This is a genomic window from Hymenobacter siberiensis (genome assembly GCF_018967845.1).
In the GTDB taxonomy this organism is placed as follows: domain Bacteria; phylum Bacteroidota; class Bacteroidia; order Cytophagales; family Hymenobacteraceae; genus Hymenobacter; species Hymenobacter siberiensis.
Genome location: NZ_JAHLZZ010000001.1, coordinates 1437154 through 1552496, shown reverse-complemented (window position 1 = coordinate 1552496; position 115343 = coordinate 1437154). Strand labels below are relative to the sequence as shown.

Below are 115343 nucleotides of genomic sequence, written 5' to 3'. Positions count from 1 at the left end.
ACTGGTGGGTATCCGGCGTGGGGTCACCCTTCACGTCGGTGGGGTAGTTCCAGAACGTGGTGGTGGCAGCCGAGGTAATCGTGATGCCGCGCTCCTGCTCCTGCTCCATCCAGTCCATCGTGGCGGCACCATCGTGCACTTCCCCGATTTTGTGGGTTTTACCCGTGTAATACAGAATACGCTCCGACGTCGTGGTCTTACCGGCGTCGATGTGCGCCATAATCCCGATGTTACGGAGGTATTGAAGTTCTTTGTTAACGGCCATGATTTTGGTTAAGGCTTATAAATTTGGGGTCTCAGGTCTTGGGCCGTTTAACAGAACAATCCGTCAAATAAATCCAAGTCCCTAAGACCCCAAACTCAAATTTCCAGTTTAGAAACGGAAGTGCGAGAAGGCCTTGTTGGCCTCAGCCATGCGGTGGGTGTCGTCTTTCTTCTTAACGGCAGCACCTTCACCTTTAGCAGCGGCGATAATTTCGCCAGCCAGCTTATCCTTCATGGTCTTCTCACCACGACGACGAGCGTACTGAATCATCCACTTGGCACCCACCGAGATGCGGCGGTCAGCACGCACTTCAATCGGAACCTGGAAGGTGGCACCACCTACGCGGCGGCTCTTTACTTCCACGGTGGGCATCACGTTGTTCAACGCTTTGCGCCACATTTCGAGGCCGCTCTCCTTGGTGCGCTGCTCCACGAGGTCACAGGCATCGTAGAAAATGGTGTACGCCAGGTTTTTCTTACCATCGTACATCATGTAGTTCACAAAGCGGGTTACCAGCGTCTCCTTGTACTTAGGGTCCGGCAGCAAGATGCGCTTTTTTGGTTTTGACTTTCTCATGAGTTTATTTAGTTGTCAGTTGTTAGCTGCTAATTGTCAGTCATTGAGGACATTAATTCCCTTCAAACTGTCAATTAGCAACCGACAACTAATAAATTACTTTTTCTTCTTAGCGGGTGCACCCTTCGCTGCTGCGGCGGGCTGACCGGGCTTCGGACGCTTGGCACCGTACTTAGAACGACGCTGGGTCCGGCCGCTTACACCGGCGGTGTCCAGGGCGCCACGGATAATGTGGTAGCGAACACCTGGCAAGTCTTTAACCCGGCCACCACGAATCAGCACGATGCTGTGTTCCTGGAGGTTGTGGCCTTCACCGGGGATGTATGCGTTTACTTCCTTACCGTTGGTAAGGCGCACACGGGCCACTTTGCGCATAGCCGAGTTCGGCTTCTTAGGCGTGGTGGTATACACACGAGTGCATACGCCCCGACGCTGCGGGCACGAATCAAGGGCGGGCGACTTCGACTTGGTAGTCAAAGCCTCACGGCCTTTCCGTACTAACTGATTGATGGTTGGCATTTAAGGAATGGTTTGTTGGGAGCCGTTTGCCCCTAAAATTTGGCTTGCAAAGGTAAGATTATTTCGCCGCAATAGCAAACAGCGTGAGGATGTTAATTTTCAGATAGCTGCGGAATTATCCTCGCGGGTCACCTCACCCCCGGCCCCTCTCCAAAAGAGAGGGGAGCCTGACGCCATAAGAAGCAAGACCGGTGCCCCCTCTTTTTTGGAGAGGGGGTCAGGGGGTGAGGTTGACGGCTGGGCAGCAAAAAGCACCTCCATTATTGCATGAAGGTGCTTATGCATCCTAATTATCTGTCTCACCCTACGCCTCACCTACCGCGCCGCCGAAGTTCATCGGGTAGCTCGGGGCTTCGTTCTGCATCTTAATAGGGCCAAAGGCGGCTTCAAACCGCTCGATGTTCTCGGTGAGGGCTTGCAGCAGGCGCTTGGCGTGCTCGGGCGTGACGACGATGCGCGCCTTCACCTTGGCCTTGGGCAGGCCGGGCATCATGCGGATGAAGTCAATCACGAACTCGCTGTTGCTGTGCGCAATCATGGCAAGGTTGGCGTATTCGCCCTCGGCCATGGCTTCGGAAAGCTCGATATTGATGGCGTTGGGGTCCGGATTTTGGTCGGTTGGTTGCATTTGAATGGCTTTATAAACTTAGATGTTTGGCTTTATCAATATTTGCAAACAGCTCTACCGCCTGTCCACATAATGAAAATTCTTGTGCCCATCCTGCACTTCAATCTTCGTGATATCGCGCAATGGAATGACATTCATTAAACCTAGCATAAAGGTCGAAGGACTACCAATAACTGCGCTGTCTTTTATAAAAAGGCGGTCAAAATACATGATATTCCTTTTGCCATTGTGGGTGAAGCGAACCTCAATTGAAGGGCTATTTTGCAGAGTTACTTCCTTATTATTAGAGTCAACACACTTGATTATCGGAATTCTGCCGACGTTTGCAAGGTAGCTTATCGGCATTCCATAAGGTCCACTTACTCTTACTTGTTGCAGACTGTTCATGTCTACTCCAGCAAACTGCTGCCGAAAACTTTGAACCGGAATCTGGAAGGTCGTGCATCCTGTGAAACTCAAAGCTCCCGTTAGAAGCACCAGAGCAACGCTTAATCGGTTTTTCATTTTAGTCTTGCTCATATAACTGGAATGCAATAAACAAAAAAAGCCGACCGGGATACCCCAGTCGGCTTTTCCATTACAAACCTACGGCGGATTACTCAGCCGACACTTCGCGCTTGCCAGCACGGCTGGGGCGCTTGGCGGGAACGGCAGCTTCGGCTGCTTGCGCGGCTTGGGCAGCTTCCATCTCTTCTTTCGAGCCGACAATCTGACGCGTGTATTCGCGCAGACCGGTACCGGCCGGGATGAGGTGACCGACGATTACGTTCTCCTTCAGGCCCAGCAGCTGGTCGGCCTTGCCGCGGATGGCGGCTTCGCTCAACACCTTGGTCGTCTCCTGGAAGGATGCGGCCGAGATGAACGAAGCAGTACCAAGCGACGCCTGCGTGATGCCTTGCAGCGTGGGGCGCGAAACCGAAGGCTGCGCGTCGCGCACTTGCACGAGGGTGAGGTCGCGGCGTTTCAGGCTGCTGTTCTCGTCGCGGAGGCGACGGGCTGTCACAATCTGACCGGGCTTCATGTTGCTCGAATCACCGGCTTCGGTCACCACTTTCATGTCGATAATCATATCGTTCTCGGCCATGAAGATGATTTTATCAATCACCTGATTTTCGAGGAACGACGTGTCACCGGCATCCAGAATCACAACTTTCTGCATCATCTGGCGGACTACCACCTCGATGTGCTTGTCGTTGATTTTCACACCCTGCAAGCGGTACACTTCCTGAATCTCGTTCACGAGGTACTCCTGCACGGCACCGGGGCCCTGAATGCTCAGGATGTCCGAAGGCGTGATGGCACCATCCGACAGCGGCATGCCGGCGCGGATGAAGTCGTTGTCCTGCACCAGAATGTGCTTCGACAGCGGCACCATGTATTTCTTCTTGACACCGTCTTTCGACTCAACGTAGATTTCACGGTTGCCGCGTTTCACGGTGCCGTAGGTTACCACGCCGTCGATTTCCGATACCACGGCGGGGTTCGACGGGTTCCGGGCTTCGAAAAGCTCCGTTACCCGCGGCAGACCACCGGTGATGTCGCGGGTCTTGCCCACCGAGCGAGGAATCTTGGCGAGGATGTGACCAGCCGTGATTTTCTCGTTGTTCTCGACGTTCAAGTGCGAGCCCACCGGAATGCTGTAGCCCTTCTGACCTTCGGCATCGCCCTTTTTGCCGGGGCGGATGATGATGGACGGGTTCTGGTCCTTCGCCTTCGACTCCATGATTACCTTCTCGCGGTGACCGGTCTGTTCGTCCGATTCCTCACGGTAGGTCACGCCTTCCGTGATGGCATCGAACTGCACGGTACCATCAAACTCGGCCAAAATAACGGCGTTGTAGGGGTCCCAGTTGTTCAGCTCGGTGCCTTTCTCCACTTCCTGGCCTTCCGTTACGAGCATGAAAGAGCCGTAGGGAACGTGGTTGGAAGTGAAGACGCGGCCCGTGCCTTTCTCCACGATGCGAACTTCACCCGAGCGGCCCATTACCACGGCACCTTTCACGCCTTCCGGCGTCATGGTTGCTACGGTACGAACGTCCTCGAACTCCACCACACCAGCGAATTTGGCTTTGATGTTCGACTCCACGGCGATGTTAGAAGCCGTACCACCTACGTGGAAGGTACGCAGGGTGAGCTGCGTACCAGGCTCACCAATCGACTGAGCGGCGATAACACCTACTGCCTCGCCACGCTGCACCATGCGGCCCGAAGCCAGGTTGCGGCCGTAGCACTTGGCGCAGATACCGCGCTTGCTTTCGCAAGTCAGCACCGAGCGGATTTCCACCGATTCAATGCTAGTGGCATCAATACGACGGGTCGTGTCTTCCTTGATTTCGGAACCCGAAGTCAGGAGTACTTCGCCGGTCAGCGGGTCAATGATATCGTGCACCGTTACACGGCCCAGGATACGCTCGGCCAGCGGCTCCACGATGTCTTCGTTGTCTTTCAACGCAAAGGTTTCGATACCGCGCAGCGTGCCGCAATCCGGCTCGTTCACGATTACATCCTGCGAAACGTCTACCAGACGACGGGTTAGGTAGCCGGCGTCAGCCGTCTTCAGAGCCGTGTCAGCCAGACCTTTACGGGCACCATGCGTCGAGATAAAGTACTCGATTACGTCAAGGCCTTCTTTGAAGTTCGACAGAATCGGGTTTTCGATAATCTCGCCAATCGAACCTTGCAGCGACTTCTGCGGCTTGGCCATCAGGCCACGCATACCGCCCAGCTGACGAATCTGCTCGCGCGAGCCACGGGCTCCCGAGTGCATCATCATGTAGATGGAGTTGAAGCCCTGGTCCTCCTTTTCCAGGCGGCCCATCAGCGTCTCCGTAATCTGGTTGTTGATGCGCGTCCAGATGTCAATAACCTGGTTGTAACGCTCGTTATCCGTAATCAGACCCATCTGGTAGTTCTGGGTTACGGCCTTCACGTCGTTCTGCGCCTGCTTTACCAGCACGTCCTTCTCCATCGGGATTTTGATATCACCGAGGCCCATGCTCAGGCCGCCTTTATAGGCCGACTGGAAGCCAAGAGTCTTGATTTCGTCTAGGAACTGCGCCGTACGAGCCATGCCCGTGCGCTTGAACACCGTCGAGATGATTTGCTGGAGCTTCTTCTTGGTCAGCAGCTCATCCACGAAACCTACTTCTTCCGGCACGAGCTGGTTGAACAGCACGCGGCCGGCTACGGTATCGACGATTTTGGTTACCAAGTCGTCGTTTTCGTCCCGAATCTGCGTCCGTACCTTGATGAAAGCGTGCTTCGAAAGCTGGCCTTCGTTGATGGCGATAACAACTTCTTCGTCCGAATAGAATACCCGGTCTTCACCGACAATCTTCTCGTTTTCGGTGCTGCGCTTGCCTTTGGTAACGTAGTACAGACCCAGAACCATGTCCTGCGACGGCACCGCGATGGGCGCGCCGTTGGCGGGGTTCAGGATGTTGTGCGAAGCCAGCATGAGCATGGAGGCTTCCAGGATAGCGGCCGGGCCGAGGGGCACGTGCACAGCCATCTGGTCACCGTCAAAGTCAGCGTTGAAGGCCGTACAAACGAGGGGGTGCAGCTGGATAGCCTTGCCCTCGATGAGGCGCGGCTGGAATGCCTGGATACCCAGACGGTGAAGCGTAGGAGCCCGGTTGAGCAGCACTGGGTGGCCTTTCAGCACATTCTCCAGGATGTCCCATACCACAGCGTCCTTGCGGTCCACAATTTTCTTAGCCGACTTTACCGTCTTCACAATGCCGCGCTCGATGAGCTTGCGGATGATGAACGGCTTGAACAGCTCGGCCGCCATGTTCTTGGGCAGGCCGCACTCGTGCAGCTTCAGCTCAGGACCAACCACAATTACCGAACGACCCGAATAGTCGACACGCTTACCGAGCAGGTTCTGACGGAAACGGCCCTGCTTGCCTTTCAGCATGTCGGACAGCGACTTCAGGGCGCGGTTGCCTTCGGCGCGCACGGCGTTCACCTTGCGCGAGTTGTCGAACAGGGAGTCAACGGCTTCCTGCAGCATGCGCTTCTCGTTCCGCAGAATCACTTCAGGAGCCTTGATTTCAATCAGGCGCTTGAGGCGGTTGTTACGGATGATAACGCGACGGTACAAGTCGTTCAAGTCGGAAGTGGCGAAACGGCCACCGTCGAGCGGAACGAGGGGACGCAGTTCCGGGGGAATAACGGGCACCATGCGGATAACCATCCACTCGGGGCGGTTTTCCACGCGGGTAGCGGCATCACGGAAAGCTTCCACTACGCGCAGACGCTTCAAGGCTTCCGCCTTACGCTGCTGCGAAGTCTCGTGGGCAGCAGAGTCACGCAGCGAGTAGCTCAGCTCGTCCAGGTTGATGCGCTCCAGCAGCATGTGCAGAGCATCAGCACCCATGCGGGCGATGAACTTGTTGGGGTCCTCGTTGGGCAGCATCTGGTTCTCGCGGGGGAGCTTATCGATGATGTCCAGGTACTCGTCTTCGGTGAGGAAGTCGAGAATCTGTACGCCTTCTTCCGCCAGCGAGCCGGGCTGTACGACTACGTACCGCTCGTAATAGATAATCTGGTCGAGCTTCTTGGTGGGCAGGCCCAGCAGGTAGCCAATTTTGTTAGGCAGCGACTTGAAGTACCAGATGTGGGCAACGGGCACCACCAGCTCGATGTGGCCCATGCGCTCACGACGCACTTTCTTCTCGGTCACCTCCACGCCGCAACGGTCGCAGATAATGCCCTTGTAACGAATCCGCTTGTACTTGCCGCAGTGGCACTCCCAGTCCTTCACGGGACCGAAAATGCGCTCGCAGAACAGACCACCCATCTCGGGCTTGTACGTGCGGTAGTTGATGGTTTCAGGCTTCACCACTTCGCCGGTGCTACGCTCCAGAATTGCTTCGGGCGAGGCCAGCGAAATCGTGACTTTGGAGAAGTCCTGAACTACTTTCTTGTTTTTTGCGAAAGCCATTTGATTGGGGTTAAGCTAGTAGCTGTTGGCTTTGAGCTGCCTGATTCTTCGCCGTTCGCCAGAAGGGCGCAAGAGAATCAGAACAGGTTGACACTTCAAAAAGTGCCTTTGCGGAACAGATAGGTATGTTGGGCAAAGGCACTTTTAAAAGGTCGAATTATTAAGACCGTTGGGCAGTACTGACTGATGGGAAGGCCTTCGATTAAAATTCACTGGGGGTTGAATGCTGCACTGACCATATCTCGGAACAGCCCCCGCTCCTCTTTCACCGAAGCGTTTTCTCATCTTTTGTTACCAGAGGCACTCAATCAGAGCCTTCTGCTGCCTGCCGGCAGGCAAACTACGAGTTGCGGCCAAAGCTTACGCCTCAGCCGCAACCGGCAGCAATTCACTATTCCATCGTGATTTCCAGTGCCAGACCACGCAATTCGTGGAGCAGCACGTTGAACGACTCGGGGATATTCGGCTTGGGCAGAATGTCGCCTTTTACAATGGCTTCATACGCTTTGGCGCGGCCCACCACGTCGTCCGATTTAATGGTGAGGATTTCCTGCAGCACGTTGGAAGCACCGAAGGCCTCCAGTGCCCACACTTCCATTTCGCCGAAGCGCTGGCCACCGAACTGCGCCTTACCACCCAGCGGCTGCTGCGTGATGAGCGAGTACGGCCCGATGGAACGAGCGTGCATCTTGTCGTCAACCAGGTGACCGAGTTTGAGCATGTAAATCACGCCCACGGTTACCGGCTGGTCGAAACGGTCGCCGCTCAAGCCGTCGTACAGGTACGCACGACCCCAGTCCGGCAGGCCGGCTTCGGTCAGCTCGTGTGCAACTTCATCCTCGGTTGCGCCGTCGAAAATCGGGGTAGCATAGGTGCGACCCATTTTCAGACCAGCCCAGCCCAGTACGGTCTCGTAAATCTGACCGATGTTCATCCGGCTTGGTACACCAAGCGGGTTAAGCACGATGTCCATCGGCGTACCGTCGGGCAGGAAGGGCATGTCCTCATCGCGTACGATGCGGGCTACTACACCTTTGTTACCGTGGCGGCCGGCCATCTTGTCACCCACCTTCAGCTTGCGCTTCTTGGCGATGTAAACCTTAGCCAACTGCACGATGCCAGCGGGCAGCTCATCGCCCACTTCCAGGGTAAAGCGCTGACGCTTGAACTTCGCGGTAATGGTGTTGCGGCGCTTGGCGTAGTTACGCACCAGCTCCAGCACGAGGCCGTTTACGCGGGCATCAGCCGTCCAGCCTTCCAGAATCAGGTCCTTAAACAGGTTCACTTCTTCCGGAACGGCGTAGTTGCTTTCGTCCTTGTACGGGTTCTTCTCGGGGAACATCCCCTCGTTGATGTTCTTGCGGTTGAACTTCACGCCCTTGGAAATCATCTCCTCGCCGAAGCGGTGCTTGATGCCCTGGCTCGTCTTGCCTTCCAGCAATTGCACCAGCTTATCAATCATGATGGCTTTCACGCCACGCAGTTCCTGCGCGTAAGTACCTTTCAGGTCTTCCACTTCCTTCTTCGACTTGGCCCGGAGGTTTTTGTCTTTCTTAGGACGCGAAAAGAGTTTGGTACCGATAACCACACCCTGCAGGGAGGGCGGCGCTTTGAGCGAAGCATCCTTCACATCGCCGGCCTTATCGCCGAAGATGGCGCGGAGCAGCTTCTCTTCCGGCGTGGGGTCTGTCTCGCCTTTCGGCGTGATTTTACCAATCAGGATGTCGCCTTCCTTCACCTCCGCGCCGAGGCGGATGATGCCGTTGTCGTCGAGGTTACGCACAGCTTCTTCGCTCACGTTCGGAATCTCCGAGGTCAGCTCTTCTTCGCCACGCTTGGTCTCGCGCACTTCCAGCTCAAACTCCTCAATGTGAATCGAGGTGAAGATGTCGTCGCGAACCACACGCTCCGAGATGACGATGGCATCCTCGAAGTTGTAGCCCTGCCATGGCATAAATGCCACCTGCATGTTACGGCCCAGGGCGAGTTCGCCCTTGTTGGTACCATAGCCTTCGCAGAGGGCCTGGCCCTTGGTCACCCGCTCGCCGCGCTTCACGAGTGGCGTCAGGTTGAGGCAGGTATCCTGGTTGGTGCGACGGAACTTGATGAGGTCGTAAGTAATACGCTCAGCATCGAAGCTCACCATGATGTCGTCCTCCGTGAGGTCGTACTTCACCACGATTTTGTTGGCGTCCACGTAGTCAATCACGCCCTCGCCTTCCGACATAATCAGCGTACGCGAGTCGCTTGCGATACGTGCTTCCAGACCCGTGCCCACAATCGGAGCTTCGGGACGGAGCAACGGCACCGCCTGGCGCTGCATGTTCGAGCCCATGAGCGCACGGTTGGCGTCATCGTGCTCCAGGAACGGAATCAGCGAAGCAGCTACCGATACAATCTGGTTCGGGGCCACGTCCATGTAGGAGTACTCCGAGGGATTAACTACCGGGAAGTCACCTTCAAAACGGCCTTTCACCAGCTCCTGGGTCAGGTTACCGCCCTCATCCAGCAGGGAGTTGGCCTGTGCGATGTGGTGGGTATCCTCTTCCTCAGCAGTCAGGAATTTCACATTAGGGCTCATGTCCACCTTGCCGCCTTTCACGTCGCGGTAAGGGGTTTCGATAAAGCCCATTGCGTTCACGCGGGCGTGCACGCACAGCGACGAAATCAGACCAATGTTAGGTCCTTCCGGCGTTTCGATGGTGCAAAGACGACCGTAGTGCGTGTAGTGTACGTCACGTACTTCGAAGCCAGCGCGCTCGCGCGACAGACCTCCCGGCCCGAGTGCCGATACGCGACGCTTGTGCGTCACCTCGGCCAGCGGGTTCGTCTGGTCCATGAACTGCGACAGCTGGTTCGTACCGAAGAACGAGTTGATAACGCTGGACAGCGTCCGGGCATTAATCAGGTCAACCGGCTTGAAGTCCTCGTTGTCGCGCACGTTCATGCGCTCCTTAATGGTACGTGCCATGCGGGCCAGACCCACGCCGAACTGAGCGTAGAGCTGCTCGCCCACGGTACGCACGCGACGGTTGCTCAAGTGGTCAATGTCATCGACAATGGCCTTCGAGTTACTCAAGCCAATCAGATATTTCACAATCAAGACAATGTCCTGATTGGTCAGCACCCGTGACTCCTGGTCCATGCCAATCTGGAGCTTCTTATTAATCCGGTAGCGGCCTACCTCTCCGAGGTCGTAGCGCTTGTCCGAGAAAAACAGCTTCTGGATGATATCACGGGCAGTTTCTTCGTCAGGAGCCTCCGTGTTCCGGAGCTGACGGTAAATCTGCTCAACAGCTTCCTTCTCCGAGTTGGAGTTGTCCTTCTGCAACGTGTTGTAAATGATTGCGAAATCCGCAATGTTCACGTTCTCGCGGTGCAGAATAACCGACTTCGCGCCGGCCTCCAGAATCACGTCGATATCCGCTTCCTCAATCGTGGCATCGCGCTCCAGCAACACTTCGTTGCGGTCAATCGATACAACTTCGCCGGTGTCTTCGTCCACGAAGTCTTCCGTCCAGGTGCGGAGCACCCGGGCAGCCAGCTTGCGACCAACGGCTTTCTTGAGGTTTTTCTTGTCGGACTTCACTTCCTCCGACAGCCCGAACAGGTCGAGAATGTCTTTGTCGGTGCCATAGCCGATGGCGCGCAGCAGCGTCGTCACCGGGAATTTCTTCTTGCGGTCGATGTACGCGTACATCACGTTGTTCACGTCCGTGGCAAATTCAATCCACGAGCCTTTGAACGGGATAATCCGGGCCGAATACAGCTTGGTACCGTTCGTGTGCTTGCTCTGGGCGAAGAATACGCCCGGCGAGCGGTGCAGCTGCGATACGATAACGCGCTCGGCACCGTTGATAACGAACGAACCCTTTACGGTCATATAAGGGATGTTCCCGAGGAACACCTCCTGCTCAATCGTTTCGAAGTCCTCGTTGTCCTTATCATTGCAAACCAGACGGAGCTTTGCTTTCAGCGGAACTGAATAAGTCAAACCACGGTCAATGCATTCGTCGACCGAATATTTCGGTGGGTCAACGTGATAGTCGATAAAGGTCAGTACGAAGTTTTCGCGCGAATCCGAAATTGGGAAGTTCTCAGCAAACACTTTGAACAATCCTTCGTTAGAACGACGCTCAGCAGCAGTTTCCAACTGAAAGAATTCCTGGAACGAGCGAACCTGCACGTCCAAAAAGTCCGGGTACTCGATAACCTTCTTAATCTTGGCGAAATTGATTCGCGCGTCGGCGGCCTTTTTGAGCGCGGCCGTCTTTGCTTTCGGTGTAGCCAATGCGATGGGGATTATAAGATGGACACAGAAGCGTAAAAAAGGAAGCCGCAATAGCGACTTGTCAGCGGTACAACGCACTCCCTAACTATCTATGCAACAAGATAGTTAGCTGACATAACAAAAGCGCGAACTGGGTGGCTCGCGCGGTTGACACGCTACAAACAGGAAAAGACCTGGCTAAGTTGCCAGGTCTATCCTTATTCGAAGCGGGTCCGGAGATGCTTCAGGAGCAGAAACTACTTAACTTCTACTTCAGCACCGGCTTCCTCGAGCTGCTTCTTCAGCGACTCAGCCTCGTCCTTGGTTACGCCTTCTTTCACGGCCTTAGGAGCACCGTCAACCAGCTCTTTGGCTTCCTTCAGGCCAAGGCCGGTCAGGTCTTTCACCAGCTTCACAACAGCGAGTTTAGCGCCGCCGGCAGCCTTCAGGATAACGTCGAACGACGTCTTCTCCTCGGGAGCCTCGTCAGCGGCAGCAGCGCCACCACCGGCCATCATTACGGGAGCAGCAGCAGCGGGCTCGATGCCGTACTCGTCCTTCAGGATGGTTGCCAATTCGTTTACTTCTTTCACCGTCAGGTTTACAAGCTGCTCAGCGAATGCTTTCAAATCTGCCATTTCTGTAGATTGTTAAAAAAAATGTGTTGTTGAAAATTTGATTAGGGGGGCGAAAAAGCAGCTAATTAAGCGGCCTCTTTTTCGCTGAGGGTTTTGAGGATGCCGGCCAGTTTGTTGCCACCGCTCTGAAGAGCCGAGATAACATTTTTAGCGGGCGACTGGAGCAGACCGATGAGTTCACCGAGCAGTTCCTGCTTGCCTTTGAGGGTCGTAAGACCTTCGAGCTGGTCGGAGCCGATGTAGATGCTAGCATCCACATAAGCGCCTTTCAGCACGGGCTTGGGCGTTACGTTGCGGCCGTAAGCCTGCGATTTGTAGAAGTCACGCAGCATCTTGGCAGGAGCCGAGCCGCTCTCCGTAGAGAATAGTACGCCCGACTGGCCTTTCAGTGCGGAGTTCATCTCCGACGTATCGTGGCCGAGGGTATCCAGCGCTTTCCGGATAAAGGTATTTTTGTACACCTTGTATTCCAGACCGCGGGTGAACGCCATACGACGGAAGTCGTTGATTTTCGCCACCGACATTACCGAAGCATCGACAATGTAGAACGAGTTGTGCGATTGCATTTTTCCGCTCAACTCATCCACGAGGGTTTGTTTTTCTTCCCGAGTCATGTTTGGTTGGGTTAATTAGCTAGCGGAATTTACTTGGCTGTCCACCGGAACAGCGGGCGACATCGTGCTGCTGAGCGTGATGCTCTTGATGTAGGTACCTTTCGAAGACGACGGCTTCAGGCGACCCAACGTCTGGATTACCTCCAGGGCGTTTTCGGCCAGCATGCTTGGGTCGAACGATACTTTACCCACGGAGCAGTGAATGATACCGGTTTTGTCAACTTTGAAGTCGATTTTACCAGCCTTCACTTCCTGCACCGCCTTAGCGACGTCGGTCGTAACGGTGCCCGACTTCGGGTTCGGCATCAGACCACGGGGGCCGAGCACACGGCCCAGGCGACCTACCTTAGCCATTACGGCGGGCATGGTGATGATTACGTCGATGTCGGTCCAGCCTTTCTCGATTTTAGCGATATAGTCGTCCAGACCAACGAAGTCGGCGCCGGCGGCGAGGGCTTCGGCCTCCTTGTCGGGAGTAACCAAGGCCAGAACGCGAACGGTTTTGCCGGTGCCGTGGGGCAGGGTAGCCACGCCACGAACCATCTGGTCCGCTTTGCGAGGGTCCACACCGAGGCGAACGTCAATATCTACTGAAGCATCGAACTTGGTGTAGGTAATATCCTTCACCACGATTGCGGCTTCCACGAGGCTGCGCATTTGCGTCAGGTCGTGTTTGGCAAGGGCTTCCTTGCGCTTTTTGCTTACTTGTGCCATGTGTAGGTTCTCCGTTTAATTATTCAGCAAAAGGAGAAGTGCCACTGATGGTGATACCCATGCTGCGGGCCGTACCAGCCACCGACTTCATCGCCGACTCCACCTTAAAGGCGTTCAAGTCAACCATTTTCGTTTCGGCAATGGTACGTACTTGGTCCCACGTCACGGAGCCAACCTTGTTCCGGTTCGGCTCTTTCGAACCGCTCTGAATCTTAGCTGCTTCCATGAGCAACACCGGAGCCGGTGCCGTCTTCACCACGAAGTCGAACGACTTATCGGTGTACATGGTGATAAGTACAGGACAAATCTGGCCGGCTTTATCTTGGGTGCGAGCATTGAACTGCTTGCAAAACTCCATGATATTCAAGCCTTTGCTACCAAGTGCAGGTCCTACCGGCGGCGATGGGTTCGCTGAGCCTCCCTTTATCTGCAGACGCAGATAACCTCTGATTTCTTTGGCCATTTGATTGTATTGGCTGTGGCGCCTGCGTCGTAACTCGCGCTTGCCTCAGTTTAGTAAACTCCTTGTTTGGAAGCCCCGCCGACCCGGAGCAATTAGCCGGCGTGGTGTTTTTATATGAATCAGTTAGAACGTCATGCTGAGCGAAGCCGAAGCATATCGTGTGTGTTACTAACTAAATCGTCAGACGATGCGAGCGCGATGCCTCGGCTTCGCTCGGCATGACGTTCTATATTTCTTTTTCTACCTGAGTATAGCTGAGTTCTACCGGCTGCGAGCGGCCGAAGATTTTCACAACTACGTTCAGCTTCTTACGCTCTTCAAATACTTCATCCACATTACCGGAGAAGCCATTGAAGGGGCCATCTACCACTTTCACGAGTTCGCCCACTACGTAAGGCTTGTCGAGGGCGGCATCAACCTGCTGTTCGGCTTCATCCACGATACCGAGAATACGGTTCACTTCGGTGATGTGCAGCGGGACGGGCTTGTTGTTCGAAGCGTCCTTCTTGTCCTTGTCGCCAAGGAAACCAATCACGCCGGGCGTGCTGGTGATGATGTGGTCAACTTCACCGTGGCTGAGGTCAGCGTGGATGATGATGTAGCCGGGGTAGAGGTTCCGCTCGCGGACGCGCTTCTTGCCGTTGCGCATCTCAAACACCTTCTCTACCGGAATCAGTACCTGCGGCACAAGCTCGGTCAGGCTATGCCGGCCGAGCTCTGTTTCGAGGTAGTTTTTGGCTTTCTTTTCCTGGCCGCTCACAGAGCGGACCACGTACCATTTCAATTCGCCCATCTTGACTGTTGATTAGCGAAACGAGTTATAAAACGCTTTAAGTACCGACTCAAAGCTGATATCCATGACGCCTACCACAATGGCAAAAACCAGCGAACCAATCAGCACGAGGCCGGCGCTTTTCTGCAGTTCCGTCGTCGTGGGCCACGTTACATTGTAACGCATCTCCTCGATGGTGGTGCGAAAATAATTGCTCAGTTTGTCCATTGGTTGAAGAAATAACAGCGTTGCCGCTGATGACGACATGGAGCGGGCCAACTGACCCAGATTGCACGAGTGGAGAGATTCGAACTCCCGTCAAAGGTTTTGGAGACCCGTATGCTACCGCTGCACCACACTCGTTTATTGGCATTCCCGCAAAGCGCATTTCGCTAAAGGGAGTGCAAAGGTAAGAGAAACAGAAGAGAAAACAAATATTTGCTTCTGTTTCAGCGTAAAAAAGCCGCCCCCGAAGAAGTCGAGAGCGGCTTTTATTACTGATTAAGCCGGAGCTTAGTCGAGAACTTCGGTTACCTGACCGGCACCTACCGTGCGGCCACCCTCACGGATAGCGAAACGGAGGCCTTTCTCCATCGCCACCTTGTTGATGAGCTCAACGGTGATGGTGATGTTGTCGCCGGGCATTACCATTTCAACGCCCTCGGGGAGGGTGATGATGCCGGTAACATCGGTGGTACGCAGGTAGAACTGCGGACGGTAGTTATTGAAGAACGGCGTGTGACGGCCACCTTCCTCTTTCGAGAGAACGTAAACTTCAGCCTTGAACTTCTGGTGAGGAGTTACCGAACCGGGCTTGCAGATAACCATGCCGCGACGGATGGCTTCTTTTTCAATACCACGGAGCAGCAGACCTACGTTGTCACCAGCTTCGCCACGGTCGAGGATTTTGCGGAACATTTCCACACCCGTAACAGTCGACTTCAGGCCGGCAACAGCGCCCATACCCAGAATATCAACTTGCTCACCCGAGTTGATGATACCGCGCTCGATACGACCGGTGGCAACAGTGCCACGGCCGGTAATCGAGAATACGTCCTCAACAGGCATCAGAAAGGGCAGGTCAGTCAGACGAGCAGGAATCGGAATGAACGAGTCAACCGCGTCCATCAGCTCTTCGATTTTGGGAACCCAGTTGGCATCGCCGTTCAGGCCGCCGAGGGCCGAACCCTGGATAACCGGAATGTTGTCGCCGTCGAAGTCGTAGAACGAGAGCAACTCACGGATTTCCATTTCCACCAGCTCGAGGAGCTCGGGGTCATCCACCATGTCTACTTTGTTCATGAACACCACCAGCTGGGGAACACCTACCTGACGGGCGAGCAGGATGTGCTCACGGGTCTGGGGCATTGGGCCGTCGGTGGCAGCTACCACGAGGATAGCACCGTCCATCTGGGCAGCACCGGTTACCATGTTCTTCACATAGTCAGCGTGACCGGGGCAGTCAACGTGAGCGTAGTGACGGAGAACCGTCGAGTACTCTACGTGCGAGGTGTTGATGGTGATACCACGCTCTTTCTCTTCGGGGGCGTTGTCAATCGAACCGAAATCACGCTTCTCTGCCAAGCCTTTGCCGGCCAGCACCTGCGTGATAGCAGCAGTCAGAGTGGTCTTGCCGTGGTCGACGTGACCGATGGTACCGATGTTTACGTGCGGCTTGGACCGGTCGAAATTTTCTTTAGCCATTGTAAAGAGTAAAAAAGAGGTGGTGAAGTGAATTTGAAGGTAAAATCGGAACCTACACGAAGAAAGCGAGACTCAGCCCCTACTGAAATAGAAAACTGTGCGTCGCTTGCCTGAGAGAACCGAGCCAGCAACCGGAATAATTCCGATTTGCTGGACTTGTGTAATAATCTGAGCCATTTATGGGATTTGAACCCATGACCTCTTCCTTACCAAGGAAGTGCTCTACCACTGAGCTAAAACGGCTTATTCTGAAAAATGAGCGGGAGACGAGGTTCGAACCCGCGACCTGCAGCTTGGAAGGCTGCCGCTCTACCAGCTGAGCTACTCCCGCAGAAGGGAGTTAAGAGTTAAAAGTATAAAGTTAGGAGTTAAAATCTCTTAACTTTTAACTCCTAACTTTTAACTCAAAATGGTGGGGGTAACAGGACTCGAACCTATGAACCCGAAGGAGGTGAGTTACAGTCACCCGCAATTGCCACTATGCGATACCCCCATTTTTGGTGCTGCCCGGCCGATTGCCGGGTGGCGTAACCCCTTATGTTTCGCTGCTACCGTAGTAGTAGTGTTTCGTAAGGAGTCGCAAAATTAGAGGTTTTTTGACACAAGGCAAGGGGTAGCGCAAAAAAAGGTTGTTCTTTTTTTGCGCTATTCACGGAAGTTGCTTTTACATAAGGTTATAAAATGCCTTCAGTCGGTCGTCAGTTTCCTTCTCGCGGATGTTTTGGAGGGTGGCTTTGAGGCTGGGCATGGATGGAAGCAGGAGCGCGAGGCTCTTGTAGGCACCTAAACGGATTTCGTAGCGTGGGGAATTTCGGGCATAGTCTTCGAGAATCTTGACGCCTTTATCGCGCTCTACGGGCGGAATGTGGGCCATGAAAGTGCCGAAAGACTGGAAGTAGGCGTAGAGGTCGGCTTCGGTGACATCGGGCAGGCGGCGCAGAAACCAGGGGTATTGATCGAGGCCGCCGTTGAGGGCGTAGTAGCTGGCGATAGCGACAAGGAGCGGGCTGCTCGTGGTGTTTTCGATGGAGGCGACCTGCTGTTGCGTGGTAGGCTCGGGACTTTTGGCGAGGACCACAAGCGCGGCGGCGGCTACCAGGGCAGAGCTGTCGCCGACGGCTTTCTCATAAATAGCGCCATAATTACCATCGGGGAAGGTGGCCAGGGTGGTGATGGCCTGGGCCCGGACGCGGGAAGCGGGGTCGGCGGCGAGGCGTTGGATGTCTTTGCGCATCCCGGCGGGCTCGGGGCCGCGGTAGCGGCGGAGGTGGTCGAGAGCGAGGCGGCGCACGTTCCAGAATTTATCGTTGAGGGCGTTGCGGAGCAGGCTGCTCACGGCCATCTGGTCGGTTTTATTCTGGAGCAGATCTAACACTTCCGACTTCTGCTGGTAGCTCTGGGCGTGGTAGAACTGAAAGACCAACTCATCGGTGGTACGTTCTTCGTCGAACTGGGCCAGAAGCTGGCTTTCGCTATCGAACTTAACGAAAACCGGCTTCTGACCGGCAGGTAGCTGGAAGGTCTGGTCGGCTTTGGTGACGGTGATGTGGTGTTCGGTGGGCTGGTTGCTACCGGTCCAGACGGCGACGGTGACGGGCAGGCGGTAGACGGGCTGGAACAGGGTATCCTGCGTTTGCTGCACGCGCAGGGCTACCTGGCCGTTGGCGTAGCTGTGGGTGATGCGGAGCTCGGGGTGGCCGCGTCTGAGGAACCACTGGTTGAAGAACCACATCAGGTCCTCGCCGGTAGTTTCTTCGAAAGCGGTGCGCAGCTTGGAGATTTCGACGGCTGAGAGTTTGTTCTGGGTCAGGTAGCGGTTAAGGGAAGCGAAGAATGCCTCGTCGCCCACGTATTTGCGCAGCATGTGGAGCACGCGGCCGCCTTTATCGTAAGAATGCCGGTCAAGCATGTCTTCGCGGTTGTTGTAGCGGTAGCGGATGAGGGGCTCGCGCTTGCTCTGGGCCTCTTCGAGGTAGTTATTGATTTTGATTTCCTGCACGAGGCCGGCTTCGTCAGCCCCATACTTGTGCTCGGCCCAGAGGTATTCGGAATAGTCGGCGAAGGACTCGTTGAGGGGGAGGTTGGCCCAGCTTTCGCAGGTCACATAATCGCCGAACCACTGGTGGAACAGCTCGTGGGCTATCACAAACTCGCTGGTCTGGAAATTGGAATCGAGCAATTCGCGCCTGGAGGCCTGCACGAAGCTGCCGAAGGTGGAAGCCGTGGTATTCTCCATGGCCCCGCTTACGTAGTCGCGCACGGCCACTTGGGCGTATTTTTCCCATGGGTACTCCACACCCAGCTTTTTGGAGAAAAAGTCCAGCATCTCGGGCGTGTGGCCGAAGACGGCGCGGGCGGTGCCGGCGTATTTGGGCTCCACGTAATAGTCGACGGGCTTACCGTGCCAGGAGTCGCTTACGACGGCAAAGTCGCCCACCACCATTGTGGCCAGGTAGGGCGCGTGGGGCGCGCTCAGCTTCCAGGTATCGGTGCGGGTGCCGTCGGGGTTGGCGTGGGAGGCCGTGAGCAGGCCGTTGGAAAGCGTTTTGAACTGCTTTTCCACGGTCATGCTAATTTCCTGGGTCATCCGCTGGTTGGGCTTATCGATGGTGGGAAACCAGCAGGAACTGGACTCCGTCTCGCCCTGGGTCCAGATTTGGCGGGGCTTATTCTTCTCCAGGCTCAGCGGGTTGATGAAGTACAGGCCCTTGTCGTTGGTGATGGCGGCGGAACCGCCCTGCAGCAGCTCGTTGGGCTTTGCTAGGTACACGATGCGCACCTGATAGGGCGTGTTGCGCGGGTACGGGTGGTCGAGCGCGATGACGAGCTTGCGACGGTTGTAGTTATAGGTGAGGCTTTTATTCTTCTTTTCACCAACTAACTCTACTTTCTGCACATCGAAACCCTTGGCATCGAGCACCACTTCTCCCTGCGGATAGAAATGCGAGCGCAACGTGAGAATGGCCGTGCCCAGCAAGTATTGCTTTTTGTAATCGAAACGAACATCAAGCTTCGTGTCCACGACATCGGTGAGGATGGTGGCGGCGGGCTGGATGGATGCTTCTGAAGGCAGCCAGGACGGTACGACAAGACCGGCCGACGTGGTAGCGGGCGGCGGTTCGGGCGCGATTTTTTTGTGAATGGGGGCTTTAATGGGCAACTTGCCCGAGCCAGACGTGCCCCTTTGGGCAACCGCCATAAATTGTGCGAACAACAACAGGCTGGTAAGGCCCGGAACCAGATACTTCATGCCAGCAGCAACAGGCGAAAAACGCCTCAATTTCTGAATTAATTTGAGATTTGGGCTACCTTTAACACCGCTTTCCCCCCACCCCATCCGCTTTCGATGTTCCAAATCAGCACCGCCCCCGACCAAGTCTGGGAAGTAGACTATCGCGCCACCGACGCTATCACGCTCAATAGCCAGCCGTTGGCCTGGGATGTAGCGGATTTGGGCGAAGGACGATTTCATGTGCTTTACGAAGGTCGCTCTTACAATGCAGAAGTTGTCGAAATTGACTACGCCACCAAAAACATTGTGCTGAAGCTGAACGGCCAGCGCGTGGTGATGCAAGCCAAAGACCGGTTCGACCTGCTGCTTGAGCGCCTGGGCATGAGCAATGCCGCCGTAGCCAAAGTAAACGAGCTGAAAGCCCCCATGCCCGGCCTCATCGTAGACATTCGGGTGACGCCCGGCCAGACCGTGCAGAAGGGCGACCCGCTGCTGGTGCTGGAGGCCATGAAAATGGAAAACATTCTGAAAGCGCCCGCCGACGGCACGGTGAGCAACCTGAAAGTGAACCTGCGCGACAACGTGCAGAAAGGCCAGGTGCTGGTGCAGTTTTCGTAGTTCTTAGTCTTTCATTTTATTTCATCCCTCATGAATATCGACGAAAGATTCAAGCAGCTGGAAAATGTAATGGTCGAAATGCTGCGCAAGCAAGACCGTACGGTTGAAGAACTCGCTCGTATGCGAGAAGGACAGAGCGAGCTGAATACTAAAATAGTGCGCGTCGAAAACCGCATCGAACGCGTGGAAGGAAAGTTGGAAGACGTAAGTCGCAACGTGTTGGAGCTACGCCGGGACACGGAAAAATTTCAGCAGGAAACAACAGCTGGCTTGACTCAAATTATCGATTTAATTCGCGGCCTTAAATAGAAGGCTTGCCTGAAAACCACGAAATTGAAATACAATCGCATTCTCCTCAAGCTCAGCGGCGAAGCGCTGATGGGCCAGCAGCAGTACGGCATCGACGCCGAACGGCTGATGCAGTACGCCTCCGAAATTAAAAGCGTGGCCGCAACGGGCGTGCAGGTGGCCGTCGTGATTGGCGGTGGCAATATTTACCGGGGCGTGCAGGCCGAAGCCTTCGGTCTCGACCGCGTGCAGGGCGACTACATGGGCATGCTGGCCACGGTCATCAACTCGATGGCCCTGCAAAGCGCCCTGGAGAAGCTGGAAGTGAGCACGCGCCTGCTCTCCGGCCTCACCATTCAGCGGGTGTGCGAGCCGTATATCCGGCGGCGCGCGGTGCGGCACCTGGAAAAGGGCCGCGTGGTGATTTTCGGGGCTGGTATCGGCTCGCCTTATTTCACTACGGACTCGGCAGCCTCGCTGCGGGCCATTGAGATTGAGGCCGACGTGGTACTGAAAGGCACACGGGTGGACGGCATTTATACGGCCGACCCGGAGAAGGACCCCACGGCCACGCGCTACCCCGAAATCACTTTTGACGAGGTGCTGAGCAAGAATCTGAACGTGATGGACATGACGGCCTTCACACTTTGCAAGGAAAATAACCTGCCCATCATCGTGTTCGACATGAACACCCCGGGCAACCTGGAGCGTCTGCTGAACGGCGAGGCCATGGGCACGCTGGTGAGCGCCGGCGGTACCGGCCGCGATGGCCGCAAGCCCCTCATCGACCCCGCCCAAAGCCTGTTGCAGCCGCTGGTGGGCAACCAGCCGGAGCAAGCTTAAGAAATTTTGAATGTTGAGTTTTGAGGGTTGAATGATTATTTCGGCCTCAACTCAACGTCATTCAACATTCAACCCTCAAAATTCAACCCTTCTAACGAGATGGACGAAGAAATTCAGTTTTACCTTGATGAGCTTGCCGAATCGATGAGCAAGGCTTTGGCGCATGTAAACGTTGAAATGAGCCGCATTCGGGCGGGCAGGGCCTCACCGGCGATGCTCGATGGCCTGCGCGTGGATTACTACGGTACCCCCACGCCCGTGAGCCAGATTGCGAACATTACCGCACCCGATGCGCGCTCGCTCCTCATCAAGCCCTGGGAAAAAAACATGGTGAGCGAGGTAGCTAAAGCAATCAAAAACAGTGACCTGGGCCTGAACCCAGTATCGGATGCAGATGGAGTACGCCTCAACATTCCGGCCATGACCGAGGAGCGCCGCCGCGATTTGGTGAAGCAGGCCAAGAACGAATCGGAAGCCGGTAAGGTGCGGGTGCGGGGCATCCGCAAGGATGTGAACGAGAGCCTGCGCAAGCTGCTAAAAGAAGGCGCTTCGGAAGATGCCGTGAAGAGCGCCGAAGAGAAGGTGCAGAAAACGACGGATAATTATATTGCAGAGGTTGAAAAGACGCTCAGCAGGAAGGAATCCGAGATTATGACCATCTGATTTGGCCTTTTAATGACGAAGAAGCCTGGCGAATTATCGTCAGGCTTTTTTGTGGGTCGTAATTCTCGCAGAGGCTCGCAGTGGCTATGCGGAGGTGCGCGGAGGCTGGAGCGCCTCTTCGACGGCGGCGGGTACCAGGTAGCGGATGCTGTGGCCCTGGCGCAGGCTTTCGCGGATGTAGGTAGCCGAGATGTCGAGCAGCGGCGCGGTCATGACTTGCACGCGGGGAAAGGGCGCTAAATCGGGAATGGGCGAGCCGGAACGGGGATATACGTAGATATCGACTTCCGAAAGCAGACGGGCCGCCTCCTGCCAGCGCGGCAGACCGGGGAGATTGTCGCTGCCCATGAGGAGCACGAAATCGCGCGTGGGGTGGCGCTGACGCAGGGCGTCGAGCGTGGCGATGGTATAGCTGGGGCGGGGCAGGCCAAATTCGATGTCCTCGGCGCGCAGGCGGGGGTTATCGGCGATGGCGCGCTGCACGAGGCGGAGGCGCTGGGTATCGGGCAGCAGGTCGGCAGCGGCTTTGAAGGGGTTGTGGGGCGTGACGACGAGCCAGACTTCAGCTAAATCGGTGCGTGTGGCAAAATGTTCGGCCAGGATGAGATGGCCGGTGTGCACGGGATTGAACGAGCCAAATAGCAGGCCGATGCGGGAAGAAACTCTCATCCTGAGCGGTGCGAAGGACCTTATCACATGATAATACCCGACGCAGCGAACGTGATAAGGTCCTTCGCACGCTCAGGATGACAGCCTTTATTCAGCTAGACGATGGCGGGCTCGCCGCTGATGAACTGGCGCACCAGCTTTTCGGCGTGGTCGGAGGCTTCGTCGAGGTTATCGTTGACGACGGTCACGTCGAATCGGTTTTCGAAGCCAAGCTCAAAATTAGCCTTGTACACCCGCGAAGAAATGCTGGATTGTGAGTCGGTAGCCCGAGCCTGCAGGCGCTGCTCCAAAACCTCGATGGACGGCGGACGGACGAAAATAGCCAGCGCCCGGTCCTTATAGAACTCCTTGATGCTGAGGCCACCCTTCACGTCAACATCGAGAATGGCATGCTTGCCGCCTTCCCAGATGCGTTCGATTTCGGACTTCAAGGTGCCGTAGAAAGCGCCCTCATACACTTCCTCCCACTCCACGAACTCGTCGTTGCTGATTTTATCCTGAAAATCCTGAACGGAGATAAAATGGTAGTCCTTGCCTTGCACTTCGGCCCGGCCGCGACGGTCGCGGGTGCAGGCAGAAATGGAAAAGCTAAGTTCCGGCAACCGGTCCATGAGGCGGTGCACGATGGTAGTTTTGCCAGCGCCCGAGGGGGCCGAAAACACAATGATTTTGCCTTGCATCGCACAAAGCTACCGGTATTAGGCCATTTGCGCACCTACGCGAGCCAAAATGGCATCGTGCAGGGTGGCCGGGATGGGCTGCCGGGTTACGCGCTGGTTCAGAAAACCGATAAATACGCGCTGCTTCTCGATGTCGTCGAAGCAAGGCGAGCAGTCCGTGGCGTTGTCGAAGAGGTAATCTTCGTCCTCGGCGGTCAGGGGCTGGCCTTCGATGAGTTGTTCTAGTACAGTGTTCACTCGTTCGCAGTCGGGGCCATTAGCCAAAATGGGGGCCGACGTATTGGTTTCTTTAGTAGCGGATTGGTTCATAATTGAAAATGTAGGAAAGGGGTGAGGAGCAATGCAGTACAAGGCCGGGAATAATGCGCCCTTGTTGAAGACGTTAATTATTCTCGGCCTCGGTTAGTTCCGTTTCATCGTCTATTGCATCATTGCCATATCCCATTGACTGGGCGTATTTCTCCAGCTTATCCTTAAGAAAATTGCGGGCGCGGTGCAGCCGTGAACGCACCGTACCTATCGGAATATCAAGCACTTTAGCCATTTCCTCGTAGGTAAACCCTTCGAGGTCGCAGAGGATGATGACGGTACGAAAATCGACCGGCAAAGAATTTAGCGCGCTGGCAACTTCGTCGCCGATGAGGTCGCGGGTCGACTGCTGGCGCATGTCGGACGAAGAAGCGCCAATTTCGCCTTCGGCCTCCACATCGTCGGGGTTGTAATAGCCCTCAATTTCGCTGTAATCGACCTTGGCGGGCTGCTTGCTTTTCTTACGGAAGTCGTTGATAAACGAATTCTTAAGAATGCGGAATAGCCAAGCCTTGGCATTGGTACCGGCCTCGAAATACTCGAAAAAACGGTACGCCTTGAGGTAGGTTTCCTGCACCAAATCGTTGGCATCATCCTCATCGAGGGTGAGGCGGTAGGCAAAGTTGTAGAGCGGGTCGAGCACAGGCATTAGCTCGGCCTGAAAACGCCGGTCTTTTTCCTCTTTGCTCAGTTTAAGCCGTTCGGGAGAATCGCTCATACACGTGGGCGGGGGAAATTGCAGGCCGAAACCTACGAAGGAATAGGGGATTATGACAATAGAAGCAGGTGAGGCAGCAACTCGACAGTGGGGCTGACCGGGTTAATCCATGCCAATAACCGCTCATTGTGCGACGCTACCCGCAGCCCGGAAAGACCAAAAGTAGCGCAACGCAACGTGCGGCGCATTGCCCGATGTACGGATTGCATCGGCTGCTAGGTTGCGATATGGCAAACAAGCAGCAAATTAACTAGACGAATCAGCCATTGTTCGTCGCCATATAGCATTTATTGCTCGACCAGTAGCGGCGCCCACGCGGCCACCCGCGCCGCCGCCGCCGCCGCCGCAATGGCTCGGATGCAAGTACAGGCGGCAGGCTGCTGGCGGCAGTCGTCACAATTCGGCTTGTCGAAGACCATGAATTCGGCGTACGGGCCCAATGGGGCCCAGCGGCCGGGGTGCATGGGCCGGATGGGCGGGTACAAGCCCAGCGCGTGGCGGCCCAGCGCGGCGGCCAGATGCAGCGGGCCGGTGCTGCCGGCCACAAGGCCATCGGCGGCGGCAATGAAGGCGATGAACTGCGGCAGGCTGAGCCGGCCAGTGAGGTCGGCAGTGAGGAAGGCGGCATTTTCCTGAAGCCAGGGGGCCAGCTCCTCCCCTTCCGCAGCTGTGCCGGTGATGAAGACGCGGTGGCCGGCGCGGTGCAGCAGCTTGGCGAGCTGGGCGAAGTTATCGAGGCCCCACTCGCGGGCGCTGCCCCGGCTGCGCGGGTGCAGGATGACGTTGAGCTGGCCGGGCTGGCGCTGCTGGAGCAGCTCCTGGAGCGGCGGGGCCAGCGGCTCGGTGGCGCGCAGACGCACCAGCTGGGCCACTTCCTCTGTGGTGGGCGTGGAAGTATCACCGAGGGGCTCCAGCAGCTTCACATTTAGCTGGGCTTCGTGCAGAGGAGAGTGGCGGCGGCTGAGGGCGATGAGCTGGTTGCAGGTGAGCCAGTGCTGCCAGCGGTTGCGGGTGCCGATGCGCAGCGGGATTCTGGCCTTCTGGGCGAGGCGGGCCAGAATTTTATTGGGGAAGACGTGGATGATGGCAGCGGCGGCGTAGGCGCGCAAGGTTTCGAGCTGAGCCGTTACGGATTCTTTAAGCAGCTCATCCATGTTCAGGAAATCATCGACCCACGGGCAGGCAGCGGCCATGGGCGCGGTGTAGGTGCGGCCGATGAGCACCACCCGGCAGCCGGGAAACAGCTGCTTGAGCCGGCCACAAACCGGCAGGGTGAGCACCACATCGCCAATGGCGTCGGTGCGGGAGACGAGGAAGGTGAAGGTTTTTTCCGGGCTCATGCTTCGGCTTGTTCGGTGCGGGTTTTCAGCTTGGCGAATTTCAGGAACACGCCCCAGGCCGAGATGCCGGCGATGCACAGGCCGGCAAAGCCATCGAGGAAACCAAGGCGAAAGAAGTAGCCGTGCACGAATTTCCAGAGCGGCTTGAGCAGCAGGTGAAACAGGCTGACGTGGGTACGACCACGCAGGGCCAATTCCTGGGCCGTGATGCTGGTGAACTTGTTGAGCTGGCTGACGTGCTGCGCAATGCTGTGGTAGCTGTAGTGCAGGGCATCGCCGGCGAGTGGGCCGGTAGTCTGGCCGGGGTTTACCTCAAATTTCTCGTGCAGGAGCAGGCCGGTCCAGCGGCCCAGGCGGCGGTCGTAGAGGCGCAACTTGCGGTCGGGGTACCAGCCGCCGTGGCGCACCCAGTGGCCGCAGTAGTTGGTGAGGCGGGCCAGCGAGTAGGCGGCGTGCTGCCAGTCGGCCTTAACGGCGCGGATGGACTGGCGCAGCTCGTCGGTGAGGACTTCGTCGGCATCGAGCTGGAGTACATGGTCGAATTTCGCCTGGCTGGTGGCGTAGTTTTTCTGTTCGACGTAGCCGGCGAAGGCGTGCTGGATAACGCGACCCCCGTGCTGGCGGCAGATTTCCACAGTAGCATCGGTAGAGAAGGAATCGACCACGAGCACGTCGTCGGCCACGTCGCCCAGGGCCTGGAGGCAGCGGGCAATATTGGCCGCTTCGTTGAAGGTGATGATAACGACAGAGAGAGGGATGGGCATGGGCGGGCAAATATCCGGCGTTTTTGTTGACTGAAGCATGGACCGTTTTTGCAATATTTTCGTACCGCAACCCACCGGGCGTGCGTAACTTGCACCCGAATTCGTTTCTCAACACATGAAAAAAACGCTCCTCCCCGGCCTGTTGGCCGCTGCTCTGCTGTCGCTCACGCTGCCTTCGTGCGGCCCTTCTGCCGCCGAGGGCGACGATGACGTAGCCACCACCGCCCTGCCCCCGCTGCCCGCTGCCCCCGACACCACCCAGGGTGCCAAGCAGCCCGAGCAGATGCGCGAATTGAACTCTGTGAACGCCACGGAAGATATCAAGAAAATGCAGCCGCAGATGTAGACCACGGATTGGCTCGGATTTTAGCGAATTTGGCTACGCCGACCTTCGGTTCACGGATTTTGTGGACGCTGACCTTCGGTTGGGGGCGCGCTGACTCGGGCCATTCATTAGGTTTTCTGCTTTTAATTGATTGGGCCGTTACTGCTGAGGCGGTAGCGGCCCAATTTCTTTTTCTTCTGATTTAATTACCATGGAAAATAACATTGTGCTGCGCCGGGGCGTGGAAGCCGATTTGCCGCAGGTGCTGGGCCTGATTCAGGAGCTGGCCGAATATGAGAAAGCACCGGAGGCCGTGACCAACACGCTGGTGGCCATGCAGCGCGATGGGTTTGGGCCGGACCCCATCTTCGGCTTTTTCGTACTGGAAAATGAGAGGGCCGAAATCATCGGGCTGGCGCTGTTTTACACGGCCTACTCTACCTGGAAGGGCCGGATGCTATACCTCGAAGACCTAGTGGTGACGGAGGCGGGCCGGCGCGGCGGCCTGGGCCGGCTGTTATTCGATGCCGTGGTGGCCGAAGCCCGCGCCACCGGCGCCGTGCGGATGAAATGGCAGGTACTGAACTGGAATGAGCCCGCCATCGGCTTTTACAAAAAGCTGGGCGCGACCATTGAGGACGAATGGCTAAATGGCAACCTGGACGAGGCCCAGCTAGGGCGCTACGAGGTGGCGGCGGTGGCCACGGCTGCAGCCGCACCGGCTACGGGGCGCAGCTTGTAGCTGCTGTAGCGGCAAAGGCTGGCGGTTATCCTCAACAACCTACAGCCGGGTGAACTTCTGGCTGCCAGTGCGGCCTTGCGCATCCTGCCAGCGCAATACATACAGGCCGGGCTGCGTAGCGGGCAGATTTAGGGTGAGTACGTTCAGGCCAACAGGTACGCTGAGGGCGGTGGCCATGATGCGGCGGCCCAGCATGTCATACACCCAGAAAATTACCGTGCCATCGGCGGAGGCAGGGTATTGGAGGCGTAGCCGGGAGTCCGTCACCGGGTTGGGGAAGATGCTGACGCTGGCGCTTTCCGAGCTTATGACTACGGGAGCAGCGTTGTCGAGTGAGCCATCGGGACGCTGCAGGCGGAGGCGGTAGTAGTGCAGGCCGGTGAGCGGCTGGGCATCTACGTACTGGTACTGGCTGGCGGGGGGGCGCGGGGCGATGGTGGCCAGCGGCGTCCAAGCGATGGTATCGCCGCTCAGGCTGCGCTCCACCACGAAGCGGCTCAGGAAGCACTCGTCGCGGGTGGCCCAGCTGAGAGTGGCGCCGGTGCCGGCAGTGTACTGCCCGGTGAGGCCGGTGAGGGGAGCGGGCAGCAGGGCCGGGCCGCTGCAGCCCAGGTTGCGAAAGCTGCGCACCCGCAGCACCTGCCGCCCACCGGCCACTTCGCTGAGGGGGTTCAACGAACGGGTGGTTTGACCAAGCGCCAGGGCGTAGTGCATGATGGCGCGGGGCAGGTTGAGGTGGTTGAGCTGCTGGGCGTGGCCCAGCTCGTGCACGGCCACCGACTCAAAATCGACCTGGTTGATGGCGGCCGGCAACGGACCAAACTGGAAGGGCGAGGCATCGTCGAACTGCATATCGATTTCCTTCACCCAGAATATTACCTCGCCATTCGGCGCGTAGCAGCCTTTATAGTAGCTGGTGGTGCGGCCCAGAACGCGGGCGGGCAGCTCGGCACCCTGGTCGAAGGCAACGACGTTCTGGCCGTCGTCGGCGATGGTGTTGGTGGCGCTGGCGGGGCCCACTTCCCAGTTCATGCCCGTCTGGCAGCGCCAGGTGGCCAGGGCGCGCTGCCAAGCCGCAGCCGGCGTGGCCGTGAAGTTGGGCCCGAAGCGGAAGGTGATGCCCCCGGTGGCATTGAGGGCAATGTGGTTCGGGCGCTGGAGCAGCTTGCCATCGGTGCTCTCCACGTTGGTGAGGGCGTAGACGATGGTAACGGCACTACTGCTTTCGACATTGAGCTGGTCGGAAGTGGTGATGCGCACCGGGCCGGAGCCGGCAGGGTGGCCGCTGCTCACCGGGCTGCCACCGCTGGCCGTGGAAGGCACCCGCACCTGAATCTGGTTGTTGGTCCAGCTGAGGTAATCGTCGTCGCGGGCTTTCACGCGGGTCGCACCGCCATCGTCGGCATTCCTGAATTCAACAAAGCCACTGCCCCGGGTGCTGCCAAAGCCGTCGCCGGTGATGGTGAGCACCGCCCCGGTACCCGCCGTGAGGCTGGTGGGTGCAAAGCCCGCAATGGTAGGGGCCGCCGTGCCCCGCTGCGCGGGCGCCGCCGCCTGGGCCAGCGCCGGGTTGGCCTGCAACACCTGGCGCGCCTGCCCCGTGAGCTGAGCTATTTCCTGATAAAAGCCCGCATCCAGCGCCTTGTAAACACGAAAGGGCTCGGAGGCGGTGCCCTCAGTGGGGTTGAATTGGATGAAACCCTGCTCGCTGCCCACTGGGGTGAAGGCGGCGGGGCCAACGACCGGAAGGCCCGGCCAGGGCGCGGGCATCAGGAAGAAAACGCCCTGCTGGCCGGGCGTGAGCTGCAGGGTATTGGTCAGGATTTGCTGGTCGAGCCCCAGCCGGCCGCCTTCGGTGAGGACGGTGAGGCCGGTGGTATCGGCTACCGGGCCTTTCAGCAGCGAAAAGACCCGTAGCCGGTGCCGGGTGAAGAGGTGCCGGTGGCCGGCATCCCAGAAGCTGCGGGCGTCGAGTACCTGCGCTTCAACTACCAGGGCCGACTGCCGGGCGCGGCGGGCCGGCTCCAGGGGCAGCATCAGGCAGCGGGTTTCGGCGGGCACCGGGGCCTGGGCCAGTGCCGGGCCGGCTCCCGCTATCAGCAGCCCCAATGCACTCGCCCACTTGCGGCTCACGAAACGAAGAAATGGTAGTGCAGCAGGCATAAGCAAGGAAAAAAACGAGTGCTGCCGAAGATACGGCAAACCGGGATGAAGGGCCTTAGTGCCTGGCCCAACAAGTTGGCTGCCGGCTGTTCGGATGGCAGCTTAGTACCCGCGCCGGGCTTCGGCCAGCTCGCGGGCGAACCGGTGGTTCTGGCGGTACTGGCGCACATCGCGCCAGATGACGCCCACAAACACGTTGAGGCGGTAGCTGAAGTACATGCCGTCGAAATCGTCCTCATAATCAACTTCAAGCACCGATTTGCGGTAGCCCACGCTGCCGCTCACCCCCACCCAGCGAAACGGCTTGACCAGGATGGAAAGCCCGGCCTCGACGGGCACAAACAGGCCCCGGTGGTCGGTAGTGGTGGAGCCGCTTTGGTTGGTAATGGTGTAGTGGCTGCGGCCCAGGCCCACTTCCAGCGGCAGGCTGATTTCGAGCCAGGGCCGCTGGAAGAAAATATAGCTCACGTTGGGCGTGAAGTACGTGAGGCCGAGCTGAGGCGTGAGGGTATCGGTGATTTTCTTGGTACGCTTGCCGTTTCGGTATTGGTAGATATAGAGCGCGGCATAGTCACGGCTGAGGGTGTAGCCGCCCAGGCCCAACCGCCAGCGCCGGCCGGGCAGCAGCACCCCGGCATTGACCCCAATGATGTGCACGGCCGACGACTGCACGAAGGACTCGCGGTTATCGAGCGAAATCACAAAGCCCACCCGGCGGCGCGGGGCCACGGGGGCCGGGCAAGGCGGTCCCGCCTCCGTGGCTCCGGCCGAATCGGCGGCGGGCCGGGTCTGGGCGGCTCCCACCAAGGCATTCAGCAGCAGGGCAACCAGCAAGCTGGCCCCGATGTAACGAGTCATAGTAAAGTAGTAGCAGTGGCGCAATCGGGCTAAAGCTAAGCCATTAACGTGAGCTACGCATGATAGCCGACAACAAAGACAGAGGCCGGCGCTGGCAGTTTAACTAGCCGGGCTGGCTGGCGCGGACTGGGGCAGCCACTGGGGCGAGCCGCCGGCCACGGCGGGCCAGCCGTCGGCAGTGTAGTCCAGGCGGGCCAGAATGAGCACGCGGCGCGAGTAGCCCTCCGAATCGTCGATGGCGTCGAAGGTGGGCTGGCGGGGGTCGATGGCGTGGCAGGCCAGCCAGTCCTGGCCGGCGGCATCGGTCACCACGCAGTTGTGGCCGGGGGCATGCCAGTGGGCATTGGCGGCAAGCAAGGCGGCGTGGGGATTGGCGGTGGCGGCGGCGTAGGTTTCGAAGGGGCCGGTGGCGTGGCGGGCGCGGGCCACCAGCACGGCGTAGTGGGCGTGCGGGCCGCAGCAGTTGTCCCCCGAAAAAAACAGGTAGTACCAGCCGGCGCGGTAGTGCACCCAGGCCCCTTCGATGAGGCGGTGGTAGTTGGCGGGGTCGTCGGAAGCGCTGGGGTGCAGCACGGCCACGGCCTCGCTGCCGGGGGCGAAGCGCAGGCGGTCGGGGGCCAGCTCGCGCACCCAGATGGGGCCGAACCCCGAGCCCCAGTACAGCAGCCGCCGGCCGGTGGCAGGGTCATCAAACGCCATGGGGTCGATGCAGGTGAAGCCGGGGCCGGGCAACATGGGCCGGGCACAGTCTACGAACGGGCCAGCGGGCGCATCGGCCACGGCCACGGCCAGGCTGAAGTAGTCGGCGCCATCGGGCCGGGACGAGTAGTACAGATAATAGCGCCCGCCGTGCTCGCTCACGTGCGGAGCCCATATTTTCTGGCTTTCGGTGGCCCAGACGGGCTTTTCGGGCAGGCCTTCGCCGAGGTATTCCCAAGCCACCAAATCGCGGGAGCGGGCCACTTGCAGGTTGATAATGAGGCCGGCGCGCTTGGTTTGGGTACCATAGGCGTAGTACCAGCCATCGGCGGCGCGAATAATGGTGGGGTCCGGAAAGTTGTCGTCGAGGACGGGATTGGTGAACATGGCGGCTTTAATTAAGAGTTAAGAGTTTCAATCATAACGTTCCTCGTAACTCTTAACTCTTAATTCCTAACTCCCCTATTGCTCCCGCTGCTGCTGCAGCCACAGGTAGGCCGAGGCAACATCATCGAAAGTGCCTACTGATGGGGTAGTGATGGGATATATCCGCTCTTCGGTGGCGTGGCGGGCCTGTAGGCTTAGGGGCAGCACCCAGGCAAAGTAGCGCAGGCCGGCGGTCTGCATCTCTTCCAGCCACCGCGCACCCCAGTGAGTGCGTTGCATGTGTACGGCAAGGATATTGGTGCCGTCGGTCAGGATTTTCTGGCAGGGCCACTGGCGCAGGCTGGCCAACATCTGCTCGCAGGCGGCCTGGGCCAGGGAGGCATCGTAGCTGCCGCGCAGGTCCACGTAGAGCCAGCGGTTCGGCTCATCGTGACCGATGAACAGGGTGGGAGAATCGAAAACAGTTTGCATGGATAGGCGGAGCGCGGGGCCGGCAACGACCTTTTGCGCACTCAAAGAACGACACATAAGCCTTCCCGGTCCTGGATTCTGCCTTCTTACTCGCGGGCACAAATACTTTGCCGGCCGCGCATTCATCTGCTGCGGCCGGGCACTAGCTTTGTGGTTCTGCTTGCGCCGGAAGGTGCCCGAAAACCCGGCAAACCGCTTGCTCTCGCCTCACTCCCACCCTGTTCGCTGATGTTCAAAAAAAGTGTTGCCCTCCTGGCGCTGTTGTGTGCGCCGTTTAGCCTGTTGGCCTGGGGCGTGGTAGGCCACCGGGCCGTGGCCAAAATTGCCGAAAACCACCTCTCTTCCACGGCCAGGCGCGAAGTAGCCCGCATCCTGGGCCACGAAACCATGCCGTTGGTAAGCACCTGGGCCGATGAGCTGCGCTCGGACCCGCAGTTCCGCGACACGGCACCCTGGCACTACCTCAACGTGCCCGTGGGCCTCGATTTTGCCGCCTTTGTGAAGCAGCTGAACGACCCCGCCCTGGCCGCCCCCGCCGCGCCCACCAACGCCTACACGGCCCTGCTGCAAGCCCGCCGCGACCTGAAAGACCCCAAGAAAACCGCCGAGGAAAAGCTCGTGGCCCTCAAGTTTGTGGTTCACCTGGTGGGCGATGTGCACCAGCCCCTGCACGTAGGCCACGCCGAAGACAAAGGCGGCAACAACATCATGGTGAACTGGCGCGCCAAGGACGATACCAACCTGCACAGCGTGTGGGATACCGCCCTGGTAGAATACCCCGGCTTCACCTATAGCGAAATGGCCACGGCCTACGACCACGCCACGCCCGCCCAAATCAAGCAGTGGCAGAGGGACGACATGACGACCTGGCTTTTCGAGTCGTACCAGCTCTGCACGCCCATCTACGCCAGCGCGGCCGTTTCGCCCACCAAGTTCGACTGGCACTTCTACCCCACCTTCGGCCCCACCGTGGAGCAGCAGGTGCTGAAAGCCGGCATCCGCCTGGCTGGTGTGCTCAACGAGGTATTCGACAAGTAAGCCGGCACCTTCCAACGCTCATTTCTGAAGCCCCGGCCCCACCAGCGCCGGGGCTCTTTTTATGGGGCATTTTTTGCGCCCCGACGTGACTCCGCCCCTTGTACTACTGGCTTTGCTACCGGTATGCCGCCCTGCCGGATACGACCTGGCGGGGGCTACCGCTTAGGAGTCCATAACCGGTATTGGAGTTGTTTAGAAAGTCACAAAAGGTACTCAAACGGTCATACTGCGCTGCCCTCTGCATGACCGTTCGGGGACTTTCTAAATAGCTTCATTATCAAAATAGTAGGTTCAGCACCTGTTTTTCCTGAAATTATTCGTAGCGTGTCGACCTTTTTTCTACTCTACCCTACTATTTTTCTAGTGAATTGATATCGAGTAATTTGCCAGCAAAACCAGCGCAATACTGTTTCCACCATTCGGGCGAGCTTCTCAGCCGCCCCGGTACCGGGGCGGCTGAGCTGGCGCAGGATATTTAAGCCGTGTCGGCTAAGGCTCATGGCTCGGTAGCCGTGGTTTTTGCGGCCGATGGGCTGGCTTTTCCGGTCGGCTACCGTGCCCACGCCCAGGCAAAAGGCGTACGCTAGACTGACCAGGGCCACGAGCTTGCGCAACTTCAGGTGGCAGCGCAAGTGACTGGCCTCCAGGTTGAAGCCCCGGCCTTTGAGGTTCTGAAAGCACTACTCGATGGTCCAGCGCTTGGCGTAGAGCTGCCCCATGTACGGCAGGCCCACGTTGCCAAAAAGAAAGAGGAAATCCCCGTCCGTCAAGGCCTTGACCCAGACCTGTCCCCAGACCCCGTCGACCTGGCACTGGGCGAAGCGCCGGGTCTGTCCGACGGCCAGGCCCAGGTCCGTAATGGCTTGCCGGCGGCCACTCGGGTGAGTGAGCAGGTGGTGCCGGGGTAGACGCATAACAAAAGGCAATCCGTTGTCCTTGAGCTATTTGAACCAGGCATAGCCCACGAATTCGCGGTCGCCCAGCACCAGGCCAATCCGGTCTTTACCCAGCACCTGGACGCAGACCCGGAGCAGGGCGATGCGGTCAGCCGCGTTGGAATTGCCGCTGCGGTTGTCGAGCAGTTCCCAGTAGAGGGGTACGTGAAACGCGCCCTGGCCCACGGTCACGAGCAGGATATTGACCTGGCACTGGCCGAAATCCCACTCCGTGCGGTCCAGGCACAGGCGCAGCTTGCCCTGGGCCGGCAGCAGGCCCAGCACTAACTGCGCCAGCACCAGATAGTTCAGGTCCGTTTCGCGGAAAAAATCCTGAATCCGGGTTTCGTTCGAGGCTAACTTGACGGCATCGTTCAAGTGCTGGGCCACCTCGCAGAATTGGACGTTGCGGCTTTTTATCAGCGCGATAATGAACTGGCTCACAAACTTTTGGCGAGCCAGGTTGCGCACCACCGGCAGGTGTTGTAAAACGGTACTCTACCCTACTATTTTAGTTAATTGATAAAGAGTTAGTTGGCAAATAATCCATCGAAACACGGCGTTCATGTTAGCAATGAAGGCCGGGTCAGTGCTGCGGCCGGGCCGCGTGTATTGCCGCAGAGCGTTGAGGCCGTGGCGGCTGAAACTGGCGCGTTTGTAGCCGTTGTTTTTGGTTTTGATGGGTTGCACCTTTTCGTGGAGCCAGGTGCCCACGCTGACACACAGCGCGTAGGCCAGGCTCACGAGGCCAACGAGTTTTTTGAGCTTGCCGCGGCACTGCAAATGCGTCCCGCGCAAGGCAAAGCCGCGCCCTTTCAGGTTCTGAAAACAGGCTTCGATGGTCCAGCGCTTGCGGTAGAACTGGCCCAAAAAAGCGACGTTGGCCGTGCCGAAAAGGAACAGGTACTCGCCCCCGGTCAGGGCCGTGACCTGCGCCCCACCCCAGACCCCGTCGACCTGGCACGCGGCCAGTTGGCGGCACTGGCCCGGGTGCAGGCCCCAGTCGGCCACGGCGTGACGGCGGCCGTGGCGGTCGGTGAGCAAGTGGTGCTTGGGCAGGCGCATGACGAAGAAAATGCCCTTGTCTTTGAGGTACTTGAACCACGCATGGCCCACAAATTCCCGGTCGCCCACCACCAACCCCACCCGGTCGGGGCCCAGTACCCGGAGGCAAAAATCCAGCAGCGCGGCGCGGTCAGCCGCGTTGGAATTACCGCTGCGGTTGTCGAGTAATTCCCAGTACAGCGGCCAGTGGCAGTCGCCGCGGCCCACCGTGACGAGCAGAATGTTTACCTGGCACTTGCCGAAGTCCCACTCCGTGCGGTCCAGGCACAGGCGCAGCTTGCCCGTGCCCGGCAGCAGGCCCACCAGTAGCACAGCCAGGGCCAGGTAATCCAGGTCGACCTCGCGAAAAAAGTCCTGGATGCGCGTCTCGTTCGAGGCCAGTTTTGCGCCGTCGTTGAGATGCTGCGCCACTTCGCAAAATTGTACGTTTCGACTTTTGAAGAGACCCAGCACGAAGCGGGCAATGAACTTCTTGCGGGCCAGGTTCCGCACCAGCGGGGCCGAATGCAAAAGGGTCGTAATTTTGGCAACGAGGCAATGCTTCACGGGAAGGGGTGCTTTTGGCAGTTGAGGAACTACAAAGGTCGAACCTTCCCGTTTTTATGCCCGATTTTTAGTAGGGTAGAGTAGTAAAACGGTCGTAATTTTGGCGATGAGGCGTTGCTTCATGGGGCGGAACGAGTTGAGCGTGTAGGAACCTCAAAGGTCGGGCCGCCCCGTTTTTTTGCCTTGCCTGACTTTTAGTAGGGTAGAGTACCTTTTTTCAGCTGTCTATCAGCGATGTATCAGGGCAATTACTACAGTATGATGTTTTTGATGACGAATTCTTAAAACAGTTGATGAAAAAATGCAGGATATTGCATGCGCAATCGATTTGCCTGCACTATGCAAGTTGAGTAAAGATTGCAGCACTCTCAATAGTCATATTTCTCTGTTACCCTTTTTCATGATAGAATCTTACAATCGAAAAACCTGGGCGAGCCGTTTGCAGAAGGCTAGTTTAGCTATATTGGTGGCGGGTGGGGCCGCTGGAGCCGCACAAGCGCAGGCGCTGAACTATACGCCCAGCACGGCCGTGAACGTGGCCGGCACTTATACCGACCTGGGCACCACCGGTACGGCCATTGCCACGGCCAACACCGACGATGACAACTCGGCGGCGCAGGCCATTGGGTTCAGCTTCAACTTCAATGGCATCGCGTTCACGCAGTTTGTGCTGAACACGAACGGTCTGATTCGGCTGGGCAGCGCAGCGCCTTCGTCGGTGGCAGCCTTTCCACCGTTTGCTCAAACGCCGGAATCCGGCCCGATTTCCGGCACCAACGCGGCAGATATCAACCTGATTGCACCGTTCAACCTGGACCTGGGCCCCGGCACCGCCGGCGGCACCGAGTACCGCGTGGTTACCACCGGCACAGCCCCCAACCGGGTGTGCACCATTCAGTGGAAAAACGTGGCCGACAAGCCCCAGGCCGCTTCTTCGACCATTGCGACAGTTATCGCCACGCAGTTCGACAACTTTTCCTTCCAGGTAAAGCTCTACGAAACCACTAACAACGTGGAGTTTGTGTACGGTACTGCCACGGCCAGCACCGGCGTATCGAATATCAAATACGCGGCCATTGGCATCAAGGGCGCGGTACCGGCATCGTCGGTATTGGCCACCAAGCCGTCTACGGGGCTCTGGTCGGCGGCCACCTTTATTGTGGGCCCTTACCTGGCATCGAGCGCGGGCAACGCCCACAACGTCCGTCAAACGGCTTTGCCGGATGTGGGCCGCACCTACCGCTTCGCGCCTACGCCGACCAGCGATGCAGCGGTATCGGTTATTTATACGCTGGGCAAAATAGCCAGCCCGGATGCGCTGCCGCACGCCGTGCGGGCCGTGGTGACCAATGCCGGCGTCTCGGCGCAGACCAACCTCGACGTGACGCTGAACGTGACCGGGGCCAACACCTTCACCGATACCAAGCGCGTGGCCTCGCTGGCGGCGGGCGCTTCCACTACGGTTACGTTTGCCAGCTACCCGGCCACGCTCGCGGCGGGCACCAACACGATTACCGTAACCGTGCCGGCCGATGGCAACAACACCAACAACACCGCCACCTACGGCCAGCTGGTAACGGCCAACCGCGTGTCGTATACCGACCAGGCAGCTGCGGCTACGGGAGGCATTGGCCTCGGCAACGCCATTCTGGCTTCGAAGTACACGCTGCCGGCGGCCACCACCATTGGCGATGTGGTGCTAACCTTTGCCCCGGCCGCCGGCACGACGACCAACACGGCTCCGTACCAGCTGGTTATCTATGATGCTTCGGCCCCAGGGGGCCTGCCCGGCGCGCTGCTCTACACCTCGCCCACGCAGAACCGTACCACCGCCGGCGGCACCGTTACGCTAACGGTACCCAACATCGCCGTACCAACCAGCTTTTTTGTGGGTGTGAAAGAAACCAGCGCCACCAACATGTCGCTTTCTTACCAGCTTGAGGCCCCCATTCGCCCCGGCACGTTCTTCTACCTGCCGGGCGGCACGGCCACCTGGCTCGATTTCGCCCCCAACAACTCGTTCCGCTTTGCGATTGAGTTTGGCACCATCACCCCGAACTGCGCCCCGCCCACTACGCTGGCCGTGAGCAACATCACCGCCACTACCGCCGGCGTGTTCTTTACGGCCCCTGCCAGCGGTGCCACCAACTACGAAGTGCTGTACGGCCCGGCTGGTTTCGCCCTCTCTACCGGCACGCTAGTCACGAGTACCAACGCCCCCGTGACGCTGAGCGGCCTGACGCCCGCCACCACCTACCAGGTATATGTGCGGAGCAACTGTACCGCCGGCGGCAGCAGCAGCTATGCTACGCCCGTCACGTTCACCACGCCCTGCAGCCCCACCCAGACGGTGGCCGCCTTCCCCTACAGCCAAGACTTCGACACCCTGATTCCGGGCCAGTCGCTGCCCTGCGGCTTCAGCGTGCTGGATGCCAACGCCGACGGTGCTACCTGGGCCGTATCGGCCACCAACCCCAACTCGGGCGCCAACAGCATCCGCTACCGGGGCCTGGTGCTGAACAACGTGGTGGCCAACGACTGGTTCTTCACGCCGCCGCTGGCGCTGCTGGCTACTTCGCGCTATCAGGTGGCGTTCCGCTACCGTGGCGAAGGCATTGCCAACAGCCCCTCGAACTACACGGAGAGCCTGGAAGTGAAATCGGGCACGGCCGCCACGGTAGCCGCCCAAACCAACCTGCTGTACAACAACACAGCCATCACCAACACCAACTATGCCCTGGCCAACGGCACTTCGGTACCCGTGGTGGCCCTGCTGCCCGTGGGCGCAAGCACGCAGTACGTGGGCTTCCATGTGAAGAGCCTGGCCAACCAGGGCAACCTCTACATCGACGACGTGGCGGTGACGGCCGTTTCCATCACGGCTACTTCGGAGGCGCTGCTGCGCGCTGTGAGCGTGTTCCCCAACCCGTCAACCACGGGCGTATTTGACCTCGAAATTCACGGAGCCAATGCCAAAGGCAGCCTCGATGTGCAGGTGACCAACACCCTGGGCCAGCGCGTGTACACGGGTGCGGCCCGCGACAACTACACCAACCGGCTCGACCTGAGCGGCCTCGCGGCCGGCATTTACTACCTCCAGGTGCGCAACGGCGATGAGCGCCTGACCAGCCAGGTAAGCATTGTGAAATAACGCGCGCAGCCGCACTATTTCACCCCATCGACTGCCCGTTGAGAAGTTGGCACTGAAGGCATTTGCCTGGCAATTGCGCTTCGGTGCCAACCTTCAATTCCCAAACCTGGCGCACCCGGGCAACGCAACTGTTTTTCGGGAAATCCCTCATTCATTCGCAGCAATTAAAAGCTGTTGCCCAACCGTTTTTGTCTTCCCACTCTTCACTCTATATGAACGTATTACCTACTAATTCAGGCTATCGTAAGCTGGCACTGGCCATTGCGCTGGCTATGCCGGGGCTGGTGTTGGCCCAGGAGGTTACCCCGGCCGCGCAGGTGCTGGCCTCGTTTGCCGTGAAGGCGCGGGCCCAGGGCCACCTGACGGAGGCCGATGTGGCCAATCCTACGGTGACCAGCTCGTATGCTGACGCCAGCACGGGCCTCACGCACACCTACCTGCAGCAGCGGGTGAATGGCCTGACGGTGTTTAACGCCAACGGGGCCGTGCACACCGATGCCAGCGGCAAGGTGGTGTATTTCAACCAGGATTTTCTGGCGGGCGCGGCGGCAGTAGCCCCTTCGGCCACGCCGGGCCTCACGCCGGAGCAAGCCGTGGGAGCGGCCGCGAAGGGCCTGAGCCTGCCCATGCCCGTAGCCCTGCAACGCGTGACGGAAGGCCGCGTGGCCGACGGCATTGTGTTCAACAAAGGCGGTATTTCGGAAGAAAACATTCCGGTGCGGCTGATGTACCTGCGCGTTGACAACAAGCTGGTGCTCGTGTGGAACGTGACCATTGCCCAGCTCGACCAGCAGCACTACTGGAACGCCCGCGTGGATGCGCAAACCGGCCGCCTGCTGGACCGCAACGACTACACCGTGAGCGAGCAGACCACCTTCCGCCAGCATGTGATGCAGGAGCAGGCCCGGCGCAAGCTGGTGCCCACCACGGCCGCCATTGCCCTGGACGTGAAAGCCGCCAAGGCGCTGAAGAACGCCAAAGGCGCGAAAGGCACCACGGGCGTAGCCAACAGCATGACGGTTATCCCCGTGCCGTTCGAAAGCCCCGACCTTGCGCCCCGCGTGGTGGTGCCCTTCAGCTCGGCAAACCCGCTGTACTCGCCCTACGGCTGGCAGGTGAGCGACACCCGCGCCCCCAGCGCGTTCTACGCCGATGCCTACTCGCTGATTTCGAGCGGCAAGCAGCTCACGCGAGGCAACAACGTGGCGGCCTACGACGACAACGCTACGACGGTATCGGGCAACGGCAACGTGGCTTCTACTACCAACTCGCCCGATGGCGGGGCCAACCGCGACTTCGACTTTGCCTTCAACCAGCCACTGGGGCCCCGCGACCCGGGCAACCTCGCGGCCGGCATCACCAACCTGTTCTACTGGAACAACATGCTCCACGACGTGATGATGAGCAAGGGGTTTGATGAGGTATCGGGCAACTTCCAGTACAAGAACATTGGTACTCAGGGCCTGGGCAACGACTTTGTGCGGGCCGAATCGCAGGACGGCAGCGGCCGCAACAACGCCAACTTCTCGACTCCGGCAGACGGCAGCAACGGCCGGATGCAGATGTACCTGTTTGATAACACCGGGGCCAATGCCCTGACCGTAACCGGCGCGGCCAGCGCGGCCGGCAGCTACCGCTTTGCGGCGGTTTCCTTTGGCCCACGCCTCACCAAGCGGCCGCTGACGGGCCGGCTGGTGCTCGTGAACGATGGCGTATCGGCCGATGGCGGCGACCACGGCTGCGCTTCGCCCTTCGTGAACGCGGCGGCGGTGGCCGGCAATATTGCCTTTATTCAGCGCGGCGGCTGCCCCCAGCTCACCACGCTCAATCCCCGGGCTACCAACGCATTTGCCACCAAGGTGAAGCGTGCCCAGGACAACGGTGCTACTTCCGTTATCGTGTTCGACTCGCTGGGCACCACCACCAACCTGATGAATTTCGGCGGCACCGATACCGTGGGCATTCGCATTCCGGCCATTTTCATCAGTGGGGCCGATGGCTTCCGGCTGCGCACGGCCATTCTGGCCGGGGCTACGCTGAACGCGACCACCACGCTGGGTGCCGACTTCGACGGCTCGTTTGACAACGGCGTGGTATCGCACGAGTTTGGCCACGGCATCAGCAACCGCCTCACCGGCGGCCCGGCTAACTCCAGCTGCCTCAACTCCGCCACTGGCAACCAAACCATGGGCGAAGGCTGGAGCGACTTTTTTGCCCTCTGGATGACCACCCGCCCCGGCGAAGATGGTGCAAACAACCGCTACGTGGCGACCTACGACAACGGCAACCCCTACGCCGTGGGCCCGGGCTTCCGCCGCAAGCCGTACTCCACCAACTTCGCGCAGAACAACTACACCTACGCCCAGTTGGGCACCGCCACCGGCCGCTTCCAGGAAACCCACGACGTGGGCGAAGTGTGGGCTACCGTGCTGTGGGACCTGAACTGGCAGTTCATCTACCGCTACGGCTACAACGCCGACTTCTTCAGCGCTACCGGCGGCAACAACAAAGCCCTGAAGCTGGTGCTCGACGGCTGCAAGCTGCAGGTGTGTAACCCCGGCTTCCTCGACGGCCGCGATGGCCTGCTGCGGGCCGACTCGCTCACCAACCGCGCCGCCAACGCCGGCCTGATTTGGAACGTGTTTGCCCGTCGGGGCATGGGTTACAGCGCCGTGCAGGGCAACCGTGTGAACGGTGCGCCACTCGTTACGGGCATTGTGCAGGCATTTGACCTGCCCCCCGGCACTCCGGCCATCGCCTTGTCCAGCAAGAATGGCGCTACCGCCGGCAATGCGCTGGAAGCCTACCCCAACCCGGCGCAGAACGTGCTCACCGTGCGCACACAGCTCACCAGCACCGTACCCATGCAGGTAGACATGCTCGACCTGCTGGGCAAAACCGTGCTGCGCGCCATGCCAGTACCAGCCGGCCAGATGCAGCAGAGCGGCGTGGAGCTGAACACCAGCCGCCTGGCATCGGGCATTTACATTGTGCGCGTAACGACCAGCGGTGGCACGTACAGCACCAAGGTGAGCGTGCAGCACTAAGCTTCACGGTCCCTGCGTTTGCAGAAAAGCCCGGCTTCGGCCGGGCTTTTTTTGTGGCCAATTGGGCCGATTGTACCACCCCTACCCCACCAGCACCGGCCGCTTATCAAACCACGGCCGAGCCTGCTCCAGCTGCCCGGCCAGCCGGAACAGCACGTCCTCAGCCCCCAGCTTTGCGATGAACTGCACGCCGCAGGGCAGGCCGTCGGCGGTCCAGTGCAGGGGCACCGACATGGCGGGCTGGCCCGTGAGGTTGGCCACCTGGGTGTAGGGCGTTTTTTCGAGGCTCTGCTCGGCCAGCTTCTCCACGATGCCCGAGCGGCGGATGAGACCACCCAGGCCAAAGGTATTCACCAGCTTCAGCAGCTTTTGCTCCAGCGGCTTGGGCTGCAGCTCGCCGATGCGCACGGGCGGCGTGGCCAGCGTGGGCGTGAGCAGCAGGTCGTGGGTAAGATGGAAGCGGCCGAAGGCGCGGGCATGGTCGTTCCAGGTATGGCGGGCGGCAGCGAAATCGGCGGCGGAATACGTGCGGCCCAGTAGGCCCAGCAGCCAGGTGGTGGGCTCCACGTCGCTGGGCCGGGCCGGGCGGCCCAGGTGTTTGGCCAGGGCCGCGATGCTGGCCCCGGTTTCGCCAAAATACAGCATCAGGAACGCCGAGGCCACGGCCTGGCCATCAAACGGCAGCGGCACCTCCGCTACCTCATGGCCCAGGCTTTCGAGCAGTTTCGCGGCCTCCGTCACGGCCGTAGCGCACTCCGGGTGCAAGGCGCTGCCCAGCGGGTGGCCCAGGCTGAAGGCGATGCGCAGGCGGCCGGGCTCCCGGCCCACCTCTTCCAGATAAGGCCGGGCGGGCTTGGGCAGGAAGTAGGGCGCACCCGCATCGGGACCCAGAGTGGCATCGAGCAGGGCCGCGCTGTCGCGCACCGAGCGCGACACCACGTGCTCCACGGCGGCACCTTGCCACTTTTCGCCCTGCTCAGGGCCGGTGGGCACGCGGCCCCGGCTGGGTTTCAGCCCAAACAGCCCGCAGCAGGCCGCCGGAATGCGGATGGAGCCGCCGCCGTCGCCCGCCCCGGCCACCGGCACAATGCCGGCCGCCACGGCCGCCGCCGCCCCGCCGCTGCTGCCGCCGGGCGTGTGGCCCAGGTGCCAGGGGTTGCGGGCGGGGCCGTGCAGCAAGGGTTCAGTCACGCCCATCAGGGCAAACTCGGGGGTATTGGTTTTGCCCAGGATGTTGAGGCCGGCAGCCTGCCAGCGGCGCACCAGCTCGGCATCTTCGTGGGGCACAAAATGGCGCAGCGCCCGGCTGCCCGAGGTGTGCGGCGCGCCGGCATACTGCGCGCCAAAATCCTTCAGCAGAAACGGCACGCCGCCGAATGGGCCAGCCGGCAGCCCGACGGCGGCGCGAGCCCGGGCGGGCTCATACAACGGGTGCACCACGGCGTTGATTTGAGGATTTACGGCCTCGGCACGGGCAATGGCGGCGGCGCACAGCTCGGCGGGCGTGAGCTGGCCGGCGCGCACGAGGGCAGCCTGGGCCAGGCCGTCGAGGCGGTCATATTCGGCAGGTGAAATCATGGGCTAAATGTAGGCGAACCGGGCCGGGTAATCTGAAACGGGTGCGGCTGGCGTAGGTGAGACAACAGCAAGAAATATCGCCGATTTCGGACTATATTTCAACGAATATCAGCACAAAGCCAACCGCTGCTATTTAGCCAACCGCCTCAATGGTCACGCCCATTTTTCAGATTTCAGATTACCAGCAGGCCCTCGATTTCTACATCGACTGGCTGGGGTTTCGAATTGACTGGGAGGAGCAGTCGGCGCGCGGGCCGCTGTACATGCAGGTATCGCGCGGCGGCATCGTGCTGCACCTCACCAGCCACCCCGAGGAAAGCTGCGCCGGCGCCAAGGCTATGGCCGAAATCAATGGCTTGATTGCCTTTCACTACCTACTCACGCAGAAGGCCTCAGCCTATCCGAGCCCGGTGCTGCAAAAAACCTACTGGAGCGACAAAGTGATGCAGGTGGAAGTGACCGACCCGTTCGGCAATATCCTGGTGTTCGCCGAGCTCTGCGCGTAACCCACCGCCGCCGCTACAGGCTCAGCAGCTCCCGGAACCGCACCGACTGCTGCCGCGACACTTCCACCTCGGGGCCGCCGCGCCGCTTCAGCTTCAGTGTGTTGCTAAACCAAGGCTCGATGCCGGCAATCCATTTCAGGTTGATAATCTGCTGGCGATTGACGCGAAAAAACACTTTGGGGTCGAGGCGCGCCTCCAGCTGCTGCAAGGTGCGTGGAATGAGTGGCTGGTGGCTTTCGAAATGAATGCGGGGGTAGCTGCCGTTGATTTCGAAGAGCTTGATGTCGGCCAGCTTCACGAACCAGCACCGCTCACCGTCCTTCACAAACACCTGGTCCTGGACCGTGAGCGGGGCCAGCGGGGCTTCCTCGGCCGGGCCGGCGGGAGTCATTGCGGCCGGCACCGGGGCACTGCAATGGGCGCGGGCCTTGGCCAGGGCGGCGGCCAGGCGGGCTTCCTGCACGGGTTTCAGCAGGTAGTCGAGGGCGTTGACGGCGAAGGCCTGCAGGGCGTATTGCTGCGTGAAGATGGCGCGGGTGCTCTCCTTCGTCGAGCCATACTGCGCGTAGGCGGCCCAGGCCCCCAGCACCAGCACGGGCTGCTGAATCCGGCCGACGTCGTTCCGCAAATCAATGGTGTACATATCGTACATGGCCTGGGCGGTGGTGGCGGGGTCCGAGGCCGTGCCCCAGCGGGCAATCTGGGTTTGGCGGGCGGTGTCGGTGGCCATGCCGGCCACCATCTGGCGTTGGGCGGCGGCGGGCAGGTGGCCCTGCTTCATCTGCTGGCGCATCTTGTCGGCCATGGGCCGCACGGTTTCCACGGTAGCGGCCGGATTCTGGATGGCGGCCATGAAGGGCAGCGAATCCACAATCACGAGCGGGCCGATGGCCTCGGGCTGGGCCGCGCTCCAGGGCCAGCGCCATAAAGCCGCCCAGGCTGTGGCCCACGATGGTGGGCTTGCTCAGCTTCTGGGTTTTGATGTAGGCCAGCAGTTGGTCGCGCACGGCGGGCAGCAGCGGGTCGGCCAGGGGGGCGACGGGAGCCGTGCCGGCGAAGCCTGCCAGCGAGATGATATGGCACCAGTACCGCGTCTGGTAGTGGGCCACGGTTTCGTCCCACACCGCGCCGGGGCAGTTCAGACCGGGAATGAGCAGCATGGGCTGGCCCTTGCCCACCACCCGCACCGTGAAGGTGGGGTGCAACGCAGGATTATCGGCCACGACTTTTGCGGCAGGCGCGGCGACCGGATTGGTGGCGAAAGTAGCGCCGGCCGCGCTCAGCAGCAACAGCGCCAAGGACAGGCGGCGGGCGAAAGCAGCAGTTTTCATCGGGTAAGTATGGGGTTGTTGGTGATTAAATGACCCAAACTTACCGGTCCCCATCAGCGGTCGAAACGAAATTTAAGCGAACGGTATTCCGGCCCGCTGAACGGGCGAAATGGCGGCTGAATGGCGAATGCGGCACTGGCTCAAAGCATAACGGTCATGCTGAGCGCAGTAGAAGCATCTTTACCGCGATACTAATCCTGACAATTGGAATTACTGGTGCGGTAGAGATGCTTCGGCTGCGCTCAGCATGACCGTTGCTTTGTTATTCCTGACTTCCTGCTACTTCCCTCCCACCGCCACCAGGCTATTCAAATAGCTTTCCAGGTTGGTGTAGCCATCGGTAGGCAGCATTTTCAGGGTTCAGGTGATGAGCTTTTTCCCAGGCGTCGGGCATGCCGTCGTGGTCGGTATCGAGGGGTGCGGGGGTTGATTTCAGCACCAGCCAGGCTTTTTGCGAGATGCGGTAGGGCGTGACGTGCGGGTAGTGGCCCTGCACGTCGATGATGGTGCCGGTGCGGGTGCGCAATGCGCTGGTCGAGCGTGTCGCACTGCGGGTAGATGGCCCCCGCGCCGTTCAGCACGGCCTCGTAGGCGGCGGGCGCGGCTTGCAGGGCCAGCGGGCCCAGGTCGAACGGCGTGGTTACTTTCGACTGCGCGGTATCGGCGGAGGTCCCGCCGTTCATCACCACGCCGCACCAGTTACGGGCCGTCACGGCGGGCGAGCCGTCTACGTAGTTACCGGTGAGGTAGAACTTGCCGTAGGGCAGGCGGCCCTTTTCCTTGTCTATTTTGTACGGGTTCAGCACCAGGGCCTGCACCTTGGGGTTGGTACTGGGGCCAGGCTTGTAGTAGTTGTTCACCACGTTGTCGTTGCCGCCCTCGCCGGCGTACACGTTGTTTTCGCCCCAGTCGTAAATTACGTTATTGCTGAAATCGACATTCTCGAACCCTGCCGCGTGCGTGTAGCGGCTGCCGTTGAAGCGCAGCGTGCGGTTTTTGCAGTGCGCAAACAGGTTGTGGTGGAACGAGGAATGCTACCGCCCCAGATGCCGCCGAAGCCGTGGCGCTCGAAATCGGTGTCGCCGGCTTCGTAGTGGTAGGCGTAGTTCAGTGGCTCGGCCATGATGTTCCATTGCAGGGTGGTACTGTCGCCCTCGTACACCGACATGGCCTCGTCGGTGCTCCAGCTCATCGAGCAATGGTCTACGATGAGGTGGTTGTTGCGGGTGCCGCCAAAGGCATCATCGCCGCCCCCGCCGTCCACGAAGCCCTGGTTCTGGTTCTTATCACCCATCCGGAAGCGGATGAAGCGGATAATCACATTATTGGCCTTCGCCGATACCGGATAATCGGCCAGACAAATACCGCCGCCGGGGGCCGTCTGGCCCGCAATGGTGATGTTGCCCTTGCTGATGGTGAGCGGCGACAACAGGTGAATGGTGCCCGACACCCGAAAGACGATGGTGCGCACGGAGGCTTTAGCGAGGTTCAGCTGCACGGCGTAGCGCAGGCTGCCGGGCTGGCCGTCATCGAGCAGGTTGGTGACTTCGAGCACCGTGGTGGGCATTGCCGCCGTGCCCCGCCCGCCGGTGGTGAAGCGCCCCGCACCCTCGGCCCCCGGAAACGCCACCAGGCCCTGCGCCCAGCTGGTAGCCGGCAGCAGCAACAAGCTCAGGCCAACAGGTGAAGCACGCGAACCGGGCGCAGGCAAGCAAAAGAAGGTTTATGAAATTTGGGCATACTGGTTAATTGAGGCAACAACTTGCTCCCGACTGCGTGAATAGGGTGTAAAATTTTCCTTTTTGAAACTAAGTAAAAACCAGGCCAGTTGAATAGTACAGCCATTTGGCCGGCCTCGGCTCGCACGAAAAGCCGCACTAAAATTATGCTATTCCGGTAAAAAACTATACTTATTATTATTACGGGTTAATTATCAATTAATAACTTCATATTCATTCCTGCACGCTCGTTTTAATCCGCTTACCTATGCGCCCATTTTTTCTCGCCGCCGCAGTAACTTTTTTTGCCCTGGGTAGCAGCCAGACCGTGGCCGCCCAAAGCGCCAGCACGCTGGCACCGGCCGGCAATGCCCAGGACCACATCGCCATGTCGTCGCGACCAACAGCCAGCAGCGCGGCCCGGCCCATGCGCCTGGCGTGCGCGCCCCTCACCGGAACCATTTATGAGCCCAACGGCCGGCCCCTAGTGGGCGCCACGCTGCTCGTGAAAGGCACCCACGATGTATATGTAACCGATGCGGATGGCAAGTTCCACCTCACCGACCCCGTGTACCAGGGCCAGACGCTGGTGGTGGGCGCGGCCGGCTACACGCCCCAGGAAATTGCCCTCACCGAATGCACGCTGCCGCGCCTGGTGCTGGAGCAGGCCAACGGTGCCCGCATTAAGCGCAACGGTAAGCGCGTTGGCCAGGTAGTACGCCTCAACAACCGGAGCACCAATCTGAAATAAAAAGCTTCGGGCGGGCCGGTTTTTGGACTTAGGCCGGGTTCACGCATCGCCCGGATAAGGTGCGGAATACCTGGTGAAAAAGAGTGGTACCACGGCTTCAGGGTCGGGGTGCCACTCTTTTTTTGGCCATCGGGTGAGCGAATGAGGTGAGAAGGAGCCGAATCGGGTCGGTTGATATTATTGATTTATAGCAAGATTAAAGATACATTAAAAATTTATTAATACAGAAAAATAAATAATTTGTGCTATATATGCAAAATAAATAACTAGATTAGCTATTATTCTCCACTACCCGGGGTAGGAACCGACACTCGAAACCAACGCACGAAGCGTCGGCTTTGCGCCAGGAACCTGCTTCGTTACGGCCAGTCTATGAACTCATTGTTTTACTTCCGCGTGTGGGTTCTGGGGTTGGTAGTGGCAGGGCTGGGCTCGTGCGTATCGCAGCAGCAGCTGCCATACCTGCAGGGCAAGGACTACTCGACCCGGGCGGCGGTGCAGGTCGATAATGAGCGGCAGGTGTACCGGCTGCAGCCCGGCGACGTGCTCAGCATCCGGGTGCAGAGCGTGCAGCCGGCCCTGAACGACTTGTTCAGCGTGACCAGCGGGCAAAACATTCAGAGCGGCGACCCGGGCAACATTTTCTCCTCCGGGTACTCCGTGGATGACACCGGCAGCATCAACCTGCCCACGGCGGGACGGCTGAAAGTGGCCGGCCTCACGGTGGAAGAAACCCAGCAGCTTATCCAGAAGGAAGTGGCCCGCTTCATGCGCGAATCCAACGTCCTAGTGAAGCTTACTAGCTTCAAGCTCACCATATTGGGCGAGGTACGGGCACCGGGGCGCTACTTCGTATACAACTCGCAAGCCACCGTGTTGGAGGCCCTGGGCCTGGCCGGCGACATCGGCGAGTTTGGCAACCGCACCAATATCAAGCTGATACGGCAGACGCCCAAGGGCTCGGAAGTGGTGCTCCTCGACCTGACCGACCCCAACCTGCTACGGTCCAAGTACTACTATCTGCTGCCCAACGACGCCCTATACGTGGAGCCGCTGAAGGCCCGCACCAGCCGTGGCAACGCCAACAACCTAGGGTTGGTATTCGGCGGCCTCTCGACCATTATTCTGCTCCTGAGCTTCATTAAGGCTAATTGAGTTAAGAATTAATAGTTAAAAATCAAGTGGTTAGAATCTAAACCCCTAACTCTCAACTTCTAAATCTTAACTCAATCAGCCTACCATTTTTCTACTCCTAATCTATGGAAACCCAGCCCGCTCCTGACGAGATTGATTTGCACGCGCTGTTTTTTAAGCTGCGCACCCGCTGGCCGCTGTTTGTGCTGGCCATGCTGCTGGCGGGCGGCTGCGCCTACCTGTACCTGCAGGTGAAGGCCCCGGTGTACGCTTTCCGGTCTACCATGCTGCTCGGCGACCAGGGCAGCGGCTCGAAACAGGCCCAGGAGCTGCTCCAGATGCTGCAGGTGCACGAAAAAGGGCCCAAGATGGAGGACGAGCTGGGCGTGCTCACCTCGACTGAGTTTGTGCGGCAGGCCGTGGCCCGGTTGCCCTACGCCGTGAGCTACTACGCCCAGCCAGCCACCTGGCTGAACAAGCTGCGGCCGTTGCAGGTGCGCGAGCGGGCGGCGGGCGCGGTGCCGTTTCGTGTCTGGGTCGATTTGCAGGCGCCGCAGCTGGCCGGCGTGCCCATTTACGTGGAGCCGGCCGGACCGGGGCGCTTCCGGCTGCACGCCACGGCCAAAAAAGGCACGCTTTTCAGCCTGCCCACCAGCGAGCGGATTTCGGATATCACCGATGTGAGCGTGGACCAGACCGGTGCCTGGGGCGATACCCTGCGCTCGCGCCTGCTCACGGCGGTACTGCAGCCCGAGCCGGGCATGCCGTTTGGGCAGGAGCCGGCGGCCTACTATTTCGTGCTGAACGACCTGAACGGCGCGGCCGGCCAGTACCAAGGCAGCTTGGCCGTGCGGCCCATCGACCACGAGTCGCTCATTATCGAGCTGACCACCAAAAACACGGTTCCGGCCAAGGGAACGCAGTTTCTGGACACGCTTATGACGCAGTACATTGCCGAAGACCTGCGCGAGAAGGACCAGACCGGCCGCAAAACGCTGACTTTCCTGAACCAGGAGATTGATAAGCTCTCGGGCCAGCGGCGGCAGTCGGCCGAGGCGCTGGCCACCTTCCGAGCCACGCGCGGGGTGCTGGACGTGGCCGCCCAGTCGAGCACGGGCATCCAGCGCATGAGCGGGCTCGAGACCGACCGCGCCCAGATTGCCACCCGCCGCAAATACTACCAGAACATGCTGGGCTACCTGCGCGCCAACCGCAACGCCAGCCAGGTGGCCTCGCCCAGCAGCGCGGGCATCGAGGACCCCGTACTCAACAGCCTGATTATGCAGCTGAGCAACCTGAACGAGAAGCGAGCCGAGCTGAGCGCCACCGCCAGCGGCGAAAACCCGCTGCTAACGGTGCTCGACGGCCGCATCCGCAACACCAAGGAATCGCTGATTCAAACGCTGGCCAACATGAGCCAGGCCAACGATATTTCCCTCCGCGACCTGGACAGCCAGCTGAGCCAGGTGCGTGGCCAGATGAGCCAGATGCCCGAAAGTGAGCGCCAGCTAACCTCGTTAAAAAGCACCAGCGACTTCAACGAGAAGAACTACAACTTCCTGGTTGATAAGCGCAACGAGGCGGCCATTGCACTGGCCACGAATGCGACCGACAAGAAAGTTATCGACCCGGCGCAGCAAACCAGCCCCGGCCCCGAGTCGCCGAAACCGATGCTGGCCTGGCTGATGGCCGCGCTGGCGGGCGTGCTGCTGCCCGCCGGCCTGGTGCTGCTGCTGGACAAGGCCAACCGCCGCATTCAGGGCCGCGAGGACTTGGCCGAAGTCACGAGCATTCCGCTGCTGGGCGTAGTAGCGCACGGCTCAAAACACGACAAAGTGACGATGCTGCAAGACCCCAAAGGGCCGATTGCGGAGTCGTTTCGCTCCATTCGGGTGAATTTGCAGTACCTGTCGGCGGGGATGGATAAGAAGGTGCTGGGCGTGACCTCGTCGATTCCGGGCGAGGGCAAAACCTTTTGTGCCGTGAACATTGCCACCGAACTGGCCATGGCCGGCCGCCGCGTGATGCTGGTGGAAACCGACCTGCGCCGCCCCACCGTAGCCAGCTACTTCAACCTCGACCCCGTGCCCGCCCACGGTCTGGCCAGCTACCTGCGCGAGGAAAGCACCCTGGACGAAGCCTGCCGGCCCAGCGGCGTGCCCCACCTCGATGTGATAACCTGCGGCCAGATACCCGCCAACCCCACCGAGCTGCTGGAGCGCCAACGCATGGCCGACCTCGTGGCCCAGCTCCGCGCCGAATACGACTACGTGGTGCTCGACACGCCGCCCGTAGGCTTCGTGGCCGAATATTTCGTGCTGGTGCGCTTCCTCGATGCCAACATTTACGTGGTGCGCCACAACTACACCGAGCGCACCCTGATGCACCAGATAAACGAGTTGCACCAGTCGCAGCGCATCAAGCATTTATACATGATTATCAACGACATGCACTTCAACCACAACTACGAGTATCGGTATAAGCAGAAGGCTTATGAATACGGGTATTGAGACGGGAAGCAACTAACGGAAATAGAACGTCATAGCAAAGCCCGTCATGCCGAGCATTCTGCGCATCAAGCAGAATGCTCGGCATGACACTCACTCGCCTACCATCCAAAACCACCACCCCAATGGCCTCCACCAACGAACCGCAAAACCTGACCGTGGTCACCGTCAATGGTGTGAAGTGGACGATGACGGCCACCATCGTCAACTCGGTGCTGCAAGTGGGCTACACCGCCGTGATGGCCCGGCTGCTGAGCCCCGCCGCCTTCGGGCTGGTGGCGCTGGCGGGCGTAATACTGCGCTTCGGGGTATACTTCGCCAAGATGGGCATGGAGCGGGCCATCATTCAGAAGCCCGACCTGACGGAGCGTGATGTACGGGCGGCGTTCACGTCGTCGGTGGTGCTGGGGGTGTTTTTTGCGGGACTGCTGGTGGCGGGCGCGCCGCTGGCGGCCAATATAGTGCAGCAGCCCGAGGTGGTGCCCGTGGTGCGGGCGCTGGCGCTGGGCATCCTCTTCAGCGGCCTCAACGGCACGGCCATGAGCCTGCTGCACCGGGCCATGCGCTTCCGGGCGCTGGCTATTTTCGAGATGGCTTCGTTTCTGATAAGCTACCTGGGGCTGGGCATGGTGCTGGCCTGGCAGGGCTTCGGAGTATGGGCGCTAGTGGGCGCCACGCTAGGACAGGGCCTGATAATGAGCGTACTGTCCTACGGCGTGGTGCGGCACACGCTGCGGCCGCTATTCAGCTGGGACGCTTACAAGCCGCTGCTGGCGTACGGCAGCCGCATGTCGGCCATCAGCTTCGTGGAATTCGTGACGCAGTCGCTGGACACGCTGCTGATTGGGCGGCTGCTAGGGCCGGCGGCGCTGGGCATCTACACCCGCGGCGGGCTGCTGATTGGGCTGCCAGTGTACCTACTGTCGAGCAACGTGGCCAAGGTGGTGTTCCCGTCCTTCAGCCAGATGCAAGCCAACCGGGCGCGGCTGCGCGAGGTTTATTTGAGCAGCATCACGCTGGTAGCCATGATTATTACGCCGGTGTGCGCCGGTGCCATGGTAGCCGCCCCGGAAATAGTGCGCGTGATGCTGGGCGAGAAGTGGATGGCCGCCGTGCCCATTCTGCAGGTCATCAGCGTGACGTATGTGCTGAGCGCCATCACCATGTTTGCCGGGGTGGTGTGCGATGCCACGGCGGCCCTCAGCCGCAAGCTGCTGCTCTCGCTGGTATCCCTGGCGGCGCTCACGGTGCTGCTGTATGGGGGCAGCAAATTTGGGCTGGTGGGCGTGGCCTGGGCCATGGTAGGCTGCGAGCTGTTGCGCACGGCCCTGTATTCCAACATTATGCGGCGCGAGCTGGGTACGCCCCCCTTCGCGGTGCTGGGCGCCTACGGGCCGGGCGTGCTGGCGGGTGCCGTGGCCGCCGGGGCCATTGGGGTGGTGCGCCTGGGGCTGCTGGCCCTGCACGCGCCCGCCCTGGCCATACTCATTGCCGAAATGCTGACCGGGGCCGTGGTGCTGGGCAGCCTGGTGCTGGTGCGCCCGCCCGTGCAGCTGCGCACCGTGATGCGCGCCCTGCTGGCCCGCCTCACCGGCACCCACGCCACGGCCACCGACCGCCTGGTTCCGCGCCTGCTGCATGCCCTGGCCGCCCGCCTGGCCCGGCAGGCCGGTGAGGCACCAGCCACAGTGCCAGCGCCCACTACCGCCTTGGCCATCGAGCTGGATGCTGAAATGCCGGCCGAATCCCACCCCTCCCATTTTTCCACCGCTGAAACTGAGCTCGTCTAGCTCCCGCCCTGGCCATGAAAATCCTGTACGAACCCGAGGCGTTTTCCATCCAGGATGTGGGGGGCGTTTCCCGCTATTTCTACGAGCTCATCGACCACGCCGGGCCGGAGGTGAGTTGCGAGCTACCCGTGGTGCTCAGCAACAACATTTACCTGAAGGACCGCAAGCACACCCGCCACCTGGGGCTGCTGCCCGGCATACCGGTGCCCGGCCTGTGGCGCATGATGCAATATGCCAACCGCAGGGCCTCGTGCAAAGCCATTCAGCGGCAGAAGTTCGACGTGTTTCACCCCACCACGAACGACCAGACTTGGTTTCTGGATTTGCTGAACAAGAAGCCGTTTGTCATCACCATTCACGACATGATTCCGGCGCTATTCAGCGAATTTTACCAGCGTTCCGGTACCGAGCTGAGCACGCTGGCCAGCCGGGCCGCCCGTATTATCACGGTTTCGGAAAACACCCGGGCCGACGTGCTGCGCCTGCTGCCCGTGCCCCCCGACCACGTAACCGTGGTGCACCACGGCCACACCGTGCGCCACTACCCCTACCAGGACGCCGTGGCCACCCCCGACGACTACCTGCTGTTCATCGGTAGCCGCCGGACCTATAAAAATTTCGGGTGCCTGGTGAAGGCCTTCGGGATGCTGCACGCCAAATATCCCAGCCTGCACCTGATGTGCGCCGGCGGCGGCCCCTTCACCGAGCAGGAAATGACCCAGCTGCGCGAAGCCGGCGTGGCCGAGCGCACCCACCAGCTCGGCTACCTCTCCGATGGGCAGCTGCATCATCTATACCACCGGGCGCGGGCTTTCGTATTTCCGTCGCTTTATGAGGGGTTTGGGTTTCCTATTCTCGAAGCATTCGGCCAGCAGTGCCCGGTGGTGCTCAGCAACGCCTCGTGCTTCCCGGAAATCGCGCAGGACGCAGCCCTCTACTTCGACCCCAGCAATGCCGACGACCTGCGCGAGCAGCTCGACCGTGTGCTCTACGACCACGCCCTGCGCCAGATTCTGGTGCGCCGGGGCCAGGACCGGGTGCGCGATTTCACCTGGGCCCGCACCGTGGCCGATACCCACCGCGTGTACGAGGAGGCGCGGGAGGACTCGCCGATGCTGGCCTGCTAACGAGCGTGCGGCCGTTGCGCTCACCGAATTGCCGCCAGCGCCCGGCTTAGCCCTTTTTTCTCAATCGGCAGCTTCGCTGCTTTAGCCTTTGCCCGATGAAAGTACTCTACGAACCCGAAACATTCTCTATTCAGGACTACGGTGGAGTATCGCGCTACTTCTACGAGCTTATCCATCATGCCGGGCCCGGCTTGACCTGCGACTTGCCAGTGGTGCTGAGCAACAATCTGTACCTGCGCGACCGGGAGCACACCCGGCACCGCCAGTTTTTGCCGGGCCTGCCCGTGCGCGGGCGCTGGCGGGTGATGCAGTACTTTAACCGGCGGGCGGCCCGGCGGGCCATTGCACGGCAGGACTACGATGTGCTGCACCCGACGGGCAACGACCAAGCTTATTTTCTGGATATTATGGGTGACAAGCCGTTGGTTATCACCATCCATGATATGATTTCAACCTTGTTCAGCGAGTATTTCCAGTCGCGGGGGCCCGAGCTGGGCCTGCTGGCTGCCCGGGCTGCGCGCATCATCACCGTATCGGAACACACCCGGGCCGACGTGCTGCGCCTGCTGCCCGTGCGGCCCGAGCGGGTGGTGGTGGTGCACCACGGCCACGTGGTGCACCACAGCTCGTCCCAAGTGCCCGTGGCCGCCCCCGACGACTATCTGCTCTTCACGGGCACGCGCCGGGACTACAAGAATTTCGGTTGCTTGGTAAAGGCCTTCGGCCTGCTGCACCAACAATACCCCGGCCTGCACCTGATGTGCGCCGGGGGCGGTCCCTTCAGCGAAGCCGAGCTGGTGATGCTGCGCGAGGCTGGGGTGGCCAAGCGCACCCACCAGCTCGGCTACCTCACCGATGACCAACTCAACCAGCTATACCACCGGGCGCGGGCCTTTGTGTTTCCCTCGCTGTATGAAGGGTTCGGGTTTCCTATTCTCGAAGCCTTCGGCCAGCAATGCCCCGTGGTACTCAGCAATGCCTCGTGCTTTCCCGAAATCGCGCAGGATGCGGCCCAGTATTTTGATCCGTACGATGCCGACGACCTGCGCGAACAGCTCGACCGCGTGCTCTGCGACCGCGCGCTGCGCCATACGCTGGTCAACAGAGCACTGACGCGGGTGCGCGACTTCACTTGGGAGCGAGCGGCGGCCCAAACCCGGCAGGTGTACGAAGAAGCCCGACAGGATGCCTTGGTTTTAACCCCTGAAACCCAGCTGTTCTCCTGAGGAGTACGGGGCAACCCGGCCACTATTCAACTACCAACCACGCAACATCCCATGAAACTCAGTTTACGCTTTCTGTATTTGCTGCCGGTGCTGGGCATCATCGCCACGGACCGGGCCTTCACCGAGTTCGTGTTTTTCGATGAAAGTTCGCCCATGCTCCAGCTATATGGGCGGCTGATGCTGGCCTGCTCGATGGGCATTGTCGTGCTCTGCTACCGGTACATGGGCACCATTATGCAGCGCTGGCTGCTGCTGGTGGTGGCCGCCCTGGGGGCGCTATCCCTCGAATCTTACGCCGGATGGCAGACGTGGGCGGTGTATCCGCACGTATTCGCCAAGTTCTTGGTCATGGTGCATGTGTTTGCGATTTACGGGTTTCACCGCCGGTTTGGGCCGCCGCCATTTGGCCAGCTGATGGGGCTGCTGGTACTGGGCCTGGCCGCCAACCTGGCATTCTACCACCGGGACGCGCTGAGCTTATCGGCATTTTTGGATAACGAGCGCGGGTTCAGCTCCACTTCGGCCATGCTGCTCCTGCTGCCTACCCTCTATTACTTCAACCAGTACATGGCGCACGGCGGGATGGCGCGTCTGCTGATATTTTTTCTGGGCACGGCGCTCATCCTTTTCCTGCAGCACCGTTCGGTGTGGCTATCAATGGGCGTCGCCCTGGCCCTCAATGCCTTGGTGATGGCCCTGGGCCGGGTTACGGGCGCGCGCCTGAGCTCTACTCGCCTGCTGCCCATGTTTCTCATTCCGTTGCTCGTACTGGTTTCCGGGGGCCTCGTGGCCCTCAGCGACCCACACGTAGTGAAGAAGCTGGAAGGCAGTATCAACGACATCATGCGCCCCAGCCAGCAGGGCACGGGTGGCTGGCGACTCAAGCAGTTCAAAGCCTACAAGCCCTATCTGGAAGAATACCCCATTGCGGGCATGCGCCTGAAAGGGTTTGAGCTGCCGGTGCAGTTCTACACGCTGGCCGACGATGGCGGCAGCCAGGTGCCCGTGTGGGAAGACCGGACCGGGCATCACTTCCACAGTTTCTACGTCGACCGCATTTTTTACTTCGGCATTACCGGGCTGCTGCTCACGGTGCTGGTGCCCGTGCTGCTGCTGGGCCGCCGCCTGCTGAGCCCTATTCCCCTGACCCCGCCCACGGCCACCTTCGTCATCTTCTCGCTCAGCTCGCTGGTATACAGCGTTTCGTACGACTGGCCCCTGTATTTCTTCGGCATCCTCGGGCTGTCTCTGGCCGCCGCCGCCGCAGCTCCTGGCCGCGTGGCAGTGCGCCTGCCCATGGCCGCCCGTGCTGTGCGGCCGGCTTTTGTGTCCATTCCTTCCTTGAACCATGCCGACGCCGCCACTTCCACCACCCACCGCTGAGCTGGCCCCGCCCGTTCTGCTCATCGTCTTCAACCGGCCGCACCTCACGCAGCGGGTGCTGGAAGCCGTGCGCCGGGCGCATCCGGCGCGCCTCTACGTGGCGGCCGACGGCCCCCGCCCCCACCACGCCACCGATGCCCTGCGCTGCGCCCTCACCCGCGCCATGGTTACCAACAGCGAGCCCTGGCCGTGCGAAGTCCTCACCTTGTTTCGGGACGAAAACCTGGGGTGCGGCCTAGGGCCGGCATCTGCCATTTCCTGGTTTTTCAAGCACGAAACCGAAGGGATTATCCTGGAAGACGACTGCCTCCCGACGCCCGATTTTTTCCACTTTTGCGATGAGCTGCTGCGGCACTACCGCCACGATACCCGCGTGATGCATATCAGCGGCAACAACCTGGCGCAGGAGGCCCGGCGCCCGGTAGCGGCCGGGGCCGACTCGTACCATTTTTCGGGCAGGGTGCACAGCTGGGGCTGGGCCACCTGGCGTCGCGCGTGGCAGTACTTCGATTTTGACCTGACCCTGCTGCCTGAGCTGCGCCGCCGCAGAGCGCTGACCAACGTGTACCCGGCCCTGATGGAGCGGCAGTATTGGCTGCGCAAGTTTGAAACCGTGCGCACCGGGCCGCAGCCGGCTCATATCTGGGACTACCAGTGGCACTTCGCTGTGGCCGCGCACGGTGGCCTCACGGTGATACCGGCCGTGAACCTGGTTACCAACATCGGCTTCGGCGAGGATGCGACCCATACGTTCGACCCCCACGACCAGTTCGTGCACCCGGTGGTGTACCGGCTGCCGTTTCCCTTGCACCACCCCCCCGTGGTGCTGCGCGATGCCCGGCGCGACCAGCGGTACTTCCGCGAGCACCTGACGGGCCGCGCCCTGGCCATGGTCCGGCGGCTCACTGCCCGGCTGTTGCTCCCCTTTGCAACGGCCGAGCCCGTATCGCAGCCCGTAGCGGCCACGCCCTGAGCTGCTATAATCAAATCGTACCCTTCTATTCTGCACCCGATGCTCTACGTCGTCATTCCCGTTTTCAACCGCAAGCAGTACACCCGCGACTGCTTGCTTTCGCTCCGGCAGCAAACCCGCGCCGATTTCCGCGTCGTCGTCGTCGACGACGGCTCCACCGATGGCACCGCCCAGATGCTGGCCCAGGAGTTTCCGGAAGTAGAAGTAGTGACCGGGAACGGCCAGCTGTTCTGGACGGCTGGCGTGAATGCCGGCATTCGCCGCGCCCTGGCCCTAAAAGCCACCTGCGTGATGACGATGAATAACGACGTACTGGCGCTGCCCAATTTTATGGCCCAAATGCTGGCCGCCGCCGAGCGCCACCCCACCGCCCTGCTGGGGCCACTGGAGCTGGACGTGAGCACCGGCGAACCCGTGTACGGTGGCGAACGCCTGGACTGGCGCACCAATACCCGACGCGACTTACTGACCGAGCTGGCCCCCGCCGAGCGCCACGGCCTGCATCCGGTGACGTACCTGCCGGGCCGGGGCCTGCTCGTGCCGCTGGCCGTGATTGAAGCCATTGGCCTGTTCGACGAGCAGCGCCTGCCGCACTACCTCGCTGATTTTGACTACACCAGCGTGGCCCGCCGCCATGGTTTCCCGGTGTTTTGTAACTACGATGCCCGCTTGAGCACCTACCCCGAGGAAAGCGGCCAGGAACAAACCCGGCGCCAGCGTAGCCTGCGCGGCTATTACCAGCACTTGTTCGGCATCCGGGGCGGCGGCAATCTGGTCAATTTCACGCATTTCACCTTCAAAAACTGCCCCCGGCCCTACCTCCCCTATTACCTGCTGAACGGCTACGCCCGTCGGCTGGTCGGCTATTTTCTGCACTAAGCGCTACGTCCCACATCCACCACTTTTAAGCCACAATACCCATGGTCATTCTTACAAAAGATTTCAACGGCTTCGGTAACCAGCTGCTGATAAGCTCTCATTTTTTAGTGAATGCCCTTGAGCACAACTATCAGCTGGCCATCCCCTCGTTCGGGGCACATTACGCCTTTTTTGAAGGCACTGCCGGCCAGCAGGTGGCCTCGTTTGGGGGGCTGCCCGTGCAGCTGCATCTCGGCAGTGCCGTGACCAATGCGTTGTATAGCGCCCTGCAGTGGCAGTGGGGCGAGGCCTTGCTCCGACGCCTTCCCTGGCTGCCGCGCAGCCTGGGTGCCCCGATTCTCGACGACTCCGGCCCCGACGATGTCGACCTCAACAGCACTGGCTACCTCGTGCAGGCCCGCCACACGCGCACCCTGCTCATAAACGGCTGGCAGTTTCGCGACAAAACCAACTTTGCCAAGCACGGCAACCTGCTCCGGCAGTTCTTTCGGCCCATCAGGCTCCACCGCCAAGCCGTAGAGCAGGTACTGGCCACCAACCGCGAACGGGCCGATGTCCTGGTGGGCATCCACATTCGCCGGGGCGACTATGCCGGCTGGTACGGTGGGGCCTTTCTCTACAGCAATGCCACCTACGTGCGGGCCATGCACGAAGTCGTGGCCTTATTCCCCCAAGAAACCCGGGTCCGGTTCCTGTTATTTTCGAACGAGCCCATTCCGGCGGCCGATTTTGCCGAATTCGACACCGGCCGCTCCACCAACCATCCCGTGGAGGACCTGTATGCCATGGCCGGCTGCGACTACATTGTGGGGCCGCTCAGCACCTACTCCATGTGGGCCTCGTTCTACGGCCGCGTCCCGCTTTGCCACCTGCACCAGCACGACCAGCCCATCACGTCGCTACACGAATTCGTGATGTTTGAGGACCAGGAAACCGTGCAGTGGAGCACGCAGATGGCGCAAGCGCTATGAGCCGCCCGGCCACCGGAGCGGCGGTCCGCCGCTGGCAGCTGGCCGCCGGGGTGGGCCTGGCGGCCATCACGGCCGGGTGTCAGCCTTCCTCTGCCGGCGCAGATAACAGCTCGAAACCGTTGATTATTCGCGCTGGGGGCACTTATACCGGCTCTTACCGCAGCTCCGATTCCGACGTGCCCTGCATCCGTATCGAAACCACCGAACCCGTTACCCTGAGCGGCTGCACCCTGATGGGGGCCGGCGACTTGATTCGGGCCACCAGCGGCGGGGCTACGCTTACGGTTGTGAACTGCCGGGGATACGGCCTGCCGCAATCGGCTGACCAAACCCGCCACGGGCACTTCCTAGAGGTCAATTCCGGGCGCTCTGTGCGGGTCGAACATAACTACTTTGAGCATACCATCGGCATCAGCATTTACCAATGGGGAGGCGACGGCACGCCAGCCCAAACGCTCACCGTTCGCTACAATTCGGCCCGGAATATTGATGGCCGCTACCGTGACGGCGGCGGCACGAAGGCGAATTTCCTGGGTCTGAACGCATTGCCGGGCGTAGCCAACATGGAAATCGCCTGGAACCAAGTCATCAACGAGCCCAACCAGTCGCTTGTAGAGGACAATATCAATCTTTATAACTCCGGAGGCACCCGCACCAGCCCGGTCCGTATCCACGACAATTATATTCAGGGAGCATACCCCTATCCGGCCACCGGCTCCGATTTCACCGGCTCGGGCATTACGCTCGATGGCAGTGGCCGCGCCGCCTTGACGGCCACCGCTTACGTGGACGGAGCCCACAACCAGGTAGTCAGCGCCTGCATTGGCATGAACATAGCCGCCGGGCACGACAACCACTTTCACGACAACCGCCTCGTTACCTGCGGCTTGCTGCCCGACGGCACCCGGCTGGCGGCGAACTATGCCGGGGCAGGCCTTTGGAATGCCTACCATCAGCCCAAGGACGTATTCTTTAACAACGATTTCAGCAACAATACTATCGGGTTCTATTTCGAAGGCGGCACCACTCCTTATCCCAACCGCCAGGATATCCGGCCCGAAGCCTGCGGGGCCTGCTCAAACACCTTGCACCTACCCAACCCCATCACCCTGCAAACGGAACAGGCCGAGTGGACCCGCTGGCAGTTGAAGCTCCGCACGCACCGGCTGCGGGTAGGTCCCCTCCCGGCCCTACCGGCACGCAAAAATGCGCTCATAACATCTGGTGCCACTTATTACCCCACCAACGGGCACTTCGCGCCCGTCGCACCAGAACTATCATATTATAATATATTGTTTAATTAATTATATTAAAGAATGCTTTGAGCGGCAAAAAATAAATATAAATTATATTGTATATTATTTATATTCACCAAAACATATTATTGCACTTTTTCAATTAATTGATATTTTATTTTTCTCATATACTTAGCTTTTTGAGAAGTTTACCGCTTCAAAACCTTCCGTTATCAAGGATTGCACCTGCGAGTTTCTCATTAGCGCCAGCCGCTCATTTCGTTGTCGGGCAGAATGAAAAAAATCCGCCAATTATGTTGATTACGGCATCAAAGGATTGATTTCCCCAGAGGCCAGCCATTTATTAACGGGCATCCAACAACGCATTCTCAAACTTGGAAAGCTTTTCAAATCAGGACAGCTTACGCATGTACAATAAAAAATTGCATTTTATGATATATAACAAATACAATTCGAACGCTTGGAACAAATAGATTTTTGGCTAGGTTGAGGGGGCCATCGCCAATCATTCTTTTCGTTTCAAGTTTTTCAAGAATGCAAAAAATTTCAAAGCACACCTCCGCTCTTCTTTCTGCGCCGCATCCTTTGGCCGGCATTCTTTCAACTGCTCTTGTTGCGCTCCTCGCCCTATTACCGGGCCTAAAACCAGCCTTCGCACAGGCTCCCAACATTACGTACTCCAGCCCCTTGGTTATTACACAGGGCGGCACCTATTCCGGCAATTATCGCAGCACCAACTCTTCGGTGCCCGTTATCACTATTCAGACCACCCAGCCTGTTATCATCGAGAACTGTGTGCTGGCGGGCGCCGGCGACATCATTGATGCGAAGAACGGCGGCAGCAGTATCACTGTCCGCAACAACAAAGCGTATGGCCTCACCCAAAGCGCCGACGGGGTTCGCCACGGCCGCTTCGTGGAGGTTAACTCGGCTAAGTCGGTGGTAATTGAGCACAATTACCTCGAACAAACCACTGGCATTGCCATCTACCAGTGGAGCGGCAACGGTTCGACGGCCCAAACCCTTACGGTTCGGTACAACTCGGCCAAAAACATCGACGGCCGCTTCCGCAACAACAGCGGCAGCGAATTCTCTAACTTCCTGGGGGCAGACAAGGTGCCGAACCTGGCGAACGTAGAAGTGGCCTGGAATCAGGTCATCAACGAGCCCAACCAGTCGCTTGTAGAGGACAATATCAACTTCTACAACTCCGGGGGCACTGCGGCCAGCCCCGTCCGCATCCACGACAACTACGTGCAGGGAGCGTACCCCTACCCGGCCAACGGCAGCGATTTTACGGGCACCGGCATGATAATCGACGGTACTCAGAGTAACACCCAAGGCTTCTTCGAGTCGTACAACAACCAGTTCGTATCTACCTGCAACTCGGCCATGAACATCGCCGGCGGCCATGATGTACATTACTACGACAACCGCCTAGTGACCAGCGGCCTGATGCCCGACGGTTCGCGCCTGAATGCCACTTACACCGGGGTTGCCGTATTCGACTACTACGGTCAGAGCGGAACATTCACGAACCAGTCCGTAACCAACAACACGATTGGTTACGTGCAATGGGGCCGCAATAGTCCTTTTCAGGACCGTCAGGATGAGGGCGACTACGGCTTTCGAATTGCCACCGGTACCATCCACCTGCCGAACCCCATCACCCTCCAAACCGAGCGGGATGAGTTCACGCGTTGGAACCAAAAGCTGCAACAGAATGGCATCACGCTGGACCCCGGCGCTACCACACCCACTACCCCAACCGCGCCTACCGCACCCAGCGCCCCCACCGTTAGCCTGAGCGCCCCAAGCACCGGCACCGTGGGCACGGCCCTGAACCTGACGGCCACCGCTGCGGCCGTCAACGGCACCATCACCAAAGTCGAGTTCTTCAGCGGCGCCACCAAGCTCGGCGAAGACCTGACGGCTCCCTACGCCCTCAGCTTCACGCCCGCTGCGGCCGGCACGCTCAGCCTAACGGCCCGCGCCACCAACAACGCCGGCGCCGCTACCTCCACCGCCGTTTCTTCGGTGACCGTGACGGCCGCTACTACAACCACGCCGACCACCACGGGCACCGGCACCACGCCGACCAACGCCACCTTCGTGCGCGCCATTAACGTAGGCGGCACGGCCACCACCGTCGACGGCCTGAGCTGGGAAGACGGCAACAGCGCCGGCAACTTCCAAATCAACGGCTCGCCCTTCGCCAACCAGGGCGTCGCCCTGAACCCGGCCACCGACGCCGCCCGTGCGGCCATGATTCGCGCTTCGGTGTATGACACGAACATTAGCGCTGCCGTGAGCGGCGTGGCCAGCGGTACCTACAGCGTGTACCTCTACATGTGGGAGGATAACAACCCGGTAACCCTCGACATTACCCTCGAAGGCCAGACCGTGCAGTCGAACTACAGCAGCGGCAACGGTGGCCACTGGGACCGCCTCGGCCCTTTCACGGCCAACATCACCGACGGCACCATCAACATCGGCACCGTGAGCAGCAATAACAACAACCTCTCGGGCATCGAAATCTGGAAGCAGAACGCGGGCACTACCGCACCCAGCGCCCCCACCGTTAGCCTGAGCGCCCCGAGCACCGGCACCGTGGGCACGGCCCTGAACCTGACGGCCACCGCTGCGGCCGTCAACGGCACCATCACCAAAGTCGAGTTCTTCAGCGGCGCCACCAAGCTCGGCGAAGACCTGACGGCTCCCTACGCCCTCAGCTTCACGCCCGCTGCGGCCGGCACGCTCAGCCTAACGGCCCGCGCCACCAACAACGCCGGCGCCGCTACCTCCACCGCCGTTTCTTCGGTGACCGTGACGGCCGCTACTACAACCACGCCGACCACCACGGGCACCGGCACCACGCCAACCAACGCCACCTTCGTGCGCGCCATTAACGTAGGCGGCACGGCCACCACCGTCGACGGCCTGAGCTGGGAAGACGGCAACAGCGCCGGCAACTTCCAAATCAACGGCTCGCCCTTCGCCAACCAGGGCGTCGCCCTGAACCCGGCCACCGACGCCGCCCGTGCGGCCATGATTCGCGCTTCGGTGTATGACACGAACATTAGCGCTGCCGTGAGCGGCGTGGCCAGCGGTACCTACAGCGTGTACCTCTACATGTGGGAGGATAACAACCCGGTGACCCTCGACATTACCCTCGAAGGCCAGACCGTGCAGTCGAACTACAGCAGCGGCAACGGGGGCCACTGGGACCGCCTCGGCCCTTTCACGGCCAACATCACCGACGGCACCATCAACATCGGCACCGTGAGCAGCAATAACAACAACCTCTCGGGCATCGAAATCTGGAAGCAGAACGCGGGCACTACCGCACCCAGCGCCCCCACCGTTAGCCTGAGCGCCCCGAGCACCGGCACCGTGGGCACGGCCCTGAACCTGACGGCCACCGCTGCGGCCGTCAACGGCACCATCACCAAAGTCGAGTTCTTCAGCGGCGCCACCAAGCTCGGCGAAGACCTGACGGCTCCCTACGCCCTCAGCTTCACGCCCGCTGCGGCCGGCACGCTCAGCCTAACGGCCCGCGCCACCAACAACGCCGGCGCCGCTACCTCCACCGCCGTTTCTTCGGTGACCGTGACGGCCGCTACTACAACCACGCCGACCACCACGGGCACCGGCACCACGCCAACCAACGCCACCTTCGTGCGCGCCATTAACGTAGGCGGCACGGCCACCACCGTCGACGGCCTGAGCTGGGAAGACGGCAACAGCGCCGGCAACTTCCAAATCAACGGCTCGCCCTTCGCCAACCAGGGCGTCGCCCTGAACCCGGCCACCGACGCCGCCCGTGCGGCCATGATTCGCGCTTCGGTGTATGACACGAACATTAGCGCTGCCGTGAGCGGCGTGGCCAGCGGTACCTACAGCGTGTACCTCTACATGTGGGAGGATAACAACCCGGTGACCCTCGACATTACCCTCGAAGGCCAGACCGTGCAGTCGAACTACAGCAGCGGCAACGGTGGCCACTGGGACCGCCTCGGCCCTTTCACGGCCAACATCACCGACGGCACCATCAACATCGGCACCGTGAGCAGCAATAACAACAACCTCTCGGGCATCGAAATCTGGAAGCAGAACGCGGGCACTACCGCACCCAGCGCCCCCACCGTTAGCCTGAGCGCCCCGAGCACCGGCACCGTGGGCACGGCCCTGAACCTGACGGCCACCGCTGCGGCCGTCAACGGCACCATCACCAAAGTCGAGTTCTTCAGCGGCGCCACCAAGCTCGGCGAAGACCTGACGGCTCCCTACGCCCTCAGCTTCACGCCCGCTGCGGCCGGCACGCTCAGCCTAACGGCCCGCGCCACCAACAACGCCGGCGCCGCTACCTCCACCGCCGTTTCTTCGGTGACCGTGACGGCCGCTACTACAACCACGCCGCCTACTACCACGCCGCCCACCTTTGTGCGTGCCGTGAACCTGGGGGGCAAGGCCATCACCCTCGATGGCAAGAGCTGGGCGGCCAGCGCCAGCGCTTCTAACTTCAAAGCTACCGGCCTCACCACGTTTGCCAACCAGAACGTGACCCTGACGCCTTCCACCGATGCCACCCGCGCCAGCATGATTCGCGCATCGATGTACGGCGGCGACACGGGCCTGGCCCTGGGCGGCGTATCGAGCGGTACCTACAGCGTGTTTCTGTACGTGTGGGAGGACAACAATGCGGAAAACTTCAGCATCTCCCTCGAAGGCAAGACTGTGCTGAGCAACTACAACTCCGGTTCGGCCGGCCACTGGGACCGCCTCGGCCCCTTCACGGCCAACGTGACCGATGGCACCGTGAACATTGGCACCACCGGCGGCATGGCCAACATCTCGGGCATCGAACTCTGGAAACAAGCCACCCCGCTGCCCTAGTCTGCACGCCTGATTATCGCGCAACGCGCACCTGCTCAAAAGCCTGGCCCCTGCGGCCAGGCTTTTTTGGTTTCGGGCCGCCCGCCCTACCCGGAAGCATACCCGGTAGTATAACAGGTTTTTTTTGTCGATAGCATATTTAAAAACATTATTAATATATGAATCTTGATATAATTTACTATCTTGCTATCACCAAGGCTATCCGAGGTATCTGAAGGTCATTTCTCCCCTAATTTTCATCGCTGCTTATGAAATGTGCATTAATTACTGGAATTACGGGCCAGGACGGGGCCTATCTGGCCGAGCTGCTGCTGGCTAAAGGGTACGAAGTGCACGGCATCAAGCGCCGCTCGTCGATGTTCAACACCGACCGCATCGACCACTTGTACCAGGACCTGCACGAGAAGGACGTACGCTTCAAGCTGCACTACGGCGACCTGTCGGACGCCACGAACCTGATTAGAATCGTGCAGGAAGTGCAGCCCGACGAGATTTACAACCTCGGGGCCATGTCACACGTCAAGGTTTCGTTCGACACGCCCGAGTACGCGGCCGATGTGGACGGGCTGGGCACGCTACGCCTATTGGAGGCCATCCGCATTCTGGGCCTGGGCAAAAAAACCCGGCTCTATCAGGCTAGCACGTCCGAGCTGTACGGGCTGGTGCAGGAGGTGCCGCAGCGCGAGAGCACGCCCTTCTACCCGCGCTCGCCCTACGCTGTGGCCAAGCTTTATGCCTACTGGATTACGGTAAACTACCGCGAGGCCTACGGCCTGTATGCCTGCAACGGCATCCTGTTTAACCACGAAAGCCCGCGCCGGGGCGAAACCTTTGTCACGCGCAAAATTACGCGGGCCGTGGTGCGCATCGCGCTGGGCCTGCAGGACCGCCTCCACCTCGGCAACCTGAACGCCCGGCGCGACTGGGGCCACGCCAAGGACTACGTGGAGGCCATGTGGCGCATGCTGCAGCAGGACGAGCCCCGCGACTACGTGATTGCCACCGGCGTAACCACCCGGGTGCGCGAGTTTGTGCGGCTGGCTTTCGCCGAGCTGGGCGTAGAAATAGACTTTGCGGGCGAGGGCGTGGCCGAAGTGGGCTACGTGGTAGCCTGCCACAACCCCGATTTCCAGCTGCGGGCCGGCCAGGAAGTGGTGGCCGTGGACGCGGCCTACTTCCGCCCCACCGAGGTAGAGCTGCTCATCGGCGACCCCAGCCGGGCACGAGCCGAGCTGGGCTGGGTGCCCAAGTATGACCTGGCCGGCCTGGTGAGCGACATGGTGCAGAGCGACCTGACGCTGTTCCGGCGCGATACCGTGCTGCTGCAAGCCGGTCACGCCGTGCTCAACTACCACGACGAGTAGCCGGGCCCGGCCCCGTACACCCTTCCTCCGTTCCGACTTCGCTTTTTTACTCATGGAAAAGACTTCCAGCATATACATCGCCGGCCACCGGGGCATGGTGGGCTCGGCCCTGCTGCGCGAGCTCACGCGCCGGGGCTACACCAACCTCATCACCCGCACCTCGGCCGAGCTCGACCTGACCAACCAGGCCGCCGTGGCCCGCTTTTTTGCCAAAAACCGGCCCGAGTACGTGCTACTGGCCGCCGCCAAGGTGGGCGGCATCCACGCCAACAACACCCTGCGGGCCGATTTCATCTATGAAAACATCATGATTGAGGCCAACGTGCTGCACGAAAGCTACCGCTGCGGCGTGCGCAAGCTGCTGTACCTGGGCTCGTCGTGCATCTACCCGAAGCTGGCCCCGCAGCCCATCCGCGAAGAGTACATTCTCACCGGCCCGCTGGAGCACACCAACGAGCCCTACGCCATTTCCAAAATCGCGGGCGTGAAGATGTGCGAGGCCTACCGCGACCAGTACGGGTGCAACTTCATCACGGTGATGCCCACCAACCTCTACGGCCCCAACGACAACTACGACCTAGAAAGCTCGCACGTGATGGCCGCCCTGCTCCGCAAGTTTGAGGAAGCCGTGCAGCACCACCGGCCCCGCGTGGACGTGTGGGGCACCGGCACCCCCCGCCGCGAGTTCCTGCACGTGGACGACCTGGCCGAGGCCTGCCTCTTCCTGATGGACCACTACGACGAAGCCGCCCCCCTGAACGTGGGCACCGGCGACGACCTGAGCATCCGTGAGCTGGCCGAGCTCATTGCCGACCTCACGGGCTTTGCCGGCGAAATCTACTTCGACTTCTCGCGGCCCGACGGCACCATGCGCAAGGTGCTCGATGTGAGCAGGATAGAGGCAATGGGCTGGCGCCACCGCATTTCGCTGCACGCCGGCCTGCGCCAGGTGCTGGCTTCGGCCGAGTGGCAGGCCGCCAACCAGGCCGTGCCCGTGCAGTAGCCGGTAGACTGGCGATAAAGGCCCGTCATGCCTCGGCGGCGCTCGGCATGACGGGCTAAACCAATACACCTCCTGACCACCATCCGCCTTCATCCTTTTTCCGCTGTGAAAATGACTGATATTCTGAACCGTGGGCAGCAGCGGGCGGGCCGCCTGCTGCGCGAGCTGCTGCCCCGCCGCCAGCACTACCGCCCCGTGGGCGTGCACCCCAGCAGCCGGGGCGTGGCCACCCGGCCCGACAGCGGGGCGCGCTACACCGAGGTGTACCCCACGCAGATATCGCACCTCAATGTGACGCCCGACCTGTATGCCCACACCACCGACTACGGCGGCCTGCATGCCAAGCCCAACCGCCTGGAGCAGACCCCGGCGGCCTTCGTGCTGGCCCTGGCCGAGGGCCGCCTGCTGGCCGACAACGCCCTGAGCGTGGCCGTCATCAGCGCCGACAACCGGCTGGTGGGCGATGCCTCGTTTCAGTACGACCCCCGGCGCTCGGACCTGGCCCGGCCCGAGGAAAACAACGTGTTTGCCCAGCGCTGGTTTTCGGAGCCGCGCCGGGTGCGCGGCACAGTGGCCAGCCTGCTGTCGGGCGGCGGGGCGGCGATGGGCAACTATTACCACTGGCTGATTGACTCGCTGCCGCGCCTGCACCTGCTGAAAAAAGCAGGTTTCTGGGACGAAATCGACTATTTTCTGGTGTACGATGGGCAGCGGCGCTTCGTGGCCGACTCGTTGCGCGCCCTGGGCATCCGGCCCGAGCAGGTGCTCGACCTGCGCACCCACCGCCACCTCGTGGCCGACCGCCTGCTGGTGACTTCGCCCGTGCGCGGCGCGGGCACCCACACCCCGCAATGGGCCTGCTCCTTCCTGCGCGACGAGCTGCGCGCCGCCGCCGCGCCCCAAACTTTCAGCCCCTACGTGTACCTGAGCCGGCGCGACGCCCCCGCCCGCCACGTTCTCAACGAGCCCGATGTGGAAGCCCTGCTGCGCCCCTACGGCTTCGAGACGCACGTGCTGGGCGACTACAGCTTTGGGCAGCAGCTGGCGCTGTTTGCCGGGGCGCGGGCCGTGGTGGCCCCCACCGGCGCGGGTCTGGCCAACCTGGTGTTTGCCCCGGCCGGCACGCCGGTGGTCGAGCTGTTCCCCAAGCACTTCACGGTAGTGGAATACCCCGAGCTGTGCTTCCGCCTGGGCCTGCCCCACCGCTACCTGGTGGCCGATGCCGCCAATGGCCCGCTCACCTCGCGCCGCGCCGGCTGGCGCGAAAATCTCACCGTGGACCTCAACGCCCTCAGCAGCTGCCTGCACCAGGTGCTGTGATGCCGGGCCAGCCCCCGTCGAGCTTAACGCTTCCCACCAGTTAACCTATCTTATTATGCAAGAACTATTTACCCGGGCCCAACGGCACACCGGCCACCTGCTGCGGGGCTTGGTGCCGCACAACGAACACCTGCGCCCCACCGGCGTGCACCCCACCGCCAAAGCCCTGGCCGAGCAGCCCGGCAGCGGCGCGCACTACGTGGAAGTATACCCCGGCTACACTTCGCACCTCACCGTGCCCGACGCGTTTGTGGCCCTGGCCCCGCCCTACTACAAGTGCATTGCCGAACGGGAAGAAGTACCAGCCGCATTCGTGCTGCTGCTGCCCGACGCCCGCATCAACGCCGACCATTTTGGCAGCCTGGCCGTGATAGCGGCCGATAATTACCTGGTGGGCGATGTGTCGCTGCAATTTTCGGCAGGCAGCTTCGCGGTGGCCCCACCGGCGGAAAACCCCATTTTCCGGCAGCGCTACTTCCGGCCGCCGGGCCAGGTTTCGGGCACGGTGTGCAGCCTGCTGTCGGGCGGCGGCACGGCCGTGGGCAATTACTACCACTGGCTGCTCGACTCGCTGCCCCGCCTGCATTTGGTGGAAGAAGCCGGGTTGTGGGACGAAATCGACTACTTCCTGATTTACAACCGCGAGCAGCACTTCGTGATGGAAACCCTGCTGGCGCTGGGCATTCGCAACGAGCAGATTATCGACCTGCAAACCACCACCCACCTGCATGCCCAACGGCTGCTGCTTACCTCGCCGGTGCGCGGCACCGGCCACCACGCCCCGCGCTGGGTGGGCGAGTTTATGAAGGATGCCTTCCGGCCCCTGGCCACCACGGCGGCGCACGCCACCCACTTCAGCCCGCTGGTGTACGTGAGCCGGCGCGATGCCTCCTTTCGGCGGGTGCGCAACGAGGCCGAGGTGGAGGACCTGCTGGCCGAATACGGCTTCGAGAGCTACGCCCTCACCGAGCTGAGCTTTCGCGAGAAGGCGGCCCTGTTTTCCGGGGCGCGGGCGGTGGTGGGACCGGTGGGCGCGGGCCTGGCCAACATTCTGTTTTGTGCCGAGGGCACGCCGCTCATCGAGCTGCTGCCCCGCAACCTGGTAGTGCCCGACTACCTCGACCTCACGGCCCGCCTGGGCATGCCGCACTATCCCATCATCTGCATGCCGGACGCGGGCTCGCGCCACCGCGCCACCGCCGACCGCCAGGACGACCTCACCGTGGACCTGAAAGCCCTGCGCCAAACCGTGGAAGCCGCCCTGCGCCAGCCGGTGAATGCGTAAACCCGGGTCTGGTCTGACCGCCCTAGGCGGTCCGACCGGTTGAAGCACCACCGATGCTCATTCGCCCAGCCCCCGCCGACAGTGCGCTGCCGACAACCGGTCGGACCACCTAGGGCGGTCGGACCGGGGCCAACGCCAGCCCAACCTCAAGCCTTCGCCCAAATTCACCATGCCATCCGTTCTGATTTCCGTCGTCAGCTGGAACAGCGCCGACGTCATCGAAGCCTGCCTGCGCTCGATACTGGCCCAAACGTATGCCGATTTTGAGGTGTGGGTGGTCGATAATGCCTCGGCTGATGATACCTGCGCCCGCGTGGCCGCCCTGGCCGCCACCGATGCCCGCGTGCACCTGCACCCGCTGCCGCGCAATACCGGCTTCTGCGGCGGCCACAACTACGCCCTCGACCGCACCATCTCGGAGGCCGTGCTGCTGGTGAACCCCGACATTGAAATGGCCGTGAGCTACCTGGACCGAGCCATGGCCACGCTGCGTGCCCACCCCGGCGCGGGCACGGTATGCGGCCTGCTGCTGCAAAACTCCGGGGCCGCCCCACGCATCGACAGCACCGGGCTGGATGCCCTGCCCGACGGCCGCTTCCGGCTGCGCCACCACGGCCAGCCGCTGGCCGAAACCGTCCTCACGGCCGGCCCGGTAGACGGGGCCGATGGCGCGCTGCCGCTCTACCACCGCGCTTTTATCGATGATTTGCGGGTGGACGGGCAGTTTTTCGACGAACGGTTTTTTGCCCACAAGGAGGACTGGGACATTGCCTGGCGGGGCCGCCTCTACGGCTGGAGCACCGTGTTTGAGCCCGCCTGCCGGGCCCTGCACCCGCGCGAGTTCCGACCCGCCGACCTGCGCCGCCGCCTGCGCCTGAATGGCACCATCAAGGCCGATGCCGTGAAAAACCAGTGGCTGCTGCTGCTCAAGAACCCGCCGGCCCGGCAGCTGCCAGGCCTGTGGCTGCGGGCATTGCCCCGGCAGCTGGGCATTCTGCTCTACTGCCTGCTGCTGGAGCGGCCCTCGCTGCGCGCCTACCGGTATGTATGGCAGCACCGGGGCGGCATCTGGGCCACGCGGGCGCTCATTCAGGCGCGGGCGGCACAGCCGGGGCCGGCGGCGCGGGTGGCGGTGGCTCCCCGGCGGCCGGCGCACGCCCCGGCCACTGCTGTTTAGCGGCGATATAAACACCTCGTTATTAGAGCAATACTCTGTTTATCAGGTCGATTTTAAACGCCTGCACAGTTGGCAGTAGCCGTGTGGGCTAGTGTAGCCAGGGCAGCACGCAGCCTGCCTGCCACTACCGGACCAGTCACCTAAAAAATTTCACACTAACTAAAATAAAAATCAGAAAAATTGATATTTATTACTTAATTATATATATTATATTTTTTATAAACCATCGATTGGCAATACCCCTGGAAACCCGTGCCCGGCTGGGCCGATGAAGTACTCACTTTAACGCTTTCCGCATTATGAAAATCAAGGTCTACTTATCACTGCTAATCAGCTTTTTTGCCTGGGCAACGCCACTGCTGCCGGCTTGGGTAGCGGGTACGGGCACCACGGTGGCAGCGGCCTCCATTATCGGCTTCACGCTGGTGAATGCCGATAACAACCTGGACCTTTTCGCCCTGACGCCGGGCATCGTGATAGACCTGGCCACGCTGCCTACCCGCAACGTCAACATCCGGGCCGATACCGACCTGCCCCTGCCGGGCAGCGTGGTGTTTGCCCTAAGCGGAGCCCAAACACGCAACGCGACGGAAAATATCGTGCCCTACGCGCTGTTCAGCGATTTCCAGGGCAACTACTTCCCGTGGTCGCCGCCCGTGGGCAGCTACTCGCTGCTGGCTACCCCGTTTGATGGGCCCGATGGGACGGGGGCCGGCGGCGCGCCCCTCACGCTCAGCTTCACGGTGGTGAATTCGGTGGGCGGCATCACGGGCTTCACGCTAGTGAATGCTGATACGAATGGCGACATCCAGCCCCTGACGTCCGGCACAATCCTCACGCTGGCCACACTGCCCACCCGCAACCTGAACATTCGGGCCAATACCACACCGGCCACGGTGGGCAGCGTGGTTTTCGACCTCACCGGCCCCCAAACTCACTCGGGCATCGAAAATGTAGCTCCGTACGCGCTGTACAGCGACTTAAATGGCAACTACACCGCCTGGACCCCGGTGGGTGGCACCTACACGCTCACGGCCACGGTTTTTGATGCGCCGCAGGGCGGCGGCACCCAGGGCTCAGGGCTGACTATCAGCTTCGTAGTCGTTGCCCCGCCGTTGCCGGTGCGGCTCACGGCGTTTCTGGCCGAGCCGCTAGGGCCGGGCGCGGTGCAGCTGCACTGGAACACGACCACCGAGGAGCAGAACAAGGAATTTGTGGTGCAGCGCAGCGCCGACGGGCGGGAATTCATCGCCCTGGCCCACCTGCCCGGGCACGGCAACACCACGCTGCCGCAGGCTTATCAATACAACGACAAGCAACTGCCCGCCAACCTCACCAAGCTATACTACCGCCTGCAGCAGGTAGATGTGGATGGCACGCGCACCTACTCGCCGGTGCGGGTGGTGGCCGTGGTGCCCGGCGCGGCCCCGGCCATGCTCCAGGCCTTTGTGCCCACGCCCGCCGACGGCCAGTTGCACTACACCTTCGCCGGCCCGGCCACCGGAACCGAGGAGCTGGTGCTGTATTCCATTATGGGGCAGCGGCTGGGGCGGTATCCGCTGGCGGCTTCGGGCACCGGCACCGTGCCGGTGGCAGGGCTGGCAGCCGGCACCTACGTGCTGCACCTCGTGAACGCGGGCGGCAGCTACGCGGGGCGTTTCGTGCTGCCGTAGCGGGACCCAGGAAACAAGTAAGGCCGTCAATGACGGTTTGCGCTGATTCGCACCGACCTCACTCGCGCGCAAACGTGCGCCGTACGGGGCCGCAGGCCGTTTCCAGCTCCAGGTGGTAGAGGCCGCCGGGCAGGCCGCCCAGCTCTACGGTGGCCGGCCCGGCGGGCATATTGCCCTGGCGCAATAGCTGGCCGAGGTGGTTGTGCATGCGATGGGGCCGTAGCGGCCACCCCCGTGATGAGGAGCCGCTCCCGGGCCGGGTTGGGGTAGAGCAGCACCGGCGCTACGGCCCCCGGCCCCATCGCCACCACCGGCGACAACGTGGACGTGCCGCCCACATCTACCTGCCGCAGACGGTAGTAGAGGACCGGCAGGGCGGCGGCATCGAGTAGGGTATAGCTGGTGGGCTGAAATGTGGTGCCGCCCCCCGGCAAGGTGGCAATGGCCCGGCCATCGGCGTTGCGCTGCACCTCGAAACGGGCATTTTGTTGTTCGCTAGCGGTGGCCCAGCGCAGGTGCACGCCGGTGGCCTGGCGCTGGGCGGTAAACGCGGTGAGCACCACGGGCAACGGTCCGGCGGGCGCGAATACCTGCTGAAACGCAATTTGCTGCAAGGCCACGGCGGCGGCGGCGGTGATGCCGAGGGCCACGGCGGCCTGCTCGGTGGGGCCAAGCAGGCGCGGGTCGAGGCTGGTGAGCTAGGCAAACAACACGCAGGCGGCCAGGCAAGAGCCCCACTTGCTGGCGTGGAAATGGTCGGGGCCCCACAGATTCAGCGGGCCGGGGCTGGGATTATAGGGGTTGCGCTGGGCCACGCCGGCCTGTATGGCCCGCAGCCAGGCATCGCCCACGGGGGCCACGGCGGCGAAGCACGAGTTTTGGGCAGCCAGGTAGGCATAGGCCCGGCGCAGGTCGCGCATCATGGTATCGAGGGGCAGGCCCGAGTAGGGCTGGCCGGCCGGGTAGGTCATGTCGGCCCGGGGCCAGGTCTGAAACAGGTAGACCCGGGCGGCGTGGCTGCCGGTGTGCACGGCCTGCTCGAGGCGGGTAGCGTAGGTGAGAAAACTGGCGGGCTGGCCGGTGCGGGCCACGAGCAGGGGCTGCGTGCTGCTTTCCTGAAGCACCACCTGGTCCCACGGCCCCGGCTGCACTACGGCCAGGGCGTTGGTGTAGTGGTACACGAGCGAGGCACCATTCACTAATTCGATGGGGACATCATAGGGCCGGCCGGCCTGGTCGGCCATTTTTTGAAGATGCCCGGCACGCCGCCCCAGGGCCCGGGCGTGGCGGGGTCTAACTGATAGCGCGGGCTGCCGGGCGGCTGGCTGTGGTTTTCGTCGGTGATGGCGGCGGCGTTATAGTTCAGCACCGACTCGTACATGCCGTGCGTGAAGCTGTTGCCGACGAATAGAATGCGTGTTTGGGCGGTAGCCGGGCCAGCCAGCAGTGCGGCCCAGCAGCAGCTCAGCAGCCAGCAGGAGTATAAGCGGTGCACCATATCGGGGGACTGAAGAAGAGAACTGAAACGGGCGAAAAAATCCCCCGCGGTCCGGACCGGACCGCGAGGGTAAAGAGAGTAATAGACTATCCGATTCGAGAAGAAAATCATCATTCCGATACTCCCCTGGCCGGCGATGTGCCAAGCCGCCATCACTGCCGCAGCAGCTTGAGCCGGGCGGCGGCGTGGTTATTTTCGAGGAGCAGGTAATACAGTCCGGCGGCATTGATTTCGTGCGCGAAATCGAGGTGCTGCACCGGGGCCTCGGCCGGGAGGATGCCGGTGGCCAGCGTGGCCCCCAGGGCCGTGAGCAGGCGGTAATGCACCGCGCCCTGCAAGACCTCGGGCAGGCGCAGGAAGAAGCGGCCGTCGGCGGAGGGGTTGGGGTACGCCACCGCCAACGCCACCCCGGACGCGCTGCTACCACCACTGGCCAGGGTCACCCGCGCCGCCTGGTCGCTCACGCTGAAGCTGATGGTGAGCGCCGCGCCCGCTGTGCCCCCGCCCCCGCCGCCCGTGTAGGGCTGGGCCGTGAGCGTGTAGCTGCCCACCGCCGGCGTCCACGCGTTGTAGGTGCCCGCCCCGTTGTCGCCGAACAGCGCGTATGGCGCCACCGACTCGGTCTGGCTGCGCGTGGCCGCCCCGCTCAGCGTCAGCACCACGCTGCCCACCGTGGCCGGGCTGGTTGTGGCCCGCACGTTGAGGTTGCGCGAGGGCAGCGTGGCCAGGTTCAGCGCCGCCCCCGTGGTCAGGGCCTGGATGTCGGTGCCATTGCTCGCGTTCACCAGCACGAAGCCCGTGAGCTGCTGCCCGCCCGAACTCGCCGTGAACGTGGCCGTGATGGCCTTGTTCCCGTTCATTGTTACCGACAGCGGGTTGGCCGTGCCGCTGGCGTCCCCGCTCCAGCCCGTGAAGGCGAAGCCTGCTCCCGGCGTGGCCGTCAGGCTAACTGTGCTGCCGCTGGCGTAGGAAGCCGCATTCGGGCTTTTCGTTACTGTGCCCGTGCCCACCGTGCTGGTGGCCAGCGTGTAGGTAGTGGTCGGGGTAGCCGTGAAGGTGGCCGTGATGGATTTATTTCCATTCATCGTCACCGTCAGCGGATTGGCCGTACCCGTGGCATCGCCGCTCCAGCCGCTGAACTGATAACCCGCCCCGGCCGTGGCCGTCAGGCTCACTGTGGAGCCGCTGGCGTAGGAAGCCGCATTCGGGCTTTTCGTCACCGTGCCCGTGCCCACGGTACTGGTGGCCAGCGTGTAGGCAGTGCCCGCCTGGTCAATCACGCTGAAGCTGATAGTAAGCGGCGTACCCGCCGTGCCCCCGCCACTAGCGGCCGTGTAGGGCGTGGCCGTGAGCGTGTAGCTGCCCACCGCCGGCGTCCAGGAATTATACACCCCGCCATTGTCCGAAAACAGCGCGTAAGGCACGACCGACTCGGTCTGGTTCTGCGTATCTGCGCCGCTGAGGGTGAATACCACGCTGCCCACGGTGCCCGGGTTGGTATTAGCCCGCACGTTCAGGTTGCGCGTGGGCAGCGTGGCCAGGTTCAGCGTCGTGCCGGCGGCAAGGGCCTGAATGTCGCCATTCGTGTCGGCGTTTATCAGCGTGTAGCTCGTCACGCTTTGCCCGGCCGGAAGGGCCGTGAAAGTGGCCGTGATGTTCTTGTTGGCCGTCATCGTCACCGATAGCGGGTTGGCCGTGCCCGAGGCATCGCCGCTCCAGCCACTGAACTGGTAGCCGGCGGCGGGCGTGGCCGTCAGGCTCACGCTCGTACCGCTGGCGTAGGTGGCGGCATTCGGGTTTTTCGTCACGGTGCCGCTGCCTACCGTGGCGGTAGTCAGGGTGTAGCTGGTGGGCGTGCCGCCGGTTTGCTGCCAGAGCTCCATGCCCGAAAAATTGGGCCAGCCGCCGGTGCTGGTGAACTGCACCGAGCCCGTGGCCGCCAGCGTCACGTTGTAGGGCCCCAGCCGGTTCCAGGTACCGGCGGGGCCGGTGCTGTAGTTGCTCAGCTTAACCTGCCCGTTCAGCGAGAGGTTGATTACCTCGGGGCCACTGTCTTCCCACACGTACAGGTAGGCCTGGTACGTGCCGGCGGGCACGGCCGAGAGCGCCACGCTCAGGTCGGGGCCGAAAACAGCCTGCTGAATCATGCCCGCGCGCACGGCATCGGTGGTGGGCACCAGCGCCACGGCCTGGTTCTCGAAGGTTGAGCCGTTGGTTGAATAGTTGGCCGCCGTGGAGCCGCCCCAGGCGTTGCCATCCAGCGTGAGGGCCGGCCCGCCCAGGTTGATGGCCCGGTAGAAAGTATAGCCGCCCCCGCCCGAGGTAGCCGTGAAGGTAGCCGTGATGGATTTGTCAGCCGTCATCGTCACGGCAAGGGGGTTGGCCGTACCGCTGGCATCGCCGCTCCAGCCCGCGAAGGTGTAGCCCGCCCCCGGCGTGGCCGTGAGGCTCACCGTGCTGCCGCTGGCATAGGTAGCGGCATTGGGGTTTTTGGTCACGGTGCCGGTGCCCACCGTGGCCGTGGTGAGCGCAAACGGCCCGGGAGCGTTCGAATCCGTCACCGTGAAGTTTATGGTGAGGGGCGGGCGGGCGGTGCCGCTGCCATTGGCCCCGCTGTAGCCGGTGGCCGTGAGCTGGTAGTTGCCCACCGGCGGCGTCCAGGAGTTGTAGTCGCCGTTCACATCCAGAAACAGCGCGAAGGGCGCCGCGTTATCGGTCACGGCCTGGGTTTGCGGGCCGGTGAGGGAAAACACCATGCTGCCGGTAGTGGCCGGGTCGGCATTGGCCCGGATGTTCAGGTGGCGAGTGGGCAGCGTGGCCAGGTTGAGAATGGCCCCATTGGTCAGGGGCTGAATGTCGGCGTCGGAAGCGGCGTCGGCATCAACGAGCGTGAAGCTGGGCGTGGTGCAGTCGGGGTCGAGGCGCACCTGCTGGGTGGTCGAAAGCCCGCCGGCATCGGTCACGGTCAGGGCAATGGTATAGTAGTAGGCTTCGGCCCCGCAGCCGTAGGGGCCCACAATGGTGCTGGTTTGCCGGGTGGTGTCCACGGGGTCGGGGTGCAGGTGCGTGAGGTGGTGCAGCACCGTTTGCCACTTGTAGAATAGTAGGTGGCCGCTCTGCTCATTGTCGACCACGGTGGCCCGCAGCTGGTAGGTGGTGTTGCCCGTGAGCGGGTACACTGTGCCCGCCGCCGGACTGGTAATGGTGACCTGCGGCGGGGTATTGTTGGCCGAAATCGTCAGCGAAGCCTGGTTGGTCAGGCCCTGGGAATTGGTCACGGTGAGCATGACGGTGTATTGCGTGGCGGCCGAAGTAGCCGGCGAAAACGTGTGGCTGGGGTTGGCCGCCGCGCTGGTGGCCGTGCTATCGCCGAAATTCCAGCTATAGGTGAGCGGGCTACCGTTGGGGTCGGTCGAATTGCTGCCGGTGAGCTGCACCGTGAGCGGGCCGGGGCCATAGGTTTTGTTGGACGTAGCCACCGCCACCGGCGGGCTGCCGGTAGTCACGTAGCTGATTTTGCGAATTTCCGAAGGGTAAAAGTTGACGTAGAACAGGCCCGTTTCGCTTGGGCTGGTGCCAAAAAACACCGGCACGGCCCCACTGTCCACGAAGCTGCGCACCGCGCTAGGCTGGTTGCTGCTGTTCACGGTCATGCTCTTAATCCAGCCGCCCACGTAGTCCCCAAAAAAGTAGGAGTTGGCGTACGGGGCCGGAAAGTCGCTGTAGGGATAAAACACCCCGCCCGTCACCGAATTACCCCCGAACTGCGCCCCGCTCACCGGCGAGTCCGCCGCCCCGATATTAACCGTGGTGGGCGTTTGCCCGCTGAAGGTGCCCGTGCGCGACGGCCCCGGCCCGTGGCCCCAGTCGATGAGCGGCCGGGTGTGCACAAACGTGGGAATGCTAGCCGGAATCGATTGCGACGTATTGCACGAATTAGTGAACGTAGCCGTGCCGCTCGGCGTGGCCAGCTTCAACAGGTCCTGAAAGTAGAAGAACTGCTTGGTGCAGCCGCCCGTGTTGTAGAGCGGGTTGGGCGCATCGAGGTTATACACGTTCGAGTTGGTGAACGCCGAATAGGGCGTCAGGCCCTCAAACAGCGGCCAGCCCAGGTTCACGCGGGCGCGGTCCACCACCGTTATTTCTTCCCAGGTGGAGGCACCCACCATGCCCACGTAGAGCGTGCCGGGGTTACCCTGGGCGGGGTCGGGGTTGCCGGTGCCGGGCCGCAGGCTCATGCGGAAGGGCGTGCGCAGGCCCAGGGTCCAGACTTTGGAGCGGGGCGCGCCGGGGCTGGCGGCGTCATAAAAGGGGTTGCTGGCCACACCGTTGCCGGTGGCGGGGTCCAGGCGCAGGATTTTACCACTTAGGCAGTCTACCAGCTGGGCGCGCAGGGCGCCTACGTTCTCCTTGGCGGAGATGATGCCATCGGCCAACGCCTCCGCGTAGTAGGTTTCGTTGTAGCTGCCTAAATCCGGCGCCCAGTGGGCCCCGTCACCGGTTGAGACCAGCAGCGTGCCATCGGTGCCAAACACCAGCGAGCCGGTGCAGTGGCCGTCGTGGGTCGAGGGAATGCCCGTGGACTTGGTGGCCCCGAGCAATATTTTGCGGCTGGCCGGGTTCACGGTGTAGCCCGTGCCGCTGGGCGTAGCCGTGTAGCGGGTGATGCGGCCAATGGTGGCGCTGTAGTAGTTGTTGGTCGTGGCGCTATAGCTGGCCGTGCCAAAGTTCAGCAGGTAGTGCCGGTCCACCACGTACAGCAGGTACATGTAGCCGTTGGCGTCGAAGTTCGGGTCGAGGGCGAAGCCCAGCAAGCCGTGGTCGGCCCAGGCCCCTACTTCGGGCGAAATGTCAATCAGCTGCTGGCGCTGGCCGTTCACCACCACCCAGACTTTGCCCGGCCGCTCCCACACAAACATCTTGCTGCCGCTGCTATTGAAAGTCAGCCCCACCGCCTCATTCCAGCCCGAGGAAACGGTGGTGGAAGTGAAGCCCGTGGGCGGCGTCTGGGCCTGCACCTGCGCGTTGCCTAGCAGCAGCAACGCGCAGAAAATGGCGGTAAAAATATTTTTCATAACGGAAAGGGTGCAACTGCATCGGAGGTAAGCGTGAGGTGGGTAAAAAATGAATGGGTATCGGCGGCTGCCGCGTGGCCCGGCCGTAGCCGGGGCCACGCGGGCCTAGTCCTCGTCGGTGAGGAAGCGGTAAAGCTTGGTGAGTGGGTCACCCAGAAAAGCGCCCACGCTGGTATCGCGCAGCGCAAACTGCACGTCATCGGCCCGGCGCACGCGGCGGCCGTAGCGGTACTTCAGGTAGTTGGCAAACGGGATGTAGCGTCCCTCCCGAAACGGTGCGGGGGCCACCGCCCGGCCGGCCGCCACCTGGCAGGCCAGCAGCGGAAAGTTCACGCCCGCCGCCAGTGCCGAGCCCACTACCGTGAGCCAGAAGCGGGTGTTTATTTCGATGACCTTGATTTGGCGGGCGCGGGCATCGTAGCGCAGGTCGAGGTGGGCCACGCCGTTCCAGCGCAGGGCTTTCATCAGGCGGTCTACCACGGCCAGCACAGCATCGTGGTGCACAAATTCGATGGCCTCGGTGGGCGCGTACTCGTCGCCGGTAGCCACCAGGCCCTTCTGAATGGAATGAGCAACGAGCTGCCCGTTCTGGTACAGCACGTTGCAGTCGATGTCGTAGCCCTCGATGCAGTTCTGCACAATGTAGCGGCTGCCGTCGGGCAGCGCGGCCACGGCGGCCAGCAGCGCCTCGGGCGTGGCGTAGCGCACAATGCCCCGGCCGCCGGCCCCCTCAATGGGTTTCAGCAGCACCGGAAATTCGAACTGCGCCAGCTTGGCCGCCAGGTTGTGCCAGATATCCACGATGGTATCGGGCGCGGGAATGTTGTACTCCTGCATGAATACGCCCAGCAGGCCCTTGTCGGTGGCAATTTCGTAGTATGCAGCGGCCGGCAGCGGCAGCAGCGGCACGGCGGCCGCCAGCGCCGCGCGGTGCTCAATCACGAAGCGCATGCCGGCCACATCCACCGGCAGCAGCACTTCGGCCCCGGTGGCATGGGCGGCATTCTGCACGAAGGCCACGAATACCTCCGCCGGGCTCTCGGGCCCCAGCAGGTGAAACGAGCGCACGTAGTGCGAAAACTGGTACGGGCTCCGCGCATCGCGCGACAGCAGATGCGCCCGCACGCCCGGCTGCCGGCTCAGGCAAAACAGCACGGCCCCGGTGAGGCGGTACTCGCCCTCCAGCACCAGCACCGTGAGCGGAGCCGTGGCGGGGCGCGGAACGGCGGTTTTGGCCGGAGCGGCAGCGGCGGCATCCGGCCGCGCGGGTAGTTGGCCGGGGTGTTTCAAAAATTCAACCAGAGCGGGGTTCATGGCAATGAGGCTTCGGTAAAAGGGCAGAAAAAAAGGCAGCGTTAGTTGCTGGTTGATGGCTACAGGTTGGCCAGGGCAAAACCGGCGGGCACGAGCGGCGCGGTAGTGGCAGCCAGCATGGGCGGGTTGAAATAGAGCTCCTGCTCGCGGCGCAGCAGGTCGATGAGGCGGCCGGGGGGCAGCGCCACGTCGTCGTAGGTCAGCACCTGGTCTTTGGGAATGTCGCGCAGCAGGCGACAGCCCTCGGCCACGCCAATGGGCAGCAGGTTTTCGGTGCGGGCCACAGCATAGTTTTCGGCCAGCCCATACGTCATGTAATGGCCGATGCCGTCGAGCATATCGCCGGCCCGCAGGTCAATTTTAGCGGCCGTTATCACCTCTACTTTGGGCGCGCCGGCGGGGGCCAGGCAGGCATCGCCAAAGAGCACCGCCCGCGCCACCGAGTTCGGCGTTTCGAAATGGCACAGGTGGTAGGGCGTGTAGAAGCAGTACAGCGGCCCCGGCCCCAGCTTGTACAGCTTGAGGTAGTGCTGCTGAATGGGGTCGTCGTGCGTACCCAGGATGAACACGCCGGGGCCGGGCTCGGCCCCCACCACGTAGTCCACAATGCCGGGGCCGCCGTCCAGCAGGCGCTCCTGGGGGTACCATTCGGCGGCCTTGCTAATGGGCGTGCCCGGGGCCACGGTGGGGCCGTACATGCCGCGCCGAGCCACTTCCATGCCCAGCGCGTTGGCAATCACGGCCTGCTCGAAACTGATTTTGCTGCCGTCGGCGAAGCTCGTGACCATGCTCGGGTTCTGGCCCCACTGCTTCGCAAAGCCCTCCTGCGTGGTGGGGTTGCGGTAGGGGTCGTGCAGGCCCTTGATGTTACCGCACAGCACCGGCTTCACGCCCAGGCCCAGCACGAAGCGCGCCAGATTAAGGGTCACGCCGGGCTGGTCGCCGTCGCTCACGGTGTATACCACGCCGGCGCGGTCGGCGTACACTTTCAGAATGGCGCCGGCCGTGCCGTCCAGCTCGGCATTCAGCAGCACCACGTGCTTGCCGTGGCGGATGGCCTCCATCACCACCTGCGCGCCGTGCTCCACCGCCCCGGTCACCTCGATGATGGCATCGATGCCCTCGGCGCGGCTCAGCAGCAGCGCATCGTCGGTGATGGCGCGCTCGCCCCGCGCAATGCAGGCTTCCAGCGCGTGCACCGAGCTTACCTCGGTAGTGCCCAGCTCGCCGGCCTCGTGGTAGGCCCGGCGGGCCTGCCCAATGGTGCGGTTGGCAATGGCCACCAGCTCCATACCGGGCACATAGCGGCAAATTTGCAGGGCCACGCCCCGGCCCATAAAGCCCGCGCCCACCATGCCCACCCGAATGGGCTGGCCGGCCTGCTGGCGTTTCTTCAAGGCATTGTCAACGAGTATCATGATGCAGAAAGAGAGGTGAGAAAAGCAATTTGGGGGCACCAACCGGTCTGACCGCCTGGGGCGGTCAGACCGGTTGGTGCAAGCGCCATTAGGGTTCGCCCGAGCTTGCGCCGCTGGGTTGGTTCGGGGTTCGTTTGGCCGGGCGCACCGGTCTGACCGCCGAGGGCGGTCAGACCGGTGCGCCCGGCTCAAGCAGTCACCAGCTCCTGCCCCGGCACGGCCCGCCCCTGAAAATCGGGGTGCGCCCGGTCTTTTTCGGAGATGAGCACGGGCTCAAAGGGCCAGCGGATGCCGATGGCGGGGTCGTCCCAGCGCAGGCCGCGCTCGGCCCCGGGCGTGTATTTGGCCGATACCTGATAGCATACATCGGTATTATCCTCCAGGGTGAGGAAGCCGTGGGCGAAGCGGCCGGGCACAAACAGCATGCGGTAGCTGTCGGCCGTGAGCTCCACCCCTATCCACTGCCGGAAGGTGGGCGACTCCTCGCGCAGGTCCACTATCACGTCCAGAATCGCGCCCCGGGTGCAGCGCACCAGCTTGGTTTCCTCGTAGGGGGGCAGTTGGTAGTGCATGCCGCGCAGCGTGCCCCGGCGCGGGTTGAAGGACAGGTTGGCCTGCTGCGGCGGCATGGCAATGCCGTGGGCAGCAAACTCGTCTTCGCACCAAGAGCGGGCAAAAAAGCCGCGCTCATCACTCAGCCGGTTCACGTCGATGATGAAGGCCCCGGAGAGTTTGGTTTCGGTAAATTTCATCGTATCAAAAGCAAGGTTGAAGGGTTGATTATTGGCAGTTGATTCTTGGTTTCGGCCATCATGCTGAGCGTAGCCGAAGCATCTCGCGTGGATTAGTAATCCAATCGTATTGATTAGCTGAAGCACGCGAGATGCTTCGGCTACGCTCAGCATGACGTTCTTTTGATTGACGTTCTCCTAGCTCAGATGGCTCACACCACCATCAGCTCAGCCCGGTAGAGCGGCACGGCGGCTTTGGTGGGGCACAGCGCCCAGGTCAGGTCCTCGGTCAGCTCGTCCTGCTCGCGCAGGGCGGCCAGCACGCGCAGCCGCATCAGGCGCGAGGCCCGGAAATTGGGGTCGCGGAAACCCATTTCCACCAGCTTGCGCTGCAGCTCGCTGATGGTATCGGCCAGGGTATGAATGGGCTGGTGGTCGGGCGCAAGGCGGCGGAACAAGCTGAAATCAACGCGGTACGAGCGCAGGTCGGGGGCGGCGTCGGGGTTGAGGCGCACCGTGGTGCCGGGGATGGCGGCGGCCACGGCCTCGGCCAGCTCGCGCACCCGGTAGTTCCAGGTGTTGGCCCCGGCGTTCACAGCCACGAAAGCCCCGCCGTTGCTGGCTTCCCGCGTCACGGCCCAGCCAATGGCGCGGGCCATGTCCAGCACATGAATGAGCGGCCGCCAGGGCGTGCCGTCGCTCAGGATACTAATTTCGCCGGTGGCCACCGCGCCGGCCACAAAGTCGTTCAGCACTAGGTCGAGGCGCAGCCGGTCGCTCCAGCCGCAGGCCGTGGCAAAGCGCAGGCAGGTCACCCGGAAGTTCGCATCGGCCAGCGGGGCGAGGTCGCGCTCGCTGGCTACTTTAGAGCGGGCGTAGGCCGTGAGCGGGTTCAGCGCGGAAGTTTCGGTTTTGGCATCCTCGCCGCCCAGCCCGTACATGCTGCACGAGCTGGCAAACACGAAGCTTTTCACGCCGTAGGTTTTGGCGCGCTGGGCCAGGGCAATGCCGGCGCGGTAGTTCACGTCCATCGTCACGTCCTCGTAGGCGGTGCCCATGGGGTCGTTGGAAATGGCGGCCAGGTGCACCACAGCATCCACGCCGGCCAGCAGGCCCGAGGGCAGCATCCGCACATCGCCAAAAACCTGGCGGTCAAGCCGCGACTCGGGCAGGCGGGTAGCCCCAGTGAGGCAGTGGGCAAAAAAGCCCATGTCGTAGCCAATCAGCTCCGCGTTGGGGTAGGTTTGTCGGAGGTGGCGCACCACGCCAGGCCCCACGTAGCCCATGTTGCCGGTGATGAGAATGCGGGCAGGTTTCATAGCACAGTCAGTTATTGGTGAGGTGTATACAGTCATAAATCGACCAGAATATCGTGCCGGGCTCGCCAACCCATCGCGACCGTGGGAAGGGGCTCCGTTCTATCTTAGCGGAGCTGCGGCAATGCGCCAGCGGCACCCGGCACGGCGTTCATGGTTGGTGTTTTTAGTCGCTGGGCATGAGGCAGGTAGCGGCGGCGCGGCCACGGCCGGCCGGCTCGGCCAGCGGCGCGGCCAGAATGGTTTTGAGCTCGGGCGCGGTTGCGGGGGCAGCGGGGGCCTGGTCCCACAGCTTCCATTCGGCCTTGCCGGCCTGCCAGAGCTCCTCCAGCATGTTGCGGTCGCGCAGGGTATCCATGGGCTGCCAGTAGCCGGCGTGGCGGTAGGCGGCCAGCTGCCCGGCGGCGGCGAGGTGCTCTAGAGGGGCCTTTTCCCACACCGTCTGGTCGTGGTCGAGGTAGTCGAAAATGCCCGGCTCCAGCACGAAAAAGCCGCCGTTTATCCAGGGCGTTTCGCCGCCCTCGGGCTTCTCCATAAAGTTGCTCACGTGGCTGTCGCCGTCGCCCAGGTTGAACACGCCGAAGCGGCCCGGCTGCCGCACCGCCGTGAGCGTGGCCAGCACGCCCTGCGCCCGGTGGTATTCGATGCTGGCCGCGATGTCGACGTTACTCACGCCGTCGCCGTAGGTCAGGCAAAACGTTTCATCATCCAGGTATTTCTGCACGCGGCGCAGGCGGCCACCGGTCATGGTTTCCAGGCCGGTATCTACCAGCGTCACGGTCCAGGGCTCGGCGTTGTTGCGATGAATCTGCATCTCGTTGCGGTCCATCCGGAAGGTCACGTCCGAGTTCAGCAGGAAATAATCCGAGAAATACTGCTTTATCATGTGCCCCTTGTAGCCGCAGCAAATCACGAAATCGGTGATGCCGTGGTGGGCATAAATCTTCATGATGTGCCACAGAATGGGCTTGCCGCCGATTTCGACCATGGGCTTGGGCCGCACGCCGCTTTCCTCGCTGATTCGGGTGCCGTAGCCGCCCGCTAGTATCACTGCTTTCATGTGAGTTGGTGAAGTGGTGAGTTGGTGAAGTGGTGAGTTGGTGAAGTGGTGAAGTGGTGAAGTGGTGAGGTGGCGAGGTGGCAAATGAGACAAACTCACCATCTCGCCACCTCACCATTTCACCACTATCCAAGCGTGGCGCGGGCCATCAGGTAGATAAAGCGGGTGTTGGTGACGAAGTAGCGACGAGCCAGGCGGCGCGGCTCCTGCCACAGCCGGAACGCCCATTCCAGCCACAGCTTGCGGGCCCATGCCGGCAGGCGCGGCTCCAGGCCGGCATACACCCGGAAGGCCTGCCCCACCCCCAGCATGCACGCCCCGATGCGCCCCTGGTGGGCCGCCATCCAGCGCTCCTGGCGCGGGCAGCCCAGCGCCACAAACAGTAAATCCGGGTCGGCCGCGTTGATGGCCGCTACCTCGGCGGCATCCTCCGCATCCGTGAGCTCGCGGAAGGGCGGCGCATACGCCCCTACTATTCGCAGGGTGGGCAGTTCCCTGCGCGCCCGCCACACCATGGCCTCCAGCACATCGTCGGTAGTGCCGTAGAAATACACCGACTGCCCTCGCTCGGCGGCGGCGCGCAGCAGCGCGGGCAGCAGGTCCATACCGGCCATGCGCTCCTGCGCCGGCCCCCGAAACCAGCGCACAGCCGCCGCTACCGGGCTGCCATCGGGCGCGACCACGGCCGCGTTGTTCAAAATCTGCCGGAACTCGGCGTTGCGCTCGGCCTCTACCAACATGTGCACGTTGGCAAAGCACACGTAGGCCGAGGCCCGCGCCGCGCCCAAGCCCAGAATGGCGTCGACGAAATCGGCGGTGCACCCTGTCGAGATGTTGGCGTGCAATACAGCGTGTTTTGGCAGCATTATTTTTTGATGTGGGAATGTGGGGAATGTGGGGAATGTGGGAAATGTGGGGAATGTGGGAAATGCGGGAAATGCGGGAAATGCGGGAATACGTTGACTATCAACACTATCATATAGCCTCATTTTCACACTCTTCACATTTTCACATTCTCATATTCTCATATTCTCATATTTTTCAATAAGCGTTTTCCTCGCCCTTCACCATGTTGCGCACGGTCTTGCCGATAATCTGCAAATCGAGTACGAACGACCAGTTCTGCACGTATTTCAGGTCGTATTCCACGCGCTTTTCCATGGCGTTGGGGGCGCGGGTTTCGCCCCGGAAGCCGTTCACCTGGGCGTAGCCCGTGATGCCGGGCGTCACGGCGTGGCGCAGCTGGTAGGTGCGGCCGCGCTTGGAGTATTCCTCCAGCTGCGACACCATATTGGGCCGCGGCCCCACCACCGACATATGCCCGAGCAGCACGTTGAAAAACTGCGGCAATTCATCGAGATTATACTTGCGCAGGTAAGCGCCCACGCGGGTCACCCGGGGGTCGGCCTTGGTGGCCTGCAACTCGGTCTGGCGGTGGTCGGCGCGCATGGTGCGCAGCTTGTAGCACGGAAACAGCTTATTGCGCTTGCCCGGCCGCATCTGCCTGAAAAACACCGGCCCCGGCGAATCGAGCTTGATGAGCAACGCCAGCACCGGCAGAATAATGGGAAACAGCCCCAAAATCACGAGCAGCGAAAACGCCAGGTCGAACCCCCGCTTCAGCACCTGGTTGGTGCGAAAGCCCAGCGGCTCCTGCCGCACCATAAGAATGGGCAGGTGGTCGTGGAAATACACGCCCACATCCTGGCCCACCGTGCCCTGGTAGTCGGGCACGATGCGGAAGGCCAGGAAATGGTCTTCCGCGAAGCGCGACAGCTCCTCAATCAGGTCGTGCCGGTCGAGCGGCAGCGCGTAGTAGATTTCGTCTACCGACGTGCTCAGGCAGTAGCTCATCAGGTCCGTTACCGCGCCGCGCCGCAGAGCCCGCAGGTTGGTGGGCAGCGCCTCATCCGTAAAAAAGCCCTTAAACTGGTAGCTGGTCGAGTCGTCGGCCGTGAGGGCGTGGTACAGCTCCTGCCCGCTCTGGCTGGCCCCCACTATCACAAAGCGGTTGTGCAGCCGGGCAAAGTACCGCAGCCAGGTGCGGTAGCCAAACGTGATGCCGAAGCGCCCCACCACCACGCCCACCACCGAAAACCCATAAATGGCCGCCAGGTAGCGCGTCGACAGGTAATCGATGCGCAGCGCCACCACCGTGCCCACCACCAGCACGCCGTGCAGCAGAAACGCCTTCAGCAGGTGCCGCAGCTTCTCGCCGTAGGAAATGCGGCGGTCGCGGCGGTACACGTTGGCGTACTGCCGCGAGAGCAGCCACCACAGCAGCGCAAATGTGATGATGAAAAAGGGCATGTCGCTCCTCATCGCCCACGAGTGCCATACGACCAGTTGCGCCGCATGAAAGGCCAGCCAGATAAGGATGCCATCCATGGCCAGCAGAATAAAGCGGGAAGTATCCGAGTACCGTACATATCGTTCCATAGCTCAGGAAGTAACAAGTTGCTCACTGCCCCCAGCCGGCAGCTGCTCCGGGGTGAATATAGAAGTAAGATAGTGCTTTAATATTTAGTTACCAATATTAAATATGATTAAATATTAGTTTAATAATCTTAGTTGTAGAAATAGTTATACGTCTTATAATTGAAGCACAGAGCATTATCTCTTTTAATATTAATTAGTTTATATATTTATTTTTCTAATTAAATGCGTACTACCCGCATCCTCAGGGCTTTACCGCTTTCTGGCATGGCTATCACCGTCGGGGCTCACTACCCAGCGGCGCGGCCAGGGTGCCCGGGGGCATTGCCAATCCAGGGCTTATTTCTACTACCGGCATCACAACAGCACACATTTATTTTTGAATCAATTTAATATACAATATGTAATTCGTAAAATCATATGTACATTTGAGGGATTTTCAGCCTTAAGCATCTGTTGCCCTTCTATTCCGCTCACAGTAGGCAGCAGTCTGGTCTAAAGCGTGTAGTATGGGCCGGCAATGGCATTCAGGGCCACTGCCAGCGTCGCCGGAAGCCCCGCCAGCCCTTTCCAGGTAAGCCTTTCGTATTTGTTATCGCCGCCACGGCGGCCTCAGCAGCTTTCCTACCATGGGCTTGTATCACCTTCTATACCAAAGCCAGGCTCTGGCCAGCTTCAGTCTGCCAGAGCTGCTGGAGCTGCTGCACCAATCCCACACGTACAATGTGGCACGGGGCATCACGGGCATTCTGCTGCACGCCCCCAACGGCCAGTTTCTGCAGCTGCTGGAAGGCGAAAAAGCGGCCGTGCAGCACCTGTACTACCACCGCATTGCCACCGACCCGCGCCACGAGCACCTCATCGTGCTGAGCGAGGGCCACAACATAAAGCGGGTGTTTTCGGACTGGAGCATGAGTTTTCGCTCCGGGGCCGGGCCATTGGCGGTACCGGGCTACCTGGCCCCCAGCGCGGCCTACTTCCGGGTGAGCAACCTGCCCCACGTCCTGCCCGAGCTCAAGCGCCTGCTGCTGGATTTCACGGCGGGCTACGACGATAGCCCCATGGCTGAGAGCATGATTGGCAGCCGGCGCTAAGCTCAACCCCGGTTTGTACCGTAGACACTGCGAGTAGGGACCAAAAAAATACCGCCCGGCCAAATTGGCCGGGCGGTGCAGCATACCCAGAAAAATGAAGGCGGGCTTAGCGCGAGAACACCGACGTATACACTGAGGCTTTGCCGGCATCGCCTTCCGAATAAGCGAGGCGCAGCGTGGTAGCCGTCAGCTCGGCCACGGCGAAGCGGCGGGTGCGGTCGGCCTGCGTGAGGATGAGCGAGTCGGCCGAAGCCGTCAGGCGCCAGGTGCCGCTCACGGGCTCGGCGGTTTGCTTGCCGGGGCGCGGGCCGCGCAGCAGCGTATAGGTGCCGTCCGACTTATACATGGCATTTTGCACCAGCATGGAAGGCCGGACCTGGGCAAACAGGTCGGAGGTGGCGGCCGGGGCCGTGCCTTCGGCGGGGGCACTCACGGTGAGGCCGGTCTGGCGCCAGTTGCCGGTGGTGAGCAGGTCCGGCTTGGCCAGCGTGGAGGCCGCAGTGGACGATTGAGGCGAGCTATTTACTTGCTCGAGCTCTTTTTCGCAGGAAGCTAAGGTCAGCGCGGCGAGGGCTACACCCAGGAATAGGGGCATTTTTTTCATGCAAACAACTTTTGGGGTTACGCCGTCCCGCAACAGGGACGAACATAGTGAAACATCTAGTTATTTAACGGGTAAGCATTCGAATTCAGCATCAGGACTATATCTGACACTCGGGAGCCTAACTTTTCTCATTTTATTTTGGTTCAGCCATTCGCGGAAAAAGCCTATTATTAGAATTTTCTATTTGGAAAGTTACATTGAATATTTTTAGATAAAAAGGCTCTATTGCAGCACATTATAAGTACAAAATATGGCTATCAGCCAATTTACCTTACATTTCTCTTATGGTGATATTGGTTTTGTTTTAAATCCACTTTTATTATTACGCAGCGGCAGTGTGCCGGCGGCCGGCAGCCCTGGCCGGCCCAAGGCCAGCCCCACGGTGCAGTGTTGTAGCAAGTCGCCGACCTGTTTCGTGGCAAAGCATGGCGCGGCACCAACGGGCGGGCGCTCATACCAGACCACTATTTTTTCATTAAAAAAGTAAATGCGCATAATCAGAAGATAAATATAAAAATATATTATTACATTTAAACTATACCTTTCTACATTATCCACATGATTAACCCTTACCTCCCTGCCCCATCCGTTGGGGCTCCGGCTCTGACGGCGGGCCAACTGCTGCCCATGTTCAGCACGTTTGTACACCCCAGTGCAGCCCAACGTGTGGGTAATGTACTGGCCAGCAACTACTTGAGCGAGGGAAAGCTGGCGCAGGAATTCGAAGCCCGGCTGAGTGCCGAGCTAGGCATGCGCCACCCGGCGGCTCTGAACTCGGGCACCAGTGCACTGCACCTGGCCCTGGAAGTGGCCGGCATCGGGGCGGGCGATGAGGTTATCCTGGCGCCGCAGACTTTCATCGCCTCGGCCCTCACGGTAGTGCAGGTGGGGGCCCGGCCGGTGTTTGCCGATATTCAGTACGAAACCGGCAACATCGACCCGGCCGACATCGAGCACCGCATCACGCCACGCACCAAGGCCATTATGGCGGTGCACTGGAGCGGCTACCCCTGCGACCTGGCCGAAATTCAGGCCCTGGCCGACAGGCACGGGCTGGTGGTGATTGAGGACGCGGCCCACAGCCCCGGGGCCAGCTACCGGGGCCAGGCCATTGGGGCCATTTCGGATTTCACCTGCTTCTCGTTTCAGGCCATCAAGCACCTCACCACCGGCGATGGGGGCGCGCTGTGCGCCCGCTCGCCGGAGCTGGCCCGCGAGGTGTTTCGGCGGCGCTGGTTTGGCATCGACCGGGCCCACTCGCCGGTGAATGAGCTGGGCGAACGCGAATACGACCTCACCGACGTGGGCTACAAATACCATCTATCAGACTACGCCGCCGCCCTTGGGCTGGCCAACCTCGACGGCTTTGCCGGGCGCATGACGGCGCGCCGCGCCCGCGTGCAGCAGTACCGCGACGGCCTGTGCCGGGTGCCGGGCCTCACGCATTTTGTGCACCAGCCCGACCGCGAAAGCGCCCATTGGCTGTTCGGCTTCCACGTCGAGAACCGACTGGGCTTCGTTCGGGCATTGCGGGCCCGGGGCGTAGCGGCATCGGTGGTGCACGATGGCATCGACCACAACGCGCTGTTTGGGGGCAAGCGCCCCGACCTGACCCGGCAGCGCCACTTCGACGAAACCCAGATTCACATACCCCTGCACGATGCCCTGACCGCCGAGCAGGCCGCTTATATCGTGGATGTAATCAAGCAAGGATGGTGAGCCCGGCCATGAAAGTCGTACTGTTTGGCCATACCGGCTTTGCCGGCCGCAACATGGCCCGGGAGTTGTGCCAGCGCGGCGTGGCCTACGTGGGCGCGTCGCTCAGCACCGGCCTCGACCTGCGCGATGCGGCGGCCACGGCCGCTTTTCTGCGCGCCCAGCGCCCCACGCACATCGTGAACTGCGCGGCCCACGTAGGCAGCCTCAACTACGTGACGGAGAAGGCCGCCACGGTAATTGCTGATAATTCGCGCATGATTCTGGGCATGTACGAAGCCGTGGCACAGGAATGTCCGGACGCCCTAGTGGTGAACCCCATCGCCAACTGCGCCTACCCGGCCGAGGCCGATGTGTTTGAGGAAAGCGGCTGGTGGAACGGCCACCTGCACCGCTCGGTGCTGAGCTACGGGGCCAGCCGTCGCCTGCTATGGGCCACCGCCGAGTGCTTCGAGATGCAATACGGCGTGCGCAGCATCCACCTGCTCACGCCCAACATGTACGGGCCGTTCGACTCAACCGACCCCAACAAAGCGCACGCCCTCAACGCGTTGATTTCGAAGTTTGTGAAGGCCGAAAAGCTGGGCCAGCCCGAGCTCTCCATCTGGGGCACGGGCCTGCCCATCCGCGAGTGGCTTTACGCGGCCGATTTTGCCCGCCTGGTGTGGGAAGTGCTGCAAAACCCTGCCCGCCCCGGCCTCGACCAGCCCACCAACCTAGCCCAGAACGACGGCCTGAGCGTGCGGGCGCTGGTGGACATCATCCAGGCCAAATTCGGCTACCACGGCCAACTCCGCTGGGATGCCAGCAAACCCGATGGCGCGCCCAAAAAGGTGATGGACGACGCCAAATTCCGCCAGGTATTCCCGCTGTTCCGCTTCACCGATTTTCAGGACGGCATCGCCGAGACTGTCAAGTATTACGAGTCGGTGTTTCCGTATTGAGTTGCCGGGAATGCCGCAAAAACGACCTGTCATCCTGAGCTTGCGAAGGATGACAAATGTGCGCAACAGCCGAATTGCTAAATGGCTTCATTAACGAAGCGCCCTCAAAACCAGAATGGAATCTCCAAAATAGCTCAGCTTGGCGAATACGCGGACTTTTTTGCCCCCTGTTCACGTAGTAAGGGCCATTACCCTCTTGCCAACCGATGCACAACACTCTCCTGCGGTACTTCCGCCTGCCCGCCCTAGCGCTGGCCCTGCTGCTGGCTGCCTGCCAGAAAGAAGCCGTGGCCCCCACGCCCGGCAACCCCACCGCAACCACCCAGCCGCTGCCTGAGCATCTCACAATGGGCAACCCCAGCGGAGCTACCGCCGACATCGCGCAGCCCACTAACTACCTGCTGATGAAACCTCCATATGCGCTCAGCTACCACCGCGACCGGGGCATTCCCAACTGGGTGAGCTGGCACCTGAGCGCCGACTGGCGCGGCAGCGCCGCCCGCCAAGACGACTTCCGGCCCGACAACACCCTGCCCGCCGGCTGGTACCAGGTGCAGGCCAACAGCTACACCGGCTCGGGCTTCGACCGCGGCCACAACTGCCCTAGCGCCGACCGCACCAGCACCGTGGCCGATAACTCGGCCACGTTTCTCATGACCAACATGATGCCCCAGGCCCCGCGTAACAACCAGCAGACGTGGGCCACCCTGGAAAACTACTGCCGCACCTTCCTCGACGCCGGCAATGAGGTCTACCTCATCTGCGGGAGCTACGGGCGCGGCGGCACGGGCAGCAACGGCTACGCCACCACCCTAGACCAGGGCCGCGTGACGGTACCGGCCCGCTGCTGGAAAGTCATCGTGGTGCTGCCCACCGGCACCAACGATGCCGCCCGCGTCAGCGCCAGCACCCGCATTATTGCCATCGACACCCCCAACGACAACTCCCTCAGCACGGCGTGGGATACCTACCGCACCAGCGTCGATGCCATTGAAACGGCCACGGGCCTCGACCTGCTTTCGGCCGTGCCCACCGCCGTACAGCAGGTCATCGAAGCCCGCGTCGATAACGGCCCTACCAACTGAGCGGGCGTGCCTAGAGCGGCTTGCAGACTGGCATACAGCGCCATTGTTGCGGGATGCTGGCGAAAACGGGCCTGCCGGTCCGACTGCCCTAGACGGTCGGACCGGTTGAAGCACCTTCGATTTCGTCCTTACGACAACCGGTCGGACCGCCTAGGGCGGTCCGACCGGAGCATACAAGCACTTCTGCATAAGTATTTAGATAGCTGAAAATCAGCAAAAACTCAATCAGCGCTACGCCTCCTCAAGCAAGTGTTGCAGGTCGAACAGGCGGCGCTCTACCTGGGCCAGCAGGTCGGCGGGCACGGGGATTTGAATGCCATACCGGGTAAAGAGGTACCGCACCAACGCCGTGAGCTCGCGCAGTTCTTCCTGTAGCATGGTGCGGAGCTGCTCCCACTGCGCCGCGCCCACGGCAGCCCGGGCCAGGCAGGTGTGCCGCACGGCAATGAACTGGCCAACCACGGCAGCCAGATGGTCGAGCACCTGCTGCTCATCGGCGCTGAAGGTGCGGGGCTGGCGGTCGATGATGCAGAGCGTGCCGAGGAGGCGCTGGTCGGGCAGACGCAACGGGGCCCCGGCATAAAAGCGCAGCTTATTATCCTGAGCGGCGCGAACGGCTTCGGGCGTGAGCCGGGCACTGTCTTCGAGGAGCAGGTCGTGGTAAACCACGGTGCGGGCCTGCTGAATGGCCGTAGAGCACAGGGCTTCGACGCGGGGCTGCTGGTCGTTGCCGGGCATGCCGTGGTTGGCGGGGTAGTGCACCTCGTCTTCCTCAACCACGGCAATGAGGGAGATGGGTAGGCTGAATACCTGGGCGGTGAGGGCCACAAACTCATCGAACAACGGCTCGCTGAGGGTGGGCAGCACATCATATGCGCGAATACTTTGTAGCCGCTCGGGTTCGTTGGTGGGCAACAAATGGGCAGGAATAGCGGACATGGGCGACGGGCGAATGGAAAGCCTGCAAACATAGCGGCTATTGAGGCCAATAGCTTTCCGGGCTCAATGAATAAACGCCGGCCAGTCGAGGACAGGCTTATTTCCTGATACGGATAAATCTGCTTCCTAATGCATTATCGGCTCCTCAGTTCCCTGGTTTCAGGAAGGTAGCACGGCTTCCGGCTCCGGCGCGGGCGTGGCGGCTTCCTGGCTCAGCGTCTCGCGGATGAAGCCCTGGCGCAGGTGCTCATACAGCGAGTGCGGGTCCACGAGCGCGGCCACGGCCTGGGCCAGCATGGCCCCAATCAGCAGCTGGAAAATGGCCGAGTGCCGGTCCGTCATTTCCAGCACCAGAATAGCGGCCGTGAACGGCGAGCGCACCACCCCCGTCAGGAAGCCCACCATGCTCACCAGAATCAGCAGGTTGCGGTCGGCCACGGCTACGTGCGCCAGCTGCGCAATGCCGTCGCCGAGCAGCGCACCCGCGCTCAGCGAAGTGGCAAACACGCCGCCCGCCCCGCCGCTGCTGTAGCTCAGGGCCATGCCCACGAAGCGCACCGGAAACAGGTAGCCGGGCATCACGCCACTGTTTTGAAACAGCAGCCGGTTGATGATGGGCTTGCCCGTGCCCACGCCATCGGGCCCCACCAGGTAGGCCATTGCGGCCAGCAGCAGGCCGCAGCCCACCACCCAGCCCGCCTGCGTGAGCGGCGTAGTGAAGCGCTTGCGGTAGCTGTTCAGCCAGAGCAGGGTTTTGGCAAAATACGCACCTGCCAGCCCGCAGGCCACGGCCGCCACCATCACCAGGGCCTGGTACCAACCGGCCGGCGAAGTAATTTTGGGAAAGCCCAGGTACAGGTAGGAACCCAGAAACTGCTGGGCCGTGAGGCCCGCGATAATCACGGCGCTGAACACGGCCATGCGAAAGCGCGAGATGTGAATCTGGGTCAGCTCCTCTACCACGAACACGATGCCGCCCAGGGGCGTGTTGAAGGCCGCCGCCAGGCCGGCCGCGCCGCCGGTCACCAGCGCAATCTGGCGCGAGAGCTGGGGCCAGCCCGCCGGCTGCAGCCGGTTGATGGCCCGGAAAATGGCCGCCGAAACCTGAATCGTCGGCCCTTCGCGGCCGATAACGCCGCCCCCCAGCAGCAGCACCACGCTGCTGAGCACCTTCACGCCGGCCACCCGCAGGCTGAGCAGGTAGGCCGTGCGGCGGTGCTGCACGGGCGTCGAGAGCTCGATGCCGGCCATTACCTGCGGAATGCCACTGCCCCGCGCCGCCGGGGCCAGCCACTTCACCAGCGCCCACGAGGCCAGAAAGGCCAGCGGCGTGAGCCCGAAGGCCAGCAGCGGCTCGCGGCGCAGCCAGGAAAAACTAATTTCTTCGGCCCAGGCAAATACTTTTTCGTAGCCCACGGCCATGAGCCCGGTCAACAGCGAAGCAATCCAGAAGGGGAAGCTTTGCAGGATAAGACGCCGCACCCGCGCCGTGTACAGTGGTTGAATAAAAACGTGGTCGAACCAGGCCAGGACGCGGGCGTATCGGAAGGGAGAATCGGGCATATACTGTACAAAGGTGCAGGTAAATCGAGCGGGGAGCCGCCAGCCACCGCCTGTTTCTAACCGATTTGGCGGCTGGATAGTGACACAACCAACGTTATCTATCGTCCGTTTGGCTACCAGAGGCCGCCGTTCCAAGGGTTAGAATCGGCGCGCGTTTGCCAATTATCCATTTTTCCCGATGATGCATCCCACTACATCTACTACCCCCGCGCCCCAGGGCCACTATCGCAAGTTTTTGCTGATGATGGCCATTTCCTTCGTCATCATGTACGTGGTAATGTACCTCAACACCTACGCGCTCGGCCACGTCTATTTCAGCCTCACCCGCTTCTACATGACGGTACTGATGGTGACGGTGATGGCCGTGGTCATGCTGCTGATGATGCCCATGATGTACCCCAACAAAACCATGAACGGCATCATCATGGGAGCCAGCCTGACGCTGTTTGTGGGTGCCCTGATAATGGTGCGCAGCCAGACCTTCGTGAACGACACGCGCTGGATGAAGGCCATGATTCCGCACCACTCCATTGCCATTCTCACCAGCGAGCGGGCCAACATTCAGGACCCCGAAGTACGCAAGCTGGCCGATGACATCATCACCGCCCAAAAGCGGGAAATCTCCGAGATGCAGGCCATGATAAAGCGCCTGGAGCAGCAATAGCCGTTGATAGTCTGGTACCGGTTTGGCAATTCGCCGGGCCGATGCAGTGACGCATTCCAAACAGCTTTGCTAGAACGGCACTACTACCTTGGCGCTCAGGCTGCGGCCGGGGCTGAAAACCCCCAGCCGGCCGGTGGGCGAAGCGCGGTAGTACTCAAAGTATTTCAGGCGGTTGAGGTGGGCCTGATAGGCCACGTCGAACAGGTTATCGGCCTGCAATACCAGCTGCATGGCTTCGCGGCCGGCTTTGGTGCGGAAAGTGGTGCCCACACCGGTGCCGCACAGCACGTAGCCGGGGGTGCGGGTTTCGGCCCCGTCCACGGCGTAGAAGCGATTTTGGGCGGCGGTGACATCCACCGTGAAGCGGAAGTAGCTGTTGGTGAGGCGGCGGCCGGCGCGTTCGGGTGCCACCAAGCGCAGCTCAGAACGCGAGGTGGGGGCCGGAATCAGGGGCAGGTAGCGGCCGGCATCGCCCACCCGCTCGCGCAGGGCCGCATTTTCGTTGAGGCCGATGACCAGGGCCGCCCCGGTGCGCAGGCTGGCCCAGGGCAGGGCCGTGGGGTGGAAATTGAGCGCTATTTCGCCGCCGTAGAGGCTGGCCGCCGCCTGCTGAAACTGGTAGGTGGAGTTGCCCACCGCGTCGCGCAGGGGCTGGCCTTGCGCATCGTACTGCCGGGCCTGGTAAATGAAGTTATCGACGTGGTTGTAAAAAACCTCCGCGCTTCCCTCAAAGCCGGGCGTTTTGTAGAGGATGCCCAGGTCTTCCTGCACGTTGAATTCGGGGGTGAAGTCGCGGTTGCCCAGGTACACGATGTGCGCGCCGGGGTCGAGGCCATTGGAGCCGATTTCGGGCACGTTCGGGGCGCGGTAGCCCCGCGCCACGTTGGCCCGCAGCACCAAGCGCTCGCCTAGCGCGTAGCTGCCGCCCAGGCTGGCCGACAGCCCGGTGTAGGTACGGCCAAAGCCGGGATACTGCAGGTCAGCGCCGGCCGTGGCCGGGCCGGCCACGGCATCGAAGCCCGTGGCGGGGTTGGGGGCCACGTAAAAGTCGTCCCAGCGCACCCGGCGCACGTCATAGCGCAGGCCGCCGGTCAGCTCCAGGCCGCCAAACGTTTTTTTCAGCACTCCGAAGCCGCCGAGGTCGAACAGCCGGTAGGGCGGAATGGCGAAATCGGTGGCGTTCAGGTGCTGGTTGGCCTGGCTCATGCCGTTGGCGCCCACCGTCAGTTCGTAGCCGCGCACGGCGGCCAGCAGGTAGCGGGCCTGGTAGTTCACGGTGGTGAGCTGCAGGTCGAGGCCCGGCTGGCTGGTGGCGGTGGGGTGGTTGAATTCCTGGCGGTGGTTTTGCTGCACGCCCAGCAGCAGGCGCAGCTCGCCGGCCCCCAGCTTCACCTCGCTGGTGGCAAAGGCCCGGTAGTGACGGATGCGCTGGCGCAGGTCGGCAATGCGGTAGCTTATCAGCTCGTCGTCGCTCACCAGCGGGCGGTTCCCGATATCATCCCTATTGGCCTCAAACACCTGCCGCGTAAAGCGGCGGCTGAGCGAGTCGCGGCTGCCGTCGGGAATTTCCTGGCGGTCGTCGTAGCTGGTCAGCCAGAGGTGCACCCCGCCCCAGGCCCTGGCCAGGCCCACCATGCCGGTGAGCTGGGTTTCGGCAAAGCCGGTGTTGTACACGCGGCCGTCCACCGGGTTTTGGTAGTCGCGGGCCAGGCGGTGGCTGCCGCGCAGGCTGGCCTGAAACCCGTTTTTTTGGTAGTTGAAGGCCAGCGAGTTGCCAATCAAGCCGTTCACGCTCTGGTATTCGGTCAGCGCCTCGCCGTGCAGCTGGCCGGCGGGGCCGGCGGGCAGGGCCGGCAGCAAGTTCACCACCCCGGCCACGGCATCGGAGCCGTAGAGCAGGCTGGCGGGGCCCTTCACCACCTCAATGCGGTCCACGCCGTAGCCATCCACTTCAATGCCGTGCTCATCGCCCCACTGCTGCCCCTCCTGGCGCAGGCCGTTGAACATGGTGAGCACCCGGTTGTAGCCCAGCCCTCGGATAAACGGCTTGCTGACGTTGGGGCCGGTGGTGACGGCGCTGAGGCCCGGAATGCCCCGCACGGCCGCATCAATGGCATTGGCATTGGCATTGAGGCGGATTTCCCGGCCCGACAGGGCCGCGATGGGCACTGGCGAACGGCGGATTTCGGTACCCCGGCTCACGCCCGTCACCACCACTTCGCTCAGGGTTTTGCCCTCGGCAGTCAGGCGAATGGTCAGGGGCTTATCGGTGGGCACCGTTGCCGAGGGCGTAGCGGTGGCATAGCCCACGGCGCTCACTTGCAGCTGGTGGGAGCCGGCGGGCAGGTTGGGCAGGGCAAAGCGGCCGTTTTCGTCGGCCGTCGCGCCCCGGCTCAGCACCGGCACCGCCACGCTGGCGAAGGGCAGCGGCCGGCCGGCCGCGTCCAGCACCTGCCCGCTCAGGCTTTGGGCCCGCAGGGCAAATGGGCATACAAACAGCAGAACAAACAGATACAAGCACTTAACAGACATGGCAGGCATGGCTTGGCGTAAAAAACCAAGGAGTGCCCCTGCCCTACTAACAAGCCGAACAAAAGTACGTACATTTTTTAGGTTAGTCTAAAAATTAATTTAGCATGTACTAAAAATTATATCTAATGGCGTTGATAAAAGACCTCATAATATTGTTATACAGAATATTACGCAAATCAAACAATACTGAACACGTAACCCTTTGCATCTCGTCGTTGCTGCTGATGTTTGGGTACTTGTGCAAATGCGCAACCCTTGTTTTTTCTTAGCCCGAAGGCAGCATGGCGGGACAATTGGAGCCCTGGCGCACCCGAATCAGTTGAGGCACCTGCCCTGTGGGCCTCCCGATGGGTTCTGCTTTTATGACTGTGCCCTCCCCTTAACACCAGAAATCGGTTTCCGCACCCTAATCCACTTATAATAAGCCGATAAATGGCGCGAATCAGCCCAGACTCACGCCAACAAGCCATCGCATATTATCGAAATGCTGCAAAAACGGAGCGTTGCCGGCTTCGACGGTTCATACAACTTTAGTACCCGAAATTCCGTTTCGAAGACACAGCAACTCTGGCCGCCGACCTTAACTCGAACAACCCCAGCCTGATGACCCAGGCCCGTAGGGTGCAACGGCTGCAAGCCACCACCTAGGCCGGGCCGGCTACTCTGCGGGCCCTGCAGCAACCGCTCGGCCGGAACAGGCAGGCCCTGCCCGGCACAAAGCCGCCGGCCGCGGCCACGCCTTCAGTAGCCGGAAAGCTCCGGGCCGGCGCTTTACTGTCCGGCGGGCGGGCGGGCTGTTAACTTGCCAGCCGGGCAAACCTGCTGCCACTGGCAGCGCACGGGCAGGCGGCCGGTGGGCGGCACCCCCCACTTACTTTTTTTTCTTGATGAGCTTATTTACTTTTTCCGCCTCGCTACTAACGCTAGCAGCGTTATTTTCCTATCTGAATGCCCGGTTTATGCGCCGTCCGGCGGGCATTATGTTTTTGCTGCTGGGCGTGGCCGTGGCGCTGGGCGTGCTGGCCTGGGGCCACATTGTGCCGAGCTTCACCGTTGCCGTGCGCGGGGCGCTGCTACGGTTCGATTTCACGGAGTTTCTCATGGGCTCGGTGCTAAGCTTTCTGCTCTTTGCCGGTTCGCTGCACGTGCGGGTAAATGCCCTGAAAGCGGTGTGGCGCAGCATTGCGGCCTACTCCACGCTGGGAGTGCTGCTGGCTACCGGGCTGGTAGGCCTGGGCACCTATGCCCTGCTGAACCTGGCTGGCGTGGAGCTGCCGCTGCTGCCCTGCCTGCTGTTTGGGGCGCTCATTGCCCCCACCGACCCCATTGCCGTGCTGGGCATTCTGAAAACCACCGACCTCGATAAGAACATTGAAACCAACCTGGCCGGCGAGTCGCTCTTCAACGACGGCTTCGGGGTAGTGGTGTTTGTGACCTTGCTGGAGCTGGCCACGCCCGGCGACACGCCCAGCGCCGGCTCGGCGGCCCTGCTGCTGCTGCGCGAGGCCGGCGGCGGCTTGCTGGCCGGGGGGGTGCTGGCCTATGTGGGCTACCGCCTCATCAAAACCGTGGACCACTTCCAGACCGAAGTCATGCTGACCCTGGCCCTGGTAATGGGCGGCTACGCGCTGTGCCACGCGCTGGGCGTGTCGGGGCCGCTGGCCATGGTGGTGGCGGGCCTGGCCATTGGCAACGTGAGCCGCAGCGGGGCGGTGTCGGACACCACGCGCGACTACCTGGAAAAGTTCTGGGAGGCGCTCGACGAGGTGCTCAACGCCGTGCTCTTCGTGCTCATGGGCCTGGAGCTGGTCGTGATTGGGGTCAGCCCGTTTTACCTGGGGCTGGGCGTGGCGGCGGCCGTGCTGGCCCTGCTGGTGCGCTACGTGGTGCTCACGCTTACCACGGGGCTGTTGGGCCTGTCGCGGCAGCTGCCGCCGCGCACGCTGGCCATTCTGAGCTGGGGCGGACTGCGCGGGGGCATTTCGCTGGCCCTGGCCCTGGGCCTGCCCACGGGCATGCACCCCGAAGTATTTGTGCCCATGACGTTTGCCGTGGTGCTGTTTTCGGCCGTTGTGCAGGGGCTTACGTTAAAGAGGCTATTGGGCTGGCTCACCAGCCGCCCAGCTTAACCGGGCCACCGGGCCCGCGTTTGTTTTTGTCCCCTTTATAATGCTCCCCACCCAAAATTATTTTGCCAACGCCGTTGGCTCGGTCGATTTCTCCCCTGAAGACGGCTACGTGCACCTGCACTGGTCGGGCACGTCCATGACGAGCCTCGAGTTTCGGGCCCTTTACACGCATGCCCACAACCTGCTGCGCCGCTACCCGCTGCGCGGCCTCCTGGCCGACCACCGCGCCATGCCCGCCGCCCCCGACCCCGCCGACCGCGACTGGCTGCTGAATACCTGGCTGCCGGCCGTGCTGGAAGACACCGCCCTTGAGCGCTACGCCGTGGTGCCCACCCTCACGCCCGAAACCCGCCTGCACACGCCCACCATGGCCGCGCAGATGCGCCGGGCAGTCACCACGGCCTTTTTTGAGGAGATTCCGCCCGCCACAGAATGGCTGCGAGCGGATAAGGCCGTTTAGGCACCCGATGAGCATGTTGTTCCCGTTGATTTTCCTAGATTTTAACGAGCCCCACTCCCTCAATCAGTTGCATCTATACTAGCGGAATTTACCACTGTATTCCATACTTACTGGACGCAGTTTCTGTTTGTGCTGCCGCGCCTGGTGATGGCGGCGGTGCTGCTGGCCGTGACGTGGCTGGCTTCGAGCCGGCTGCGCAGCTTCCTTACGGCCAGGCTCGCGGCTCATTCGGCCGACCCACTGCTCACCAACTTCCTCACCCAAGTGGGGCGCTGGCTGCTGGTGCTGAGCGGGCTACTGCTGGCCCTGCAAATCATCGGGTTTTCGGGCGTGGTGGGCGGGCTGCTGGGCGGGCTGGGCTTGTCGGCATTCCTGGTTGGCTTCGCTTTTAAGGACATTGCGGAGAACTTCCTAGCCGGCGTCATTCTGGCGTTCAACCGGCCCTTCAACGTCAACGACAGCATTCAGGTGAAGGACCACATGGGCCGGGTGATGGAGCTGAACCTGCGCACGACGCGCATCAAAACCTACGACGGCAAGGATATTTACGTGCCCAATTCGGTGCTGCTGAAAGAATCGGTCACGAACTTCACCCGCGACGGTTTCATTCGGCAGAACTTCCTGGTCGGCATCGACTACGATGCCGACGTGCCCACCGTGATAGAAGCCATCAGCGGCCAGCTGCGGCAGGAGGACGAAGTGCTTCAGACGATTCCGCATGAGCCCTTTATTATCGTGCACGAGCTGGCTACCAGCACCGTAAACCTGAAAGTGTTTTTCTGGACGGAATCGGAAGAATACCGACGCGGCGTGCTGGAGCTGCGCTCGCGCGTGATGAACCGCGTGAAAACCGTACTCATGGCCGCCGACAATGTGTCGCTGCCCGCCGACATTGTGGAGATGCAATTCCCCAAAAACCTGCCCGAGCTACGCGTACGGATAATAGACCAGGCCCCGGCCGGCCCGCCCGCTGCTTAAATATGCCCCTACCCTCCGGTGCGGCTCCCGCGCCTATCTTGCCGCATGTTTGACGTCCTGCTTCGCTTTCTGCATATTCGCTTTCTGCTCACCGATGACATGGCCGAGCCGACCGAGATTCAGGCGGACGTAGAGGCCGGAATTGCGTTTCGGGGCACCAATCTGTGGGTCTTGATTTTCGCCATTCTGGTGGCATCAGTGGGGCTGAACGTGAATTCGACAGCCGTTATCATCGGGGCCATGCTGATTTCGCCGCTGATGGGCCCCATCGTGGGCATCGGCTACGGGGCGGCCACGCTGGAGCTGAACCTGATTCAGCGCGGGCTCAAAAGCCTGTTCACGGCCTCGACGTTCAGCCTGCTGGTTTCGGCCCTGTATTTCCGCCTCACGCCCCTCACCGATGCCGGCTCCGAGCTACTGTCGCGCACCGTGCCCACCACCTGGGACGTGCTCATTGCCCTGTTTGGCGGGGCGGCCGGAGCCGTGGCCCTCACCCGCAAGGGCCACACCAACGCCATCCCCGGGGTGGCCATTGCCACGGCCCTGATGCCGCCGCTGTGCACGGCCGGCTACGGGCTGGCCACGGCGCACTGGTCGTTTCTGTTTGGAGCGCTGTATTTATTTTCCATCAACTGCGTGTTCATTGCCCTGGCCACGTTTCTGGTGTGCCGGGTGCTGCCGCTGCCCAAGCACACCTTCGTGAGCGTGAAGCGGGCGCGGCGGGTGCAGCTGGGCATTTGGGCGGTGGCGCTGCTCACGGCCGCGCCCAGCGTGTACCTGGCCGTGGGCATCGTGCGCGACGGCACCTTTACGCACAACGCCCAGCGCTTCGTAGACGAGCAGCTGAACCTGCCCGGCACCTACGTCGTCACCAGCCGCATCAAGCCCCGGGCGCACACCATCAACGTGCTGCTGGCCGGCCAGCGGCTCACGGCGGCGCAGCTGCAAAAGGCCCGCACGCAACTCAATAGCTACCGCCTGGCCGGTGCTGGCCTCACCGTGCGCCAGGGCTTGGCCCGCCTCGACTCGACCGACACGCAGGCTCTGCGCAGCAGTGTGCTCGAAGACGTGCGCAGCCGCCAGGAGCAAACCCTGGTGGGCTACGAAACCCGTTTGGCCCAGCTCCAAAAGCTGCTATCCAACCCCGATAGCGCCGCCGTTGGCCTGCCCGGCGCGGTTTCGCTGCTGCGCGAAGTGCAGATAGAGCACCCCGCCGTGCGCCAGCTGGGCCTGAGCCGCCTGGTGCGCCCCGCCGCCGACTCGCTGCGGGCCGATACCACCGTGCTGGTAGCCGTGCGCACCCGCCGCCCGCTGCCCACCGCCGAGGAGCGCCGCCTGGCCGCCTGGCTGAGCCTGCGGGCCGGCAACCGCCAGCACGTGCGCCTGCTCGTTGAGCCGCAGAACGCCCCGCCCCCCCGACCGTCCCCAACCCGCCGGAAATCGTCGCGCCGCAGGTAGGCGCAACGTCGCAAATGGGCCAGGGATGTACCCCTACGGGCGCCGAAACGAACTTGCCGGCCCCAACCGCGTAAAGCTAAAGAGTCATACAGGCTTCTATTCTCATTCTCAAAAAATAACCCCTCACACTATGAAGCATTTTCCCACAGGCTTCAGCTGCTTATTTGCCCTGGCTTAGCCTTGCCGGGAGCGGCTATTCGCTGGGCCATTCGGCCAGCGACGACCTCAAATCGACGAATCCCGCCGTGGTCCTGCAGGCCCAAAAGGTGGGTGACCTCCAGCAGCAGGTAGATGCGCAGGAGAAAGCCTACAGCGACCAGAAAGACGCCGTGAAAGACCGGGAACGAGCCGTCGATAAACAGAAAGAGGAAGCCGATGTCGATAAGAAGTGACTCGATGCCCTGAAAAGCCAGCTCGACGGTGCCAAACAGAACCTAAAAGGCGTGAAAACGCAGGCCAAAACCCAGTAGCGGGCGGGTATCGATTGTCGGTTATAGAGTGGCCAGTTGCCAGGAAATAAGCATTCTTGATAATGGATACCCATTGGAGTTGTTTAGAAAGTCACAAGGTACTCAAACGGTCATGCAGCGCGCAGCGAAGCATCTTGCTCGCATCGTTGAACGGGCCTGACGATGCGAGCAAGATGCTGCGCGCTGCATGACCGTTCGGGGACTTTCTAAATAGCTTCATTAACTTACATCCAAAACATTATCCATGAGGCACTTGCTGACCGGATTCCGCTACCTGCTGGCCATGCTGAGCGCCCTGGCACTGCTGCTGACGTTGGTTTCGGTGGTGCCGTCGAGTGAATGGTGGGTGCAGATGCTGGGCTTCCCCCGATTCCAGACGCTGGTGGTGCTGACGGCACTGCTGCTGGGGTGGCTGGCACTGCGCTGGCCAGCGCACTGGCGGGTGCGGCAGGGGCTGCTTATCGGCCTGGGAGCAGGCATTGGCGTGCAGGTCTTTTTTCTGTGGCCCTACCTGCCCTTTGCCCCCAAAGAGGTGCCCAATGCCCCGGCCGGAGCCAGCACTCGGATTCGCATTTTGATAATCAACGTGTTGATGAAAAACCGGCAGGACGAGCGCCTACGGCAGCTGGTGCAGGCCGTGCAGCCCGATGTGCTGCTGGCCCTGGAACCCGATGCCTGGTGGGCACGGGCCCTGCGCCCCCTGCAACCCGCCTACCCCTACCGCGTAGAACTGCCCCGCGATAATGCCTACGGCATGATACTCTACTCGCGCCTGCCGCTGGCCCATACGCAGGTGCAAAACCTGCTCCAGCACGGCGTGCCGTCCATTCGCACGCGGCTGCGGCTGTCCGATGGCCGACAGGTCACGTTTTTTGGCATTCACCCCACGCCACCCATCCCCGATACCTACCCCGACGGCGTGGGCCTGCGCGGGAAGGCATTGCAGAAGGTAACCGATGCGGTGCGGCAGAATGAGCGCCCCACCATCGTGGCCGGCGACTTCAACGACGTGAGCTGGTCGGGTACCATTCATCAGCTCACCCGCGAGGGCGAGCTGCACGACGTGCGCCTCGGACGCGGCCTCTACAACACGTTTGATGCCCGCTCGACGCTGGCCCGCTGGCCGCTCGACCACTTTTTTGTCAGTGAGCCGTTTCAGGTAGTGGAGCTGAAGCGCCTGCCTGATGTGGGCTCCGACCATTTCCCTTTGTACATCGAGCTGGCGCTGCCTGACCGATAAGCCTTTTCACTGATAAGCATCACGTTATATTTACTCAACCTTCTAACGCACCCAACCGATGAGCACCTCTTCTTTTTCCAGCATCTTACTCCTGGTCGGCGCCCTGGCCTTGGCGGGCTGCCAATCGGGAACCGAAGCACCCGTGGCGGCCGACCTGAACTCCGCCAACCCCGCCGTGGCCGAGCAAGCCCGCAAAGTGCAGGAGCTAACCACCCAGATTGCCCAGCAAAAGGCCGTTATCGAAACCGAGAAAAATAAGCTCACCGCCATCGAGCAGCAGCTGGAAGGGTCGAAGCAGAACCTGGAAGGCATCAAAAAAGAAGTACAGGCTACTCCCTAACGGCCCGCGCTACTGCGGCTGGCGCAGAAATATTTTCCGCACTTCGCTGTTTCCCTGCACCTCCTTATTTAGCTACATGGACTTTTCCATCGCCTGGCAGAAAATCAACCAGATGGGCCGCAATTTCATGGCCCTACTGCCCAACCTGCTCTTTGGGCTGGTGGTGTTCGTGGTGTTTATTCTCATTGTCCGCGGGGTGAAAGCACTGGTCGAGCGGCTGGTGCAGAACCGGGGCCAAAGCCAAAGCCTGAAGCTGCTGCAGAGCCAGTTATCCTACGTGGCCACGTTGCTGCTGGGCATCCTGGTTACGGTTACCATCATGGTGCCCAGCTTCACGCCGGCCAGCCTTATCAGCGCGCTGGGCGTGGGGGGCGTGGCCATCGACTTTGCCTTCAAGGACATTTTTCAGAACTTCCTGGCTGGGGTGCTGCCGCTGGTTACCGAGCCCTTCCGAATCGATGACCAGATTAAGTACAAGGACTTTGAGGGCACGGTCGAAACGATTCAGACGCGAGCCACCACCATCAAAACTTACGACGGCCGGCGGGTGGTTATTCCCAACGCCGAGCTGTTTATCAACGCCGTAACGGTGAACACGGCCTACGACAAGCGCCGCCTGCAATATGACATCGGCATTGGCTACGGCGACGATATCGACAAGACCCGCCAGCTCTATTATGGAGGCCATGAAGGACGTGGATAGCGTGCTGGCCGACCCCGTCCCCGAGGCGCTGGCAGTGGATTTGGCCGGCAGCAGCGTCAACATCCGCGCCCGCTGGTGGATTAACCCGCCGCGCCGCGCCGACATTATGGGCGCGCAGGACCGGGTGTTGGAAGCCATCAAAAACACGCTCACCGCCCACGGCATCGACCTGCCCTTCCCCACCCAGCAAATTCTGTGGCACGACCAGACCGAAGCCACCGACGGCGACCGCAAAAGCCAGCGCGAAGGCTGGCCCGCCGGTAAAGGCGACGTGCCCCAGTCGTGGGCCGCCGCGCAGCAGGAACAGCAAGCCGCCTCCGATGCCGCCGCGCCACCGGAGCAAGCGGGAAAAGCTGCCGGCTGAAGCCTGCCCCCTACCCGCAACAGGCCCGCCGATGCGACCCGAATAAACCGGGGCCGAGCGCGGCCACGTATCAACGGGTACCCTACACTTCTATTTTTACTGCATGCTTGAGATTCACCGCACCTTTAATTTGCTTTCCAACAAGGTTATGAGCTGGGTGGAGCAGTTTATCCTACTGCTGCCCAACCTGTTCATTACTATACTGGTCCTCACGGCCACGGTATTTGCCGCCCGGCTCACGCGGCGGGCACTGGCCAGCGTGCTGCCCCGGATGTCGCCGGGGGCTGTCACGCTGCATAGCCTCATCAGCACGCTGGCGTATGTGGCGGTGCTGCTGGTGGGTATCTTTTTCGGGCTCGAAGTGCTGGGGCTCGATAAAACGGTAACGTCGCTGCTGGCCGGCGTGGGGATTATTGGCCTGGCGCTGGGCTTTGCGTTTCAGGACATTGCGGCCAACTTCATCAGCGGCATCATCATCGCCGTGCAGCGCCCTTTCACGGTGGGCGACGTGATTCAGACCGATGCCTTTTTTGGCACCATCGAGTGCATCAACCTGCGCACGCTCGACCTGCGCCAGGTAACCGGCGAGCTGGTGCGTATGCCCAACCGCAAGGTGTTCGAAAGCGCCGTGACCAACTACAGCGTCACCACCCGCCGCCGCGTGGACGTGGAGTGCGGCGTGGCCTACCGCTCCGACCTGGACCAAGTGCGCGCCGTGGTGCTGGCCGCGATGGAAGATTTCCCTGAGCTGCTCACCGAGCAACCGCCGCAGGTAATGTTCACCGGCTTTGCCGACAGCGCCATCACGTTCAGCCTGCGCTTCTGGATTCCGTACCGCCGGCAGGTCGACTACGTGGGGGCCAAGAGCGAGGCCATTATGCGCATTAAGCGAGCCTTCGACGCGGCCGGCATCGTTATCCCCTTCCCCATGCGCACCCTGGAATTGCCGGCCGAAGTGCTGGCCCGCCTGGGCGGCGCCGTGTAGCCATATAGCGAAGCTGTTTAGAAAGTCGCGTTGCGCCGGTCCGACCGCCCTAGGGCGGTCGGACCGGTTGCCGCCAGAACGCCGCCAGCGGTTGTGCGACCGATACCAACGGCAACCGGTCGGACCGCCTAGGGCGGTCGGACCGGCGCAATGCACCGGAGCTACACGCGGGTCAGCGCTCCAACCACAACCCCAGCCCCCCGAACGGGGTACCCTATAAGGAACTAGCCCCGCACCGCGGGGCCCACGCATACCAACTCCGCAACCTGATGACGAAACATACCTATGACATGGGCCTGATTGGCAATTGCGCCTTTCTGGGCCTCATTGGCACCGATACGGCCGTGCGCTGGCTTTGCTGGCCGCGCTTCGACAGCAGCTTTGTGTTTGGCAGCCTGCTCGATGAGGACAAGGGCGGTGAGTACAGCATCCGGCCCGCCGCCGGCATTACCGGGCCGGGCCGGCAGTATTACCAGCCCAACACCAACGTGCTGTGTACCGAAATCGAAACCGAGGACGGCCGCTACCGCGTCACCGACTTCGCGCCCCGCTTCCCGCAGTATGAGCGGTATTATAAGCCGCTGATGTTTATCCGGAAGGTGGAGCCGCTGAGTGGCGCGCCCCGTATCCGGGTGGCCTGCCGGCCGGTGGGCAAGTACGGCGAGCTCGCCCTCACGCCCCGCCGCAGCTCTAACCACATCGCGTTTCTGGGTCTGGAAGAGGAAATCCGCCTCACCACCAATATCCCGCTCACTTACATTTTCGACGAGGAAGATTTCGTGCTGAACGAAACCAAGTACCTCGTGCTCACCTACGGCGCGCCTTTGGAAGCTCCCCTGGAAAGCACTGCCGAGCGGTTTCTGCTGGCCACCGCCGCCTACTGGCGCGACTGGGTGAAGAGCACCAGTATCGGCAGCTTCCACCAAGAGCAGGTCATTCGCTCGGCCCTGGCCCTGAAAATCCATCAGTACGAAGACACCGGGGCCGTGATTGCGGCCAGCACCACCAGCCTGCCCGAAGCCCCCGGCAGCACCCGTAACTGGGACTACCGCTTCTGCTGGATGCGCGACACGTACTACATCCTCACGGCCTTCAACAACATCGGCCACTTTGAGGAGTTGGAGCGGTATTTCCACTTCATTGCCAATATCAGCACCAAGGTGAAGGATAAGTTTCAGCCGCTGTATGGCATCGGCGGGGCCTCGGAGCTGACGGAAACGGAACTGCCGCTGGCCGGCTACCTCGGCAACCAGCCGGTGCGCATCGGCAACGATGCGTACACGCACATTCAGAACGACGTGTACGGGCAGGTGCTGGTGGCGCTGCTGCCGCTGTACGTGGATAGCCGCTTCCGCGACCCCGAGCGCGTGGCCCCGCTGGGCCTGGTGGAGGAGTGCCTGCGCCTCATCGAAACCACCATGGACCAGCCCGACGCCGGCCTCTGGGAGTTCCGCCACATTGCCCAGAAGCACTGCTACACCTACCTTTTCCACTGGGCTGGCAGCCACGCCGCCCGCCGCGTGGCCCAAAGTCTGGGCGATGTCGAAATGGAAATCCGGGCCACCGGCCTGATGGAGAAGTCCCAAACGCGTCTGGAAGAGTGCTTTAATGCCGAGCGCGGCGTGTACACCAACGCCATCGGCTCGCCGCACCTCGATGCCAGCACCATTCAGCTCATCACCATGGGCTACCTCGACCCTTCATCAGAAAAGGCCAAAAACCACCTCGTCGAGCTGGAAAAGGAGCTAATGACGCCCGAGGGCCTGTTCTACCGCTACCGCCACCCCGACGATTTCGGCACGCCCGAAACCACGTTCCTCATCTGTTCCTTCTGGTACGTGGAGGCCCTGGCCTGCGTCGGCCGCCTCGACGAGGCCATCCGCGAGTTTGAGCACCTCACGTCCTACGCCAACCACCTCGGCCTGCTGAGCGAGGACGTGGACGCCAAAACTGGCTCGCAGTGGGGCAATTTCCCGCAGGCTTACAGCCACGTGGGGCTGGTGAATGCGGCTTACCGCATCGCTCAGCGGTTGGATAAACCGAGCTTCGTGGGCTGAAGTGAGTAGACCAATAAAAAAGGACGTCCTGCTGAACTGGCTCAGCAGGACGTCCTTTTTGTTGGAGTCTGTTTAGGACGTCGCGTTATTCCGGTCCGACCGGTTGTCGTTAGCATCGGTCGCACAACCGCTGGCGGCGTTCTGGCGGCAACCGGTCGGACCGCCTAGGGCGGTCGGACCGGAGCAACGAACCAGCGCCGACTTCCTAAATAGCTTCATGGACTGGCAATCTGCCGGACTAAAGCGGAAACGCTTATTTTGACGCAGCTTTGCGCGGCCATTCGTTGCCATTATTTCTCCTCCCATGTCCCTCCCCCTCGTAGCGCCCCTGCCTCCCGATGCCAATGCCGAAGTAGCGCAGCTGGCCACTTTTTTCAACGAAACGCTGGGTTTCTGCCCCAACAGCGTGCTTACTATGCAGCACCGGCCGGCCATTGCCACGGCGTTTATTGAGCTGAATAAGGCCGTGATGGCCAACCACGGCCGCGTGAGCAGTGCCCTCAAGCGCCTCATCGGCTACGTGAGCAGCCTGGCGGCGGGTTGCCAGTACTGCCAAGCCCACACCATGCTGGCTGCCGGCCGCTACGGAGCCGAGCAGGAGCAGATGGACCACATCTGGGAATATGCCACGCACGCCGCCTTCTCGCCGGCCGAGCGCGCGGCCCTGGACTTTGCCGTGGCCGCCTCGGCCGTGCCCAACGCCGTGAACGAGGCCATTGCCAGCAACCTTCGCCAGCACTGGAACGAGGGCGAAATCGTGGAAATACTGGGCGTCGTCAGCCTCTTTGGCTACCTAAACCGCTGGAACGACTCAATGGGCACGCACCTGGAGCCCGGCGCCGTGGCCCTGGGCGAGCAGCAGCTGGCCAGCCACGGCTGGACGCCCGGCAAGCACGCCTGAACGGTGTAGAGACGCGACACCTCGCGTCTCATCGTTGAACGAAGGCTGGCCATTTGACGCAGCCAATGAGCTAAACGCACTGATTCAACCAGCGTGTAAACGACATCAGCAACGAATAGAGACGTGAAGTATCACGCCTCTATTCGTTGCTGATGTCGTTTGTATCCGTCATGGTTTTGGTCGTTCAACTCGAATTGTTCAACGACGCGACGCGAAGTGTCGCGTCTCTACCTCGTTATCACACAATCAATTGTCGCAGGAGCTTCCGCACATCCGTGGGCGAGGCGATGTGGAAGCGGGCGGCCGAGTGTTGGGCCTGACCCACGCGCACGGTGTAGGCTTCGGGCGGCAAGGCACGGAAGGTATCCTCGTCGGTGCGGTCGTCGCCGATGGCCAGCATGAAGCCGGGCTCGTATTGGCCCAGCCAGCGCACGGCCGCTGTGCCTTTGTTGATGCCGGCATTCTTGATTTCGAGCACTTTATTGCCTTCCAGCACCTGCAAATCGGTGTTGGCGGTGATGAAGCTGAGGTGGCTGAGCAACTCGCGGGCGCGTACCGGGCCCAGCTCGGCATCGGCGCGGCGGTAGTGCCAGACAAGCGAGTAGTCCTTCTCCTCGATGAAGGAGCCGGCGGTGCGGGCCACGTACACTTCCAGCACCGGGCGCAGCTCGCGCTTCCAGTCGTTGCGCAGGGGTTGGAACAGCTCCCATTCGGTCGCTTCGGCCCCGCGCAGCCACACGCCGTGCTCGGCAATGAAGTGCAGCGGCAGGTGGCCCAGCCACTTTTGCAGGGTGTTACGGTCGCGGCCCGAAATCACCACCACGCGGTTCTGCGGGTTGTCGGTGAGGGCACGCAGCAGCAGGCGCAGCTCCTGGTCGGGGGCGGCGCGGGTGGGGTCGGGGTGGAAGGGCACGAGCGTACCGTCGTAGTCGAGCAGCAGCAGGCGCTGCTCGGCAGCGTGGTAATCGGCCAGCAGCATGGCGGTGGCGGCTTCGTCGAGGTTGGCCGTGGCCAGGGTTTCTTGCTTCATCTTGGTATAGGCCAGCTGGTTCATAAAAAGTTTGGTCCAGGCAAACACGTTGTAGCGCTGCACCAGCGCCTGCATGTTGCGCATGCGGCGTTCCTGCTCGTCGTCGGGCATCACCAGGGCCTCGTGCAGGGATTCGGCTAGGGCGCGGGTGTCGGTCGGGTTGATGATGAGGGCATCGGACAGCTCGCGGGCCGCGCCGGCGCGCTCGCTCAAGATGAGCACGCCCCGATGGTCGAGCCGGCTGGCCACGTACTCCTTGGCTACCAAGTTCATGCCGTCGCGCAGAGGCGTTACCAGGCCCACGTCGGCCATGGCATAAAGTGCCGCCAGCTCGGGCAACGGAAACGAGCGGTAGAAGTAGTGCACCGGGCTCCAGCTGATGGTGCGGTACTGGGCGTTGATGCGGCCCACCAGTTCATCGACCTCCTCTTTTAGCGACGCATATTGCGCTACCTGGTCGCGCGAGGGCACCACCACCATAATCAGGCTCACTTGCCCGCGCCACTCGGGATAGCGCTCCAGCAGCTCATTAAAGGCCCGCAGGCGCTGCGGAATGCCCTTGGTGTAGTCCAGGCGGTCGATGCTGAGGATGACGCGGGTGTTGCCCAGCGCCTGCCGGTACTCGGCCGTGTGGGCCTGCGCTTCTTCCGAAGCGGCGGCCGTGGCGTAGCGCTCGTAGTCGATGCCCATCGGGAAAGCATCGACGCGCACGGTGTGGCTGGGCGTCTCAATCTGGCCGTTCTGGTTGGGCAGGCCCAGCTGCTGCGATACCGCGCTGAGGAAGTGGCGCATGTAGCCAAAGGTGTGAAAGCCAATCAAATCGGCCCCCAGCATGCCGCGCAGCAGCTCCGTGCGCCAGGGCAGCACCCGAATCAGCTCGTACGACGGAAACGGGATGTGCAGGAAGAAGCCGATGGTGGCCCGGGGCCGGGCGCGGCGCAGCAGCTCGGGCAGCAGCAGCAGCTGGTAATCGTGCACCCAGATAATGTCGTCGGGGCCGGACTGGGCCAGCACGGCCTTGCAAAATTTCTCGTTCACGGCCACGTAGGCGTCCCAGTGCTCGTCGACGTAAGTAGAAAACTCGGTGAAATAATGAAAAGTGGGCCAGAGCGTGGAGTTGCTGAAACCCTCGTAATAGTCCCTGATTTCGTCTTCGGTGAGGAAAACCGGGGCCATGTTGTCGGCGTGCAGCTCCTGGGTAATGAAGCTTTCCTCGGATTCGTCGTGCACAAACAGGCCGGGCCAGCCCACCCACACGTTGTCGCCCTGGCGATAGATGGAGCCCAGGCCAGTGGCCAAGCCGCCCTCGCTGGGCTGAAAAGTGAGGCCGTCGTCGGTACGCTGAACTTTGGTGGGAAGACGGTTAGAAACAATAATCGTTTTTGACATAGCAGAAGGGCTGAATCAGCCAAAGGAGTTGTTTAGAAAGTCACAAAAGGTACTCAAACGGTCATGCAGCGCGCAGCGAAGCATCTTGCTCGCATCGTTGAACGGGCCTGACGATGCGAGCAAGATGTTTTGCTGCGCGCTGCATGACCGTTCGGGGACTTTCTAAACAGCTTCAAAGACAGAACGCGAGAAAAAAAGGAGCGGGCGGAAGCCCGTTTTAATTATCAGTGTGGCAGGACCACCGGTCTGACCGCCCCAGGCGGTCAGACCGGTTGAAGTGAGGTCGAAATCGTTGTTACAACAACCAGTCAGACCGCCTGGGGCGGTCAGACCGGAGCCAGTGAAGCATACGCGGCTTCACGTACCTGCCGGGCCCGCAATGCGGCGTTGATGCGGCGGTACTTGGTCCGAAACCGGACCCAGCCCAGCGCCACCAGGGCCAGCCCAAATGGGATGAAAAAGGCCCCAATCCACACAAAAACATACTCCCGAAAGAAATTAATTAGCGACAGGCCCGCAATCACCAGCGCCATGCCCGTGCGCAGGTACGCCAGCCAGGTACGCTCGTTGGCCAGGTTGGTGCGCTCCAACGCCAGCTCGTCGCGGAGGGTGAGGTGGGGAGCAGGCAGCGGAGGCAAAGTGGGCATAGGAAAAAGGGTATACGGGATATTGGCCATCAGAAACGGATTGCCCACGCTTTTGCCGGCGCGTGCTGGTAGCATACGCAGGCAAAAGCGTGGGCAAATCAGGCGGTTACTGCGCGGCCGTCCAGCCGCCGCCGAGGGCGCGGTATAGGTCAATCAGCAGCAGGAACTGCTGGCGGCGGGCGGCCGTCAGGTTCAGCTCGGCATCGAGCACGCTGCGCTGGGCGGTGATGACTTCGATGTAGGTGGCGTAGTTGGCGCGGTAGAGGTCGTTGGCCGTGGCCACGGCATTGGTGAGGGCGTTGACCTCTTGCTGGCGCAGGTCGGCTACTTCGCGGTAGTTTTCGAGGCCGCGCAGGTTGGTAGTCACTTCCTCAAAGCCGATTTGAATGTTTTTTTGGTAGTTGAGGTAGGCGGCGCGATGTTCGGCGGCGCTACGGGCATAGTTGGCCCGCATGGCGCTGCGGTTGAATACCGGGGCGGCCACGCCGGCCAGCAGGCCGTAGGCCAGCGAGCCGGGCGCACTAAAGAGCAGAGCCGGCGTGTAGGCATTCACGCCGAGGTAGGGCCCCAGCGTGAGCGAGGGCAGGAAGGCGGCGCGGGCGGCGGCCACGTCGGCGCGGGCGGCGGTGAGCTGGAGCTCGGCCTGCTGCACATCGGGCCGGCGCAGGAGCATGGTGGCAGGCAGGCCAGCCG

Annotated in this window: 98 protein-coding genes and 4 tRNA genes (2 of these 102 only partly in view); 45 read left to right on the top strand and 57 right to left on the bottom strand. The window is 61.3% G+C overall.

The window, feature by feature from the left end; translation table 11 throughout:
* The 19 genes from fusA to KQ661_RS06495 form a co-directional block, all read right to left on the bottom strand.
* Nucleotides 1–265: the start of an elongation factor G gene (gene fusA / locus KQ661_RS06585; protein WP_216679904.1), read on the bottom strand. 1874 nt of this gene lie to the left of the window's left edge; only the first 265 of its 2139 coding nucleotides appear in the window; it begins with the start codon at nucleotides 263–265; the stop codon falls past the left edge of the window.
* A 108-nt stretch (nucleotides 266–373) separates the two neighbouring features.
* The gene (gene rpsG / locus KQ661_RS06580; RefSeq protein ID WP_035567919.1) at nucleotides 374–841 is read right to left on the bottom strand and encodes a 30S ribosomal protein S7; all 468 of its coding nucleotides are present in this window, start codon (nucleotides 839–841) and stop codon (nucleotides 374–376) included.
* A gap of 96 nt (nucleotides 842–937) precedes the next feature.
* Nucleotides 938–1360, bottom strand: coding sequence for a 30S ribosomal protein S12 (rpsL, locus tag KQ661_RS06575; protein ID WP_035567920.1), 423 nt, complete (start codon nucleotides 1358–1360; stop codon nucleotides 938–940).
* Between the two features lie 304 nt (nucleotides 1361–1664).
* Complete coding sequence (locus KQ661_RS06570; protein ID WP_035567389.1) at nucleotides 1665–1988, bottom strand: DUF3467 domain-containing protein; 324 nt, start codon at nucleotides 1986–1988, stop codon at nucleotides 1665–1667.
* A gap of 54 nt (nucleotides 1989–2042) precedes the next feature.
* On the bottom strand, nucleotides 2043–2507 hold the full coding sequence (locus KQ661_RS06565; RefSeq protein WP_216685963.1) for a hypothetical protein: 465 nt from the start codon (nucleotides 2505–2507) through the stop codon (nucleotides 2043–2045).
* Nucleotides 2508–2583: 76 nt separating this feature from the next.
* On the bottom strand, nucleotides 2584–6936 hold the full coding sequence (gene rpoC, locus KQ661_RS06560; RefSeq protein WP_216679902.1) for a DNA-directed RNA polymerase subunit beta': 4353 nt from the start codon (nucleotides 6934–6936) through the stop codon (nucleotides 2584–2586).
* A gap of 391 nt (nucleotides 6937–7327) precedes the next feature.
* The gene (gene rpoB / locus KQ661_RS06555; RefSeq protein WP_394369642.1) at nucleotides 7328–11173 is read right to left on the bottom strand and encodes a DNA-directed RNA polymerase subunit beta; all 3846 of its coding nucleotides are present in this window, start codon (nucleotides 11171–11173) and stop codon (nucleotides 7328–7330) included.
* Nucleotides 11174–11463: 290 nt separating this feature from the next.
* Nucleotides 11464–11844, bottom strand: a complete 381-nt coding sequence (rplL, locus tag KQ661_RS06550; protein ID WP_216679900.1) for a 50S ribosomal protein L7/L12 — start codon at nucleotides 11842–11844, stop codon at nucleotides 11464–11466.
* Nucleotides 11845–11909: 65 nt separating this feature from the next.
* Entirely contained in the window at nucleotides 11910–12458 is a 549-nt protein-coding gene (gene rplJ / locus KQ661_RS06545; RefSeq protein WP_216679899.1) for a 50S ribosomal protein L10, read from the bottom strand.
* 15 nt (nucleotides 12459–12473) lie between these two features.
* The gene (gene rplA, locus KQ661_RS06540) at nucleotides 12474–13172 is read right to left on the bottom strand and encodes a 50S ribosomal protein L1 (RefSeq protein WP_168672193.1); all 699 of its coding nucleotides are present in this window, start codon (nucleotides 13170–13172) and stop codon (nucleotides 12474–12476) included.
* A gap of 19 nt (nucleotides 13173–13191) precedes the next feature.
* Nucleotides 13192–13635, bottom strand: coding sequence for a 50S ribosomal protein L11 (rplK, locus tag KQ661_RS06535; protein WP_216679898.1), 444 nt, complete (start codon nucleotides 13633–13635; stop codon nucleotides 13192–13194).
* 226 nt (nucleotides 13636–13861) lie between these two features.
* Nucleotides 13862–14428 (bottom strand): transcription termination/antitermination protein NusG, encoded by a 567-nt coding sequence (gene nusG / locus KQ661_RS06530; protein ID WP_216679897.1) that lies wholly within the window; start codon nucleotides 14426–14428, stop codon nucleotides 13862–13864.
* A gap of 12 nt (nucleotides 14429–14440) precedes the next feature.
* On the bottom strand, nucleotides 14441–14635 hold the full coding sequence (secE, locus tag KQ661_RS06525) for a preprotein translocase subunit SecE (protein WP_168672196.1): 195 nt from the start codon (nucleotides 14633–14635) through the stop codon (nucleotides 14441–14443).
* 64 nt (nucleotides 14636–14699) lie between these two features.
* Nucleotides 14700–14770 (bottom strand) — tRNA-Trp (locus KQ661_RS06520).
* A 150-nt stretch (nucleotides 14771–14920) separates the two neighbouring features.
* Nucleotides 14921–16111 (bottom strand): elongation factor Tu, encoded by a 1191-nt coding sequence (gene tuf / locus KQ661_RS06515; protein WP_216679896.1) that lies wholly within the window; start codon nucleotides 16109–16111, stop codon nucleotides 14921–14923.
* Nucleotides 16112–16282: 171 nt separating this feature from the next.
* Nucleotides 16283–16354 (bottom strand) — tRNA-Thr (locus KQ661_RS06510).
* A gap of 15 nt (nucleotides 16355–16369) precedes the next feature.
* Nucleotides 16370–16442: transfer RNA gene (locus tag KQ661_RS06505), tRNA-Gly, on the bottom strand.
* A gap of 79 nt (nucleotides 16443–16521) precedes the next feature.
* Nucleotides 16522–16604: transfer RNA gene (locus KQ661_RS06500), tRNA-Tyr, on the bottom strand.
* A gap of 171 nt (nucleotides 16605–16775) precedes the next feature.
* Nucleotides 16776–19310 (bottom strand): M1 family metallopeptidase, encoded by a 2535-nt coding sequence (locus tag KQ661_RS06495; protein ID WP_235726937.1) that lies wholly within the window; start codon nucleotides 19308–19310, stop codon nucleotides 16776–16778.
* Between the two features lie 147 nt (nucleotides 19311–19457).
* Between KQ661_RS06495 and KQ661_RS06490 the strand changes: the two genes are divergently transcribed.
* From KQ661_RS06490 to frr, 4 genes are all read left to right on the top strand, one after another.
* Entirely contained in the window at nucleotides 19458–19961 is a 504-nt protein-coding gene (locus KQ661_RS06490) for a biotin/lipoyl-containing protein (RefSeq protein WP_216679894.1), read from the top strand.
* A gap of 30 nt (nucleotides 19962–19991) precedes the next feature.
* Nucleotides 19992–20270 carry a hypothetical protein gene (locus KQ661_RS06485; protein ID WP_216679893.1) on the top strand — a complete coding sequence of 93 codons (279 nt, stop codon included), beginning with the start codon at nucleotides 19992–19994 and terminating at the stop codon, nucleotides 20268–20270.
* 24 nt (nucleotides 20271–20294) lie between these two features.
* A complete protein-coding gene (pyrH, locus tag KQ661_RS06480; RefSeq protein ID WP_216679892.1) occupies nucleotides 20295–21092 on the top strand; it encodes a UMP kinase in 798 nt (265 codons plus the stop codon).
* Nucleotides 21093–21191: 99 nt separating this feature from the next.
* Nucleotides 21192–21755: a ribosome recycling factor gene (gene frr / locus KQ661_RS06475; RefSeq protein WP_168672203.1), complete on the top strand. Its 564-nt coding sequence runs from the start codon at nucleotides 21192–21194 to the stop codon at nucleotides 21753–21755.
* A gap of 84 nt (nucleotides 21756–21839) precedes the next feature.
* On the opposite strand, the gene nadD is transcribed toward frr, so the two are convergent.
* From nadD to KQ661_RS06445, 6 genes are all read right to left on the bottom strand, one after another.
* Nucleotides 21840–22424 carry a nicotinate (nicotinamide) nucleotide adenylyltransferase gene (nadD, locus tag KQ661_RS06470; protein ID WP_216685961.1) on the bottom strand — a complete coding sequence of 195 codons (585 nt, stop codon included), beginning with the start codon at nucleotides 22422–22424 and terminating at the stop codon, nucleotides 21840–21842.
* A 95-nt stretch (nucleotides 22425–22519) separates the two neighbouring features.
* Entirely contained in the window at nucleotides 22520–23104 is a 585-nt protein-coding gene (gmk, locus tag KQ661_RS06465) for a guanylate kinase (protein ID WP_216679890.1), read from the bottom strand.
* A gap of 18 nt (nucleotides 23105–23122) precedes the next feature.
* Nucleotides 23123–23413 (bottom strand): hypothetical protein, encoded by a 291-nt coding sequence (locus KQ661_RS06460; protein WP_168672205.1) that lies wholly within the window; start codon nucleotides 23411–23413, stop codon nucleotides 23123–23125.
* Between the two features lie 73 nt (nucleotides 23414–23486).
* Nucleotides 23487–24131 carry a sigma-70 family RNA polymerase sigma factor gene (locus tag KQ661_RS06455; RefSeq protein WP_216679888.1) on the bottom strand — a complete coding sequence of 215 codons (645 nt, stop codon included), beginning with the start codon at nucleotides 24129–24131 and terminating at the stop codon, nucleotides 23487–23489.
* 287 nt (nucleotides 24132–24418) lie between these two features.
* On the bottom strand, nucleotides 24419–25471 hold the full coding sequence (locus KQ661_RS06450; protein ID WP_216685960.1) for a glycosyltransferase family 9 protein: 1053 nt from the start codon (nucleotides 25469–25471) through the stop codon (nucleotides 24419–24421).
* Nucleotides 25468–26235 carry a glycosyltransferase family 2 protein gene (locus tag KQ661_RS06445; RefSeq protein ID WP_216685959.1) on the bottom strand — a complete coding sequence of 256 codons (768 nt, stop codon included), beginning with the start codon at nucleotides 26233–26235 and terminating at the stop codon, nucleotides 25468–25470. The genes KQ661_RS06450 and KQ661_RS06445 overlap by 4 nt, the downstream gene beginning before the upstream one ends.
* Nucleotides 26236–26350: 115 nt before the next feature.
* Between KQ661_RS06445 and KQ661_RS06440 the strand changes: the two genes are divergently transcribed.
* Both KQ661_RS06440 and KQ661_RS06435 read left to right on the top strand, forming a co-directional pair.
* Nucleotides 26351–26581, top strand: a complete 231-nt coding sequence (locus KQ661_RS06440; RefSeq protein ID WP_216679885.1) for a hypothetical protein — start codon at nucleotides 26351–26353, stop codon at nucleotides 26579–26581.
* Between the two features lie 190 nt (nucleotides 26582–26771).
* The gene (locus tag KQ661_RS06435; protein ID WP_216679884.1) at nucleotides 26772–27302 is read left to right on the top strand and encodes a GNAT family N-acetyltransferase; all 531 of its coding nucleotides are present in this window, start codon (nucleotides 26772–26774) and stop codon (nucleotides 27300–27302) included.
* A gap of 39 nt (nucleotides 27303–27341) precedes the next feature.
* Here the strand turns inward: KQ661_RS06435 and KQ661_RS06430 are convergent, their stop codons facing one another.
* From KQ661_RS06430 to KQ661_RS06415, 4 genes are all read right to left on the bottom strand, one after another.
* On the bottom strand, nucleotides 27342–29465 hold the full coding sequence (locus KQ661_RS06430; protein WP_216685958.1) for a T9SS type A sorting domain-containing protein: 2124 nt from the start codon (nucleotides 29463–29465) through the stop codon (nucleotides 27342–27344).
* Between the two features lie 102 nt (nucleotides 29466–29567).
* On the bottom strand, nucleotides 29568–30323 hold the full coding sequence (locus tag KQ661_RS06425) for a hypothetical protein (protein WP_216679882.1): 756 nt from the start codon (nucleotides 30321–30323) through the stop codon (nucleotides 29568–29570).
* Between the two features lie 99 nt (nucleotides 30324–30422).
* Nucleotides 30423–31409 (bottom strand): glycoside hydrolase family 43 protein, encoded by a 987-nt coding sequence (locus KQ661_RS06420; RefSeq protein ID WP_216685957.1) that lies wholly within the window; start codon nucleotides 31407–31409, stop codon nucleotides 30423–30425.
* A 75-nt stretch (nucleotides 31410–31484) separates the two neighbouring features.
* On the bottom strand, nucleotides 31485–31880 hold the full coding sequence (locus KQ661_RS06415; protein ID WP_216679880.1) for a hypothetical protein: 396 nt from the start codon (nucleotides 31878–31880) through the stop codon (nucleotides 31485–31487).
* A gap of 228 nt (nucleotides 31881–32108) precedes the next feature.
* On the opposite strand from KQ661_RS06415, the gene KQ661_RS06410 reads away from it, so the two are divergent.
* Nucleotides 32109–32918 (top strand): S1/P1 nuclease, encoded by an 810-nt coding sequence (locus tag KQ661_RS06410; protein ID WP_216685956.1) that lies wholly within the window; start codon nucleotides 32109–32111, stop codon nucleotides 32916–32918.
* A 344-nt stretch (nucleotides 32919–33262) separates the two neighbouring features.
* Here KQ661_RS06410 and KQ661_RS06405 read toward each other — a convergent pair whose 3' ends face one another.
* From KQ661_RS06405 to KQ661_RS06390, 4 genes are read right to left on the bottom strand one after another with little or no spacing between them, the layout of a single operon-like run.
* Nucleotides 33263–33550 carry a hypothetical protein gene (locus tag KQ661_RS06405; protein WP_216685955.1) on the bottom strand — a complete coding sequence of 96 codons (288 nt, stop codon included), beginning with the start codon at nucleotides 33548–33550 and terminating at the stop codon, nucleotides 33263–33265.
* Nucleotides 33551–33598: 48 nt separating this feature from the next.
* Nucleotides 33599–33832 carry a hypothetical protein gene (locus tag KQ661_RS06400; RefSeq protein ID WP_216728023.1) on the bottom strand — a complete coding sequence of 78 codons (234 nt, stop codon included), beginning with the start codon at nucleotides 33830–33832 and terminating at the stop codon, nucleotides 33599–33601.
* Between the two features lie 27 nt (nucleotides 33833–33859).
* Complete coding sequence (locus KQ661_RS06395; protein WP_216685954.1) at nucleotides 33860–34324, bottom strand: hypothetical protein; 465 nt, start codon at nucleotides 34322–34324, stop codon at nucleotides 33860–33862.
* Nucleotides 34325–34351: 27 nt separating this feature from the next.
* Nucleotides 34352–35464, bottom strand: a complete 1113-nt coding sequence (locus tag KQ661_RS06390) for an IS4 family transposase (protein ID WP_216685953.1) — start codon at nucleotides 35462–35464, stop codon at nucleotides 34352–34354.
* A gap of 400 nt (nucleotides 35465–35864) precedes the next feature.
* Between KQ661_RS06390 and KQ661_RS06385 the strand changes: the two genes are divergently transcribed.
* Together KQ661_RS06385 and KQ661_RS06380 are read left to right on the top strand one after the other, a co-directional pair.
* On the top strand, nucleotides 35865–38615 hold the full coding sequence (locus tag KQ661_RS06385) for a T9SS type A sorting domain-containing protein (RefSeq protein WP_216685952.1): 2751 nt from the start codon (nucleotides 35865–35867) through the stop codon (nucleotides 38613–38615).
* A gap of 212 nt (nucleotides 38616–38827) precedes the next feature.
* Nucleotides 38828–41662 carry a M36 family metallopeptidase gene (locus KQ661_RS06380; RefSeq protein WP_216685951.1) on the top strand — a complete coding sequence of 945 codons (2835 nt, stop codon included), beginning with the start codon at nucleotides 38828–38830 and terminating at the stop codon, nucleotides 41660–41662.
* 81 nt (nucleotides 41663–41743) lie between these two features.
* Here the strand turns inward: KQ661_RS06380 and KQ661_RS06375 are convergent, their stop codons facing one another.
* Nucleotides 41744–43240 (bottom strand): amidase, encoded by a 1497-nt coding sequence (locus KQ661_RS06375; protein ID WP_216685950.1) that lies wholly within the window; start codon nucleotides 43238–43240, stop codon nucleotides 41744–41746.
* A gap of 149 nt (nucleotides 43241–43389) precedes the next feature.
* Here KQ661_RS06375 and KQ661_RS06370 point away from each other — a divergent pair, with 149 nt between their 5' ends.
* Nucleotides 43390–43746: a glyoxalase superfamily protein gene (locus KQ661_RS06370; protein ID WP_216685949.1), complete on the top strand. Its 357-nt coding sequence runs from the start codon at nucleotides 43390–43392 to the stop codon at nucleotides 43744–43746.
* Nucleotides 43747–43759: 13 nt separating this feature from the next.
* On the opposite strand, the gene KQ661_RS06365 is transcribed toward KQ661_RS06370, so the two are convergent.
* The 4 genes from KQ661_RS06365 to KQ661_RS21990 form a co-directional block, all read right to left on the bottom strand.
* Complete coding sequence (locus KQ661_RS06365) at nucleotides 43760–44476, bottom strand: LytR/AlgR family response regulator transcription factor (RefSeq protein WP_235727106.1); 717 nt, start codon at nucleotides 44474–44476, stop codon at nucleotides 43760–43762.
* Complete coding sequence (locus tag KQ661_RS06360) at nucleotides 44376–45077, bottom strand: alpha/beta fold hydrolase (RefSeq protein WP_216685948.1); 702 nt, start codon at nucleotides 45075–45077, stop codon at nucleotides 44376–44378. Before KQ661_RS06360 ends, KQ661_RS06365 begins: the two co-directional genes overlap by 101 nt.
* A gap of 353 nt (nucleotides 45078–45430) precedes the next feature.
* A complete protein-coding gene (locus KQ661_RS21995) occupies nucleotides 45431–45970 on the bottom strand; it encodes a hypothetical protein (protein WP_235726936.1) in 540 nt (179 codons plus the stop codon).
* A 23-nt stretch (nucleotides 45971–45993) separates the two neighbouring features.
* On the bottom strand, nucleotides 45994–46788 hold the full coding sequence (locus tag KQ661_RS21990) for a hypothetical protein (protein ID WP_235726935.1): 795 nt from the start codon (nucleotides 46786–46788) through the stop codon (nucleotides 45994–45996).
* A gap of 275 nt (nucleotides 46789–47063) precedes the next feature.
* Here KQ661_RS21990 and KQ661_RS06350 point away from each other — a divergent pair, with 275 nt between their 5' ends.
* The 18 genes from KQ661_RS06350 (at nucleotide 47064) to KQ661_RS06265 (ending at nucleotide 73510) form a co-directional block, all read left to right on the top strand.
* Complete coding sequence (locus KQ661_RS06350; protein ID WP_216679871.1) at nucleotides 47064–47546, top strand: carboxypeptidase-like regulatory domain-containing protein; 483 nt, start codon at nucleotides 47064–47066, stop codon at nucleotides 47544–47546.
* 372 nt (nucleotides 47547–47918) lie between these two features.
* Nucleotides 47919–48701, top strand: a complete 783-nt coding sequence (locus tag KQ661_RS06345) for a polysaccharide biosynthesis/export family protein (RefSeq protein ID WP_226915743.1) — start codon at nucleotides 47919–47921, stop codon at nucleotides 48699–48701.
* Nucleotides 48702–48805: 104 nt separating this feature from the next.
* Entirely contained in the window at nucleotides 48806–51190 is a 2385-nt protein-coding gene (locus KQ661_RS06340) for a polysaccharide biosynthesis tyrosine autokinase (protein WP_216685947.1), read from the top strand.
* A gap of 83 nt (nucleotides 51191–51273) precedes the next feature.
* Complete coding sequence (locus tag KQ661_RS06335) at nucleotides 51274–52977, top strand: lipopolysaccharide biosynthesis protein (protein WP_216685946.1); 1704 nt, start codon at nucleotides 51274–51276, stop codon at nucleotides 52975–52977.
* A gap of 14 nt (nucleotides 52978–52991) precedes the next feature.
* Complete coding sequence (locus tag KQ661_RS06330) at nucleotides 52992–54104, top strand: glycosyltransferase family 4 protein (RefSeq protein WP_216679868.1); 1113 nt, start codon at nucleotides 52992–52994, stop codon at nucleotides 54102–54104.
* 95 nt (nucleotides 54105–54199) lie between these two features.
* Nucleotides 54200–55330 carry a glycosyltransferase family 4 protein gene (locus tag KQ661_RS06325; protein WP_216685945.1) on the top strand — a complete coding sequence of 377 codons (1131 nt, stop codon included), beginning with the start codon at nucleotides 54200–54202 and terminating at the stop codon, nucleotides 55328–55330.
* Between the two features lie 51 nt (nucleotides 55331–55381).
* Nucleotides 55382–56713 carry an O-antigen ligase family protein gene (locus KQ661_RS06320; protein ID WP_216679866.1) on the top strand — a complete coding sequence of 444 codons (1332 nt, stop codon included), beginning with the start codon at nucleotides 55382–55384 and terminating at the stop codon, nucleotides 56711–56713.
* Nucleotides 56679–57686 carry a nucleotide-diphospho-sugar transferase gene (locus KQ661_RS06315; protein ID WP_216679865.1) on the top strand — a complete coding sequence of 336 codons (1008 nt, stop codon included), beginning with the start codon at nucleotides 56679–56681 and terminating at the stop codon, nucleotides 57684–57686. The genes KQ661_RS06320 and KQ661_RS06315 overlap by 35 nt, the downstream gene beginning before the upstream one ends.
* 39 nt (nucleotides 57687–57725) lie before the next feature.
* Nucleotides 57726–58565 carry a glycosyltransferase family 2 protein gene (locus KQ661_RS06310; RefSeq protein ID WP_216679864.1) on the top strand — a complete coding sequence of 280 codons (840 nt, stop codon included), beginning with the start codon at nucleotides 57726–57728 and terminating at the stop codon, nucleotides 58563–58565.
* 107 nt (nucleotides 58566–58672) lie between these two features.
* A complete protein-coding gene (locus KQ661_RS06305; RefSeq protein WP_216679863.1) occupies nucleotides 58673–59536 on the top strand; it encodes an alpha-1,2-fucosyltransferase in 864 nt (287 codons plus the stop codon).
* Nucleotides 59533–60840 carry a right-handed parallel beta-helix repeat-containing protein gene (locus KQ661_RS06300; RefSeq protein WP_216679862.1) on the top strand — a complete coding sequence of 436 codons (1308 nt, stop codon included), beginning with the start codon at nucleotides 59533–59535 and terminating at the stop codon, nucleotides 60838–60840. Before KQ661_RS06305 ends, KQ661_RS06300 begins: the two co-directional genes overlap by 4 nt.
* Before the next feature lie 639 nt (nucleotides 60841–61479).
* Nucleotides 61480–65688: an Ig-like domain-containing protein gene (locus KQ661_RS06295; RefSeq protein ID WP_216685944.1), complete on the top strand. Its 4209-nt coding sequence runs from the start codon at nucleotides 61480–61482 to the stop codon at nucleotides 65686–65688.
* A gap of 248 nt (nucleotides 65689–65936) precedes the next feature.
* Nucleotides 65937–67052, top strand: a complete 1116-nt coding sequence (gmd, locus tag KQ661_RS06290) for a GDP-mannose 4,6-dehydratase (RefSeq protein WP_216679860.1) — start codon at nucleotides 65937–65939, stop codon at nucleotides 67050–67052.
* A 52-nt stretch (nucleotides 67053–67104) separates the two neighbouring features.
* Complete coding sequence (locus KQ661_RS06285; protein WP_216679859.1) at nucleotides 67105–68055, top strand: GDP-L-fucose synthase family protein; 951 nt, start codon at nucleotides 67105–67107, stop codon at nucleotides 68053–68055.
* A 111-nt stretch (nucleotides 68056–68166) separates the two neighbouring features.
* Nucleotides 68167–69375, top strand: a complete 1209-nt coding sequence (locus KQ661_RS06280; protein WP_216679858.1) for a glycosyltransferase family 61 protein — start codon at nucleotides 68167–68169, stop codon at nucleotides 69373–69375.
* A 55-nt stretch (nucleotides 69376–69430) separates the two neighbouring features.
* Entirely contained in the window at nucleotides 69431–70660 is a 1230-nt protein-coding gene (locus KQ661_RS06275; protein WP_216679857.1) for a glycosyltransferase family 61 protein, read from the top strand.
* A gap of 169 nt (nucleotides 70661–70829) precedes the next feature.
* Nucleotides 70830–71837, top strand: coding sequence for a glycosyltransferase family 2 protein (locus tag KQ661_RS06270; RefSeq protein ID WP_216685943.1), 1008 nt, complete (start codon nucleotides 70830–70832; stop codon nucleotides 71835–71837).
* A 299-nt stretch (nucleotides 71838–72136) separates the two neighbouring features.
* Nucleotides 72137–73510, top strand: a complete 1374-nt coding sequence (locus KQ661_RS06265) for a T9SS type A sorting domain-containing protein (protein ID WP_216679855.1) — start codon at nucleotides 72137–72139, stop codon at nucleotides 73508–73510.
* 26 nt (nucleotides 73511–73536) lie between these two features.
* Here KQ661_RS06265 and KQ661_RS06260 read toward each other — a convergent pair whose 3' ends face one another.
* The 11 genes from KQ661_RS06260 to KQ661_RS06210 all read right to left on the bottom strand — a co-directional run bounded on the left by KQ661_RS06260 (nucleotide 73537) and on the right by KQ661_RS06210 (nucleotide 88361).
* Nucleotides 73537–74160 (bottom strand): hypothetical protein, encoded by a 624-nt coding sequence (locus KQ661_RS06260; RefSeq protein ID WP_216685942.1) that lies wholly within the window; start codon nucleotides 74158–74160, stop codon nucleotides 73537–73539.
* A 48-nt stretch (nucleotides 74161–74208) separates the two neighbouring features.
* Nucleotides 74209–74754: a hypothetical protein gene (locus KQ661_RS06255; RefSeq protein ID WP_216685941.1), complete on the bottom strand. Its 546-nt coding sequence runs from the start codon at nucleotides 74752–74754 to the stop codon at nucleotides 74209–74211.
* The gene (locus KQ661_RS06250; protein WP_216685940.1) at nucleotides 74709–75008 is read right to left on the bottom strand and encodes a hypothetical protein; all 300 of its coding nucleotides are present in this window, start codon (nucleotides 75006–75008) and stop codon (nucleotides 74709–74711) included. Before KQ661_RS06250 ends, KQ661_RS06255 begins: the two co-directional genes overlap by 46 nt.
* A 152-nt stretch (nucleotides 75009–75160) precedes the next feature.
* Nucleotides 75161–80083 carry an InlB B-repeat-containing protein gene (locus KQ661_RS06245; RefSeq protein WP_216685939.1) on the bottom strand — a complete coding sequence of 1641 codons (4923 nt, stop codon included), beginning with the start codon at nucleotides 80081–80083 and terminating at the stop codon, nucleotides 75161–75163.
* 105 nt (nucleotides 80084–80188) lie between these two features.
* Nucleotides 80189–81397: an ATP-grasp domain-containing protein gene (locus KQ661_RS06240; protein WP_216685938.1), complete on the bottom strand. Its 1209-nt coding sequence runs from the start codon at nucleotides 81395–81397 to the stop codon at nucleotides 80189–80191.
* 59 nt (nucleotides 81398–81456) lie between these two features.
* Nucleotides 81457–82815 (bottom strand): NAD(P)H-dependent oxidoreductase, encoded by a 1359-nt coding sequence (locus tag KQ661_RS06235; protein WP_216679850.1) that lies wholly within the window; start codon nucleotides 82813–82815, stop codon nucleotides 81457–81459.
* Nucleotides 82816–83003: 188 nt separating this feature from the next.
* Complete coding sequence (gene rfbC / locus KQ661_RS06230; protein WP_216685937.1) at nucleotides 83004–83567, bottom strand: dTDP-4-dehydrorhamnose 3,5-epimerase; 564 nt, start codon at nucleotides 83565–83567, stop codon at nucleotides 83004–83006.
* 191 nt (nucleotides 83568–83758) lie between these two features.
* Nucleotides 83759–84865: an NAD-dependent epimerase/dehydratase family protein gene (locus KQ661_RS06225; RefSeq protein WP_216685936.1), complete on the bottom strand. Its 1107-nt coding sequence runs from the start codon at nucleotides 84863–84865 to the stop codon at nucleotides 83759–83761.
* Between the two features lie 163 nt (nucleotides 84866–85028).
* Nucleotides 85029–85922, bottom strand: coding sequence for a glucose-1-phosphate cytidylyltransferase (gene rfbF / locus KQ661_RS06220; protein ID WP_216679847.1), 894 nt, complete (start codon nucleotides 85920–85922; stop codon nucleotides 85029–85031).
* A 125-nt stretch (nucleotides 85923–86047) separates the two neighbouring features.
* Nucleotides 86048–86788, bottom strand: a complete 741-nt coding sequence (locus tag KQ661_RS06215) for a WecB/TagA/CpsF family glycosyltransferase (RefSeq protein ID WP_216679846.1) — start codon at nucleotides 86786–86788, stop codon at nucleotides 86048–86050.
* A gap of 175 nt (nucleotides 86789–86963) precedes the next feature.
* On the bottom strand, nucleotides 86964–88361 hold the full coding sequence (locus KQ661_RS06210) for an exopolysaccharide biosynthesis polyprenyl glycosylphosphotransferase (RefSeq protein WP_226915742.1): 1398 nt from the start codon (nucleotides 88359–88361) through the stop codon (nucleotides 86964–86966).
* A 632-nt stretch (nucleotides 88362–88993) separates the two neighbouring features.
* On the opposite strand from KQ661_RS06210, the gene KQ661_RS06205 reads away from it, so the two are divergent.
* Nucleotides 88994–89452, top strand: coding sequence for a BLUF domain-containing protein (locus tag KQ661_RS06205; protein ID WP_216679845.1), 459 nt, complete (start codon nucleotides 88994–88996; stop codon nucleotides 89450–89452).
* Nucleotides 89453–89558: 106 nt separating this feature from the next.
* Here KQ661_RS06205 and KQ661_RS06200 read toward each other — a convergent pair whose 3' ends face one another.
* Both KQ661_RS06200 and KQ661_RS06195 read right to left on the bottom strand, forming a co-directional pair.
* Entirely contained in the window at nucleotides 89559–90056 is a 498-nt protein-coding gene (locus tag KQ661_RS06200; RefSeq protein ID WP_216679844.1) for a hypothetical protein, read from the bottom strand.
* 282 nt (nucleotides 90057–90338) lie between these two features.
* Nucleotides 90339–90551, bottom strand: a complete 213-nt coding sequence (locus KQ661_RS06195; protein WP_216685935.1) for a hypothetical protein — start codon at nucleotides 90549–90551, stop codon at nucleotides 90339–90341.
* Nucleotides 90552–90614: 63 nt separating this feature from the next.
* Between KQ661_RS06195 and KQ661_RS06190 the strand changes: the two genes are divergently transcribed.
* From KQ661_RS06190 to KQ661_RS06180, 3 genes are all read left to right on the top strand, one after another.
* On the top strand, nucleotides 90615–91775 hold the full coding sequence (locus KQ661_RS06190) for a DegT/DnrJ/EryC1/StrS family aminotransferase (RefSeq protein WP_216685934.1): 1161 nt from the start codon (nucleotides 90615–90617) through the stop codon (nucleotides 91773–91775).
* An 8-nt stretch (nucleotides 91776–91783) separates the two neighbouring features.
* Nucleotides 91784–92716 carry an NAD-dependent epimerase/dehydratase family protein gene (locus KQ661_RS06185; protein ID WP_216679841.1) on the top strand — a complete coding sequence of 311 codons (933 nt, stop codon included), beginning with the start codon at nucleotides 91784–91786 and terminating at the stop codon, nucleotides 92714–92716.
* Nucleotides 92717–92922: 206 nt separating this feature from the next.
* Nucleotides 92923–93801: a DNA/RNA non-specific endonuclease gene (locus tag KQ661_RS06180; protein ID WP_216679840.1), complete on the top strand. Its 879-nt coding sequence runs from the start codon at nucleotides 92923–92925 to the stop codon at nucleotides 93799–93801.
* Nucleotides 93802–94032: 231 nt separating this feature from the next.
* On the opposite strand, the gene KQ661_RS06175 is transcribed toward KQ661_RS06180, so the two are convergent.
* Entirely contained in the window at nucleotides 94033–94740 is a 708-nt protein-coding gene (locus KQ661_RS06175) for a GAF domain-containing protein (RefSeq protein ID WP_216685933.1), read from the bottom strand.
* 159 nt (nucleotides 94741–94899) lie between these two features.
* Nucleotides 94900–96303, bottom strand: a complete 1404-nt coding sequence (locus KQ661_RS06170; RefSeq protein WP_216679838.1) for a chloride channel protein — start codon at nucleotides 96301–96303, stop codon at nucleotides 94900–94902.
* A 178-nt stretch (nucleotides 96304–96481) separates the two neighbouring features.
* On the opposite strand from KQ661_RS06170, the gene KQ661_RS06165 reads away from it, so the two are divergent.
* A complete protein-coding gene (locus tag KQ661_RS06165; protein WP_226915741.1) occupies nucleotides 96482–96967 on the top strand; it encodes a DUF305 domain-containing protein in 486 nt (161 codons plus the stop codon).
* A 69-nt stretch (nucleotides 96968–97036) separates the two neighbouring features.
* Here KQ661_RS06165 and KQ661_RS06160 read toward each other — a convergent pair whose 3' ends face one another.
* The gene (locus tag KQ661_RS06160) at nucleotides 97037–99508 is read right to left on the bottom strand and encodes a TonB-dependent receptor (protein ID WP_235726934.1); all 2472 of its coding nucleotides are present in this window, start codon (nucleotides 99506–99508) and stop codon (nucleotides 97037–97039) included.
* A gap of 878 nt (nucleotides 99509–100386) precedes the next feature.
* Between KQ661_RS06160 and KQ661_RS06155 the strand changes: the two genes are divergently transcribed.
* The 12 genes from KQ661_RS06155 (at nucleotide 100387) to KQ661_RS06100 (ending at nucleotide 111584) form a co-directional block, all read left to right on the top strand.
* Nucleotides 100387–101628, top strand: coding sequence for a cation:proton antiporter (locus tag KQ661_RS06155; RefSeq protein WP_216679836.1), 1242 nt, complete (start codon nucleotides 100387–100389; stop codon nucleotides 101626–101628).
* A 40-nt stretch (nucleotides 101629–101668) separates the two neighbouring features.
* On the top strand, nucleotides 101669–102088 hold the full coding sequence (locus tag KQ661_RS06150) for a hypothetical protein (protein WP_216685932.1): 420 nt from the start codon (nucleotides 101669–101671) through the stop codon (nucleotides 102086–102088).
* Nucleotides 102089–102163: 75 nt separating this feature from the next.
* Entirely contained in the window at nucleotides 102164–103066 is a 903-nt protein-coding gene (locus tag KQ661_RS06145; protein ID WP_216679834.1) for a mechanosensitive ion channel family protein, read from the top strand.
* A gap of 45 nt (nucleotides 103067–103111) precedes the next feature.
* Nucleotides 103112–104524: a DUF389 domain-containing protein gene (locus tag KQ661_RS06140; protein WP_216679833.1), complete on the top strand. Its 1413-nt coding sequence runs from the start codon at nucleotides 103112–103114 to the stop codon at nucleotides 104522–104524.
* A 164-nt stretch (nucleotides 104525–104688) separates the two neighbouring features.
* Entirely contained in the window at nucleotides 104689–104916 is a 228-nt protein-coding gene (locus KQ661_RS06135) for a hypothetical protein (protein WP_216679832.1), read from the top strand.
* A gap of 331 nt (nucleotides 104917–105247) precedes the next feature.
* Nucleotides 105248–106234, top strand: a complete 987-nt coding sequence (locus tag KQ661_RS06130) for an endonuclease/exonuclease/phosphatase family protein (RefSeq protein ID WP_216685931.1) — start codon at nucleotides 105248–105250, stop codon at nucleotides 106232–106234.
* 58 nt (nucleotides 106235–106292) lie between these two features.
* Nucleotides 106293–106574, top strand: coding sequence for a hypothetical protein (locus KQ661_RS06125; protein WP_216679830.1), 282 nt, complete (start codon nucleotides 106293–106295; stop codon nucleotides 106572–106574).
* 76 nt (nucleotides 106575–106650) lie between these two features.
* Nucleotides 106651–107277, top strand: coding sequence for a mechanosensitive ion channel family protein (locus tag KQ661_RS06120; RefSeq protein WP_216685930.1), 627 nt, complete (start codon nucleotides 106651–106653; stop codon nucleotides 107275–107277).
* A complete protein-coding gene (locus KQ661_RS06115; RefSeq protein ID WP_216679828.1) occupies nucleotides 107261–107641 on the top strand; it encodes a mechanosensitive ion channel family protein in 381 nt (126 codons plus the stop codon). Before KQ661_RS06120 ends, KQ661_RS06115 begins: the two co-directional genes overlap by 17 nt.
* A 103-nt stretch (nucleotides 107642–107744) precedes the next feature.
* Nucleotides 107745–108626, top strand: coding sequence for a mechanosensitive ion channel family protein (locus KQ661_RS06110; RefSeq protein ID WP_216679827.1), 882 nt, complete (start codon nucleotides 107745–107747; stop codon nucleotides 108624–108626).
* A 269-nt stretch (nucleotides 108627–108895) separates the two neighbouring features.
* Nucleotides 108896–110683: a glycoside hydrolase family 15 protein gene (locus KQ661_RS06105; RefSeq protein WP_216679826.1), complete on the top strand. Its 1788-nt coding sequence runs from the start codon at nucleotides 108896–108898 to the stop codon at nucleotides 110681–110683.
* 304 nt (nucleotides 110684–110987) lie between these two features.
* Nucleotides 110988–111584 (top strand): carboxymuconolactone decarboxylase family protein, encoded by a 597-nt coding sequence (locus tag KQ661_RS06100; RefSeq protein ID WP_216679825.1) that lies wholly within the window; start codon nucleotides 110988–110990, stop codon nucleotides 111582–111584.
* Between the two features lie 238 nt (nucleotides 111585–111822).
* On the opposite strand, the gene KQ661_RS06095 is transcribed toward KQ661_RS06100, so the two are convergent.
* From KQ661_RS06095 to KQ661_RS06085, 3 genes are all read right to left on the bottom strand, one after another.
* Nucleotides 111823–114003, bottom strand: a complete 2181-nt coding sequence (locus tag KQ661_RS06095) for a bifunctional alpha,alpha-trehalose-phosphate synthase (UDP-forming)/trehalose-phosphatase (protein WP_216685929.1) — start codon at nucleotides 114001–114003, stop codon at nucleotides 111823–111825.
* A 326-nt stretch (nucleotides 114004–114329) separates the two neighbouring features.
* Nucleotides 114330–114650, bottom strand: coding sequence for a DUF202 domain-containing protein (locus KQ661_RS06090; RefSeq protein WP_216679823.1), 321 nt, complete (start codon nucleotides 114648–114650; stop codon nucleotides 114330–114332).
* A 106-nt stretch (nucleotides 114651–114756) separates the two neighbouring features.
* Nucleotides 114757–115343, bottom strand: the 3' end of a protein-coding gene (locus KQ661_RS06085) for an efflux transporter outer membrane subunit (RefSeq protein WP_317196074.1). 829 nt of this gene lie beyond the right edge of the window; the window shows 587 of its 1416 coding nt (coding positions 830–1416); its start codon lies beyond the right edge, outside the window — the gene reads right to left on this strand; its stop codon occupies nucleotides 114757–114759.

What these genes read in the sequence shown, in the direction of transcription:
- rpsG (WP_035567919.1), bottom strand. Translation starts at nt 841, where the DNA reads ATGAGAAAGTCAAAACCAAAAAAGCGCATCTTGCTGCCGGACCCTAAG.
- KQ661_RS06335 (WP_216685946.1), top strand. Translation starts at nt 51,274, where the DNA reads ATGACACTCACTCGCCTACCATCCAAAACCACCACCCCAATGGCCTCC.
- KQ661_RS06400 (WP_216728023.1), bottom strand. Translation starts at nt 33,832, where the DNA reads ATGCGTCTACCCCGGCACCACCTGCTCACTCACCCGAGTGGCCGCCGG.
- KQ661_RS06115 (WP_216679828.1), top strand. Translation starts at nt 107,261, where the DNA reads ATGAAGGACGTGGATAGCGTGCTGGCCGACCCCGTCCCCGAGGCGCTG.
- KQ661_RS06225 (WP_216685936.1), bottom strand. Translation starts at nt 84,865, where the DNA reads ATGAAACCTGCCCGCATTCTCATCACCGGCAACATGGGCTACGTGGGG.
- KQ661_RS06315 (WP_216679865.1), top strand. Translation starts at nt 56,679, where the DNA reads ATGCCGACGCCGCCACTTCCACCACCCACCGCTGAGCTGGCCCCGCCC.
- KQ661_RS06120 (WP_216685930.1), top strand. Translation starts at nt 106,651, where the DNA reads ATGGACTTTTCCATCGCCTGGCAGAAAATCAACCAGATGGGCCGCAAT.
- KQ661_RS06210 (WP_226915742.1), bottom strand. Translation starts at nt 88,361, where the DNA reads ATGGAACGATATGTACGGTACTCGGATACTTCCCGCTTTATTCTGCTG.
- KQ661_RS06200 (WP_216679844.1), bottom strand. Translation starts at nt 90,056, where the DNA reads ATGAAAAAAATGCCCCTATTCCTGGGTGTAGCCCTCGCCGCGCTGACC.
- KQ661_RS06340 (WP_216685947.1), top strand. Translation starts at nt 48,806, where the DNA reads ATGGAAACCCAGCCCGCTCCTGACGAGATTGATTTGCACGCGCTGTTT.
- KQ661_RS06320 (WP_216679866.1), top strand. Translation starts at nt 55,382, where the DNA reads ATGAAACTCAGTTTACGCTTTCTGTATTTGCTGCCGGTGCTGGGCATC.
- rplA (WP_168672193.1), bottom strand. Translation starts at nt 13,172, where the DNA reads ATGGCACAAGTAAGCAAAAAGCGCAAGGAAGCCCTTGCCAAACACGAC.
- KQ661_RS06235 (WP_216679850.1), bottom strand. Translation starts at nt 82,815, where the DNA reads ATGATACTCGTTGACAATGCCTTGAAGAAACGCCAGCAGGCCGGCCAG.
- rpoC (WP_216679902.1), bottom strand. Translation starts at nt 6,936, where the DNA reads ATGGCTTTCGCAAAAAACAAGAAAGTAGTTCAGGACTTCTCCAAAGTC.
- KQ661_RS06370 (WP_216685949.1), top strand. Translation starts at nt 43,390, where the DNA reads ATGGTCACGCCCATTTTTCAGATTTCAGATTACCAGCAGGCCCTCGAT.
- rpsL (WP_035567920.1), bottom strand. Translation starts at nt 1,360, where the DNA reads ATGCCAACCATCAATCAGTTAGTACGGAAAGGCCGTGAGGCTTTGACT.
- KQ661_RS06490 (WP_216679894.1), top strand. Translation starts at nt 19,458, where the DNA reads ATGTTCCAAATCAGCACCGCCCCCGACCAAGTCTGGGAAGTAGACTAT.
- nusG (WP_216679897.1), bottom strand. Translation starts at nt 14,428, where the DNA reads ATGGGCGAATTGAAATGGTACGTGGTCCGCTCTGTGAGCGGCCAGGAA.
- KQ661_RS06450 (WP_216685960.1), bottom strand. Translation starts at nt 25,471, where the DNA reads ATGAGCCCGGAAAAAACCTTCACCTTCCTCGTCTCCCGCACCGACGCC.
- KQ661_RS06180 (WP_216679840.1), top strand. Translation starts at nt 92,923, where the DNA reads ATGCACAACACTCTCCTGCGGTACTTCCGCCTGCCCGCCCTAGCGCTG.
- KQ661_RS06140 (WP_216679833.1), top strand. Translation starts at nt 103,112, where the DNA reads ATGTTTGACGTCCTGCTTCGCTTTCTGCATATTCGCTTTCTGCTCACC.
- KQ661_RS06565 (WP_216685963.1), bottom strand. Translation starts at nt 2,507, where the DNA reads ATGAGCAAGACTAAAATGAAAAACCGATTAAGCGTTGCTCTGGTGCTT.
- KQ661_RS06280 (WP_216679858.1), top strand. Translation starts at nt 68,167, where the DNA reads ATGACTGATATTCTGAACCGTGGGCAGCAGCGGGCGGGCCGCCTGCTG.
- KQ661_RS06345 (WP_226915743.1), top strand. Translation starts at nt 47,919, where the DNA reads ATGAACTCATTGTTTTACTTCCGCGTGTGGGTTCTGGGGTTGGTAGTG.
- KQ661_RS06160 (WP_235726934.1), bottom strand. Translation starts at nt 99,508, where the DNA reads ATGCCTGCCATGTCTGTTAAGTGCTTGTATCTGTTTGTTCTGCTGTTT.
- KQ661_RS06360 (WP_216685948.1), bottom strand. Translation starts at nt 45,077, where the DNA reads ATGAAAACTGCTGCTTTCGCCCGCCGCCTGTCCTTGGCGCTGTTGCTG.
- KQ661_RS06460 (WP_168672205.1), bottom strand. Translation starts at nt 23,413, where the DNA reads ATGAACCAATCCGCTACTAAAGAAACCAATACGTCGGCCCCCATTTTG.
- KQ661_RS06190 (WP_216685934.1), top strand. Translation starts at nt 90,615, where the DNA reads ATGATTAACCCTTACCTCCCTGCCCCATCCGTTGGGGCTCCGGCTCTG.
- rfbC (WP_216685937.1), bottom strand. Translation starts at nt 83,567, where the DNA reads ATGAAATTTACCGAAACCAAACTCTCCGGGGCCTTCATCATCGACGTG.
- KQ661_RS06330 (WP_216679868.1), top strand. Translation starts at nt 52,992, where the DNA reads ATGAAAATCCTGTACGAACCCGAGGCGTTTTCCATCCAGGATGTGGGG.
- tuf (WP_216679896.1), bottom strand. Translation starts at nt 16,111, where the DNA reads ATGGCTAAAGAAAATTTCGACCGGTCCAAGCCGCACGTAAACATCGGT.
- KQ661_RS06410 (WP_216685956.1), top strand. Translation starts at nt 32,109, where the DNA reads ATGTTCAAAAAAAGTGTTGCCCTCCTGGCGCTGTTGTGTGCGCCGTTT.
- KQ661_RS06440 (WP_216679885.1), top strand. Translation starts at nt 26,351, where the DNA reads ATGAAAAAAACGCTCCTCCCCGGCCTGTTGGCCGCTGCTCTGCTGTCG.
- KQ661_RS06365 (WP_235727106.1), bottom strand. Translation starts at nt 44,476, where the DNA reads ATGGCCACCGACACCGCCCGCCAAACCCAGATTGCCCGCTGGGGCACG.
- KQ661_RS06420 (WP_216685957.1), bottom strand. Translation starts at nt 31,409, where the DNA reads ATGTTCACCAATCCCGTCCTCGACGACAACTTTCCGGACCCCACCATT.
- KQ661_RS06110 (WP_216679827.1), top strand. Translation starts at nt 107,745, where the DNA reads ATGCTTGAGATTCACCGCACCTTTAATTTGCTTTCCAACAAGGTTATG.
- KQ661_RS06195 (WP_216685935.1), bottom strand. Translation starts at nt 90,551, where the DNA reads ATGCGCATTTACTTTTTTAATGAAAAAATAGTGGTCTGGTATGAGCGC.
- KQ661_RS06325 (WP_216685945.1), top strand. Translation starts at nt 54,200, where the DNA reads ATGAAAGTACTCTACGAACCCGAAACATTCTCTATTCAGGACTACGGT.
- KQ661_RS06215 (WP_216679846.1), bottom strand. Translation starts at nt 86,788, where the DNA reads ATGCTGCCAAAACACGCTGTATTGCACGCCAACATCTCGACAGGGTGC.
- KQ661_RS06375 (WP_216685950.1), bottom strand. Translation starts at nt 43,240, where the DNA reads ATGATTTCACCTGCCGAATATGACCGCCTCGACGGCCTGGCCCAGGCT.
- gmk (WP_216679890.1), bottom strand. Translation starts at nt 23,104, where the DNA reads ATGCAAGGCAAAATCATTGTGTTTTCGGCCCCCTCGGGCGCTGGCAAA.
- KQ661_RS06425 (WP_216679882.1), bottom strand. Translation starts at nt 30,323, where the DNA reads ATGACTCGTTACATCGGGGCCAGCTTGCTGGTTGCCCTGCTGCTGAAT.
- frr (WP_168672203.1), top strand. Translation starts at nt 21,192, where the DNA reads ATGGACGAAGAAATTCAGTTTTACCTTGATGAGCTTGCCGAATCGATG.
- KQ661_RS06445 (WP_216685959.1), bottom strand. Translation starts at nt 26,235, where the DNA reads ATGCCCATCCCTCTCTCTGTCGTTATCATCACCTTCAACGAAGCGGCC.
- KQ661_RS06150 (WP_216685932.1), top strand. Translation starts at nt 101,669, where the DNA reads ATGCTCCCCACCCAAAATTATTTTGCCAACGCCGTTGGCTCGGTCGAT.
- KQ661_RS06485 (WP_216679893.1), top strand. Translation starts at nt 19,992, where the DNA reads ATGAATATCGACGAAAGATTCAAGCAGCTGGAAAATGTAATGGTCGAA.
- KQ661_RS06435 (WP_216679884.1), top strand. Translation starts at nt 26,772, where the DNA reads ATGGAAAATAACATTGTGCTGCGCCGGGGCGTGGAAGCCGATTTGCCG.
- KQ661_RS06125 (WP_216679830.1), top strand. Translation starts at nt 106,293, where the DNA reads ATGAGCACCTCTTCTTTTTCCAGCATCTTACTCCTGGTCGGCGCCCTG.
- KQ661_RS06250 (WP_216685940.1), bottom strand. Translation starts at nt 75,008, where the DNA reads ATGGTGCACCGCTTATACTCCTGCTGGCTGCTGAGCTGCTGCTGGGCC.
- KQ661_RS06415 (WP_216679880.1), bottom strand. Translation starts at nt 31,880, where the DNA reads ATGCAAACTGTTTTCGATTCTCCCACCCTGTTCATCGGTCACGATGAG.
- KQ661_RS06105 (WP_216679826.1), top strand. Translation starts at nt 108,896, where the DNA reads ATGACGAAACATACCTATGACATGGGCCTGATTGGCAATTGCGCCTTT.
- KQ661_RS06270 (WP_216685943.1), top strand. Translation starts at nt 70,830, where the DNA reads ATGCCATCCGTTCTGATTTCCGTCGTCAGCTGGAACAGCGCCGACGTC.
- KQ661_RS06285 (WP_216679859.1), top strand. Translation starts at nt 67,105, where the DNA reads ATGGAAAAGACTTCCAGCATATACATCGCCGGCCACCGGGGCATGGTG.
- KQ661_RS06310 (WP_216679864.1), top strand. Translation starts at nt 57,726, where the DNA reads ATGCTCTACGTCGTCATTCCCGTTTTCAACCGCAAGCAGTACACCCGC.
- KQ661_RS06570 (WP_035567389.1), bottom strand. Translation starts at nt 1,988, where the DNA reads ATGCAACCAACCGACCAAAATCCGGACCCCAACGCCATCAATATCGAG.
- rplJ (WP_216679899.1), bottom strand. Translation starts at nt 12,458, where the DNA reads ATGACTCGGGAAGAAAAACAAACCCTCGTGGATGAGTTGAGCGGAAAA.
- KQ661_RS06495 (WP_235726937.1), bottom strand. Translation starts at nt 19,310, where the DNA reads ATGGCGGTTGCCCAAAGGGGCACGTCTGGCTCGGGCAAGTTGCCCATT.
- rplK (WP_216679898.1), bottom strand. Translation starts at nt 13,635, where the DNA reads ATGGCCAAAGAAATCAGAGGTTATCTGCGTCTGCAGATAAAGGGAGGC.
- KQ661_RS06245 (WP_216685939.1), bottom strand. Translation starts at nt 80,083, where the DNA reads ATGAAAAATATTTTTACCGCCATTTTCTGCGCGTTGCTGCTGCTAGGC.
- KQ661_RS06275 (WP_216679857.1), top strand. Translation starts at nt 69,431, where the DNA reads ATGCAAGAACTATTTACCCGGGCCCAACGGCACACCGGCCACCTGCTG.
- KQ661_RS06265 (WP_216679855.1), top strand. Translation starts at nt 72,137, where the DNA reads ATGAAAATCAAGGTCTACTTATCACTGCTAATCAGCTTTTTTGCCTGG.
- KQ661_RS06380 (WP_216685951.1), top strand. Translation starts at nt 38,828, where the DNA reads ATGAACGTATTACCTACTAATTCAGGCTATCGTAAGCTGGCACTGGCC.
- rfbF (WP_216679847.1), bottom strand. Translation starts at nt 85,922, where the DNA reads ATGAAAGCAGTGATACTAGCGGGCGGCTACGGCACCCGAATCAGCGAG.
- KQ661_RS06185 (WP_216679841.1), top strand. Translation starts at nt 91,784, where the DNA reads ATGAAAGTCGTACTGTTTGGCCATACCGGCTTTGCCGGCCGCAACATG.
- KQ661_RS06240 (WP_216685938.1), bottom strand. Translation starts at nt 81,397, where the DNA reads ATGAACCCCGCTCTGGTTGAATTTTTGAAACACCCCGGCCAACTACCC.
- gmd (WP_216679860.1), top strand. Translation starts at nt 65,937, where the DNA reads ATGAAATGTGCATTAATTACTGGAATTACGGGCCAGGACGGGGCCTAT.
- KQ661_RS06455 (WP_216679888.1), bottom strand. Translation starts at nt 24,131, where the DNA reads ATGAGCGATTCTCCCGAACGGCTTAAACTGAGCAAAGAGGAAAAAGAC.
- rplL (WP_216679900.1), bottom strand. Translation starts at nt 11,844, where the DNA reads ATGGCAGATTTGAAAGCATTCGCTGAGCAGCTTGTAAACCTGACGGTG.
- KQ661_RS06255 (WP_216685941.1), bottom strand. Translation starts at nt 74,754, where the DNA reads ATGGCCGACCAGGCCGGCCGGCCCTATGATGTCCCCATCGAATTAGTG.
- KQ661_RS06350 (WP_216679871.1), top strand. Translation starts at nt 47,064, where the DNA reads ATGCGCCCATTTTTTCTCGCCGCCGCAGTAACTTTTTTTGCCCTGGGT.
- KQ661_RS06090 (WP_216679823.1), bottom strand. Translation starts at nt 114,650, where the DNA reads ATGCCCACTTTGCCTCCGCTGCCTGCTCCCCACCTCACCCTCCGCGAC.
- KQ661_RS06430 (WP_216685958.1), bottom strand. Translation starts at nt 29,465, where the DNA reads ATGCCTGCTGCACTACCATTTCTTCGTTTCGTGAGCCGCAAGTGGGCG.
- KQ661_RS06155 (WP_216679836.1), top strand. Translation starts at nt 100,387, where the DNA reads ATGAGCTTATTTACTTTTTCCGCCTCGCTACTAACGCTAGCAGCGTTA.
- KQ661_RS06175 (WP_216685933.1), bottom strand. Translation starts at nt 94,740, where the DNA reads ATGTCCGCTATTCCTGCCCATTTGTTGCCCACCAACGAACCCGAGCGG.
- KQ661_RS06100 (WP_216679825.1), top strand. Translation starts at nt 110,988, where the DNA reads ATGTCCCTCCCCCTCGTAGCGCCCCTGCCTCCCGATGCCAATGCCGAA.
- nadD (WP_216685961.1), bottom strand. Translation starts at nt 22,424, where the DNA reads ATGAGAGTTTCTTCCCGCATCGGCCTGCTATTTGGCTCGTTCAATCCC.
- KQ661_RS06170 (WP_216679838.1), bottom strand. Translation starts at nt 96,303, where the DNA reads ATGCCCGATTCTCCCTTCCGATACGCCCGCGTCCTGGCCTGGTTCGAC.
- KQ661_RS06095 (WP_216685929.1), bottom strand. Translation starts at nt 114,003, where the DNA reads ATGTCAAAAACGATTATTGTTTCTAACCGTCTTCCCACCAAAGTTCAG.
- secE (WP_168672196.1), bottom strand. Translation starts at nt 14,635, where the DNA reads ATGGACAAACTGAGCAATTATTTTCGCACCACCATCGAGGAGATGCGT.
- KQ661_RS06165 (WP_226915741.1), top strand. Translation starts at nt 96,482, where the DNA reads ATGATGCATCCCACTACATCTACTACCCCCGCGCCCCAGGGCCACTAT.
- KQ661_RS06300 (WP_216679862.1), top strand. Translation starts at nt 59,533, where the DNA reads ATGAGCCGCCCGGCCACCGGAGCGGCGGTCCGCCGCTGGCAGCTGGCC.
- KQ661_RS06385 (WP_216685952.1), top strand. Translation starts at nt 35,865, where the DNA reads ATGATAGAATCTTACAATCGAAAAACCTGGGCGAGCCGTTTGCAGAAG.